The 115,343-nt window shown below is 41.8% G+C and carries 103 protein-coding genes and 4 tRNA genes (2 of these 107 running past the window's edge); 84 read left to right on the forward strand and 23 right to left on the reverse strand.

The annotated features are described in order from the left end of the window. The 6 genes from DFQ04_RS16165 to DFQ04_RS16190 form a co-directional block, all read right to left on the reverse strand. Positions 1 to 1,078: the start of a VCBS repeat-containing protein gene (locus DFQ04_RS16165; protein WP_243739704.1), read on the reverse strand. The gene continues 2,210 nt to the left of window position 1, outside the view; only the first 1,078 of its 3,288 coding nucleotides appear in the window; the start codon lies at positions 1,076 to 1,078; its stop codon lies beyond the left edge, outside the window. Then, complete coding sequence (locus DFQ04_RS16170; protein WP_133557792.1) at positions 1,075 to 4,377, reverse strand: VCBS repeat-containing protein; 3,303 nt, start codon at positions 4,375 to 4,377, stop codon at positions 1,075 to 1,077. Before DFQ04_RS16170 ends, DFQ04_RS16165 begins: the two co-directional genes overlap by 4 nt. Further along, on the reverse strand, positions 4,374 to 4,952 hold the full coding sequence (locus tag DFQ04_RS16175; protein ID WP_243739705.1) for a hypothetical protein: 579 nt from the start codon (positions 4,950 to 4,952) through the stop codon (positions 4,374 to 4,376). The genes DFQ04_RS16170 and DFQ04_RS16175 overlap by 4 nt, the downstream gene beginning before the upstream one ends. After that, a complete protein-coding gene (locus DFQ04_RS16180) occupies positions 4,921 to 8,208 on the reverse strand; it encodes a VCBS repeat-containing protein (RefSeq protein ID WP_133557793.1) in 3,288 nt (1,095 codons plus the stop codon). Before DFQ04_RS16180 ends, DFQ04_RS16175 begins: the two co-directional genes overlap by 32 nt. Positions 8,209 to 8,272: 64 nt before the next feature. Then, a complete protein-coding gene (locus DFQ04_RS16185; RefSeq protein WP_133557794.1) occupies positions 8,273 to 9,763 on the reverse strand; it encodes a RagB/SusD family nutrient uptake outer membrane protein in 1,491 nt (496 codons plus the stop codon). Positions 9,764 to 9,782: 19 nt separating this feature from the next. After that, positions 9,783 to 12,776, reverse strand: coding sequence for a TonB-dependent receptor domain-containing protein (locus DFQ04_RS16190; protein WP_133557795.1), 2,994 nt, complete (start codon positions 12,774 to 12,776; stop codon positions 9,783 to 9,785). A gap of 548 nt (positions 12,777 to 13,324) precedes the next feature. Here DFQ04_RS16190 and DFQ04_RS16195 point away from each other — a divergent pair. Further along, positions 13,325 to 15,940 (forward strand): DUF5686 and carboxypeptidase regulatory-like domain-containing protein, encoded by a 2,616-nt coding sequence (locus DFQ04_RS16195; protein WP_243739706.1) that lies wholly within the window; start codon positions 13,325 to 13,327, stop codon positions 15,938 to 15,940. 16 nt (positions 15,941 to 15,956) lie between these two features. Here DFQ04_RS16195 and DFQ04_RS16200 read toward each other — a convergent pair whose 3' ends face one another. From DFQ04_RS16200 to DFQ04_RS16215, 4 genes are all read right to left on the reverse strand, one after another. Then, entirely contained in the window at positions 15,957 to 18,173 is a 2,217-nt protein-coding gene (locus tag DFQ04_RS16200) for a carbohydrate binding family 9 domain-containing protein (RefSeq protein WP_133557797.1), read from the reverse strand. A 248-nt stretch (positions 18,174 to 18,421) separates the two neighbouring features. Beyond that, the gene (frr, locus tag DFQ04_RS16205) at positions 18,422 to 18,982 is read right to left on the reverse strand and encodes a ribosome recycling factor (RefSeq protein ID WP_133557798.1); all 561 of its coding nucleotides are present in this window, start codon (positions 18,980 to 18,982) and stop codon (positions 18,422 to 18,424) included. 13 nt (positions 18,983 to 18,995) lie between these two features. Beyond that, positions 18,996 to 19,703, reverse strand: coding sequence for a UMP kinase (pyrH, locus tag DFQ04_RS16210; protein ID WP_133557799.1), 708 nt, complete (start codon positions 19,701 to 19,703; stop codon positions 18,996 to 18,998). A gap of 223 nt (positions 19,704 to 19,926) precedes the next feature. Continuing rightward, on the reverse strand, positions 19,927 to 20,421 hold the full coding sequence (locus tag DFQ04_RS16215; RefSeq protein ID WP_133557801.1) for an acetyl-CoA carboxylase biotin carboxyl carrier protein subunit: 495 nt from the start codon (positions 20,419 to 20,421) through the stop codon (positions 19,927 to 19,929). A gap of 63 nt (positions 20,422 to 20,484) precedes the next feature. Here DFQ04_RS16215 and DFQ04_RS16220 point away from each other — a divergent pair, with 63 nt between their 5' ends. The 54 genes from DFQ04_RS16220 (at position 20,485) to cysM (ending at position 59,801) form a co-directional block, all read left to right on the forward strand. Then, positions 20,485 to 23,118: a M1 family metallopeptidase gene (locus tag DFQ04_RS16220; RefSeq protein ID WP_133557803.1), complete on the forward strand. Its 2,634-nt coding sequence runs from the start codon at positions 20,485 to 20,487 to the stop codon at positions 23,116 to 23,118. A gap of 146 nt (positions 23,119 to 23,264) precedes the next feature. After that, a tRNA-Tyr gene (locus tag DFQ04_RS16225) sits at positions 23,265 to 23,347 on the forward strand. Between the two features lie 72 nt (positions 23,348 to 23,419). Continuing rightward, a tRNA-Gly gene (locus DFQ04_RS16230) sits at positions 23,420 to 23,492 on the forward strand. Between the two features lie 28 nt (positions 23,493 to 23,520). Beyond that, a tRNA-Thr gene (locus DFQ04_RS16235) sits at positions 23,521 to 23,592 on the forward strand. A gap of 57 nt (positions 23,593 to 23,649) precedes the next feature. Further along, a complete protein-coding gene (gene tuf, locus DFQ04_RS16240) occupies positions 23,650 to 24,837 on the forward strand; it encodes an elongation factor Tu (protein ID WP_133557806.1) in 1,188 nt (395 codons plus the stop codon). Between the two features lie 111 nt (positions 24,838 to 24,948). Next, positions 24,949 to 25,019 (forward strand) — tRNA-Trp (locus tag DFQ04_RS16245). Positions 25,020 to 25,034: 15 nt separating this feature from the next. After that, a complete protein-coding gene (gene secE, locus DFQ04_RS16250) occupies positions 25,035 to 25,223 on the forward strand; it encodes a preprotein translocase subunit SecE (RefSeq protein WP_026966270.1) in 189 nt (62 codons plus the stop codon). A 13-nt stretch (positions 25,224 to 25,236) separates the two neighbouring features. Beyond that, entirely contained in the window at positions 25,237 to 25,794 is a 558-nt protein-coding gene (nusG, locus tag DFQ04_RS16255) for a transcription termination/antitermination protein NusG (protein ID WP_026953252.1), read from the forward strand. A 3-nt stretch (positions 25,795 to 25,797) separates the two neighbouring features. Further along, the gene (rplK, locus tag DFQ04_RS16260) at positions 25,798 to 26,241 is read left to right on the forward strand and encodes a 50S ribosomal protein L11 (RefSeq protein WP_133557809.1); all 444 of its coding nucleotides are present in this window, start codon (positions 25,798 to 25,800) and stop codon (positions 26,239 to 26,241) included. Positions 26,242 to 26,251: 10 nt separating this feature from the next. Next, positions 26,252 to 26,950, forward strand: a complete 699-nt coding sequence (gene rplA / locus DFQ04_RS16265) for a 50S ribosomal protein L1 (protein WP_133557811.1) — start codon at positions 26,252 to 26,254, stop codon at positions 26,948 to 26,950. A 2-nt stretch (positions 26,951 to 26,952) separates the two neighbouring features. Beyond that, entirely contained in the window at positions 26,953 to 27,495 is a 543-nt protein-coding gene (gene rplJ, locus DFQ04_RS16270; protein WP_133557813.1) for a 50S ribosomal protein L10, read from the forward strand. 42 nt (positions 27,496 to 27,537) lie between these two features. Next, positions 27,538 to 27,918 carry a 50S ribosomal protein L7/L12 gene (rplL, locus tag DFQ04_RS16275; RefSeq protein WP_133557815.1) on the forward strand — a complete coding sequence of 127 codons (381 nt, stop codon included), beginning with the start codon at positions 27,538 to 27,540 and terminating at the stop codon, positions 27,916 to 27,918. A gap of 156 nt (positions 27,919 to 28,074) precedes the next feature. After that, the gene (gene rpoB / locus DFQ04_RS16280) at positions 28,075 to 31,950 is read left to right on the forward strand and encodes a DNA-directed RNA polymerase subunit beta (RefSeq protein WP_133557817.1); all 3,876 of its coding nucleotides are present in this window, start codon (positions 28,075 to 28,077) and stop codon (positions 31,948 to 31,950) included. Between the two features lie 47 nt (positions 31,951 to 31,997). Further along, the gene (gene rpoC / locus DFQ04_RS16285) at positions 31,998 to 36,311 is read left to right on the forward strand and encodes a DNA-directed RNA polymerase subunit beta' (RefSeq protein ID WP_133557819.1); all 4,314 of its coding nucleotides are present in this window, start codon (positions 31,998 to 32,000) and stop codon (positions 36,309 to 36,311) included. Between the two features lie 66 nt (positions 36,312 to 36,377). Next, positions 36,378 to 36,692, forward strand: a complete 315-nt coding sequence (locus tag DFQ04_RS16290) for a DUF3467 domain-containing protein (RefSeq protein WP_133557821.1) — start codon at positions 36,378 to 36,380, stop codon at positions 36,690 to 36,692. 98 nt (positions 36,693 to 36,790) lie between these two features. Next, the gene (gene rpsL / locus DFQ04_RS16295; protein ID WP_026953260.1) at positions 36,791 to 37,204 is read left to right on the forward strand and encodes a 30S ribosomal protein S12; all 414 of its coding nucleotides are present in this window, start codon (positions 36,791 to 36,793) and stop codon (positions 37,202 to 37,204) included. Between the two features lie 19 nt (positions 37,205 to 37,223). Next, positions 37,224 to 37,691, forward strand: coding sequence for a 30S ribosomal protein S7 (gene rpsG, locus DFQ04_RS16300; RefSeq protein ID WP_133557823.1), 468 nt, complete (start codon positions 37,224 to 37,226; stop codon positions 37,689 to 37,691). A gap of 5 nt (positions 37,692 to 37,696) precedes the next feature. Beyond that, on the forward strand, positions 37,697 to 39,817 hold the full coding sequence (gene fusA / locus DFQ04_RS16305) for an elongation factor G (protein WP_133557825.1): 2,121 nt from the start codon (positions 37,697 to 37,699) through the stop codon (positions 39,815 to 39,817). A gap of 11 nt (positions 39,818 to 39,828) precedes the next feature. Next, positions 39,829 to 40,134: a 30S ribosomal protein S10 gene (gene rpsJ / locus DFQ04_RS16310; protein WP_024284766.1), complete on the forward strand. Its 306-nt coding sequence runs from the start codon at positions 39,829 to 39,831 to the stop codon at positions 40,132 to 40,134. 244 nt (positions 40,135 to 40,378) lie between these two features. Continuing rightward, positions 40,379 to 41,011 (forward strand): 50S ribosomal protein L3, encoded by a 633-nt coding sequence (gene rplC, locus DFQ04_RS16315; protein ID WP_133557827.1) that lies wholly within the window; start codon positions 40,379 to 40,381, stop codon positions 41,009 to 41,011. Between the two features lie 3 nt (positions 41,012 to 41,014). Beyond that, positions 41,015 to 41,644, forward strand: a complete 630-nt coding sequence (gene rplD, locus DFQ04_RS16320) for a 50S ribosomal protein L4 (protein WP_133557829.1) — start codon at positions 41,015 to 41,017, stop codon at positions 41,642 to 41,644. Positions 41,645 to 41,648: 4 nt separating this feature from the next. Next, positions 41,649 to 41,936, forward strand: coding sequence for a 50S ribosomal protein L23 (gene rplW, locus DFQ04_RS16325; protein WP_133557831.1), 288 nt, complete (start codon positions 41,649 to 41,651; stop codon positions 41,934 to 41,936). 13 nt (positions 41,937 to 41,949) lie between these two features. Further along, the gene (rplB, locus tag DFQ04_RS16330) at positions 41,950 to 42,774 is read left to right on the forward strand and encodes a 50S ribosomal protein L2 (RefSeq protein ID WP_133557833.1); all 825 of its coding nucleotides are present in this window, start codon (positions 41,950 to 41,952) and stop codon (positions 42,772 to 42,774) included. Positions 42,775 to 42,776: 2 nt separating this feature from the next. Next, positions 42,777 to 43,055, forward strand: a complete 279-nt coding sequence (rpsS, locus tag DFQ04_RS16335; RefSeq protein WP_026953267.1) for a 30S ribosomal protein S19 — start codon at positions 42,777 to 42,779, stop codon at positions 43,053 to 43,055. A gap of 2 nt (positions 43,056 to 43,057) precedes the next feature. Further along, positions 43,058 to 43,450 carry a 50S ribosomal protein L22 gene (gene rplV / locus DFQ04_RS16340; RefSeq protein WP_133557835.1) on the forward strand — a complete coding sequence of 131 codons (393 nt, stop codon included), beginning with the start codon at positions 43,058 to 43,060 and terminating at the stop codon, positions 43,448 to 43,450. 9 nt (positions 43,451 to 43,459) lie between these two features. Continuing rightward, entirely contained in the window at positions 43,460 to 44,194 is a 735-nt protein-coding gene (gene rpsC / locus DFQ04_RS16345; protein ID WP_133557837.1) for a 30S ribosomal protein S3, read from the forward strand. A 25-nt stretch (positions 44,195 to 44,219) separates the two neighbouring features. After that, the gene (gene rplP, locus DFQ04_RS16350; RefSeq protein WP_026953270.1) at positions 44,220 to 44,639 is read left to right on the forward strand and encodes a 50S ribosomal protein L16; all 420 of its coding nucleotides are present in this window, start codon (positions 44,220 to 44,222) and stop codon (positions 44,637 to 44,639) included. 9 nt (positions 44,640 to 44,648) lie between these two features. After that, entirely contained in the window at positions 44,649 to 44,831 is a 183-nt protein-coding gene (rpmC, locus tag DFQ04_RS16355) for a 50S ribosomal protein L29 (protein WP_026953271.1), read from the forward strand. A 19-nt stretch (positions 44,832 to 44,850) separates the two neighbouring features. Further along, on the forward strand, positions 44,851 to 45,114 hold the full coding sequence (gene rpsQ, locus DFQ04_RS16360) for a 30S ribosomal protein S17 (RefSeq protein WP_133557839.1): 264 nt from the start codon (positions 44,851 to 44,853) through the stop codon (positions 45,112 to 45,114). 2 nt (positions 45,115 to 45,116) lie between these two features. Beyond that, positions 45,117 to 45,485, forward strand: coding sequence for a 50S ribosomal protein L14 (gene rplN, locus DFQ04_RS16365; RefSeq protein WP_026953273.1), 369 nt, complete (start codon positions 45,117 to 45,119; stop codon positions 45,483 to 45,485). Positions 45,486 to 45,487: 2 nt separating this feature from the next. Then, the gene (rplX, locus tag DFQ04_RS16370) at positions 45,488 to 45,832 is read left to right on the forward strand and encodes a 50S ribosomal protein L24 (protein WP_133557841.1); all 345 of its coding nucleotides are present in this window, start codon (positions 45,488 to 45,490) and stop codon (positions 45,830 to 45,832) included. Then, positions 45,825 to 46,382 (forward strand): 50S ribosomal protein L5, encoded by a 558-nt coding sequence (gene rplE / locus DFQ04_RS16375; RefSeq protein ID WP_133557843.1) that lies wholly within the window; start codon positions 45,825 to 45,827, stop codon positions 46,380 to 46,382. Before rplX ends, rplE begins: the two co-directional genes overlap by 8 nt. A 2-nt stretch (positions 46,383 to 46,384) precedes the next feature. After that, positions 46,385 to 46,654, forward strand: coding sequence for a 30S ribosomal protein S14 (gene rpsN, locus DFQ04_RS16380; RefSeq protein WP_026953276.1), 270 nt, complete (start codon positions 46,385 to 46,387; stop codon positions 46,652 to 46,654). Positions 46,655 to 46,736: 82 nt separating this feature from the next. Beyond that, a complete protein-coding gene (gene rpsH, locus DFQ04_RS16385; RefSeq protein ID WP_133557845.1) occupies positions 46,737 to 47,132 on the forward strand; it encodes a 30S ribosomal protein S8 in 396 nt (131 codons plus the stop codon). Positions 47,133 to 47,141: 9 nt separating this feature from the next. After that, entirely contained in the window at positions 47,142 to 47,699 is a 558-nt protein-coding gene (rplF, locus tag DFQ04_RS16390) for a 50S ribosomal protein L6 (protein ID WP_133557846.1), read from the forward strand. Between the two features lie 6 nt (positions 47,700 to 47,705). Next, positions 47,706 to 48,056 (forward strand): 50S ribosomal protein L18, encoded by a 351-nt coding sequence (gene rplR / locus DFQ04_RS16395; protein ID WP_026953279.1) that lies wholly within the window; start codon positions 47,706 to 47,708, stop codon positions 48,054 to 48,056. 5 nt (positions 48,057 to 48,061) lie between these two features. After that, complete coding sequence (gene rpsE, locus DFQ04_RS16400) at positions 48,062 to 48,580, forward strand: 30S ribosomal protein S5 (RefSeq protein WP_133557848.1); 519 nt, start codon at positions 48,062 to 48,064, stop codon at positions 48,578 to 48,580. A 5-nt stretch (positions 48,581 to 48,585) separates the two neighbouring features. Next, a complete protein-coding gene (gene rpmD / locus DFQ04_RS16405; RefSeq protein WP_133557850.1) occupies positions 48,586 to 48,765 on the forward strand; it encodes a 50S ribosomal protein L30 in 180 nt (59 codons plus the stop codon). A 2-nt stretch (positions 48,766 to 48,767) separates the two neighbouring features. Beyond that, complete coding sequence (gene rplO / locus DFQ04_RS16410) at positions 48,768 to 49,214, forward strand: 50S ribosomal protein L15 (RefSeq protein WP_133557852.1); 447 nt, start codon at positions 48,768 to 48,770, stop codon at positions 49,212 to 49,214. A 4-nt stretch (positions 49,215 to 49,218) separates the two neighbouring features. Then, complete coding sequence (secY, locus tag DFQ04_RS16415) at positions 49,219 to 50,538, forward strand: preprotein translocase subunit SecY (RefSeq protein ID WP_133557854.1); 1,320 nt, start codon at positions 49,219 to 49,221, stop codon at positions 50,536 to 50,538. Position 50,539: 1 nt separating this feature from the next. Beyond that, entirely contained in the window at positions 50,540 to 51,313 is a 774-nt protein-coding gene (gene map / locus DFQ04_RS16420; RefSeq protein ID WP_133557856.1) for a type I methionyl aminopeptidase, read from the forward strand. A gap of 1 nt (position 51,314) precedes the next feature. Beyond that, on the forward strand, positions 51,315 to 51,533 hold the full coding sequence (infA, locus tag DFQ04_RS16425; RefSeq protein WP_077346329.1) for a translation initiation factor IF-1: 219 nt from the start codon (positions 51,315 to 51,317) through the stop codon (positions 51,531 to 51,533). A gap of 6 nt (positions 51,534 to 51,539) precedes the next feature. Further along, a complete protein-coding gene (gene rpmJ / locus DFQ04_RS16430; protein WP_014772314.1) occupies positions 51,540 to 51,656 on the forward strand; it encodes a 50S ribosomal protein L36 in 117 nt (38 codons plus the stop codon). A gap of 2 nt (positions 51,657 to 51,658) precedes the next feature. Further along, complete coding sequence (rpsM, locus tag DFQ04_RS16435; protein ID WP_133557858.1) at positions 51,659 to 52,036, forward strand: 30S ribosomal protein S13; 378 nt, start codon at positions 51,659 to 51,661, stop codon at positions 52,034 to 52,036. Positions 52,037 to 52,051: 15 nt separating this feature from the next. Then, on the forward strand, positions 52,052 to 52,450 hold the full coding sequence (rpsK, locus tag DFQ04_RS16440; protein WP_133557860.1) for a 30S ribosomal protein S11: 399 nt from the start codon (positions 52,052 to 52,054) through the stop codon (positions 52,448 to 52,450). 18 nt (positions 52,451 to 52,468) lie between these two features. After that, positions 52,469 to 53,074, forward strand: a complete 606-nt coding sequence (gene rpsD, locus DFQ04_RS16445) for a 30S ribosomal protein S4 (RefSeq protein WP_133557862.1) — start codon at positions 52,469 to 52,471, stop codon at positions 53,072 to 53,074. A gap of 39 nt (positions 53,075 to 53,113) precedes the next feature. After that, the gene (locus DFQ04_RS16450; protein ID WP_133557864.1) at positions 53,114 to 54,103 is read left to right on the forward strand and encodes a DNA-directed RNA polymerase subunit alpha; all 990 of its coding nucleotides are present in this window, start codon (positions 53,114 to 53,116) and stop codon (positions 54,101 to 54,103) included. A gap of 6 nt (positions 54,104 to 54,109) precedes the next feature. Further along, complete coding sequence (gene rplQ, locus DFQ04_RS16455) at positions 54,110 to 54,643, forward strand: 50S ribosomal protein L17 (protein ID WP_133557866.1); 534 nt, start codon at positions 54,110 to 54,112, stop codon at positions 54,641 to 54,643. Positions 54,644 to 54,759: 116 nt separating this feature from the next. Further along, entirely contained in the window at positions 54,760 to 55,857 is a 1,098-nt protein-coding gene (carA, locus tag DFQ04_RS16460; protein ID WP_133557868.1) for a glutamine-hydrolyzing carbamoyl-phosphate synthase small subunit, read from the forward strand. Positions 55,858 to 55,879: 22 nt separating this feature from the next. After that, positions 55,880 to 57,163, forward strand: coding sequence for a phosphopyruvate hydratase (gene eno / locus DFQ04_RS16465; protein ID WP_133557870.1), 1,284 nt, complete (start codon positions 55,880 to 55,882; stop codon positions 57,161 to 57,163). 92 nt (positions 57,164 to 57,255) lie between these two features. Then, entirely contained in the window at positions 57,256 to 57,543 is a 288-nt protein-coding gene (locus DFQ04_RS16470) for an FtsB family cell division protein (RefSeq protein WP_133557872.1), read from the forward strand. Continuing rightward, positions 57,524 to 58,072: a hypothetical protein gene (locus tag DFQ04_RS16475; RefSeq protein ID WP_133557874.1), complete on the forward strand. Its 549-nt coding sequence runs from the start codon at positions 57,524 to 57,526 to the stop codon at positions 58,070 to 58,072. The genes DFQ04_RS16470 and DFQ04_RS16475 overlap by 20 nt, the downstream gene beginning before the upstream one ends. Before the next feature lie 18 nt (positions 58,073 to 58,090). Further along, positions 58,091 to 58,936, forward strand: coding sequence for a serine O-acetyltransferase EpsC (epsC, locus tag DFQ04_RS16480; RefSeq protein WP_133557876.1), 846 nt, complete (start codon positions 58,091 to 58,093; stop codon positions 58,934 to 58,936). Continuing rightward, positions 58,923 to 59,801: a cysteine synthase CysM gene (gene cysM / locus DFQ04_RS16485; RefSeq protein ID WP_133557878.1), complete on the forward strand. Its 879-nt coding sequence runs from the start codon at positions 58,923 to 58,925 to the stop codon at positions 59,799 to 59,801. The genes epsC and cysM overlap by 14 nt, the downstream gene beginning before the upstream one ends. A gap of 51 nt (positions 59,802 to 59,852) precedes the next feature. On the opposite strand, the gene DFQ04_RS16490 is transcribed toward cysM, so the two are convergent. After that, entirely contained in the window at positions 59,853 to 60,764 is a 912-nt protein-coding gene (locus tag DFQ04_RS16490) for a sugar phosphate isomerase/epimerase family protein (RefSeq protein WP_133557880.1), read from the reverse strand. A 98-nt stretch (positions 60,765 to 60,862) separates the two neighbouring features. Here DFQ04_RS16490 and DFQ04_RS16495 point away from each other — a divergent pair, with 98 nt between their 5' ends. From DFQ04_RS16495 to DFQ04_RS16510, 4 genes are read left to right on the forward strand one after another with little or no spacing between them, the layout of a single operon-like run. Beyond that, complete coding sequence (locus DFQ04_RS16495) at positions 60,863 to 61,564, forward strand: hypothetical protein (protein ID WP_133557882.1); 702 nt, start codon at positions 60,863 to 60,865, stop codon at positions 61,562 to 61,564. Position 61,565: 1 nt separating this feature from the next. Continuing rightward, entirely contained in the window at positions 61,566 to 64,283 is a 2,718-nt protein-coding gene (locus tag DFQ04_RS16500) for a TonB-dependent receptor (protein ID WP_133557884.1), read from the forward strand. Next, a complete protein-coding gene (locus DFQ04_RS16505) occupies positions 64,283 to 65,431 on the forward strand; it encodes a DUF4249 domain-containing protein (protein WP_133557886.1) in 1,149 nt (382 codons plus the stop codon). Before DFQ04_RS16500 ends, DFQ04_RS16505 begins: the two co-directional genes overlap by 1 nt. Beyond that, positions 65,424 to 67,037 carry a hypothetical protein gene (locus DFQ04_RS16510; RefSeq protein ID WP_133557888.1) on the forward strand — a complete coding sequence of 538 codons (1,614 nt, stop codon included), beginning with the start codon at positions 65,424 to 65,426 and terminating at the stop codon, positions 67,035 to 67,037. The genes DFQ04_RS16505 and DFQ04_RS16510 overlap by 8 nt, the downstream gene beginning before the upstream one ends. On the opposite strand, the gene DFQ04_RS16515 is transcribed toward DFQ04_RS16510, so the two are convergent. The 5 genes from DFQ04_RS16515 to tilS all read right to left on the reverse strand — a co-directional run bounded on the left by DFQ04_RS16515 (position 67,029) and on the right by tilS (position 74,473). After that, the gene (locus DFQ04_RS16515; RefSeq protein ID WP_133557890.1) at positions 67,029 to 68,693 is read right to left on the reverse strand and encodes a mechanosensitive ion channel family protein; all 1,665 of its coding nucleotides are present in this window, start codon (positions 68,691 to 68,693) and stop codon (positions 67,029 to 67,031) included. The genes DFQ04_RS16510 and DFQ04_RS16515 overlap by 9 nt on opposite strands. A 66-nt stretch (positions 68,694 to 68,759) precedes the next feature. Then, positions 68,760 to 71,459, reverse strand: coding sequence for a hypothetical protein (locus tag DFQ04_RS16520; protein WP_133557892.1), 2,700 nt, complete (start codon positions 71,457 to 71,459; stop codon positions 68,760 to 68,762). A 99-nt stretch (positions 71,460 to 71,558) separates the two neighbouring features. Further along, complete coding sequence (gene mdh, locus DFQ04_RS16525; RefSeq protein ID WP_133557894.1) at positions 71,559 to 72,494, reverse strand: malate dehydrogenase; 936 nt, start codon at positions 72,492 to 72,494, stop codon at positions 71,559 to 71,561. 140 nt (positions 72,495 to 72,634) lie between these two features. Further along, positions 72,635 to 73,150: a Crp/Fnr family transcriptional regulator gene (locus DFQ04_RS16530; RefSeq protein ID WP_133557896.1), complete on the reverse strand. Its 516-nt coding sequence runs from the start codon at positions 73,148 to 73,150 to the stop codon at positions 72,635 to 72,637. 3 nt (positions 73,151 to 73,153) lie between these two features. After that, positions 73,154 to 74,473, reverse strand: coding sequence for a tRNA lysidine(34) synthetase TilS (gene tilS / locus DFQ04_RS16535; protein WP_133557898.1), 1,320 nt, complete (start codon positions 74,471 to 74,473; stop codon positions 73,154 to 73,156). 134 nt (positions 74,474 to 74,607) lie between these two features. Between tilS and DFQ04_RS16540 the strand changes: the two genes are divergently transcribed. The 10 genes from DFQ04_RS16540 (at position 74,608) to DFQ04_RS16585 (ending at position 85,764) form a co-directional block, all read left to right on the forward strand. Then, positions 74,608 to 76,239: an OstA-like protein gene (locus DFQ04_RS16540; protein WP_133557900.1), complete on the forward strand. Its 1,632-nt coding sequence runs from the start codon at positions 74,608 to 74,610 to the stop codon at positions 76,237 to 76,239. A 208-nt stretch (positions 76,240 to 76,447) separates the two neighbouring features. Next, a complete protein-coding gene (locus DFQ04_RS16545; RefSeq protein ID WP_243739707.1) occupies positions 76,448 to 77,134 on the forward strand; it encodes a T9SS type A sorting domain-containing protein in 687 nt (228 codons plus the stop codon). 63 nt (positions 77,135 to 77,197) lie between these two features. Beyond that, entirely contained in the window at positions 77,198 to 78,091 is an 894-nt protein-coding gene (locus DFQ04_RS16550) for an outer membrane protein assembly factor BamD (protein WP_394345584.1), read from the forward strand. A 24-nt stretch (positions 78,092 to 78,115) separates the two neighbouring features. Further along, on the forward strand, positions 78,116 to 78,430 hold the full coding sequence (locus tag DFQ04_RS16555) for a DNA-directed RNA polymerase subunit omega (protein WP_133557906.1): 315 nt from the start codon (positions 78,116 to 78,118) through the stop codon (positions 78,428 to 78,430). Positions 78,431 to 78,435: 5 nt separating this feature from the next. Continuing rightward, the gene (gene coaBC / locus DFQ04_RS16560; protein ID WP_133557908.1) at positions 78,436 to 79,644 is read left to right on the forward strand and encodes a bifunctional phosphopantothenoylcysteine decarboxylase/phosphopantothenate--cysteine ligase CoaBC; all 1,209 of its coding nucleotides are present in this window, start codon (positions 78,436 to 78,438) and stop codon (positions 79,642 to 79,644) included. A gap of 28 nt (positions 79,645 to 79,672) precedes the next feature. Further along, entirely contained in the window at positions 79,673 to 80,575 is a 903-nt protein-coding gene (porD, locus tag DFQ04_RS16565; protein ID WP_133557910.1) for a type IX secretion system protein PorD, read from the forward strand. 39 nt (positions 80,576 to 80,614) lie between these two features. Then, positions 80,615 to 82,267 carry a DNA repair protein RecN gene (recN, locus tag DFQ04_RS16570; RefSeq protein ID WP_133557912.1) on the forward strand — a complete coding sequence of 551 codons (1,653 nt, stop codon included), beginning with the start codon at positions 80,615 to 80,617 and terminating at the stop codon, positions 82,265 to 82,267. A 61-nt stretch (positions 82,268 to 82,328) separates the two neighbouring features. After that, complete coding sequence (locus DFQ04_RS16575; RefSeq protein ID WP_133557914.1) at positions 82,329 to 83,144, forward strand: enoyl-ACP reductase FabI; 816 nt, start codon at positions 82,329 to 82,331, stop codon at positions 83,142 to 83,144. Between the two features lie 128 nt (positions 83,145 to 83,272). Further along, a complete protein-coding gene (locus tag DFQ04_RS16580; protein WP_133557916.1) occupies positions 83,273 to 84,862 on the forward strand; it encodes an amidohydrolase family protein in 1,590 nt (529 codons plus the stop codon). 101 nt (positions 84,863 to 84,963) lie between these two features. Beyond that, on the forward strand, positions 84,964 to 85,764 hold the full coding sequence (locus DFQ04_RS16585; RefSeq protein ID WP_133557918.1) for an alpha/beta fold hydrolase: 801 nt from the start codon (positions 84,964 to 84,966) through the stop codon (positions 85,762 to 85,764). 18 nt (positions 85,765 to 85,782) lie between these two features. Here DFQ04_RS16585 and DFQ04_RS16590 read toward each other — a convergent pair whose 3' ends face one another. Both DFQ04_RS16590 and DFQ04_RS16595 read right to left on the reverse strand, forming a co-directional pair. After that, positions 85,783 to 86,643 carry a glycoside hydrolase family 16 protein gene (locus tag DFQ04_RS16590; protein ID WP_133557920.1) on the reverse strand — a complete coding sequence of 287 codons (861 nt, stop codon included), beginning with the start codon at positions 86,641 to 86,643 and terminating at the stop codon, positions 85,783 to 85,785. Positions 86,644 to 86,710: 67 nt separating this feature from the next. Continuing rightward, positions 86,711 to 88,111 carry a hypothetical protein gene (locus tag DFQ04_RS16595; protein ID WP_133557922.1) on the reverse strand — a complete coding sequence of 467 codons (1,401 nt, stop codon included), beginning with the start codon at positions 88,109 to 88,111 and terminating at the stop codon, positions 86,711 to 86,713. A 173-nt stretch (positions 88,112 to 88,284) separates the two neighbouring features. Between DFQ04_RS16595 and DFQ04_RS16600 the strand changes: the two genes are divergently transcribed. The 5 genes from DFQ04_RS16600 (at position 88,285) to DFQ04_RS16620 (ending at position 94,056) form a co-directional block, all read left to right on the forward strand. After that, positions 88,285 to 91,218 (forward strand): triple tyrosine motif-containing protein, encoded by a 2,934-nt coding sequence (locus tag DFQ04_RS16600; RefSeq protein ID WP_133557924.1) that lies wholly within the window; start codon positions 88,285 to 88,287, stop codon positions 91,216 to 91,218. Between the two features lie 140 nt (positions 91,219 to 91,358). After that, the gene (locus DFQ04_RS16605) at positions 91,359 to 91,811 is read left to right on the forward strand and encodes a MarR family winged helix-turn-helix transcriptional regulator (protein ID WP_133557926.1); all 453 of its coding nucleotides are present in this window, start codon (positions 91,359 to 91,361) and stop codon (positions 91,809 to 91,811) included. Positions 91,812 to 91,891: 80 nt separating this feature from the next. Next, complete coding sequence (locus DFQ04_RS16610) at positions 91,892 to 92,446, forward strand: YceI family protein (RefSeq protein WP_208110546.1); 555 nt, start codon at positions 91,892 to 91,894, stop codon at positions 92,444 to 92,446. A gap of 55 nt (positions 92,447 to 92,501) precedes the next feature. Then, positions 92,502 to 93,452 (forward strand): ring-cleaving dioxygenase, encoded by a 951-nt coding sequence (locus DFQ04_RS16615; protein ID WP_133557930.1) that lies wholly within the window; start codon positions 92,502 to 92,504, stop codon positions 93,450 to 93,452. A gap of 1 nt (position 93,453) precedes the next feature. Continuing rightward, complete coding sequence (locus tag DFQ04_RS16620) at positions 93,454 to 94,056, forward strand: alpha/beta hydrolase (RefSeq protein WP_317129607.1); 603 nt, start codon at positions 93,454 to 93,456, stop codon at positions 94,054 to 94,056. A 139-nt stretch (positions 94,057 to 94,195) separates the two neighbouring features. On the opposite strand, the gene DFQ04_RS16625 is transcribed toward DFQ04_RS16620, so the two are convergent. Both DFQ04_RS16625 and DFQ04_RS16630 read right to left on the reverse strand, forming a co-directional pair. Next, positions 94,196 to 97,228 (reverse strand): SbcC/MukB-like Walker B domain-containing protein, encoded by a 3,033-nt coding sequence (locus DFQ04_RS16625; protein ID WP_133557934.1) that lies wholly within the window; start codon positions 97,226 to 97,228, stop codon positions 94,196 to 94,198. After that, entirely contained in the window at positions 97,225 to 98,454 is a 1,230-nt protein-coding gene (locus tag DFQ04_RS16630) for a metallophosphoesterase family protein (RefSeq protein ID WP_133557978.1), read from the reverse strand. The genes DFQ04_RS16625 and DFQ04_RS16630 overlap by 4 nt, the downstream gene beginning before the upstream one ends. A gap of 123 nt (positions 98,455 to 98,577) precedes the next feature. On the opposite strand from DFQ04_RS16630, the gene DFQ04_RS16635 reads away from it, so the two are divergent. The 9 genes from DFQ04_RS16635 to DFQ04_RS16675 all read left to right on the forward strand — a co-directional run bounded on the left by DFQ04_RS16635 (position 98,578) and on the right by DFQ04_RS16675 (position 110,791). Further along, positions 98,578 to 99,183: a septal ring lytic transglycosylase RlpA family protein gene (locus DFQ04_RS16635; protein WP_208110547.1), complete on the forward strand. Its 606-nt coding sequence runs from the start codon at positions 98,578 to 98,580 to the stop codon at positions 99,181 to 99,183. A gap of 360 nt (positions 99,184 to 99,543) precedes the next feature. Continuing rightward, entirely contained in the window at positions 99,544 to 99,744 is a 201-nt protein-coding gene (locus DFQ04_RS16640; RefSeq protein WP_133557935.1) for a hypothetical protein, read from the forward strand. Between the two features lie 74 nt (positions 99,745 to 99,818). Then, complete coding sequence (locus DFQ04_RS16645; RefSeq protein WP_133557937.1) at positions 99,819 to 100,973, forward strand: DUF4221 family protein; 1,155 nt, start codon at positions 99,819 to 99,821, stop codon at positions 100,971 to 100,973. Then, positions 100,945 to 101,349, forward strand: a complete 405-nt coding sequence (locus DFQ04_RS16650; protein ID WP_133557939.1) for a hypothetical protein — start codon at positions 100,945 to 100,947, stop codon at positions 101,347 to 101,349. Before DFQ04_RS16645 ends, DFQ04_RS16650 begins: the two co-directional genes overlap by 29 nt. 213 nt (positions 101,350 to 101,562) lie before the next feature. Then, positions 101,563 to 101,901, forward strand: coding sequence for a biotin/lipoyl-binding protein (locus DFQ04_RS16655; RefSeq protein WP_133557941.1), 339 nt, complete (start codon positions 101,563 to 101,565; stop codon positions 101,899 to 101,901). A gap of 594 nt (positions 101,902 to 102,495) precedes the next feature. Further along, entirely contained in the window at positions 102,496 to 103,476 is a 981-nt protein-coding gene (locus DFQ04_RS16660; RefSeq protein ID WP_133557943.1) for a hypothetical protein, read from the forward strand. An 83-nt stretch (positions 103,477 to 103,559) separates the two neighbouring features. Then, entirely contained in the window at positions 103,560 to 104,630 is a 1,071-nt protein-coding gene (locus DFQ04_RS16665) for an efflux RND transporter periplasmic adaptor subunit (protein ID WP_133557945.1), read from the forward strand. A gap of 3 nt (positions 104,631 to 104,633) precedes the next feature. Further along, positions 104,634 to 107,678, forward strand: a complete 3,045-nt coding sequence (locus tag DFQ04_RS16670) for an efflux RND transporter permease subunit (protein WP_133557947.1) — start codon at positions 104,634 to 104,636, stop codon at positions 107,676 to 107,678. Then, positions 107,675 to 110,791: an efflux RND transporter permease subunit gene (locus tag DFQ04_RS16675; RefSeq protein WP_133557950.1), complete on the forward strand. Its 3,117-nt coding sequence runs from the start codon at positions 107,675 to 107,677 to the stop codon at positions 110,789 to 110,791. Before DFQ04_RS16670 ends, DFQ04_RS16675 begins: the two co-directional genes overlap by 4 nt. A gap of 107 nt (positions 110,792 to 110,898) precedes the next feature. Here DFQ04_RS16675 and DFQ04_RS16680 read toward each other — a convergent pair whose 3' ends face one another. From DFQ04_RS16680 to DFQ04_RS16690, 3 genes are all read right to left on the reverse strand, one after another. Next, positions 110,899 to 112,266, reverse strand: a complete 1,368-nt coding sequence (locus DFQ04_RS16680; RefSeq protein WP_133557952.1) for a Gfo/Idh/MocA family protein — start codon at positions 112,264 to 112,266, stop codon at positions 110,899 to 110,901. A gap of 119 nt (positions 112,267 to 112,385) precedes the next feature. Continuing rightward, a complete protein-coding gene (locus DFQ04_RS16685; RefSeq protein WP_133557954.1) occupies positions 112,386 to 113,459 on the reverse strand; it encodes an Ldh family oxidoreductase in 1,074 nt (357 codons plus the stop codon). A gap of 104 nt (positions 113,460 to 113,563) precedes the next feature. Next, positions 113,564 to 114,505, reverse strand: a complete 942-nt coding sequence (locus DFQ04_RS16690; protein ID WP_133557956.1) for a Ppx/GppA phosphatase family protein — start codon at positions 114,503 to 114,505, stop codon at positions 113,564 to 113,566. Between the two features lie 189 nt (positions 114,506 to 114,694). Here DFQ04_RS16690 and DFQ04_RS16695 point away from each other — a divergent pair, with 189 nt between their 5' ends. Continuing rightward, a protein-coding gene (locus tag DFQ04_RS16695; protein ID WP_133557958.1) for an acyl-CoA carboxylase subunit beta crosses the window boundary here: on the forward strand, positions 114,695 to 115,343 show its start. Its footprint extends 935 nt past the window's final position; the window shows 649 of its 1,584 coding nt (coding positions 1-649); the start codon lies at positions 114,695 to 114,697; its stop codon lies off the right edge, out of view.

The raw sequence follows: 115,343 nt of genomic DNA on the forward strand, positions 1-115,343 counted from the left end.
ATTGGAGGTGGTTGCGTACATATTGATCTCCGTAACCAAAATTTTTCTTGATCTGATAGACCTCAGCCTTGTCTTCTCCCACTGATTTCATCCAGATTTCTGGATTTTCAGGAAGCATATCTGTAGTGAAAATTTCCGGAAAACCGTCTCCATTCAAGTCAGCGGCATCATTTCCCATGCTGTATCGGCTGGTGCTAGGGATGAGTTCCTGAAGTGTTTCCCGGAAGGTTCCATCTTGATTATTGAGGTAGAGGTAATCGTTTTCCGTGAAATCATTGGAAACATACAGGTCCAGCCAGTCGTCTCCGTTGAAATCCTCTACAGCTACACCCAAGCCAAAACCCAAAATGCTGGAATAGATTCCTGCTTCTTCTGTCACATCTACAAATCCCTTTAGGCCTTCCGCAAGCAAGTTTTTATAGAGTTTATCTCCACTGGGATCAGATAGGTTTCTGTTTTCAGCCTTCGCAAAAACCTCCGGGGATTTCACGTTGTGATTGAGGAGATAGAGGTCCAAATCTCCATCCCGATCGTAATCAAAGAATGCAGCATGGGTACTGTAGCCACTAAAATCTAATCCAAAGCTTGCCGCTTCCTCGGTAAATTTTCCATCCCCTTGATTAAGGTACAGCCTGTTTTTTCCAGATGTCTTTCCCAAATCCCCAACCTGGCAGACATAAATGTCCAGCAATCCATCCCCATTGACATCTCCCATAGTCACCCCAGTGGACCAGCCACCATCTCCACTTACTCCGGCAGTTTCAGTGATGTCTTCAAATTTGAAGTTACCCTTATTTAGGAAAAGCTTATTGGGCACTTGGTTTCCTGTAAAATAAAGATCGATTAGCCCGTCGTTGTTGAGGTCTCCGGCAGCGACTCCTCCTCCATTGTAGAAATAGAGGTATTCCAGAATATTGAGTTCGGAGGCAGAAGTAAGAGTATTTTGAAATCCAATCCCTGTGCTGTCGGCGGGAAGCAGGGTAAATAGGCTAGGGGTGTTTTCTTCTTTTTTCTTACAGGAAAAAAGTAAAAGTCCCAGGACTGCCAGGCCAAAAAAGGATTGGATAGAGGTTTTCAAAACTTCCAGATTTCTGCAGGAGCGTTATTTTTTACAACCAAAAGCTTATTTCCCGGAAGTAGGGAAAATGCGCGGATTTGGCCAGTCAAACTCAGGTGATGGAATCGATTTGGCAAGAAGGTAAATGTGCCATCTCCATTTCCGAGTAGGAGTTCTCCATAGCCACCGTCATATTTTCCAACTTCAGGCTTGGCTCCAAAGAGATTGCCTCCAAGAAGGATGTCTTGCTTTCCGTCCTGATTAAAGTCTTCTACTAGTATGGAATAGATCCAAGTTTTTTGTCCGGCACTTTGGAAAGGTTTCCAGTCGAATTTTCCTTCACCTAGATTCAGCAATACCCCAGATTCCAAATTGTTGATTTGGCTCACCATAGACTTATTGACTGTTTCCGTAGGGAAAATATCCGTCAAGGACTGGTTGTTGTAATCCTTGTACTTGATGTATTTCTTTTTAATACCCGGTACCTGCTTCTCCAACTCATGCTTCAAGGTGTAAGGAATCTCCGCTTCCCCGGATTTCTGAGTATAGATTTGTTCTATAGCTCCATTTTGGTCAAAGTCATTCAGGTAAAGACTGATTGGGCTTTCAGGAGTTGTTTTGAATCGGGAATTTTTCCCGTGGTTTCCCAAAATGATGTCCGGTTTTCCGTCAGCATTGAGATCTGCAACTTGCAGTCCCTGATACCAGCCCTTCAGATTTTCCATTCCGGAAATAGTGGCTTTGATCAGCTTTCCATTTTGGTTTTCAAAAAATGTTGGACTCATCCAATCGCCCACCATAACCAAATCCTGAAGAGAATCTCCATTCCAATCTACTGCCTTGATCTCCGTCACCATGCCAAGGGCCTTGAACTCAGGAGCCAATTCGGCGGATTTCTCGGTGAAGTTTCCTTTGCCATCGTTGATCCAAAGTTGAGAATCGGGATTTGCTCCATAGACGAATGGCACTAATCTTCCTCCAACAATTAAGTCCAAGGCTCCATCTGCATTCAAATCCAGTACTTCAACACTGCTGCTACTTCCAAAAACTCCTTGAATTGCTGTGGTAAAACCTTTGGTAAATATTCCTTTTCCATCATTGAGATAAAGGCGATCTGCTAAATCCAAGGATCCAAAACCGGATTCATTTCCACCTGAAGTGACAAAAAGATCCAAATCTCCATCCCCATCTGCATCAAAGAAAACCGCATCTGTATCCTCAGAAAGCGCATCTTCATCCAAAGCGGTCTGGCTTGTAGCTTGGAAAGTACCTTCTTTCTTTCCTAGGTAAATTTTTCCAGAATAGGTCTTTCCTCCTCCGAAATACAGATCCTCAATCCCATCTCCATTGATATCCGCCTTGGCAAAAGCAGGACCCTCTGTAGACATCATGTGATAAGTCAATCTATCCCGATCAAAATCCACAAATTCATTTTCCTGATGGGTGAATTCAATCGAAGAAGGACTTTCTAAAGTAAATTGTAGGGTAGAACTTACCGATTGAAAGAAGGACGTTCCTTCCGGAAGCGCTGAGCTTTCTTCCCAATTTAGTGTCAGGACTTGGTCTGCTTGCACATCTTTCAGTTCGGTATAGGAACCGTCAGGCCACAAGACATTGATTTGGTCAAGTTTGGAAACTGGTCCAAGTCCAAGGGTTAGCTTTGGATCAACTGAGGATTGAAAACCTCTGTTGGGCATTTGTTCCAGATAAAAAATCTGGTCACCAGATAATGCCTGAATTTGGGTTCCGATAGCCCCGGTATTTTGACCTTTTCCTTTTAAAATAAATTGAATTCGGTGATTCTCCGGAAGCTGCGTGGTCGCTTGGCTGATGAAAATCTGAGCGGGTTGATTGACATTGTTGACGACCATATCCAGATCTCCGTCATTATCTAAATCACCATAAGCTGTCCCATTGGAATGGATAGGTTTACCCAAACCCCATTCTTCAGCCTTATTTTTAAACCTTAGATCTCCCTGATTTTGGAATGCATAATTAGCAATCGGGTTCACAGGGATTGGATCAATGAGCGCCTTGTAATCCACACCTTCTTTGGAGATGATTTTGATTTTGGTTTCCTCATTATCGATGAAATTCAGGTAATCCAAGTCTGTGATGTCCTGATAAATTCCATTGGCTACGAAAATGTCCCGCTTGCCGTCATTGTCCATGTCAAAAAGTAAGGCCCCCCAGCTCCAGTCTGTGGCTTCTACGCCTGCCAGCCTGCCGATTTCACTGAATGTTCCATCCCCATTATTGAGGTGGAGCATGTTTCGGGAATATTGGTAGTGGTAGCCATGCTGCTTGTTAAACTGGAATTTGTCCCAGTTTTCGAAAGTAGTGACCTGCTTCAATCGGGTAGGAGGTTCTGGCAACATATCCGTCACGAAAATGTCCAAAAGTCCATCACCGTTGATGTCGGCAATATCTGCTCCCATGGAAGCAGCACTAAGCGAACGCATGGAGGATTCGATGGACTCGGTGAAAGTTCCGTCCTGATTATTCAGATAGAGGTAATCTCTTTCAAAAAAGTCATTGGAAATAAAGATATCCGGCCAAGTGTCCTGATTTACATCCCCAATGGTAATACCCAGTCCAAATCCGATAATTGACCCATAAATTCCAGCTGCCTCACTGACATCAGTGAACTTTCCTCCGTCATTTCTGAATAATTTATCACCCCCAACAGGATCTCTTTTGGGTCGCTCGTTCTGCATTTTATTGAATGAGCCGATTGCCTGATAGGAGTTGTTGAGCAGGTAAACATCCAAGTCTCCGTCTTTGTCATAATCGAAAAATACGGCGTGGGTGGAGAATCCTTGGTCAGCAAGTCCATAGGACTCCGCCATTTCCTGAAAAGTCCCATCTCCCTGATTGATGAAGAGTTCGTTTTGCTTGTTATCTCCCTGAATATCTCCGGAATTACAAACATAAATGTCCAGCCAGCCGTCTCCATTGACATCTGCCATGGCCACTCCGGTACTCCAAGCCCGGGTGCCTGCCACTCCGGCTTTTTCAGTCACATCTTCAAATTGAAGATTTCCTTTGTTGAGGTAAAGTTTATTTGGGCCGAGATTGGCAGTAAAATACAAGTCCACCAAGCCATCGTTATTCACATCCCCAATTCCTACTCCACCACCATTGTAATAATTTCTGTAGGTGAAAATGTTGAACTGCTCGTTAAACTTCAAGTCGTTTCGGAAATCAACGCCAGAGTTCTCGGGGGTAATTTCTTGAAATAAGGTTGGAATTGGATCAGGCTTTGGACTACACCCAGCAACTGCTCCTGCCAATATCCATCCTGCTAGGGCTTTTTTCATGATTCTTTTTCGCTGAGCATTTTTTGAACTGGTAGATCAGAGATTTCCACCCGGACAGCAGAAAGAGATTTTTTAAAAATTCGGATTCGTCTATTACCATCCATTTTGACATAGACGATTTTACTTTCATCCTCATTGCTGACCTCAATAAATCCCGGCCCGTACCATTCCTCCATCAATTTTAATACATCTTCACGGAGTTTGTCTACGCTAAGTTCCTCATTCCAAGGCGCCCAACTTTCGTATTGAAACTCAATCGGCATGAGGTAGATTTTGTCTTCGAGAAACTTTGGATAAAAGCGCATTTTTGCAGCATTACCTGAAGGCATTTCTGGGGAATATTCTACTGAAAGTTCAGTCGGGCCATTGGTGAGTAAGCCCTCTTTATTTAGATCCCAGCAGGTTTGGAAAAAGTCCCGCTTCTCCATTCCCAATTTCAGCCCGAGGAAAAGTTCGTCTACTTTTTTCCCTGAGGAAAGTTCTCTTTTTTCCAGCTTCTCATATTCAGATTGGCAAGAAAAGAAAATCAATAGAAAGAAAATGCTACTGTGTTTTGAAAACCAACGGTTCATCATTATTTCTAAATGTGATTAAATACGAATTTGTTGAGGATTTGACTTGGAGCATACTTCTGGTTTCTCCTGGAATGAATAATCCACTTTCCTCAGGTAAAAGAGCCTTCATTCCTTTTCCAACCTGATACTGAACCACCCATCCATAGCTACCCATCTGCGAACCCATCTCGGGTTTTATTCTGCTTTGATTTCCTGCAAATACCAGATAAGGTGAGCCAGAAGAAGTGGAAATCTGTTCTATGGAATACACTGCAGAACTTTGAACCTCAATTGGAAGCGGTTCTCGGATGAATGAGCCATTGCCCTGGTTGATCCATAGCGAAGTCTCCAGCAAATCGGCTTGTAAAATTAATGAATTTGCCCATACTGACTCAGGAAATAAAGATTCTAAATTGGCTGATTTGTAAGAATCGTAAGTGGTCAGCTGCTTTTTAAAAACTGGGATTTGTTTCAAAAGCGAATTTTTCAAAACAATCGGAGTGGTTCCGTTTTGATCTTTAAAAGCTAGAATCTGCTCTACTGTCCCATTCTGATCAAAATCATTAACTACCAGCTGTAGCGGAGCTTTGGCACTTGTTCTAATTCTGGAGTTTAGACCTTGATTTCCAGCTAAGATATCTAGCTTTCCATCTCCGTTAACATCGATCAGCTGAAGACATTTCCACAAGCCTTTTGTATTTGAGAAGCCAAGTTCTTTCGTTTTTTCCACCCATTTCCCCTGTAGAAAAGAGAATACTCGTACATCCATCCATTCACCAACTACTACTAGTTCTTCTTGAGAATCCCCATCCAAATCCGCCAGCTTTCCATCTGTCGGCATTCCCATTTGGGTTAGATTTGGAGCGATTTCTTGGCTTACTTCGGTGAAGTTTCCACGTCCGTCATTTTTCCAAAACTGTAATCCTACAGGAACACCATAGGCGAATGGGACGACTCTTTGTCCGGTGATTATATCCTGATCCCCATCCTGATCCCAGTCATGGGCTAATACAAATGCAGTTGGAGTTGGGGAAAACTGCTGGGAAGAAAGCGAGTAGTTGCCTTTGCCATCATTCAGATATAATCTATCCTGGTAGCTAGGAGAAAAGTCAGAAAACTCTATTCCCCCACTAGCAACCAGTAAGTCTAGGGCTCCGTCCCCGTTCGCATCAAAAAACGAGGATGCCACATCTTCAGCAAGCGCATGCTCATCAAATAACTTTTGCTGTTGAGGAATAAAGTCTCCCTTTTGGTTTTGAAGGAGTAGGGTGGAGGACTGTGCTTTTGAACCAGGGATAAACAAGTCTTCTAAACCGTCTCCATTGACATCGTCTTTTGTCGCTTTTGGACCTTCGTTACTGATCATCCAAAATCTCAATCTATCCCTATCAAAATCCACAAAATCACTTTCCTGATGAGAAAATGGAATGCGTAAATCAGCAGTTGAGAAAATCCTCGTGGAGTGGGGATTTGAGTTATTTAGACTAGGACTGGAGGACTTTTTAGATGGTTTGAAAATTTGATTTGAAGGGATATTATGGAATTGACTCGCTGATCCATCTGGCCAGGTGATCTCAATCTGTTCCGCAACAGTATGCGTGCCTAAACCAAAATGTAATCTGGAATCCACAGAAGACATGTATCCTTTTACAGGTTGGAATTCCTGAAAATAGGTATCATTTCCAGCTTTGATTTGAACCTTCGCTCCAAAGTTATTTCCAAGGTCAATCACTAGAAAATTGCCTTTTTTGCTTTCTGAAGCATTGTTCCTGTAGAGGAAGGTTGATTCATTTAGGTTATTGACTATCAAATCCAAATCCCCGTCATTATCCAAATCCCCATAAGCAGCCCCAGAACTGAAAGTCAGTTGTTCAAGTCCAGATTGGGAAGCGATATTTTCGAATTTCCAAGCCCCCAGATTCCTAAACAAGTAATTCTGTTGGGGATTGGATGGGAATTCATCGATCATTTTGGTCAACAAAACCGAGTCGGCTCTATATTCCTCTATTTTGCTTTGGTTGTTCACATAAAAATCTACAAAGTCAAAATCGGTAAGATCTTTTACGATCCCATTGGCTACAAAAATGTCTTTCAAGCCATCCAAATCTGCATCAAAAATCAATGCCCCCCAGCTCCAATCCGTAGCGTCTACTTCGGCCATTCTGGAAACTTCAGAAAAAACCGGGGTTTGAGAATCTGGCCTGAAGCCTAAATTTCTTTGGAGGGTATTTCGGGTGAATTGATGGTGATAGCCTGATTTGATATTGGCTTGATACTTATCCCATTCCTCAAATGGAGTTTTTGTTTTGATTCTTTCCCATGAAGCTGGAAGCATTTCAGTAACAAAAATATCCGGACGGGAATCGTTGTCCAGATCAGCAATATCCGCACCCATGGAACCCATGCTGATTTCAGGCAAAATGTCGGGAAGTACTTCCGAAAATGTTCCGTTTTGGTTATTCAAATAGAGATAATCTCTTTCAAAAAAATCATTGGATACATAAAGATCCGGCCAGTTGTCCTGGTTTAGATCCGCTACAGTCACGCCAAGCCCATAACCTATGGAGCTACCGAAAATCCCGGCTTCTTCGGAAACATCAGAAAACCTGCCACCCTCGTTTCTAAAGAGCTTGTTTCCTCCTTCCGGATCACGGATTTCCCGCTGCCCTTCTCTTAAATCAAAGACTCCTACAGATCTGCCTGAATTGCTGAGCAGATACATGTCCAGGTCTCCGTCTTTGTCATAGTCGAAGAAAACAGCATGTTGGCTTAAGCCTTCTTCAGCCAAGCCAAAGGCTTTGGATTGTTCTGAAAAAGTAAGGTCTCCGTTATTGATAAAAAGTTCATTATGCCTTCTTTCTCCTCCTTTTGGGCCGGATTTACAGACATAAATATCCAAAAGGCCATCTCCATTTACATCGGCCATGCTGACTCCTGTTGACCAAAGGCCTGTTGAATTTAGACCGCTTTGGTCTGTAATGTCTTTGAATTTTAGATTTCCCTGATTTAGGAAAAGTCTATTTGAAGTTTGATTTCCAGAAAGGAAAATATCCAACAGCCCGTCCTGGTTAATGTCTCCAAGGGCAACTCCCGCACCATTGTAAAAATTTCGGAAAGTATAGGGGTTGATCTTTTCTGTATAGCTCAGGTCATTCCTGAAGGCTATACCGGTTTCTTCTGCGGAGAGAAGTGTGAATAAGGTGTGCTCTTCCGGGCTTTTTTTCTTGCAGGAAGAAAAGCAAAAAAGAAAGAGAGATAGGTAGAGTAATTTTTTCAAGGTACTGGTAAAAAAAAGGAAGTGTACCGAGGCACACTTCCTTTTACTATGAATTCAGAAGGTATTAATAACCCGGATTCTGCTTCAATGCAGGGTTTGCATTGATCTGGTTTTGAGGAATAGGGAATAGAGCTCTGAAAGGTTGAGAAGCGGTCTTTTCCCACCAAGGCTGATTCCACTTTCCGAAACGGATTTGGTCAGATCTTCTAGTAGCTTCAGCAAACATTTCTCTTCCTCTTTCCGCGAATAGTTCGTCAAGAGTCAAAGTGGTGTAAGCTGGCATGCTAGCTCGTGCTCTGATTTGATTAACAGCTGCAAGAGCTACTGCAGGTTTATTTTGACGCAAGGCAGCTTCAGCTTTGATCAGGATGATTTCACCATATCTGATCAATGGATAGTCATTATTCAAAGAAGAACCAGCACCCAAAGCAAATTCAAATTTACCTACTCTAGCACCTGCCTGACGGAAAGCGTTTGGAGCGAGCATGTTGATCTGAGGAGTGAAGGTTAATGGAGGTCCATCAGGATCATTTGCTTCTGCAGAAATGTCAATCAATCTGGTTCCATTGGAAGCAAACTGAGGTCCTACCAAGAAGCTTCTTCTACGAACATCTGTCGCATCATAGCTATTGTAGAATTCTTCCAAAGATGCATATCCGTTCCAAGGCTGTTCCTGCAAGTTGAAAGTTTGCTGGCTCAGGTAATGAAGAGTCATTTGAGGAAGGTTAAATCCACCAGCGTTATTCTGATCGTAAGGAAGAGTCAGGATGTTTTCGGTAGATCCGCTGTTTCTCTCTGAGAAGTTTGCGAAGTAGTTAGAAGAAAGAGAATACTTTCCGCTATTGATTACTGCATCAGCAGCAGCTTCAGCTTCAGCCCACTTTGGAGTACCAGTGTAAACACCGGCATTCAGGTAAAGCTTAGCCAACATAGCTTGTGCAGTCATCTTGTTGATTGTAGACTTCAAGCTGGTTTCTGGAAGCAAAGCGATATTATCCTTGATAGACTTCTCGATGAAAGCAAATACTTCAGCTCTTGTAGCATTGGTTGGATTTCCACCAGTGGTAGTTTCATCGATGATTGGAACATTACCAAAGCTGTCGATCAACCACATGTAAACCAAAGCTCTCAAAACTTTCAATTCAGCATTCAAGGAAGCTACGTCTGGATACTGGATCAACAAGTTATTGATTTCACCGACTGCACTGTAGCAATAAGCCCAAGAGTTGTTGAATGATTCTTCAGAAGCATTCCAAGTGTGCTTGTGCATTCTTATCCACTGACCACCATCTTCCCAGTCAGCACCTTTCTGTGGAATAGCCATTTCGTCGGAAGAAACTTCCTGAATGGACCAAATACTGTTATGACCTCCCCAAGAACCAACGATTCTGGAGTAAGCTGAAGCCTTAAGCACGTTAACCAAGTTGGGATTATTGCTATTGGCTATATCCTCTGCTGTCACCCCATCAAGAACCTCTTGCTCCAACTCCTGACATGCTCCAATGGCAAATACCAATGGAAGCATTAAGCAGATTTTATTAAATGATTTTAACATATCTGTATGATTTAACTTGTTATTTAAAGTTTACAGTTACACCCAAAGTGAATGAACGGGTCTGGAAGTAAGTATTTCTACGCTCGATACCCGGAGAAAGTGCCGAAGTAAAGGCGTCACCGTTTTCTGAGTCATTAGTTCTTACCTCAGGATCGATACCTGTATAATTTGTAATCGTAAATAGATTTTGAGCCGCTAAGTATACTCTTAAAGAACCCAAATTTGGTGAATTGGTTTTAATATTATAACCCAATTCCATGTTGTCCAATCTGACGAATGAAGCGTCTTCAACATAAGAGCTGTTGAATGTAGGGCTTGAAGTAACCAATGGGTTGGTTGGAGTCTTGTCTGTGATTACAGAGTTCCAAGTGTTTGATCCTGGGTCGCCGTTTTCATAGAAACCTCTGTATGAGTTATACAAATCGTGACCCCATGCACCTCTGAAGAAGAAGTTCAAGTTCCACTGACCCCACATCAAGCTGTTAGCAAAACCGAATTCACCTTTAGGCAAACCGTTACCTAGCTTTTCAAATTCGTTAGGGTCTGTAGTTGAAAGAATATACTGACCGCTTTCAGTCAAACCATTCAATCTTGGACCATAGATATCACCCAAATTTTGGCCTACTCTGTTGTAGATGATTGGGTTGTTATTTTGACCAGGAGCTCCTGGAGTTGCAAATCTCAATTCTTCGAATCCTAATTCACCATTTGACAAGCTTTCAATAGTTGTTTTGTCATAGATAGTGAAGTTTACAGTTGGAGACCACTTAAGGGCACCTTTACCGATTTGATTTACTGAGGTTACGAATTCAAAACCAGCAGCTCTCAAGTCAGCCAAGTTTACCCAGGTAGAACCTGCAGTGTTAAATCTTCCTGGATCAAATGGGTTTGGAGCACCAGCTGCTACAGGTACGTTGAACAACAAGTCAGAAATATTTCTGGTGTAGTAGTCCACGCTACCGGTGATTTTTCCATTCAATAATCCGAAATCAACCCCTACGTTGAATTCTTTTTTGGTTTCCCACTTCAAATCCTTGTTAGGGTTAGAGAATTGGTTGATACCAACAAAGATGTCACTCTGAGTCAATGGATCACCATCCAAATCAATTCTGTTACCGTTTCCGAATACACCCAAAGCCAAGGTTGGAGATGGAGGTAGGTTACCGGTAACACCGTAAGAAACTCTTGGCTTGAATTGGTTGAAAACCCCCATGTCAAAAATCTGAGTGAAGTCAGAACCTACAGAAAATGCCGGGAATACACCTGTTTGGTTATTTGCACCGAAACCAGAGTATGTTTCAGCTCTTACTGAAGCAGAAACGAAGAAGGTATTGTCCCAGTTGAAATTAGCTCTACCAAAAGCAGAATTCAACTGATCTTGGTTTGCAAATGACGAAACGTCTGTGTTGTTACCTACTCGGATAGCACCTGCTCCTAGGTTATTCCATCCAAGATCAAATAGATATTGACGTACTCTTGCGTTAAATCCTTGGTTGGTTGTATACTGTAATCCAAAACCACCCAAAAGGGTCATGTTCAATTTGTCTGAAAGATCTGTTTCGTATCTCAAAGTAGATTCGAAAATTCTTTGCTTTCTATCAAAAGTATTTCTCTGGGCTGAACCTGTAGCACCGATACCTACTTGGAAATCTTGCAAAGACCAGAAAGCACCTGAAAGAGTATTTCTTCTATCCTGAGAATACTGAGCTGACAAAGTTAAATTTGGAAGGATATCGAATTCTGCTCTGTAAGAAACCAATGCAGTTTTAGTCTCACCGATAAATTTTTGCTGTCTTGCCAAAGCAACTGGATTGTAGAAATCGAATAGATCTCTTTGGAAGTAACCACCGAATCGATTGATTGCAGATTCAGTATCTTCAAATACTGGAGCTGTTGGATTATAAATAGTGGCATATCTAAATGCAGCACCATTGATGTCCTCAGAATCCACATTGGTAAATGACAAGTTTACATTCAATCTCAAGCGATTGTTCAAAGCACCTTGAGCTAGGTTTAATCTTGTATTCAATCTTTCATTCCCAACTCCGTTTACAATACCGTTATTGTCACGGTAGTTTACAGAAGCCATGTAGTTTGAGTTTCCAAAGCTGCCAGAAACGCTGGCGTTGGTTGTGAATGACAATGCATCGTCGATCAATTCGTCTCTCCAGTCAGTATCGCTTCCGAAATCAGTTCCACCTCTAGCTACAAATTCTTCAGCAGAAAGAACAGGAATCAAGTTAGTTGCCTGATCAAGAGTTGTGAACGAGTTAATGTTCACATTGGTAGTTCCTTCTTTGCTTCCTTTTTTAGTAGTGGTGATCAAAATTACACCAGAAGAACCTCTGGCACCGTAGATCGCAGCTGCAGAACCATCTTTCAATACATCGATAGACTGGATGTCATTTGGATCGACGTTTTCAAGTGAAGCACCAATCACACCGTCCAATACGATCAATGGAGATGAGTTAGCGCCGAAAGTGGACAAACCTCTCAAACGAACATTGAATCCGCTGTTAGGGCTACCACCTGGTCTGGTAATCGATAGACCGGCAACTTTACCCTGAAGCAATTGAGCAGGGTTGGTTACATTACCTCTGTTGAAGTCTTCAGGCTTTACACCTACCACTGCAGAAGTAATTTCTTTCTTGTCCTGAGATCCATAACCAATTACAACTGCCTCTTCCAAGCTCTGGATATCTTCTTCCAGCCTGATAGTGATAGATGATTGGTTTCCGATTTCCACTTCTTGGTTCAAATAACCAACGAAGGAAATCACAAGAACTTGGTCGCCAGCTTGAAGCGGAAGTGTAAACTTACCGTCCAAATCAGTGGCTGTGCCTCGGGTGGTACCTTTTACCAGTACAGTGGCACCCGGAACAGGGTCTCCAAGTCTAGCATCCAGGACAGTACCTGAGATGGATCGACTTTGGGCGTTGGCTACTGCGATCGTGCCTATCATCAGCACTACTGCAAGCATCAACGACTTGAGTTTGGGTAAATAATTTCTCATAGGGTTTTTTGTTTTTAGAAAAAAGCGAAATAGGTATGAGTACTTAATTTCAAACCTAAAGTCTGGGAATAATTTTAATTTTGCAATTCTTAACAATTGCCTTATTTGCCCCCTGAAATTTCTATCATTAACAGAATAATGTTTATTTTAACAATTAGTTAATATTATGTTTGTTTTGTTATTTAGAAATCAATGGAAAACGTTTTCCATTTAAACAATCTTAAAAAAATCAAATTTTATTAATTAATTGAAAATTTTGGCTTTTTAGAAAAAGTGCCCCCTTTGCTCAAATTGGACATTTTTAAATTTTTTAAGAAAGTACTGATGTATCAGGGCATTTATCGATGAAGTTTTTCGTTCTATTTTCAGTCTATTGCGTATAAGAATAAATAGCAGAAGTGTTAAATAACTCTTATTTAACTTTTTTTCATTTATTCGATTGGGCGATGCAACTGAAAAAAGCGAAACTGCGTCTTCGTTTTATAACTTATAAGATTCCTTTCATGAATTTTTGTCCGAAAGTTTCAAGGCTTATTTTTCTTTTTTGGATGCTTTTCCCAATCGTTTCTTTTTCCCAAGGAATAAAAGGAAAAGTGACCACCAATGAGGGAGAACCTCTGGCTTTTGCGTCTATCTATATCCGAAACTTGGAGGATGGAGTGCCCACAAATCAAGTTGGGGAATATGAATACCGTCTGAAACCCGGATTGTATGACGTTTTGGTTCAATTTCTAGGCTATAAATCCCAGATTCAAACTGTAGAAATTCAGGAGGAATGGATCACCTTGAATTTCGCATTAGAACCCCAGGTTTTTTCCCTCAGTGAAGTGGAAGTAAAAGCCGGTGCTGAGGATCCTGCACTTACGATCATGAGGAAGGCCATAGCCAAGGCAAAATATCACCGCCTCCAGCTTCAGGAATATTCCATGACTGTCTACTTGAAAGGCACAGGTCAACTTACAGATGCTCCTTTTTTCCTCAGGAAAAAATTGGAAGAGGAAGGCATGAAGCTCAATGAGGCTTATACTTCAGAATCTGTGTCCAGAATTACTTTTTCCTTGCCCGATAAGGTTGAAGAAAAAGTTATTTCCATCCGGACTAATGGGGACAACCAAGGAACTTCTCCTGCTCCCTACATCCAAACCTCATTTTATCAAGACCAAATCAACGGGATTGTTTCCCCTTTATCCCGATATGCTTTTCAATACTACCAATTCAAATACGAGGGAAGTTTTTTTGATCAGGGGGTAATGGTTAGCAAAATCAAAGTGACACCCAGATCAAGAGGGGAGCAGGTTTTCGAAGGATACATATATATAATAGAAGATCTTTGGGCCATCTACAGCTTGGACTTGAAGACTTCCCTTTTGGGTTTTCAGATTACAGCCAAACAAAATTATGCACCGGTAGGCCAAAACGTTTGGATGCCTTTGACCCATACGTATTCCTTTGGAGGAAAAATCTTCGGATTTGAAGGGGAGTTCAATTACTTGGCCTCTACCAGGGAATACCAAATCAAATTGAACCAGGATTTAGCCCAAGTTCCTGAAATCATTGACGAAAAAGTGCAGGAAATTCCGAAAGAGGCCTTGAAAGTAGATAAATCACTTTCTGCCTTGGAACAGTTGGCGACGGAAGAACCAAAGACTCGAAAAGAATACCGGAAGCTGATCAACCAATACGAGAAGGAAATGCTTCAGGAAGAGCAAAAGGAGGCAAAAGATCCCGTGGTTTCAGAGCGTAATTATAGCGTGGATTCCTTAGCCAAGAAGCGAGATTTGGCCTATTGGGATAGCATCAGGCCAGTTCCTTTGACTTTGAAGGAAGTGGAAGGATATAAGCGGGATGATAGTCTTGCCACCATCGAGGCAGCAAAAGTTAGTGAGGTGGATTCCGTCGCCAAAAAGGCAAGAAGAAAATACCAGCCAATGGATTTCCTCACAGGACAGAATTTCAGTTTTGGAAAAGGTGTTACCATCGGTTTTGATCAAAATCTTACCAAGTTTTCATTCAATACGGTGGAGGGCTGGAAGCTAGGGTTGGGAATGTATTACCGGAAATTCTCAGAAGTCAAACTTGCGGATAGCGTCAATACCATTCGGAAAAGTTTCAATATCCGGCCGGAGGTTAGGTATGGGTTTTCCAGCAAGCAATTTTATGGTAAAGTAAACTTAAGGTGGTCTCATACTCAGCCTACCTCCGGACAAACTTGGGGAGTAGAAGGGGGGAGATATATTTTTCAGTTTAATGAGGGAGACCCCATCAATGAGCAAGTCAATGCCCTTTACTCACTTTTGTTTAGAAGGAATTACATGAAACTGTATGAGCAGGATTATCTTAAAGCCTATTGGTTTCACCGAGTCAATTATGGGTTTACGTATAGACTTTCTTTCCTAAGGGCTAATCGAAAAGAGCTTTTCAATAATTCAAACTATAGTTTTTATAACAAACCTGAAAGAGAATACACTTTAAATAGACCGGAAAATGTGGAATCTACAGAGGATACCTTTTCTGATCATCAGATCGCAAAAATCAGCGCCTCTATCGAGTGGAGGCCGGGGTTAACTTATAGCATTCGAAATGGTAGGAAATCCCCTAATTTCTCCAGATCCCCCTTGATTACCTTTGGATACCAAAAAGCAATTCCAAGTCTGGTTAATTCAGCAAACGCCTCAGATTTTGATCTGATTGAATTGGGGATAGAACACGACTGGTCCTTTGGAGTGAGCGGTAAGTTTGATTTTAAAGTAAATGCAGGAACCTTCCTGAATAATAGAAATGTCTACTTCCCGGACTTCAAACATTTTGGTGGCAATAGGACCATATTTTCAAATTTCGGACCTGCATCCAATTACCGCCTGATGGATTATTACCAATACAGCACTTCAACCTCTTTCGTTTCTGGGATTGCACACTATCAGTTTAGAAAATTCCTTTTCACGCAACTGCCTATGCTGAGATTCTCAGGCTTGAGGGAGAATATTTTTGTGAATTATCTAAAAACAGAGAACTCTCCTCACTATACTGAGATTGGTTATTCTTTGGATAATCTCTTCCGATTCTTCCGGGTAGAATTTGGAGTAGCCTTTGAAAATGGAAATTATCTCCGTACAGGCCCTTTATTTGGCATAGCCACCTTTATTAATGTGAACTTTGAGGATTAGCGCTTAAAGCTAAGCATCACAAGTTTAGCCAATAGGTCATTTTAAAGACAATTGCCCGTGATTTAGAGCCTCCAAATTCGATAAACCCATCCGGATTCATTTCCGCCAAGTAGTTATCCGTGTATACCAAGAAAATATCAGACACAGGAGCAAATCTCCACTGAAGCCTGGAGTTGATGTTTACATTATCAATCTGACTATTGTATTGGACGAAGGTCGTCCAAAAAAGCTCTTTACTGAAAGTGAAGTCGAATCGGGGTCCAATTAAAAATAGGTTGGAACTATTATATGGCTTTGGCAGTCTGATTCGATTGTAGGCAAAATCTATACTGGTAAAACCTAGGGGCTGATATCTCCATTGAACACCCCCTTCTAAATTGATTCTTGTCCCGTTAAAATATTGACCGGATCGAGTGCTTAGGTTAAATGAAACCTTCTTTCTCTCGTCAGACTCATATCTGGCTATGAAAAGATTATTTGTGTATTCTGTATTTGCAGGTAATCGTAGCCCACCTGTTCCACTCGGGTCAAAGCCGTTGAATAGGTAAGTGTATTGTCGTCTCAAACGAAGAGAAAACCGGGCAGATGATTTCCAATTGATATCGTAAAGAAAATTCATGTCCCAATCCAGAAAGCCGTAGGTATCATTGCCGACGATATCGAAATCTAAACCTGGGCCGTGGCGCTGAACTCCTCCACTGGAAGGAAAGATACTCCTTCGGTAAGTCATGGCTAGTTGTTGAATATCAGTTCTTCTGACAAATCCAACTTCCGGAACATAGTTTGCTCCAACCGCCTGAGCCCTCATGTCCAAGGACCATTTGGGAACGCTATATTGTAGTTCTATCCCAGCCGCAAAGGCACTATCGACTTTGGCCTGGTTGATATTTTGGTGGTAAAAAAACTTACCGGTAATCCGATTGTCTTCAGAGGCCAAATTATAATCCACCCCAAAAGTCCTATCCCATTCATTGTATAAGCTATCGGAATACTCTTTCGGGTTTTGGAAAGTCTGTTTGTTCACTAAAAAAGCTGAGATATTGGATCTGGCAAAAACCTTTTGCTGAAGCGAAACCATGGAATAGTTATAGGAAGGTAAACCTGCAGTCTGATCATCTGCCACCTGCATGCTTAGGACACCCACTCTCAAATTGTCATTTGCCTTTCCACTAATCCTTGCTCCAAATGGAATGGTTGATTCTATGTTTTGACCGGTACTTTCGTCTCTGGAAACCCCTATTCTTCTACTAAAAAAAGGTCGGGTTCCTCTATTCCCGTAATTGGAAAATAAATCAGCATTTTCCAGGAAAAACTGTCTTCGCTCTGGGAAGAAAATTTCGAATCTGTCCAAGTTGGTGACCTGCTGGTCCACTTCTACCTGAGAAAAATCCGGATTGACGGTTAGGTCTAAATTCAATCCCGGGGTGATTCCATATTTCACATCAAACCCAGCGCTCAGCCCAGATTTGGTTTCCGTATTGGCTTCAAAATTGGTGCTCGAATTACCAGAAATGTAAGGGATGACAGAAAGATTCTTGCCTCCTTTTTTGGTGGGTTCTTCCCAATTCCCCACCCACAGAGAAGCAAGATTAAACAGCGTGAAATTTCTTGGTATTGGAGCCCAAGTGGATCTTTCTGCACTTTCACTGTCTATTCGGTAGAAATTGATATTCCATTCAGTCTGCCCCTCATTAAACCGAAGTGTATTGAAAGGAATGGCCATTTCGGCTACCCAATAACCTTCATATTGGCGCGCTTCTCCTTTCCAAACATTGTCCCAGTCAAGACTAAAGGAACTTTCCCCTGTTCCTCCATTGACCACTAACCCTTCTCTTTGGACTCCAAAGGGATTGATTCCAAAGGTGAAAGCATTGGTCCTGTCTTGAAAGGTATCGAAGATGACCGTAAAATTGTCGTTTGCTGATCCTCTGAAATCTCTACGCAAGGATGGAGTGACGTACTCCTTTTCCTTCTTATCACTGTACATCACACCGAGGATGTATATATTCTTATCGTCGAATAGGACTTTGGCCACGGATTGATTGACTGCTAGTGAGGAGTCAAATGGGAAATACTGCATCCAATTGAAAGCGGAGTCAGCAATCGCCCATTCCTCATCAATCACCCCGTCAATTTCGATGGGTTTATTTACTCTTTTGAATTGAATATCCTGGGCAGAAATGCTGTCAAAAACAAAACTTAAACCTAGGATCAATAGAATTTTCCGTAGCATGGTTCAAAATTAATCCCATCCAAAGTGGATGGGAACGGTATTTTTACTAGCGGTCTGAAATAATCTTTCCTGCCTAATCAACTTGCATAATCCAAAACAGTTTAAGCTGGAGATTTCTTATGAAATTGAATTTTAAAAATTACTGATTTCTTAATCTAGTATTACTGGTTTTCGGAAGAATTAAAAGATTGGAAAATGACAACAAAAAAGCCCGGAAATTCCGGGCTTCAATTTGGATCTAGGTAAAATTAAACCTTCATTATATCTGCTTCTTTCTTGATCAGCAGCTCATCAATTTTGGTAGAATAGGAATCAGTGAACTTCTGAACTTGCTCTTCTGCTCTTTTAACCTCATCCTCAGAAGCACCTTCTTTTTGAAGTTTTCTTAAAGATTCGTTGGTGTCTTTTCTTACGGAGCGGATGGAGATTTTTCCGTTTTCGCATTCATGTTTGGCTTGCTTCACCAATTGGATTCTTCTTTCCTCTGTCAATGCAGGAATAGTCAAAATGATGATTTCACCATTGTTTTGAGGAGCCAATCCCAAATCAGAATTGATGATGGCCTTCTCGATTTCCGAAATCAGGTTTCTCTCAAAAGGTTTGATGGCCAAGGTTCTTGCATCAGGAGTAGTTACTGAGGAAACTTGATTAAGCGGGGTAGGGGAGCCGTAATATTGCACCATGATCCCATCCAAAAGATTGGGCATAGCTTTTCCAGCTCTGATTTTTACCAATTCTGAAGCAGTATGGTCTACTGCTTTTTGCATGAGCTCTTTCGCTTCGTCTAAGAATAATTCGATTTCTTCCATGATTTTAGTGCGTTTATGCAGTGATCAATGTTCCGATTTCTTCTCCCTGAACCAACTTGCTAAGGTTTCCAGATTTGTTCATGTCAAATACGATAATCGGAAGGTTGTTTTCCTGGCATAGCGTAAAGGCAGTCATGTCCATGACGCTAAGGTTTTTCTCATATACCTCTGAAAAGGTAATATTTTGATATTTGGTTGCGGTGGAATCTTTCTCAGGATCGGCTGTGTAAACACCGTCTACTCGGGTTCCTTTCAATACCACGTCTGATTCAATTTCGATGGCCCGAAGTGCGGCAGTAGAATCAGTAGTAAAATAAGGATTACCGATTCCTGCACCAAAAATTACAATTCGGCCTTTTTCCAAGTGACGAATTGCTCTTCTTCGGATAAATGGTTCGCATACACTTTCGATTTTGATTCCAGACATCAATCGGGTATACATTCCATTTTGTTCCAAGGCACTCTGCAAAGCCATGGCATTGATCAGCGTGGCAAGCATTCCCATGTAATCTCCCTGAACTCTGTCAATTCCTGATTTTTCTGCCTGAACCCCTCTAAAAATATTTCCGCCTCCGATGACGATGGCTATTTCAACACCAAGGTCTTTTACTTTTTTGATCTCGTCGGCGTATTGTTGAAGGATGCTTGAGTCGATTCCGTACTTTTTTTCACCCATTAGGGCCTCTCCGCTTAGTTTCAGCAGGATTCGTTTGTATTTCATGTATTGGTGTATTGATTCTAAAGTTTGGGCCTTTCGAAAAAGGAATCTTTGGATTTTAATTCTTTCAAATTTGATCGAATAATCCCCAATGGAGACTCAACAATCTGACAAATATAATTTCTTCATCTCAGAATGCTAGAATCAGAAGAAAAAATGGCTAGCCACGAATGAGATTTGAGAATGGTGGACTTTAGGAAAAAGCTTTTTAAGGTGATAAAATCTATCAGAACTGGATCAGAACCTGATTTTTTTCCACACTCTGCTTCAGGCTGACTTTCACTTCTTTTACTACTCCATCCCCAGGGGCTTTGATGATATTTTCCATTTTCATGGCTTCCAAAATCAAAACGATATCTCCTTTCTTCACCTGATCGCCAGCCTTTACCTTTAAATCCAAGATCAATCCGGGCATAGGTGCTTTGATGTCTTTTACCACACCTGCGCCGGCAGCACTCATTCCCATTTTCTCCAACAAAAGATCAAATCTGTCTTTCAGTTCTAGCGTTGCTACCTGATGACCAAGGCGGATTCGTATGGTTTTGGATTCTCGATCGATGGAAACTAATTCAGCCTCCAGAGACTCCTTTCCACGGATGAGATGAATTCTTCGCTCATCGATCCATTTGATATCTAATGGAAGAGTTTGGTCGTTGACCAAAATAGAATCACCGTTTTTTTGAACTTGAAAACTGATGTCTTTGAGATTAACTGAAAACATTACTGCTATTTTGGGGTCAAATTAATTTATGGAAGTGTTGAACTACCAAGATTTTCCCCAAATATGAAACAATTGCCTTCCACTCCCAAAGGGAATTCCACCTTGAATTTTAAAATCGCTACCGTATTCTTTTTGTTTTTGGCTTTGCTTTCCTGTAAATCCGAAAAAGTAAGTACTCAAAAAGAACCTTCAGCCCAATCTGTATTTAATACTGAAGTGTCCAACGAGGATAGTCTTGAAAGACTAAAAACGCTTCGAGCCAAGGAGTCGGCGATTGGAAATTATAGGGCAAGCGCCAAAAGAGATTTTGATTTGTTGCATACGGATTTGGAATTGGCATTTGATTGGGAAAATCAGGCTGTAATCGGTAAAGCAAAATTGAAGCTTAAGCCATTTTTTTATCCCCAGAAAGAGCTGATTTTGGATGCAAAGGATTATGATGTCGGAGCGGTTTTTTTTATCAAAAACGACTCAACTCAAAAGGTGAATTATGGATACAATGAAAAGCAACTTTTAATCTATCTGCCTCAGGAATTAACAGAAAAGGACACATTTGGAGTCGAGATTAATTATCGGGCCTACCCGGAAAGAAATTCAGGAAATGGGTCTGAGGCCATCTCAGATACCAAAGGATTGTATTTCATCGATCCTTTGGACACTATTCCAGGTAAGCCAAGAATGATCTGGACACAAGGGGAGACCGAGCACAATAGCAAATGGTTTCCGACTATCGACAAGCCTAACGAGAGAGCAACTCAGCTATTTAAGCTGACAGTTCCAGATTCATTAGTCACAGTCAGCAATGGGGTTTTGGTAAAAAGTGAATCCCTTGGAGATGGTTTAAGAAAAGATTATTGGGAAATGACTTTGCCACATGCTCCGTACTTGGCGGCCATTGCAGTAGGTGACTTTGGAAAAGCGGAGGATAGATTCAGAGATATTCCTTTGGGCTATTATGTAGAAAAAGGATATGAAAAAGGTGCGGCTAAAGTATTTGCCAACACACCCGAGATGATTGGGTTTTTCGAGTCCAAACTGGGAGTGAATTACCCTTGGCCTAAGTATGATCAAATTGTTGTCAGAGACTTTGTGTCTGGGGCAATGGAGAATACCACTGCGTCGATTTTCATGGAAAATCTGCTTTTGGATGAAAGAGAGGCCATCGATTCAGAGTGGGATTACATCATTGCCCATGAGCTATTTCATCAATGGTTTGGGGATTTTGTCACTACAGAATCCTGGTCTAATCTTACCTTGAATGAAGCTTTTGCCAATTACAGCGAGTATTTATGGAATGAATATAAGTATAGTAAGGATGAGGCTGCGCTGAAATTAGTTTCAGAAATGGAAGGGTATTTTGCTGAAGCAGAGACCAAACAGGTGAATCTTATCCGATTTGAATATGAGGATAACGAGGACATGTTTGATGCACACAGCTACAACAAAGGCGGAGTGATTCTTCATATGCTCCGTCAAAAAGTAGGGGATGAAGCATTTTTCAAGGCTTTAAATCTTTATTTGAATCAAAATGCATTTCAGTCTGTAGAAGTGCATGATTTAAGATTGGCGTTTGAGAAAGTTACCGGAGAGGATTTGAATTGGTTTTTCAATCAATGGTTTCTTGATAAAGGACACCCGGAGTTGATTTTTGACGTGGATTATTCTCAGCCGGAAAATATTCTGATTTCAGTTTTTCAAGTTCAGGATCCAATGCAGAGCCCCGTTTTTCAATTTCCTCTGGAAGTAAGCTGGTACGAGGATGGTGAAAGGAAGCGTAAGACATTTTTTGTGAATGAGTCTTTTCAGCAGTTTACCCTGGAAAATAAAAATCCAGTGAGTCAAGTCTATCTAGACGAAGGGAAAAACCTGCTTGCCAGAAGAACCCAAGAAATGTCTCCTTCCCAATATTTGCGGCAATTGAAAGAATCTAAATTGGGTGTGGCCAGGTATGAAGCCTTGGATAGCCTGATTTCAAAAGGAGAAGAGGAGCTATTGTTTGAGGCAATTCCTTTTGCGCTTCAAGATTCATTTTGGGCAGTGAAAGAAAATGTCTTGGGTTTTTTGCAGTCAGATTCCAGTTGGGGGCAAAAGATTGAAGGCATTGAATCTGGAATTTTGAAAATCGCAGAATCAGATCCGAAAAACTCCGTCAGAGCTGCAGCTTTAGATGTATTTGCAACTTGGGACGCAGATAAATATTCTCCAATATTCAAAAAGATGGTACAAGAGCCGTCCTATCTAGTGGCAGGTTCTGCTTTGGCAGGATTGGTTCAAAGTGGGGAAAATGCCTTGGACGATGAGGAAATTGTTTATTTTGAAAAGGAGACAAATTTTAGAATGATCATTCCATTGGCAGAATATTTTCTAGAAAATGAGGTAGCAGGAAAAGGAAATTGGTTTTTTGAGAAGGTAAGAAGCCTCAATGGAGAAGGGTTATATTTTTTTCTGGGGTATTTCGGGGAATATTTTTCAAGAATGCCTGATGAAGGAAAAGAAAATGCATCTGCTTATTTATTGAATCTCATGAAAAATCAGACGCAGAATTATATCCGATTAGGTTCTTTTCAGGCTTTAATGGGATTTGCGGATGATCAGGAGATAGTCAAGAAAATTCAACAAGTAGCCAGTGAAGAAAAAGACCTGCAGTTGAGAAATTACTACAATTATTACCTGGAAGCTCTAGTTGATGAAAATTAATTGGTTGATAATGAAAATCTTGATCGAAGGTTGAGTAAAAAAAAATGATTTTTAGAACCGACTCTTTGATACTTTAATAAAAGGCTATAATTTTGCCATCCGTTAAGGTTACAAGGGTTTCAAATTCTTGAAATTTTAACGCAGTTGGGGGAATACCAAAGCGGCCAACTGGGACGGACTGTAAATCCGTTGACTTATGTCTTCACAGGTTCGAATCCTGTTTCCCCCACATAAATTGTCTGATTGTAAAATTTTTTTCTAATTTTGCAGGGCAAAAAAAAATCCGGTACGCCGGACACAAGCGGGAGTAGCTCAGTTGGTAGAGCGGCAGCCTTCCAAGCTGCAGGTCGCGGGTTCGAGCCTCGTCTCCCGCTCTGTGCTTTTTAGCACATTGAAGTGAAAGCCGACGTAGCTCAGGGGTAGAGTACTTCCTTGGTAAGGAAGGGGTCACGGGTTCAAATCCCGTCGTTGGCTCAACACAGAAATTATTATCTAAACATATCTTTAAACTTAAACTGAGGATTTTCACGCATGGCAAAAGCAACCTTCGACCGTTCCAAGCCGCACGTTAACATCGGTACGATTGGACACGTAGACCATGGCAAGACTACTTTAACTGCCGCCATTACTACCGTATTGGCTAAAAAAGGTCTTTCTGAATTGAGAGATTTCTCTTCTATTGACAACGCTCCTGAAGAGAAAGAAAGAGGTATTACTATCAATACTTCGCACGTAGAATATCAGACTGAAAAGAGACACTACGCTCACGTAGACTGTCCTGGTCACGCTGACTACGTTAAAAACATGGTTACTGGTGCTGCCCAGATGGACGGTGCTATCCTTGTAGTAGCAGCAACTGACGGACCTATGCCTCAGACTAGAGAGCACATCCTTTTGGCTCGTCAGGTAGGTGTGCCTCAACTAGTAGTTTTCTTGAATAAAGTTGACATGGTTGACGATCCTGAATTGCTTGAACTAGTTGAAATGGAAGTAAGAGAATTGCTTTCTTTCTACGAATTCGACGGAGATAATATCCCAGTAATCGCTGGTTCTGCACTTGGTGCATTGAACGGTGAAGAGAAGTGGGTTGACACTGTAATGCAATTGATGGATGCAGTTGATTCTTACATTCCTCTTCCAGAGCGTTTGGTTGACAAAGATTTCTTGATGCCTGTTGAAGACGTATTCTCTATCACTGGTAGAGGTACTGTAGCCACTGGTCGTATCGAGAGAGGTGTTGTTAACTCTGGTGATCCAGTAGACATCATCGGTATGGGTGCTGAAGGCCTTAAGTCTACAGTAACTGGTGTTGAGATGTTCCGTAAGATCCTTGACAGAGGTGAAGCTGGTGATAACGTAGGTTTGTTGTTGAGAGGTATTGAAAAATCTCAAATCAAGCGTGGTATGATCATCTGTAAGCCAGGTTCTGTTAAGCCTCACGCTCACTTCAAAGCTGAAGTTTACGTACTTTCTAAAGAAGAAGGTGGACGTCACACTCCATTCTTCAACAAGTACAGACCTCAGTTCTACTTAAGAACTACTGACGTAACTGGTGAGATTAAACTTCCAGCAAACGTTGAAATGGTAATGCCTGGTGATAACGTAACTATCGAAGTTACTTTGTTGTCTGCAGTTGCTTTGGAAAAAGGTTTGAGATTTGCGATCAGAGAAGGTGGTCGTACAGTAGGTGCCGGTCAGGTAACTGAAATTCTCGACTAATCCATTTAACTATAAATTAACGATGCGATCCCGAAGAAATTTTGGGATCGCATTTGTTTCTAAAGACATTATTCCTAATTTTGCGTTCCCTTTTGGGGAGCGTTCATTCACACGGGCATAGTTCAATGGCAGAATAGCGGTCTCCAAAACCGTTGATGGGAGTTCGAATCTCTCTGCCCGTGCAGCAGTTATTGACTATGAATCTAAAAAACTTTGTCCTCGAATCATACGATGAAATGAAGAACAAGGTCACTTGGCCAAAGTTCTCTTTTCTTCAAAATAGTGCAGTATTGGTACTAGTAGCATCACTGATCTTTGCCCTGTTTATTGGTGTAGTTGATCTAGGGTTCGAAAATATCATGACATGGTTTTATGATTTATTTTAATTGACATTACAGAATGGCTGAACATAAATGGTACGTCCTCAGAGTAGTGGCAGGACAGGAAAAAAAGACAAAGACTTATCTGGAGAATGAAATCTACAGACAAAAGTTGGATGAATTTATTCCTGAAGTGCTTATTCCTTCTGAGAAGGTATATGAGATGCGCAACGGCAAAAAGCGTGTAAGGGAAAGAAACTTCTTTCCAGGTTACGTTTTAGTCAATGCGGATCTCTCCAATGGAGAAGCCAATCACGTAATAACAAGCATTCCGGGAGTAATCGGGTTTCTTGGATCAAACCAGGGGGGAGCTTCCAAAACCCCTGAACCATTACGACAATCAGAAGTCAACCGTATCTTAGGAAAGGTTGAAGAGATTGATGAGTTTGCCGAGAAACAAGATACGCCATTTATAGTCGGAGAGGCCGTTAAAGTAATGGACGGTCCCTTCAGTGGTTTTACCGGGACAATTGAGGAGATATTTGAGGAAAAGAAAAAGCTTAATGTTATGGTTAAGATTTTCGGCCGAAATACTCCTGTAGAATTAAACTTTATACAAGTAGAAAAACAAGACTAAGCAATGGCTAAGGAAATCACTGGTTATGTAAAACTACAAGTGAAAGGTGGCCAGGCTAACCCGTCACCTCCAGTAGGTCCAGCTCTTGGTTCCAAGGGTTTGAACATTATGGAGTTCTGTAAGCAGTTCAATGCACGTACCCAAGACAAAATGGGAACTGTATTGCCTGTATTGATTACAGTGTATTCTGACAAGTCTTTTGACTTTGTAGTAAAAACTCCTCCAGCTGCAAATATGCTGTTGGAAGCTGCGAAAATCAAAAGCGGTTCTGCGGAGCCTAACAGAAAAAAAGTTGGTTCTGTCACTTGGGATCAAGTGAGAGTAATCGCTGAGACGAAAATGCCTGACCTAAATGCTTTCAAAGTTGAGTCTGCCATGAAAATGGTAGCTGGTACTGCGCGAAGCATGGGTATCACAGTATCTGGTAAAGCCCCTTGGGAAGTATAATAAATAAACAATGGCTAAGTTAACAAAAAAGCAAAAAGAAGCTCTTTCTAAGTACGACCCAAGCCAAGTGTACTCCCTGGAGGCTGCTTCTTCACTGGTTAAGGAAATCACCACTACCAAGTTTGATGCTTCTGTAGATGTAGACGTTCGTTTGGGCGTTGATCCTCGGAAGGCTGATCAGATGGTAAGAGGCGTTGTCGCCCTTCCTCACGGTACTGGTAAAGACATCAAAGTATTGGTGCTTTGTACTCCTGACAAAGTTGCGGAAGCCACCGAAGCAGGTGCAGATTACGTAGGTTTGGACGATTATATTGCTAAAATCGAAGGCGGATGGACTGACGTAGATGTCATCATCACTATGCCTAACGTTATGGCAAAAGTAGGTAGGTTAGGTAGAGTATTAGGTCCTAGAGGCTTAATGCCAAACCCTAAATCAGGAACAGTTACTCTAGAAGTAGGTAAAGCAGTAAGAGAAGTGAAAGCCGGTAAAATCGACTTTAAGGTTGATAAATTCGGAATCATTCACGCAGGTGTTGGTAAAGTGTCCTTCACTCCTGAGCAAATTCAGGACAATGTGAAAGAACTTATCATGACTATTTCTAAGCTGAAGCCTTCATCATCTAAGGGTACATATTTCAAAAGTATTCACATCTCCAGCACCATGTCTCCGGGTATTGCTGTAGACAAGGGGAGCATCCAAGGTATTTAATCATGACTAGAGACGAGAAAAAAGTAATAATCGACAGTCTGACTGAGAAGCTGAAGGAAAGCCCTTTCTTCTACATTACTGATGCTTCTGGATTTTCGGTAGCTGAAGTAAATGCGTTCAGAAGAACTTGCTTTGAAAAAGGAGTTGAGTACAAAGTGTACAAAAACACCTTGATCGCTAAAGCACTTGAAAATCTGGATGCAGACTACTCCAAATTGGTGAGTGGTGCATTGAAAGGGTTCTCTGGAATTATTTTCTCAAAAGAGACTAGTAATCTTCCAGCAAAAGTATTGCTGGATTTCAGAAAGAAACAAGGTAAAAAAGAGTTTAGACCGGTATTCAAAGGTGCAGGGATCGATTCAGATGTAATTCTGGGCGAAAACAACCTTGAGATGCTTTCTAATCTTAAATCTAAGCAAGAATTGTTGGGTGATCTTATCGGATTGCTACAGTCTCCTGCTAAAAACCTCGTATCTGCATTGCAGTCTGGTCAAAACAACATCACTGGTGTTCTTAAGACTCTTGCTGATCGAGAAGCAAAATAATTTTATCAAAATCATTCAAAAACAAATTAAATAATTAATACGATGGCAGATCTTACACAACTTGCAGAACAGTTGGTAAACTTGACTGTAAAAGAAGTTAAAGAATTGACAGATATCCTTAAGGATCAGTACGGAATCGAACCAGCTGCTGCTGGTGCTGTAATGGTAGCTGGTCCAGTAGGTGGTGGTGATGCTCCTGCTGAAGAGGAAAAAACCTCTTTTGATGTTATCTTGAAAGCAGCTGGTGCTCAGAAATTGGCAGTAGTAAAGCTAGTTAAAGAATTGACTGGTCTTGGTTTGAAAGAAGCTAAAGATCTTGTTGACGCTGCTCCTAAGGCTTTGAAAGAAGGTATCGCTAAGGACGAAGCTGAAGCTTTGAAGAAGTCTCTTGAAGAGGCTGGTGCTGAAGTAGAGATCAAGTAATTTGCTGATTCCGCGCCAATAGGTTCGGAATTAGCCCGAAGACCTGACTAAATAAGTCAGGTCTTTTCCTGTTTATGCACAGGTTAAAAATTGCATTATTCTAAGCGGAAATTGTCGCTTTCCTATAATTAATTTCACTATAAACTATACACTACCTTGGCTATCAAGAATCAAACCGAAAGGAAAAGTTTCTCCTCCATTAAGGTGGTCAAAGACTATCCCGATTTTCTCGATATTCAGTTGCAGTCATTTAAAGACTTTTTCCAACTGGATACTCCTGCAGAGAAACGAAGGGCAGATGGGTTATTCAAAGTTTTCGCAGAAAACTTCCCAATCAGTGATTCCAGAGAAAACTTTACTTTGGAATTTATCGACTATGCAGTAGATCCACCAAAATACAGCGTTGGTGAATGTATTGATCGAGGATTGACCTATTCTGTTCCGTTGAAAGCAAAATTGAGATTGCTTTGTCACGATGAGGACAATGAAGACTTCGAAACTATCGAGCAAGAAGTGTTCCTTGGCAACCTGCCATACATGACCGAAAAAGGGTCTTTTGTAATCAATGGTGCTGAACGAGTAATCGTTTCTCAGTTGCACAGATCACCAGGGGTGTTCTTTGCTCAGAGTAAGCATACCAACGGAACTAAGCTTTATTCTGCTAGAATTATTCCTTTTAAAGGTTCTTGGATCGAATTCGCTACTGACATCAACAATGTCATGTATGCTTACATCGACCGTAAGAAAAAATTCCCTGTTACCACACTTTTGAGAGCAATTGGTTATGGTTCCGATAAGGATATCCTTGATCTATTCGGTCTTTCAGAAGAAGTATCAGCTACTAAAACTGCCTTGAAAAAAGCTGCAGGAAGAAAGTTGGCTGCAAGGGTTTTGAGAACTTGGGTAGAAGATTTCGTAGATGAAGATACCGGTGAGGTAGTTTCTATCGATCGAAATGAGGTATTGCTTGAGCGCGATACTGTTTTGACAGAAGAAGACATTGAAATGATTTTGGATTCAGGCTCGAAGTCTATCATTCTCCACAGAGAAGATGTGAACGTGGCTGATTATTCCATTATATATAATACCCTACAAAAAGATAACTCTAACTCTGAGAAAGAAGCGGTAGAGGTAATCTATCGTCAGTTGAGAAATACTGAAGCGCCTGATGAAGCCACTGCTCGTGAGGTAATTCAAAGTTTATTCTTCTCTGATAAGCGTTATGATTTGGGTGAAGTTGGTCGATATAGAATCAACAAAAAGCTAGGTCTTGATATCGAGGCTGAAAAGATTGTATTGACCAAGGAAGATATCATCAATATCGTTAAGTATTTGATCGGATTGATCAACTCTAAGGCGGTAGTCGATGATATTGACCACTTGTCTAACAGACGAGTTCGTACCGTTGGTGAACAATTGTACAGCCAGTTTGGAGTAGGTTTGGCTAGAATGGCCAGAACTATCCGTGAAAGAATGAACGTTCGAGACAATGAAGACTTTAAACCAGTCGATTTGATCAACGCTCGTACCCTATCCTCAGTAATCAACTCCTTCTTTGGTACCAACCAGCTTTCTCAGTTCATGGACCAGACCAACCCGCTTGCGGAGTTGACTCACAAGAGAAGACTTTCTGCATTGGGTCCAGGTGGTCTTTCCAGAGAAAGAGCAGGTTTCGAAGTTCGAGACGTTCACTACACACACTACGGTCGTCTTTGTACAATCGAGACTCCAGAAGGTCCAAACATTGGTTTGATTTCTTCGCTTTGCGTTCACGCAAAAGTGAATTCTATGGGCTTCTTGGAAACTCCTTACAGAAAAGTTGAAAATGGTAAAGTTGGCATGAAGCCAGAGGATATCATTTTCTTGACTGCTGAAGAAGAAGATAATAACAATATTGCCCAGGCTAATGCTCCTTTAGATCCAGCTGGAAACTTTGTCAATGAAAAAGTTAAAGCTCGATTCGAAGGTGACTTCCCAGTATTGGAGCCAAGTGAGATTTCTTACATGGACGTTGCTCCAAACCAAATCGTTTCTGTTGCCGCATCTTTGATTCCTTTCTTGGAGCATGATGATGCAAACAGAGCATTGATGGGATCAAACATGCAACGTCAGGCTGTTCCTTTGTTAAGACCAGAAGCTCCAATCGTAGGAACTGGTTTGGAAGGAAAAGCAGCTATCGATTCCAGAGCCTTGATTATTGCTGAGGCTAATGGGGTGGTAGAATATGTTGACGCCAAGAAAATCACCATTAAATATGACCTGACCTCTGATGAGTTATTGGTCAACTTTACAGATGAGTATAAAACCTATGACCTGATCAAGTTCAGAAGAACTAACCAGGATACTACCATCAACTTGACTCCGCTTGTTTTGAAGGGAGAAAAAGTTGAAAAAGGTCAAGTACTTGTAGAAGGATACTCTACTAACAACGGAGAACTTGCTCTAGGTAAAAACCTAAAAGTGGCTTACATGCCATGGCAAGGATATAACTTCGAAGATGCGATTGTTATCTCTGAAAGAGTTGTTCGTGAGGACATCTTTACTTCTATTCACGTAGAAGAATTCCAGTTGGAAGTAAGAGATACCAAGAGAGGTGAAGAAGAATTGACTTCTGAAATTCCTAACGTATCTGAAGAAGCTGTGAAACATCTGGACGAAAACGGTATAATCCGAATTGGTGCAGAAGTAAAAGAAGGTGATATCATTATCGGTAAGATCACTCCTAAGGGAGAAACTGATCCAACTCCAGAAGAAAAGCTCCTAAGAGCGATCTTCGGAGATAAAGCCGGTGACGTGAAAGATGCTTCTTTGAAGGCTTCTCCTTCTTTGAATGGTGTGGTTATCGAAACCAAACTATTCTCTAGACCTAAGAAAGACAAAGACAATAGAGCTAAGTCAAAGGCTGAAGTTGAAAAACTTAAGGCTAGATATTCTAAGGATCTATTAGGCATCAGAGCTAGAATGATCAATAAATTGGTCACTCTACTTGATGGAAAAACTTCTCAGGGTGTAAAGCACAAGTTTGGTGATGAGATCATCAGCAAAGGAGTGAAGTTCAACTTGAAAAACATTGAAAATAACCTCTTCCCTGCTAAGAACCCTTACAGAGATGAGTCTAACTACAATGTTCCTGAGGAAGCAAACTTGATCTCTGATATCATCTTGGATGATTGGACTGAAGATGCACATACCAATGCATTGATTGTTCAATTGGTAAAAAACTACACCAATTCAAGAAATGAGATTTCTGGTCGATTCAAGCGTGATCGATTCACTTTAGAAGTAGGAGACGAACTTCCAGCTGGTATCGTACAGCTTGCTAAAGTTTACATCGCTAAGAAGCGTAAGCTTAAAGTGGGTGATAAAATGGCAGGTCGTCACGGTAACAAGGGTATCGTTGCTCGTATCGTAAGAGACGAGGATATGCCGTTCTTGGAAGACGGAACTCCAATGGATATCGTATTGAATCCACTTGGTGTGCCTTCTCGAATGAACATCGGACAGATTTTTGAAACTGTATTGGCTTGGGCTGGACAGAGACTTGGTAAGAAATATGCCACTCCAATTTTCGATGGAGCTTCATTGGATGAGGTTTCTGCCGAATTGGAATTAGCAGGACTACCAGCTTACGGAAGAACTTATCTTTATGATGGTTTGACTGGACAGAAATTCGACCAGCCAGTTACTGTGGGTGTTACATACATGCTGAAATTGGGTCACTTGGTGGATGATAAAATGCACGCTCGTTCAATCGGTCCATACTCACTTATTACTCAGCAGCCGCTTGGTGGTAAGGCTCAGTTTGGTGGTCAGCGTTTCGGAGAAATGGAAGTGTGGGCATTGGAAGCATTCGGTGCATCACACGTACTTCAGGAAATCCTGACAGTGAAGTCTGATGACGTAATCGGTAGAGCGAAAGCTTATGAAGCGATCGTGAAAGGTGAGAACCTTCCTAAACCAAATATTCCTGAATCATTCAATGTATTGGTTCATGAATTAAGAGGTTTGGCTCTTGAAATTACTCTGGATTAATTTGGCTCAAGGGGCGGGCAACCGCCCTGAACATATCTCAAAAAATTATGTCGTTTAGAAAAAATAAAAAACTCAACAACGATTTCTCCCGAGTTACCATCAGCTTGGCTTCTCCAGAATCTATTCTGGATAGCTCCAATGGTGAAGTAACCCAGCCAGAGACCATCAACTATAGAACATACAAGCCAGAAATGGGCGGTTTGTTCTGTGAGAGAATCTTTGGCCCGGTGAAAGATTGGGAATGTCATTGTGGTAAATACAAGCGAATCAGATATAAAGGCATTATCTGCGACCGTTGCGGGGTAGAGGTGACTGAGAAGAAAGTACGTCGTGAACGTATGGGACACATCGAATTGGTGGTTCCTGTTGCACATATCTGGTACTTCAAGTCGCTTCCAAACAAAATCGGTTACCTTCTTGGTCTTCCAACCAAGAAGTTGGATCAGATCGTGTACTATGAGCGTTATGTAGTTGTTCAAGCGGGTATTAAAGCCGAAGAAGGAGTTCAATATTTGGATTTCTTGACTGAGGACGAATACTTAGACATCATGGACAAGCTTCCTAAGGAGAATCACATGCTTGATGATGATGATCCGAACAAGTTCATCGCCAAGATGGGTGCTGAAGCTTTGGAAATGTTGTTGGCAAGATTGGATTTGGATGATCTTTCTTATTCTCTTCGTCACCAGGCAGCTACCGATACTTCTCAGCAGCGTAAAGCTGAAGCTTTGAAGAGACTCAAGGTAGTAGAAGCATTCCGTGATGCAAGAACCAGAATCGAAAACCGTCCTGAGTGGATGGTAGTGAGAATGGTTCCTGTAATTCCACCAGAATTGCGTCCATTGGTTCCTTTGGATGGTGGCCGTTTTGCCACTTCTGATTTGAATGACCTTTATAGAAGAGTTATTATCAGAAATAACCGTTTGAAGCGATTGATTGATATCAAAGCTCCAGAGGTAATTTTGAGAAACGAAAAGAGAATGTTGCAGGAAGCTGTGGATTCCCTATTCGATAACTCCAGAAAAGTAAATGCGGTAAGATCCGATGGAAACCGTGCATTGAAATCCCTTTCTGATATGTTGAAAGGTAAGCAAGGCCGATTCCGTCAAAACTTGCTCGGTAAGCGTGTGGATTACTCCGGTCGATCTGTAATCGTCGTAGGTCCAGAACTGAAGCTTCACGAGTGTGGTCTTCCTAAAAATATGGCAGCTGAGCTTTTCAAACCTTTTATCATCAGAAAACTGATCGAAAGAGGTATTGTAAAGACCGTAAAATCTGCCAAAAAAATCGTGGATCGTAAAGATCCAGTGGTTTGGGATATTTTGGAAAACGTATTGAAAGGACACCCTGTGCTCCTTAACCGTGCCCCAACTCTTCACAGATTGGGTATCCAGGCATTCCAGCCAAAATTGATCGAAGGAAAAGCAATCCAGCTTCATCCATTGGTATGTACTGCATTCAACGCCGACTTTGACGGTGACCAGATGGCGGTTCACGTACCACTTGGACACGAGGCAATCTTGGAAGCTTCTACTTTGATGCTTTCTGCTCACAACATCCTCAACCCTGCGAACGGTGCACCGATTACTGTACCTTCTCAAGACATGGTTTTGGGTCTTTATTATGTGACCAAAGGCAAAAAATCAACTCCAGAAGAGCCAGTGGCTGGTGAAGGAATGACCTTCTACAGCACTGAAGAAGTAATCATTGCTTTGAACGAAGGCAAAATCTCCAAGCATGCGCACATCAAGTGTAAAGTGAAGGTGAGATCTGCTGAAGGTGAAATCAAAGAACAGATTATTGAAACTGTTGCAGGTCGTTTGATCTTCAACCAATTCGTTCCTGAGGAAGTTGGTTATGTAAACGAACTATTGACCAAGAAAAAACTACAGCAAATCATTGCTCAAGTAGTTAAGGTTTGTGGTATTGCACGTACAGCTCAATTCTTGGATGATATCAAGCATCTAGGATTCCAGATGGCCTACCAAGGTGGTCTATCAATGGGTCTTAACGACGTTATCATTCCTGAAGAAAAAGAACCAATGATCGCTAAGGCGAAGGAGGAAGTTGATCAAGTTTGGAACAACTACCTAATGGGTCTGATCACTGATAACGAGCGTTACAACCAAGTAATTGATATCTGGACTCGTACCAACTCTCATTTGACTAATAATCTGATGAAGAAGATGGAAGAGGATAAGCAAGGATTCAATGCCATCTACATGATGATGCATTCAGGAGCTCGAGGTTCCAGAGAACAGATTCGTCAGCTGGGTGGTATGAGAGGTCTGATGGCCAAGCCTCAGAAAAACCTTCAGGGTTCAGTAGGTGAAATCATCGAAAACCCAATCCTTTCTAACTTCAAAGAAGGTCTGGATGTATTGGAGTACTTTATCTCTACTCACGGTGCACGAAAAGGTCTTGCGGATACAGCTTTGAAAACTGCCGATGCAGGTTATTTGACTCGTCGTCTGGTAGACGTAGCTCAGGATATGATCGTGACAGAAGAGGATTGCGGTACTTTGAGAGGTCTGGTTGTACAGCCTTTGAAAGATAACGACGAAATCGTTGAGCCACTTTCTGAAAGAATTTTGGGTCGAGTTTCTGTTCACGATGTATATGATCCGATCACAGAACAATTGATCGTTCCTGCAGGCGTGGAGATCGATGACGAAATTGCTAAGCTAGTGGATGAGTCAGCGATTGAAGAAGTAGAAATTCGTTCTGTATTGACTTGCGAAACCAGAAGAGGCGTCTGCTCCAAGTGTTATGGTAGAAACTTGGCAACTGGAAACATGGTACAAGCTGGTGAGGCTGTAGGTGTTATTGCTGCGCAGTCTATCGGTGAACCTGGTACGCAGTTGACCTTGAGAACATTCCACGTAGGTGGTACAGCTTCTAACATGGCTGTTGATGCAAGCATCAATGCTAAGTTTGACGGTGTGGTTGAATTTGATGAGGAATTGAGATACATCGAAACTACCAACCGTGACGGTGAGCCAGTAACCATCGTAATGGGTCGTTCAGGTGAAATCAAAATCAATGAAGCGAAATCTGGTAAGACTTTAGTGTCTAACCACGTTCCTTATGGTGCGATTTTGAATGTCAAAGACGGACAGAAAATCACTAAAGGTGAATCCCTGTGTACTTGGGATCCATATAACGCGGTAATCCTTTCTGAGTTTGACGGTACTGTTGAATTTGAAGCTATCGTTGAGGGTATTACCTACAAAGAAGTGGCCGATGATCAGACTGGTTTCCGTGAAAAAGTAATCATTGAAACTAAGGATAGAACCAAAAACCCTGCGATTGTTGTCAATTACGGAGAAGAATCAAAGGCATATAATATTCCAGTAGGCGCTCACCTTGCAGTTGAAGCTGGTGAAAAAGTGAAGTCTGGACAGATTTTGGTAAAAATCCCTAGATCTGTAGGAAAAACAAGAGATATCACCGGTGGTCTTCCACGAGTAACTGAATTGTTCGAAGCAAGAAATCCATCTAACCCAGCTGTGGTTTCTGAAATCGACGGTGTGGTAACTTATGGTGGTATCAAGAGAGGTAACCGTGAAATCATCATCGAGTCTAAGGACGGAGTGATCAAGAAATACATGGTATCTCTTTCTAAGCATATCTTGGTTCAGGAAAATGACTTTATCAGAGCTGGCGAGCCACTTTCTGACGGAGCGATTACACCAAATGATATCCTTTCTATCAAAGGACCTACTGCAGTTCAGGAGTACTTGGTGAATGAAATTCAGGAAGTTTATAGACTTCAAGGTGTAAAAATCAACGATAAGCACATCGAGGTAATCGTATCTCAGATGATGCAGAAAGTTGAAATCCTTGATGCTGGTGACACTAATTTCCTTCAAGGACAAGTTGTGGATAAGTGGGCATTCAGAGAAGAAAACGACAATATTTTGGATAAGAAAGTTGTCATGGATGCAGGTGATTCTTCAACCCTGAAGCCAGGTATGATTATTTCTGCCAGAAGATTAAGAGATGAAAACTCAAGTCTGAAGAGAAAAGATCTGAAGCTTGTACAGGTAAGAGATGCTGAGACAGCAGTTTCTGCTCCAACCCTTCAAGGTATCACTGCTGCTTCTTTGGGTACTGAGTCCTTTATTTCTGCTGCTTCCTTCCAGGAAACAACCAAGGTTCTTTCCGAAGCTGCGATCAGAGGTAAGAGAGATGAGCTTCTCGGACTGAAAGAAAACGTGATTGTGGGTCACTTGATCCCAGCCGGTACTGGTCAGAGAGCTTTCCAAAATATCATCGTAGGATCTAAAGAAGAATACGAAAAGCTTTCTGAAAATATAGAAAGAGCTTCTTCTAGAAAATCAAGCGAAGCTATTTTATAAGTAGTAATTCCTTTCATTGAAAAGGCCTGTATGTCATGTACAGGCCTTTTTTAATCTAACTATACCATGGAAGAAAATAAGAACCAAGACCAACAAATAAATGTAGAGCTTTCGGAAGAAGTGGCTGAAGGGATTTATTCCAACTTGGCCATGATAGCTCATTCCAATTCAGAATTTGTTATTGATTTTATCCGATTGATGCCGGGTGTACCTAAGGCAAAAGTGAAATCTAGAATCATCGTGACACCTGACCATGCAAAAAGATTACTTGCTGCATTGAAGGATAACATTGAGAAATATGAAGCGGCTTTCGGGAAAATCAACCAAGGAGGAGGCGCTCCGACCTTTCCAATTTCCTTTGGAAAGCCCGGTGAAGCCTAATAAAAATATAACTGCTTAATTTTGTTACTCTTATTACTTATTGTACCTTTGCAGTCCAAAATTTAACAGTTTACAGGAAAACTAAATTTTATCAGTTAATGCCTACTATTCAACAGTTAGTAAGAAAAGGTAGAAATACACTGGAAATCAAATCCAAATCTCGGGCTTTGGACGCATGTCCACAGCGTAGAGGAGTTTGTACCAGAGTATACACTACGACCCCGAAAAAGCCTAACTCTGCAATGAGAAAGGTGGCGAGGGTGAGATTGACGAACGGAAAAGAAGTGAACGCTTACATTCCAGGAGAAGGTCACAATTTGCAAGAGCACTCAATCGTATTGATCAGAGGTGGTCGTGTGAAGGATCTTCCAGGTGTAAGATACCACATCATCCGAGGTGCATTGGATACTGCCGGAGTAAAAGACCGTAAGCAAGGTCGCTCCAAGTACGGTGCTAAAAGACCAAAAGCTGGCAAGGGTGCCCCTGCAGCAGCTCCAGGCAAAAAGAAATAATAAAACACATTAGAAAGAAATGAGAAAAGCGAAACCAAAGAAGAGATATATTCTTCCTGACCCAAAGTTCAATGATACTTTGGTAACCAAGTTTGTAAACTGTCTGATGTTTGACGGGAAGAAGAGTATTGCTTACAACATTTTCTACGATGCAGTCGAGAAAGTGGAATCAAAAGTAGGTGAGAATGGTCTTGAAGTTTGGAAAAAAGCGCTTAACAATATTGCTCCATCCGTAGAGGTGAAGAGTCGTAGAGTTGGTGGTGCTACATTCCAAGTTCCAATGGAAGTCAGACCTGAAAGAAAGATGGCCCTTGGAATCAAGTGGATGATCAACTACGCTCGTAAAAGAGGTGAGAAAACCATGATGGATCGACTAGCGGGTGAAATCATCGCCGCTGCAAAAGGCGAAGGCGCTGCAGTGAAGAAAAAGGATGATACCCATAGAATGGCCGAAGCCAACAAAGCATTCTCCCACTTTAGATTTTAATTAGGATGGCAAGAGATTTAAGATTTACCAGAAACATCGGTATTGCGGCGCACATCGACGCAGGTAAAACAACCACTACCGAGCGTATTCTTTTTTACTCCGGAAAATCCCACAAAATCGGAGAAGTGCACGAAGGTGCAGCTACCATGGACTGGATGGCGCAGGAGCAGGAGAGAGGTATTACCATTACCTCCGCAGCTACTACCGTATTCTGGAACTATAGAAGCAATCAATACCAAATTAACATCATTGATACTCCTGGTCACGTAGACTTCACTGTAGAAGTAAACAGATCCCTGAGAATCCTTGATGGTCTAGTTTTCCTGTTCAGTGCTGTGGACGGTGTAGAGCCACAGTCTGAGACCAACTGGCGTTTGGCTGATAATTATAAAGTGGCCCGTATCGGTTTCGTTAACAAAATGGACCGTGCTGGCGCAAACTTTTTGGCAGTTTGTAAGCAGGTGAAGGAAATGCTCGGCTCTTATGCCGTTCCTTTGCAGCTTCCAATCGGTGCTGAAGATAAATTCCGTGGAGTGGTTGACTTGATCAACAACCGCGCAATGATTTGGAATGAGCACGACATGGGGATGACTTATGAAGTTGTTCCAATTCCAGAGGATATGGAAGAAGAAGTAGCTCAGTACAGAGAGCACCTTCTAGAGGCAGTAGCAGAATATGATGAATCATTGATGGAGAAATTCTTTGATGATCCAAACTCCATTACAGAAGCTGAAATCTTGAAGGCCTTAAGAGCGGCTACCATTGACATGAAAATTGTCCCAATGGTTTGTGGTTCTTCTTTCAAAAACAAAGGTGTTCAAACCATGCTTGACTTGGTAATGGAATTGCTTCCTTCACCATTGGATAAAGATGATATCATAGGTCATTCTTTGGACAATGAAGATGAAGAAGTGAGAATCTCTCCAAGCGAAGCTGAGCCGTTCACTGGCCTTGCATTTAAAATCGCAACTGATCCGTTTGTTGGTCGTCTTTGCTTTGTAAGAGCATATTCAGGTGTTCTTGAATCAGGTTCTTATGTATTCAATAGCCGTTCAGGAAACAAGGAGCGTATCTCTCGAGTATTCCAGATGCACGCTAACAAGCAAAACCAGATCGAAAGATTGGTTGCGGGTGATATCGGAGCGGTAGTAGGCTTCAAAGACATCAAGACTGGAGATACACTTTGTGATGAAAAGCGCAAGGTGGTTTTGGAATCAATGGTATTCCCAGAGCCAGTTATCGGTTATGCAATTGAGCCTAAAACACAGGCTGACGTTGATAAATTGGGTATGGCGATTGCCAAGTTGGTAGAAGAAGATCCAACACTTCAGGTAAATACTGACCACGAAACAGGTCAGACCATCTTGAGAGGTATGGGAGAACTTCACCTGGAAATCATCATCGACCGATTGAAGCGTGAATTCAAAGTTGAAATCAACCAAGGTGCACCTCAGGTAGCTTACAAAGAAGCTTTGTTTGGTTCTGTAGAACACAAAGAAGTTTACAAGAAGCAGACTGGTGGTAAAGGTAAATTTGCTGATATCGTATTCGAATTGGGTCCAAAAGATCCAGATCCTGAAACTGGTGAAATCAAGGCAGGATTGGATTTCGTAAACGGTATCGTTGGTGGTGTTATTCCAAAAGAATTCATCCAGCCAGTTCAGAAAGGCTTCCAGGAGGCAATGAAGAACGGACCTTTGGCAGGCTACCCTATCGAATCTATGAAAGTGAGATTGTTCCACGGTTCATACCATGATGTGGATTCAGATGCGCTTTCATTCGAATTGGCTGCAAGAATTGGTTTCAAAGAGGCCGCTAAGAAGTGTAAGCCACAGTTGCTAGAGCCAATTATGGCTGTAGATGTAGTTACTCCAGATGAATATACTGGTCCGATTACAGGTGATTTGAACAGAAGAAGAGGTTTGATGAAAGGTATGGACACAAAAGGTACTTCTACTGTAGTAAAAGCATCCGTTCCATTGTCTGAATTGTTCGGTTACGTGACTGATTTGAGAACCATCACCTCAGGTCGAGCAACAGCTTCATTGACATTCTCTCATTATGAGCCAGTTCCAAGCAACATTGCTGAAGCAGTGATTGCGAAAGTAAAAGGTGATAAAGCCTAATTGATAAGAACATGAACCAGAAAATTAGAATAAAACTAAAATCATACGATCATAGCCTGGTGGACAAGTCATCAGAGAAGATCGTGAAGGCTGTAAAAGCCACTGGCGCAGTAGTAGTTGGTCCAATTCCATTGCCTACTAAGAAGGAGAAATTCACAGTATTGAAATCTCCACACGTAAACAAGAAAGCCAGAGATCAATATCAATTGTGTACTTATAAGAGACTCGTTGATATTTACTCCAACTCTTCTAAAACTGTAGATGCCTTGATGAAAATCGAGCTTCCAAGTGGAGTTGATGTAGAAATCAAAGTATGACAGTACTTGAAATCTAAAATCAAAAGGCCTGCATTTCTTGCAGGTCTTTTCTTTTTTACGACCTATAGAAAATAATTAATGCCTTGCAAAAAGGCTTTGCCAATCCAAAAACCAATTTTTTTCTAATTGTTTGAAAATATTAGAGTTGGGATTTGCTGCCAAATTTTATTTCAGTAACTTTGCAGTCCTTAAAAAGGGCCCAAGTGTGTAAACGCTTGTGGATTATCAAATTATCTTATCAAAGATGTCTGGTATAATTGGAAAAAAAGTCGGAATGACTAGCATCTTCAGTGCCGATGGACGTAATGTCGCATGCACGCTAATAGAAGCTGGTCCTTGCGTAGTGACGCAAGTAAAAAACGTTGAAACAGACGGGTACAACGCAGTGCAGTTGGCATTCGGTGAGCGAAAGGAGAAAAACACTCCTAAGCCATTGATCGGTCATTTTAAAAAGGCCGGTACTACGCCAAAGCAGAAAGTTGTTGAGTTCCGTGACTTCAGGGTCGAATTTGAAGGCCAAGTGGAGCTCGGAAAAAGTGTAAAGGCTGGTGAAGTGTTCGTAGAAGGTGACTTCGTGGATGCTATCGGTACTTCTAAAGGTAAAGGCTTCCAGGGTGTTGTGAAGCGTCATGGTTTTGGTGGTGTGGGTGGTCAAACTCACGGTCAGCACAACAGACAGAGACACCCAGGTTCCATTGGTGCATGTTCTTGGCCTTCCCGAGTATTTAAGGGAATGAGAATGGCCGGAAGAACCGGAGGAGACAGAGTCAAAGTAATCAATTTGAGAATTTTGAAAGTTTACCCTGAGCAAAACCTTCTTTTGGTTTCTGGTTCAGTGCCTGGCCCTAAAAATTCATTTGTTATTCTGGAGAAATAAGCCATGGAATTAGCAGTAATCAATCATAAAGGACAAGATACAGGTAGAAAGGTGACTCTTTCTGACGAAATCTTTGCGATCGAGCCTAACGATAATGCAATCTACCTGGATGTGAAGCAATACCTGGCTAACCAGAGACAGGGTACTCACAAATCAAAAGAAAGAAATGAAGTAGCAGGTTCTACTAAAAAGATCAAGAAGCAAAAAGGTACCGGTGGTGCACGTGCTGGATCTTTGAAGGCTCCTAACTTCAGAGGTGGAGGTAGAGTTTTTGGTCCTAAGCCAAGAGACTATTCCTTCAAATTGAATAAAAAATTGAAGCAGTTGGCTCGTAAGTCTGCGCTTTCTTATAAAGTAAAAGACAATAGCCTAGTGGTATTGGAAGATCTTTCTTTCGAAGCTCCAAAGACCAAAAACTACATCGCTCTTTTAAACGGTCTTTCTCTATCTGATAAGAAGACTTTGTTGGTTCTTCCTGAAGACAACAAAAATGTATTCTTGTCAAGCAGAAACCTTCCAAAGGCGAAAGTTGTGACTGTGAATGATGTAAATACTTACCAACTCCTCAATGCTGACCATTTGGTTTTGTGCGAAGGATCTGTAAGTAAGTTGGAAACCATTTTATCGAAATAAGACAATGGATATTCTAAAGCAGCCTTTGATTACAGAAAAGATCTCTGCACTTAACGAAAAAGGAGTTTACGGTTTCATCGTAGAAAAAACTGCCGATAAGACACAGATCAAAAACGCTGTAGAAAAAACTTACGGTGTAAAAGTGGTATCAATTCGTACCATGAGATATGCTGCGAAGCATAAGACTAGATACACCAAGAACAAGATCGTATCAGGCTTCACCAATGCTTACAAGAAAGCTGTAGTGCAGGTAGCCGATGGTGAGGTAATTGATTTTTACGGAGAAATTTAATTGAATCAATATCATGGCAATTAAAAAGTTAAAGCCTGTTACTCCGGGAACCCGATTTAGAGTTGCTCCTGCATTTGACGAAATTACAGCGTCAAAGCCGGAGAAATCTCTTCTCGCTCCCTCGAAGAAATCAGGCGGTAGAAATAATGAAGGCAAAATGACTGCCCGCTACATTGGCGGTGGTCATAAGAGAAGACTCAGAATTGTAGACTTCCAAAGAAATAAGTTTGGTGTTCCTGCAGTGGTTAAATCCATCGAGTACGATCCAAACAGAACTGCCCGTCTTGCCCTACTTTATTATGCAGATGGTGCAAAGGCCTACATTATCGCTCCGGAAGGTTTGCAAGTAGGACAAACAGTGATTTCCGGTGAGCATGTTGCCCCAGAAGTGGGTAACGCCATGCCTATGGCAAACATCCCGATGGGTACTATTGTACACAATGTGGAATTGAAGCCAGGTAAAGGTGGTGCATTAGCCAGAAGTGCTGGTGGATATGCACAGATTGTAGCACGAGATGGAAAATACGTGACCGTAAAACTTCCTTCTGGTGAGATGAGACTTATCCTAGGTGTATGTATGGCTACGGTAGGTACTGTTTCCAATGCAGATCATATGAACGTAGTGCTTGGTAAAGCAGGACGTAAGAGATGGTTGGGAGTTAGACCACGTACCAGAGGTGTTGCGATGAACCCTGTCGATCACCCTATGGGTGGTGGTGAAGGCCGTTCTTCAGGTGGACATCCAAGATCAAGAAAAGGTCTTCTTGCGAAAGGTAAGAAAACCAGATCACCTAAGAAGTATTCAAACAAGTTCATCGTCAGCAAAAGATCTAAATAATTATGGCACGTTCATTAAAAAAAGGTCCTTATATCGAGCACCACTTGGTAAAGAAAGTAGATGCCATGAACGAATCAGGCAAGAAATCTGTCATCAAGACTTGGTCAAGAAGATCTATGATTTCCCCGGATTTTGTAGGCCATACCTTCGCTGTGCATAATGGTAACAAGTTTATCCCAGTTTTTGTAACCGACAACATGGTAGGTCATAAGCTAGGTGAATTTGCTCCTACCAGAAACTTCCGAGGCCACGTTGCTAAAAAAGATAAAGGAAAGAGATAATCATGGAAGCAATAGCAAGATTAAAAAATGTTCCTACATCCCCACGCAAGATGCGTTTGGTGGCTGACCTCGTGAGAGGCAAAAGAGTAGGAATGGCTCTCAGCATTTTGAAATTCACTCCTAACCATGGAGCGATCAAATTGGAGAAGCTTCTCCTTTCAGCTGTGGCCAATTGGCAGGCGAAAAATCCTGATGCAAAACTTGAGGATGCCGACTTATATGTAAAAACTATCATGGTGGATGAAGGCAGATCTTTGAAAAGATTGAGACCTGCTCCTCAAGGTAGAGGTCACAGAATCCGCAAAAGATCCAATCATGTAACCCTAGTTGTTGATGCTTTCAATGCTGGTGACGTTACCGCTGATAGTGTAGAATCAAACGAAAAGGCAAATTAAGAAAAGACTATGGGACAAAAGATTAACCCAATAGGATTTAGACTTGGTGTAGTCAAAGGCTGGGATTCCAACTGGTATGGTGGGAAAGACTTTGCTGAAAAACTATACGAAGATCAGCAAATCCGTAAATATGTCCTTGCCAGAATCCCTAAGGGTGGTATTTCAAAAGTGATCATTGAGCGTACGCTTAAAAGAATCACCTTGACTATCCACACTGCTAGACCAGGGGTAGTAATTGGTAAAGGCGGAGCCGAAGTAGACAAGCTTAAAGAAGAGCTTAAGAAGATCACCAACAAGGATATTCAAATCAATATCTTCGAAATTAAGCGTCCTGAATTGGATGCTAAATTGGTAGGTGAGTCTATCGCACAGCAGCTTCAAGCTAGAATTTCCTTCAGAAGAGCCATGAAGCAGTCAATTGCCGCTTCTATGCGCGTCGGAGCAGAAGGAATCAAAGTTAAACTTTCTGGTCGATTGGGCGGAGCCGAAATGGCACGTTCAGAAATGTACAAAGAAGGAAGAATTCCTCTTCATACCCTAAGAGCTGACATTGATTATGCAGTCTCTGAAGCCCTAACTGTATATGGTATCATCGGTATCAAAGTATGGATCTTCAAAGGTGAAGTGTACGGAAAAAGAGATCTTTCTCCTAACCAAGGTGCTGCCAATGAGCCTAAAGGCCAAAGACCAGCAGGTCCTAAGGGAAGAGATAACGGTCCAAGACGCAGAAAAAGAAATAACTAATTTTCACCTTTCTAAGTGAGAAATCATGTTACAGCCGAAAAGAACTAAATATAGAAAGATGCACAAGGGCCGTGTCAAAGGCATTGCGCAAAGAGGGCATGAGCTTTCTTTTGGCAACTTTGGCATTAAATCCCTTGAGCCAGGATGGATTACTTCTCGCCAGATCGAGGCAGCTCGTATTGCCATGACAAGAGCGATGAAGAGAGAAGGTCAGGTTTGGATCAGAATTTTTCCTGACAAACCTATCACCAAAAAGCCCGCAGAGGTTCGTATGGGTAAAGGTAAGGGTGCTCCAGAATACTGGGTTGCCGTTATCAAACCAGGAACGATCCTTTTCGAAGCTACAGGCGTGAGCCTGGAGACAGCTCAGGAGGCATTGAGACTTGCGCAGCAGAAGCTACCCGTAAGTACAAGATTTGTTGTAAGAAGAGACTACGCTGAATAATCAGGAACTATGAAAAATACTGAAATCAGATCACTTTCAGCAAGTGAAATCGCCGAGAGAATCGTCGCTGAGCAGGAGAATCTAAGCAAATTGAGATTTGCCCATTCGATTTCTCCAATTGAGAATCCTAACAGAATCAGAGAGACCAAGCGTCTTATCGCAAGATTGAAGACTGCATTGACCTCCAAATAACTAGCTAACAGAAAAGAAAATGGCTACGATTGAGAGAAATCTTCGCAAAGAGAGAATTGGTAAAGTCGTGAGCAACAAGATGGACAAGTCCGTCACGGTAGCTGTAGAAAGACGTGTGAAGCACCCTATCTATGGTAAGTTTGTTGCAAAGACAACCAAATTTATGGTTCATGACGAGAACAATGAATGTAACCCAGGTGATGTGGTTAGAATCAGTGAGACTCGTCCGCTGAGCAAGAACAAGCGTTGGAGATTAGTTGAAATTATTGAAAGGGCTAAGTAATCATGATACAGCAAGAATCCAGACTAAGCGTTGCGGACAATTCCGGTGCTAAAGAAGTATTGGTGATCCGCGTATTGGGTGGAACGAAGAAGCGTTATGCTTCTATCGGCGACAAAGTAGTCGTGACTGTAAAGTCTGCCCTTTCATCAAGTAATATGAAAAAAGGTACCGTTTCTAAAGCGGTAATTGTGAGAACTAAGAAAGAGATCCGTAGAAAGGATGGTTCTTATATCAGATTTGAAGACAATGCAGCTGTTTTGTTGAACAACAACGACGAGCCTAGAGGTACCCGTATTTTCGGTCCAGTAGCTAGAGAGCTCAGAGAAAAGCAGTTCATGAAAATCGTTTCCTTGGCCCCTGAAGTACTTTAATCATGGAAAGAAAATCTAATAAGCAGCAAAAGCTGCATATCAAAACTGGTGACACCGTAAAAGTGATCGCTGGAGATGACAAAGGAAAGACAGGCAAGGTGCTTTCAGTAGACACTGAAAAGAAAAGAGCTTTCGTAGAAGGGATCAATATGATCACCAAGCACGTGAAGCCAACTGCTGCAAAGCCTCAAGGAGGAATCGAGAAGAAAGAAGCTGCCTTGCATATCAGCAACTTGATGTTGGTTGACCCTAAAACAGGAGAAGCAACTAGAACAGGTAGAAAAGTAGGCGAAAACGGCAAATTAGTTAGATACTCAAAGAAAACTGGGGAGGTGATCAATGGCTAATCCAAGAATGAAAGAAAAGTATGTGAACGATATCGTTCCTGCTTTGAAAGAGAAGTTCCAATATTCTTCCGTAATGCAAGTTCCAAAATTGACCAAAATCGTTTTGAACAAAGGCATCGGAGCAGCAGTGGCAGACAAGAAATTGGTTGACCAGGGCGTAGAAGAGCTTTCTTTAATCACCGGCCAGAAGGCAGTAGCTACTAAGGCAAAAATCGCCGTTTCTAACTTTAAGTTGAGAGAAGGTATGCCTATCGGGGCAAAGGTAACTTTGAGAGGAGAGAGAATGTATGAATTCCTTGACCGTTTGATGACTGTTGCACTTCCACGTGTAAGAGACTTCAAAGGTATCTCTGACAAAGGTTTTGACGGAAGAGGTAATTACACCTTGGGTGTGACTGAGCAGATTATCTTCCCTGAGATTTCCATCGAAAAGGTGAACAGAATCTCTGGTATGGATATCACTTTCGTTACCACTGCCAACACAGATGAAGAGGCTTTTGCGATGTTGAAAGCTTTCGGTATGCCGTTCGTAAATAAAAATCAAGAATAATCATGGCAAAAGAGTCCATCAAAGCTCGCGAGAGAAAAAGAGAAAGACTGGTAGCCAAGTATGCCAAGAAAAGAGCTGAGCTGAAAGCAGCCGGTGATTACGAAGCCCTTGACAAATTACCAAAAAATGCCTCTCCGGTAAGACTTCACAACAGATGCAAGCTAACCGGTCGTCCAAAAGGATACATGAGGAAGTTCGGTATCAACAGGGTAACCTTCAGAGAAATGGCTGCTGCTGGAAAGATTCCGGGTCTGACTAAGTCTAGCTGGTAAAATAACGACAGTAGTTTTTATTCTAAAAATCAATTCGTAACTTTGCACGCCCAATTCGGGTGGCGCTAGACAATTCAATATTATGACTGATCCAATAGCTGATTATCTGACCAGATTGAGAAATGCCATTAAGGCTTCTCATCGAATCGTTGAGATACCTGCTTCTAACCTTAAGAAGGAGATCACAAAAGTTTTGCACGATAAAGGGTACATTCAAAACTATAAGTTTGAACAAAATGGACCTCAGGGCACTATCAAAATTGCCTTGAAGTACAATCCATCCACCAAGCAAAACGCGATCGTTAGCCTTGAAAGAGTTAGTACTCCAGGTTTAAGAAAATACGCTAAGCATGATGAGCTCCCAAGAGTAATCAATGGCTTAGGTATCGCAATCATTTCCACCTCTAAAGGTGTAATGACAGACAAAGAAGCCCGTACCGAAGGTATCGGTGGCGAAGTACTTTGCTACGTATATTAATTTACTATCATGTCTAGAATAGGTAAAAAACCAATAAATCTACCCAGCGGTGTTACTGTAGACGTGTCAGCTCATGGAACTGTCACTGTTAAAGGTCCAAAGGGTACCCTGACTCAGGATGTGAATCCCGACATTCAGGTGAAAGTGGAAGGTAACGCAGTAGTTATCTCTAGACCTACTGACTCTAAAAGACACAAGTCTATGCATGGACTTTACAGATCTTTGATCAACAATATGGTGATCGGAGTTTCTGCAGGTTACAAAAAGGACTTGGAACTAGTAGGTGTAGGTTACAAGGCTTCCAATCAAGGTCAAGTATTGGAGCTTAGCTTAGGCTATTCTCACAATATTTTTATGGCTTTGCCTCAGGAGATTTCTTTGAAAACAGAAACTCCAAAAGGTAAAAACCCAATCATTACCCTTGAAGGAATTGACAAAGAGTTGATCGGACAAGTTGCCGCTAAAATCAAATCCTTGCGTAAGGTTGAACCTTACAAAGGAAAAGGTGTGCGCTTCGTTGGTGAGAATGTTAGACGTAAGGCTGGTAAAACTGCCGGTAAAAAATAATAGGTTATGGCATTTAATAAGAATTCCAGAAGACTTAGAATCAAGCAGGGTATCAGAAGAAAAATTTCTGGTACTGATTCCAGACCTCGTTTGTCAGTATTCAAAAGCAATACTGGTATTTATGCTCAATTGGTGGACGATCTTCAGGGACGTACATTGGCTCAGGCCTCTTCCAAAGAGCTTGGCGCTAAAGCCAACACTAACGTAGAAGTATCTAAAGAAGTAGGAAAAAAACTTGCAGAAAGAGCTGTGGCAAATGGTATCTCTAGCGTAGTATTTGACCGAAATGGGTACTTGTATCATGGTAATGTAAAAGCTTTGGCCGATGGAGCCAGAGAAGGAGGCCTTAAATTCTAATCATTATGTCTCAAGTAAGAAGAAAACCCATTAGGGCTACAGATACAGAATTAAAAGAGAAAGTAGTAGCTATCAACCGAGTAGCCAAAGTGGTAAAAGGTGGTAGAAGATTCTCCTTCTCAGCTATTGTGGTTGTAGGTGATGGCCAAGGTGTAGTAGGTTATGGATTGGGTAAAGCCAATGAAGTAACTGACGCGATCACTAAAGGTATCGAAGATGCTAAAAAGAATTTGGTGAAAGTACCAGTTCTTAAAGGTACCATCCCTCACGAGCAAATTGGAAAATTTGGTGGAGGTTTGGTATTGATCAAACCAGCTGCAGCGGGTACTGGTGTAATTGCCGGTGGTGCGATGCGTGCGGTTTTGGAATCAGCTGGCGTTACAGACGTATTGGCGAAATCCAAAGGATCTTCAAACCCTCACAATGTGGTAAAAGCAACCATCGATGCTTTGGTCCAGCTTAGAGATGCTATCTCAGTTTCTCAGCAAAGAGGTGTGAAAATGGCTAAAGTCTTTAACGGATAATCATCATGGCAAAGATCAAAATCACGCAGGTAAAAAGTACGATCAAAAGACCTAAAGATCAGAAGCAAACAATCACTGCTTTAGGATTGGGTCGTATCAGCAAGTCTGTTGTAGTTGAGCAAACTCCTCAGATCGCTGGAATGGTAAATAAAGTGAATCACCTGGTAAAAGTGGAGGAAGCTTAATTATGAAACTATTTACATTAACTCCAAACGAAGGTTCAACCAAAAACCGAAAAAGAATCGGTAGAGGTACTGGATCAGGTAGAGGTGGAACTTCCACCAGAGGTCACAAAGGAGCTAAGTCTAGATCTGGTTATAAGAAGAAAATCGGATTTGAAGGTGGTCAGATGCCTCTTCAGAGACGAGTTCCAAAATTCGGCTTCAAATCTTTGAACAAGGTTGAATTCAAACCGGTAAATTTGGATACCTTGCAATCCCTTTCAGAACAGTACAACTTGTCAGTTGTCGATATGGAAGCTTTGGTTTCTCACGGAATCGCTTCTAAGAATGACAAAATCAAGGTATTGGGAAGAGGTGAATTGACAGCCAAATTAGACGTGTCTGCACATCAGTTTTCAGCTTCTGCAGTAGAAGCAATCGAAAAACTTGGTGGTACTGTAAACAAGATTTAAGTAAATGAAAAAGTTTATTTCGACAGTTAAAAATATTTTCTCAATCGAAGATTTGAGAATCCGTATTATCAATACGATTGGATTCTTGATCATCTTCCGTTTAGGTTCTTTTATTGTTCTCCCAGGTGTAGATCCTTCTAGACTTGGTGCAGCTCCAGAAGGGATCTTCGGTTTGATTGATACTTTCCTTGGAGGAGCTTTCAGTAATGCTTCCATCTTCGGTTTGGGAATTATGCCCTATATCTCTGCATCTATCGTATTGCAGTTGCTTACTGTCGGAGTACCCTATTTTCAAAAAATGCAAAAGGAAGGGGAATCTGGTCGAAAAAGAATCAATCAGATTACTCGTGTATTAACCATTGCTATTACAGTTGCGCAAGGTATCGGTTATGTAACTGCTACTATTTTGCCTACAGGTGCTGTAATGGTTAGTACCTCCCTTTTCATGTTCAGTTCTCTAGTTCTTCTCTCAGCCGGTACCATGTTCTGTATGTGGTTAGGTGAGAAGATCACTGAAAAGGGTATCGGAAACGGTATCTCAATGCTGATCATGATTGGTATTATCTCTAGGTTCCCTGGCGCTATCATCGCTGAGGTTTTAGAGAAAAATACATCTGGGATGTTGCTATTATTAATTGAAGCTGGTGTATTGTTCTTTGTTGTAGTAGGGGTAATTGCCTTGACAGAAGCTACAAGAAGAATTCCAGTACAGTATGCGAAGCAAGTTGTCGGAGGTAAAGTATATGGAGGACAGCGTCAGTACATTCCAATTAAAGTGAATGCTTCTGGTGTTATGCCGATCATCTTTGCTCAGTCTCTGATGTTTGTTCCAGCATTGATTGCTCAGATCTGGGCAGGTGAAAGTGATATTGCCAACTACATTGGAACCACTTTCTCTGATTTCACTTCCTGGCAATATAATTTGCTATTCGCTGTATTGATCATTGTGTTCACGTTCTTCTACACTGCGATTACTGTTAACCCAGAGCAAATTGCAGAAGACATGAAAAGAAACGGAGGATTCGTTCCTGGTATAAAGCCTGGAGCTCCAACCTCTGAGTTTATTGACAGCATAATTTCTAAAATCACATTGCCTGGTTCTATCCTCCTTGCGGCAGTGGCGATTCTTCCTGCTTTGGCAATCATTGCCGGGGTTGGTGGTGAGTTCGCTCAGTTCTATGGAGGTACTTCCTTGCTGATTATGGTTGGTGTGATCATGGATACTTTGAGACAAATCGAAAGTTATCTATTGATGAGACACTACGAAGGAATGATGAAGTCTGGTAATATGAAGAATAATCCTTCGAATTACCAAGTAGCTTAAAATGATTCATTACAAGACTTCGGAAGAAGTTCAAAAGATTAAAGAGAGTGCAGATATACTTGGTAGAGCACACGGTGAAATCGCCAAGCATATCAAAGAAGGGGTAAAGACCTCTTTTCTTGACAAAATTGCTGAAGAGTTTATCAGGGATCACGGTGCAGTTCCTTCATTTAAGGGCTACAATGGTTTTCCCGCGTCACTTTGTATTTCTGTGAACGAAGTTGTGGTTCATGGTTTTCCAAGTGAATATGAATTGAAAGATGGCGATATAATCTCAGTAGATTGTGGAGTCTTTCACCAAGGTTTTCATAGCGATTCCGCTTATACGTACCCTATTGGTGAGGTTTCCCCTTCTGTCTTAGCATTACTTAAAGCCACTAAAGATTCGCTCTATTTGGGGATCGAGCAGGCCAAATCTGGTAACAGAGTTGGAGATATCGGTCACGCCATTCAGAAGTTTGTAGAAGCGAAAGGCTACACCGTAGTTCGAGAATTAGTCGGACACGGATTAGGTAAAAATCTTCACGAAGCTCCTGAGGTCCCAAATTATGGCAAAAAAGGAAGTGGTCCCTTGTTAAAACAAGGAATGGTGATTGCGATCGAGCCGATGATCAATCTTGGATCAAGAAATATTGTTCAAGAGCGGGATGGGTGGACAATCAGAACAGCCGACAGAAAACCGTCAGCCCATTATGAACATACAGTCGCAATATTTGAAGATAGAACAGAGGTCCTAACGACCCATAAATACATAGAAGAGATAGTTAAATTCTAATATGGCCAAACAGACATCAATCGAGCAAGACGGCACCATCACGGAAGCGTTGTCCAACGCGATGTTTAAAGTGGAACTGGAAAATGGACATCAATTGATTGCTCATATTTCCGGTAAAATGAGGATGAATTATATCAAAATCCTTCCCGGAGATAAAGTCAAATTGGAATTGTCTCCTTATGATTTAACAAAAGGTAGAATAGTATATCGATATAAATAGACTGATATGAAAGTTAAGGCATCTATTAAAAAAAGAAGTGTTGACTGTAAAGTGATTAGAAGAAACGGAAAACTTTACGTCATCAATAAGAAGAATCCTAAGTTTAAACAAAGACAAGGTTAATCATGGCTAGAATTGCAGGTGTAGACATACCAGACAATAAGCGCGGCGAAATCGGACTTACCTATATCTTCGGAATTGGTAGAAGTTCAGCCAGAGCGATCCTGAGCAAGGCCGGTATCTCTTTTGACAAAAAAGCAGGTGAGTGGGATGACGATGAGTCTACCGCAATCCGTAATATCATCGCTGAGGAATTTAGAACCGAAGGCGCTCTGAAGTCAGAGATCCAACTAAACATCAAGCGTCTGATGGATATCGGATGTTATAGAGGTTTGAGACACAGAAAAGGACTTCCTGTACGTGGTCAAGGTACTAAGAACAATGCCAGAACAAGGAAGGGTAAGCGTAAAACTGTTGCTAACAAGAAGAAGGCAACTAAATAAAACCTGATTTAGATTATGGCTCAGAAAAGAAACGATAAAGCAAAAGGTAAAAAAAGAGTAGTAAAGGTAGAAGCTGTAGGACAGGCTCACATCAAAGCCTCCTTCAACAATATCATTATCTCCATTACCAATAATGCAGGTCAAGTAATCTCTTGGGCTTCTGCCGGTAAAATGGGATTCAGAGGTTCTAAGAAAAACACTCCTTACGCTGCTCAGATGGCCGCTCAAAACTGCGGACAAGTAGCATACGATCTCGGTTTGAGAAAAATCGAAGTATTCGTAAAAGGACCAGGCGCTGGTCGTGAATCTGCGATCAGAACTTTGCAAAATGTAGGATTGGACGTGACTACGATCATCGACGTGACTCCACTTCCTCACAACGGTTGTCGTCCTCCTAAGCGTAGAAGAGTTTAATTTTAAAAAAGTAACAGAATGGCAAGATATACAGGTCCTAAAGCAAAGATCTCCAGAAAATTTGGAGAAGCTATCGAAGGGCATAGCAAGGCACTTCAAAAGAAAAACTACCCTCCAGGTCAGCACGGCCGAGGTAGAAGAAAGAAGCAGTCTGAATATGCTGTTCAGCTTGCTGAGAAGCAGAAAGCTAAATACATCTATGGCGTGTTGGAAAGACAATTCGCTAAGATGTTTGACATCGCTTCCAGAAAATCAGGTATCACCGGTGAAAACTTACTTCAATTGCTTGAAGCGAGATTGGATAACACCGTATACCGTATGGGAATTTCCCCTACTCGTCGTGGAGCAAGACAGCTTGTATCGCACAAGCACATCTTGGTAAACGGTGAAGTGGTAAACATTCCTTCTTACACTTTGAAGCCTGGTGATGTGGTTTCAGTTAGAGAGCGTTCTAAGTCTCTTGAAGCAATCACCAGCAGCTTGGCGGGAAGAGGAGCAAATAGATATCCTTGGTTAGAGTGGGATAATGCTTCTTTGTCAGGCAAATTCGTCAGTGTTCCGGGCAGAGATGATATTCCTGAGAATATCAAGGAGCAGCTCATTGTCGAACTTTACTCTAAGTAATATTTTACTATTTTCAGCTAAAAAAACAGAACGAGATATATGTCCATACTAGCATTTCAAATGCCTGAGAAAGTGGTGATGGAGAAAGCCGACGACTTTCATGGCTTGTTCACCTTCAAACCTCTTGAAAAAGGCTATGGAGTTACCATCGGTAACGCCCTAAGAAGAATCTTGCTTTCTTCCTTGGAGGGATACGCCATCACTTCCATCAAAATTCCGGGAGTGGTTCATGAGTTCTCCACCATTGAGGGTGTAGTAGAAGACGTGACTGACATCATTTTGAACCTAAAGCAGGTGAGATTCAAGAAAGTGCACGAAGCATTTGACGGAAAAATCACAGTTGAGATCAAAAATCAGTCTGTGTTCACCGCAGGGGACATTGCTAAGTTCACTTCTTCTTTCGAAGTTCTTAATCCTGAGTTGGTGATCTGTCATATCGACGAGACCAAAAACTTTGAGATTGAATTGACTGTAGAAAAAGGAAGAGGGTATTTGCCAGCTGAAGAATCCAAGCCCAAAGAGCAGGTTTTTGGACAAATTGCAATCGACGCAGTATTTACGCCAATCAAAAACGTAAAGTATAGCGTAGAAAACACCCGAGTAGAGCAGAAGACTGACTTCGAAAAATTGATCCTTGAAGTTTCTACAGATGGTTCTATCCATCCAGAGAAAGCGCTTCAGGAATCTGCTAAGATTTTGATTCAGCACTTTATGTTGTTCTCCGACCAGACTATGGTCCTTGATTCTACCGGTATTGCAGAACCAGAGCCTATCGATGAGGAATTCCTTCACATGAGAAAGCTATTGAAGACTTCTTTGAGCGACCTCGATCTTTCTGTTCGTGCGTTCAACTGTCTGAAAGCTGCTGATGTGAGAACCCTAGGCGACTTGGCCAAGCTTGAAATTTCTGACATGATGAAATTCAGAAACTTCGGTAAGAAGTCTCTTGCTGAGCTTGAGCAGTTGATCCAGGAAAAAGGTTTGACCTTTGGGATGGATATTTCTAAGTATAAACTTGATGAAGAATAAAAAACAATGAGACACGGTAAGAAAATTAACCACCTTGGAAGGACGTCTTCTCACAGAAAGGCGATGCTATCCAACATGGCAACTTCCCTCATTCTTCACAAGCGTATCTCCACCACGCTTGCTAAGGCAAAAGAATTGAAGAAGTTTGTAGAGCCTCTGGTAACCAGAGCTAAAGAAGATACTACTCATAATAGAAGAATTGCTTTCTCCTACCTAAAAAGCAAAGATGCCATCAAGGCTCTTTTCGGCGAGGTAATCGAAAAAGTAGGTTCTCGTCCAGGAGGTTACACCAGAATTATCAAGACTGGTTTCCGTTTGGGTGACAACGCTGAGATGTGTATCATCGAATTGGTTGACTTCAACGAATTGATGTTGAAAGACGCTAAGCCTGCTAAGAAAACTACTAGAAGATCAAGAAGATCTACTGGTAAGGCTGAGTCTGTTGAAGCTGCTCCAGTTGCGGCTCCTGCAGCAGAGGCAAAAGCAGAAGAGCCTAGCGCTCCTGAAGCTTCAACTGAAGGCGAAAACGAAGAAAAATAATTTGAAAGTTATTTTCAAATATCAAAAGGATTGGACGGCTGTTCAATCCTTTTTTTATACCCCAATATCTTATCCTCCTCCCAAGTTTTGGTTAACTTTGGGCAACCTTTGAAAAAATGATTAAACAGAAAGCAACTCTTCTTCTAGCCGACGGGACAGTTTTCCATGGAACCCTAATCGGCAAACCTGGTACCAACGGTGGCGAAATCTGCTTTAATACGGGCATGACAGGCTATCAGGAAATTTACACCGACCCATCCTATACCGGACAGATTGTAGTGACCACTACTTCCCATATCGGAAATTATGGGGTGCATCCAGATGAGGTGGAATCCGATCATCCTTGTGTAGCCGGAATCGTGGTTAATAGCTTTTCTGAGGTGTTTTCCAGGTTAGATGCTTCTGGATCTTTGCAAGACTATTTGGTGAATTATGGCATTACTGGTATCGCAGATATTGATACCCGTAAGCTGGTAAGGCATCTTCGGTCCAAAGGAGCTATGAATGCCATCATCAGCTCTGAATTCGAAGGTAATTTGGAAGGACTAAAAGCTGAATTAGCGAAAGTTCCCGATATGAATGGCCTTGAGCTTTCTTCCAAAGTTTGTACTCAGGAACCTTACTTCTTCGGAGATGAAAATTCAGCTATCAAAGTGGCCTGTCTGGATTTTGGCATCAAGAAAAATATCCTTAGAAATCTAGCTTCTAGAGGTGTTTACTGCAAAGTATATCCAGCAAAGACAAAATTAGCTGAAATGGAAGCTTGGGCTCCACAGGCCTATTTCCTTTCCAATGGTCCCGGCGATCCGGCTGTAATGGAATATGCGGTGGATACAGTGAAGGAAATTTTAGAAACAGGTAAACCTGTCTTTGGAATTTGCTTGGGACATCAGCTTTTGGCGGAGGCAGTAGGAATTAAAACCTACAAAATGCACCATGGTCATAGAGGACTCAACCACCCAATCAAGAACCTTTTGACCGGAAAAAGTGAAATCACTTCCCAAAACCATGGTTTCAACGTGGTGAGAGAAGATACTGAGAAAAACCCTCAGGTTGAAATCACCCACGTTCACTTGAATGACAATACCGTAGCAGGAATTCGCTTGAAGAATAAGCTTGCATTTTCTGTACAATACCACCCGGAATCATCACCTGGACCACATGACTCCAGATATTTATTCGATGATTTTGTGTCGATGATCAATAACAACTAATTCTAATAAACCTTTTAAAACTATGACGTTGATTCAATCAATTCATGCAAGACAAATCCTCGATTCAAGAGGTAACCCTACCGTAGAAGTCGATGTAGTAACCGAAAATGGTGCTTTTGGACGCGCAGCAGTTCCATCTGGCGCTTCTACCGGTGTCAACGAAGCAGTAGAGCTCCGAGACGGAGACAAAAGCAAATATTTGGGCAAAGGTGTATTGAAGGCCGTAGCCAATGTAAATGAAATCATTGCTCCTGAATTGGTGGGGATGGATGTTTTCGAGCAAAACACCATTGACCAGATCATGATTGATTTGGATGGTACGCCTACCAAAAGCAAGCTAGGAGCAAATGCTATCCTGGGTGTTTCTTTGGCAGTAGCGAAAGCAGCAGCGATGGAATCTGGCCAGCCGCTTTACCGATACATCGGTGGGGTGAACGCCAATACCCTTCCTGTTCCTATGTTAAACATCATCAATGGTGGTTCTCACTCTGATGCGCCTATCGCTTTCCAGGAATTTATGGTAAGACCTGTAGGGGCTAGCAGCTTCTCTGAGGCTATCCGTATGGGTGCTGAGATTTTCCATAACCTGAAGAAAATCCTTCATGACAAACATTTAAGCACCGCAGTAGGTGATGAAGGTGGATTTGCTCCAAACTTCTCCGGTGGTACTGAAGAGGCTCTTGCTTGCATCTTGGATGCTATCGCAAAGGCTGGTTACAAGCCAGGTGATGATGTAACTATCGCCTTGGACTGCGCATCTTCTGAGTTTTACAAAGACGGAAAATACGACTACTCCAAGTTTGAAGGACCAACTGGAAAAGTTAGATCCAGAGAAGAGCAAGTGGCTTATTTGGCTGAATTAACTGAAAAATATCCAATCGATTCTATCGAAGACGGATGTGCTGAGGAAGATTGGGCTGGTTGGGCGATGTTGACTGCGAAAATCGGTGACAAAGTTCAGCTAGTAGGAGATGACCTTTTCGTAACCAACGTGAAATTCTTGAAGCGTGGAATCGAAGAGAAGTCTGCCAACTCAATTCTGGTAAAAGTAAACCAAATCGGAACCTTGACTGAAACTTTGAATGCTATTGCAATGGCTCATAAGGCTGGTTTTACTGCAGTAATGTCTCACAGATCTGGTGAAACGGAAGATTCTACCATCGCTGACTTGGCTGTAGCAGTGAACTGCGGACAGATCAAGACCGGTTCAGCTTCAAGATCTGACCGTATGGCGAAATACAATCAGTTGCTAAGAATCGAAGAGCAATTGGGTGAATCAGCGATCTTCAAAGGAAGATTGAAATAATTCAACTCAATAAAAGTATGAAAGGCAGTTCCGAAAAGAGCTGCCTTTTTTCTTGCATCATTTTTGTAACTTCCATTTTGAAATTTATTGCCATGCAAAAGATCCTCAAATACAGTCGCAATTTTTATGTCTTGGCGACGCTATTCTTTCTTTTTTGGATGATTTTTATCGATTCCAACAACCTGGTCAATCAAATCCGTTTAAGTAAGAAGCTCTGGGATTTGGAGGACCAAAAAGAATTCTACCAAGAGCGGAAAGTTCAGATCAAGGCCGAAAGGGAGGAATTGATGAGCAATCCAGAACTTCTCGAGAAGTTTGCCAGAGAACGATATTTCATGAAAAAACAAACTGAAGATTTATATGTCATTGTCGAAAAATAAATTTCTCCTGCTTTTTTTCTTTGCCTTTACCCTTTTTCAAACTTCTTCCTTCGCCCAACGCGAAATTTACGGGGATTCGACTTCCTTCAGGGATAGATTGTTTTTTGGAGGGAATTTGGGACTTCAATTCGGTACGGTGACTTTCATTGACGTTTCTCCTTTGGTGGGAGTGATGATTACCCCAAGACTTTCAGGTGGAGCTGGCTTGACCTACCAATATTACGACGACAATAGATTCCAGGGAGCCAATGGCTCATCTTACGGTGGAAGGGTTTTTGGCAGGTACAATGTGCTGCCCAATATCTTCACTCATGTAGAATACGAAAACATCAACTGGAATGCCTACAATCTGGTAGCTGAGGACTTCCGTAGAACTTGGACAGATGCCTTATTTGTAGGTGGAGGCTATTTCGCACCTTTTGGCAGACGGGGAGGAGCGAATTTTACTTTTTTGTATAATGTCTTGTATGACCGTCAAACCTCCTACTACGCTGAACCTTATGTGATCAGAGTGGGTTTTGTTCTATAGTTGCGCTAGACAAAATCCATGAAATCTCTGATTCAAAAAATCCACCACGCACATCAGGAGTGCTCTGATTGCCCGTCTCCTAAGGTAATCCAACAGTTTTTTGAGGAATTACTAGGCTTACTTTTCCCGGAATATGCGGTGCAAAAAGTAAAGTCAGAAGAGGAGGTTTCGGCAAGGTTAATCCTTTTGAAAGAAACCCTAACCGCCATTTTGCTTCGAAATAAGCATTTGCATGCTGGTGATGGAAAGGAGTTAGCCGCTGACTTTTTTCACAAACTGGAAAAGGTTTTTGATTGGGTGCATCAGGATGTGGATGCCATGTATGCTGGTGATCCGGCTGCCAAATCCAAAACAGAAATCCTTCGAAGCTATCCGGGTTTCTATGCTATTGCAGCCTATAGAATTGCCCATGAACTCCATCAGTTGGGAATCAAGTTAATTCCAAGGATGATCACCGAGATCGCTCACAGCAAAACAGGAATCGATATTCACCCGGGGGCTAAAATCGGTCAATTCTTCTGTATCGACCACGGAACAGGAGTGGTAATCGGGGAGACCACCGTTATCGGAAATCATGTGAAAATTTACCAAGGTGTTACCCTTGGAGCTTTGAGCGTGGACAAAGCCGATGCAGATCTGAAGCGGCATCCGACTATTGAGGATCATGTGGTGATTTATGCGGGAGCTACCATTTTGGGTGGAAATACCCGGATCGGCGCTAATTCTGTAATCGGCGGAAATGTCTGGTTGACCAAATCTGTTCCTGCCAATTCCAAAGTCTATTACCAAACCCAAATCCATCATGAGGATGGCTTGGTGACGGACCGATATGTCTTTAAAAATGATTTCGATGCGACTCTTTGAACTAATCGGCAATACTCCATTGATTGAGTTGGAGCATATTCCTACCAATCCTAAAGTCAAAATCCTCTGCAAACTGGAGGGCCAAAATCCCGGAGGAAGTGTCAAGGATAGGGCTGCTTACAATATGCTTAGATCTGCCTTGGACCGGGGAGAAATCAAAAAAGGGGACAAACTGGTAGAAGCAACCAGCGGAAATACAGGTATTGCTTTAGCCATGGTTGCCAAAGTTCTGGGCTTGGATATGACCCTGATCATGCCGGATAACTCTACCAAGGAGCGGGTACTTTCCATGGAAGCTTATGGAGCGAGAGTGATTTTGACTCCTGCTGCCAAGACTATAGAGTATTCCCGAACCCTGGCTGAAGAGATGAATGCCAAGGAAGGGTATTTTATGCTCAATCAATTTGCCAATCCGGATAATTACTGGGCACATTACAAGACTACTGGCCCGGAAATCTGGAGAGATACCCAAGGCAAAGTCACCCATTTTGTTTCGGCTATGGGAACTACCGGAACCATCATGGGCGTCTCCAGATATTTAAAAGAAAAAAATCCCGCCATTCAAATCGTAGGAACTCAACCTACAGACGGTTCCAGTATTCCTGGAATCAGACGCTGGTCTCCGGAGTTTTTGCCGGCAATTTTTGAAAAAGATCGTGTGGATAGGGTGATTGATGTCAGCCAGGATCAAGCCACCCAAATGACCCGACGCATGGCGAAGGAGGAAGGAATCCTCGCCGGAATGAGTAGCGGAGGAGCGCTACATGCAGCAATTGAATTGTCCAAGGAATTGGAAGAAGGATTGATCGTCTGCATCACCTGCGATCGTGGGGATCGATACCTCAGCTCGGATTTGTTTGGGTAAAATTTAGCCCATGATTTAAATCATGGGCTATGAATTTTGTGATCTCTTTTTTCAAAAAAACCTTTTCATTTTCTCCAATCCCTCTTTGACGACTACTGCGGCATCCATGGCATAGTAGGTGGGGTTAAAGAGTTCCAGGGAAAGGATGATTTGCCCTCCTTTTGATTTTAGTGTATTGGCGAGTTCCTGCATAGGGGCGGCTCCGTCTCCAGGCATCACGCGATCCTTGTCCTGCTGCTCCAGTCGGGGAATAGACGCCGGGACATCGTTCATGTGGAAGATATCAATGCTATGCCCGTCCAGCATTTTCATGCCTTCAAAGCCTGATCCTCCCCGAAAGAGGTGATAGACATCAGCCAAGATCTTGGCATCCTTGTCATCAGCCACGGCAGCGACCATCATCGCCTGACCCAAGTGATAAAAGGAAGGGAAAGCTCCCCAGAATTCCAGTTGGGGCATCACCCCGGTTTTTCTTCCCAAGTCCAAAAGCCGTTTGTATTTCTCTCCTGCCTGCATCAGATCCAGAGGAGCCTCGGTTCCTATGGCCGGAGCAGCCACTCTAGGGCAGCCCAGATCGGCCAAAACCCCCATTTCCTTTTCCATTTGGGCGAAGCCTGTCTTGCTTTTTTCTGCATCCTGAGCCATCCAGGTAGGGAATCCTATGCAATCGAAAAACTCCAATCCGGCATCGGAAGCCAGCTTTTTAAGGGAAGCCAAGCTTTTTCCAGAATCCAAATAGCCTTGGATCTCCATCATCCAGGGTTCGAATCCATCGTATCCAGCCCGTGCCGCCAATTCAATGATTTCCGGAAGACTGAGCTTTTGCCCTCGGATGGTGGAGGTATTCAGAGAAAACTTGAATTGGGTTTCTTCTTTTTGCTCAGTCTTTGCGAAGCTGGGAGTGGCTAGGGTAGCTAGAGGAGCTAGGGCCAGGGATTTTAATAGGTTTCTTCTTGAGGTCATAGGGATTCAGGATTTTGTCCATTTAAAGCAAACCAATGCCGTTTATCTATATTCTGAAAATAAGCTGATTTTTGTAGAAAACCCTCGTATTTTTCAGAATGCGAAAAATACTCTTTTTCATTTTTCTCCTTGGACCTTTTTCTAATAATGGTTTGAAAGCTCAGGTGGCTGGTCAGAACCTCGCATTTCTTCCGGAATATCAGGAGCAGCTTCCCTATTTTCAGGAGTTGATCACCGGAGGGCAGTATCAGGAACCCTCCCGATTGATTCAGGGGGATCCCTATTACTTTTCCCGGCAATTCGAAAAAGGGACCTTGATCATCAATGGGGTCACTTATCCTCAGGTTCCTTTGCTCTATGACAGCTATAGAGATCAGGTGGTGACATTCCATCCGGTTTTTAATCAGAAAATCCTGATCAAGCCTGAGAAGATCGACGGCTTCCAATTGGCCAATGGGGAAAGGTTTCGACATTTTTCAGGGAATGGAGATTACCTGAAAAATGGAAATGGTATCTATAAAGTCTTGGGTGAGGGGGATTATTTGGCGGTAGCCAAGCAATTCAAGACGACTAAGGCTGTGCGGGAAATGTCGAAATACGACGAAATATATTTAGCCAAGTCAGATTATTTTTTGGTGAAGGATGGAGTCTTTCTTCAAATTCAGAAAGGAAATCAGGCTTTTGAAATTTTAGGTTTGGAAAAGAAATTCATCAAAAAGGAGCTGAGGGCCCGAAATCTGGTTTTTAAGCAAAACCCCGAGGAGTATTTGAAATTTTTAGTCCAGGTGAATTCCAAGTAATATGAAGAAAAGTCTCCTGGCAGTACTGAGTTTTATCCTTCTTTCGGTTCAAGTAGCTTTGGCTCAGGAAGCGGATCGGATTACCGGGTTTTTCCCGGGAACAAGCTTTACCCGATTTGCGGAATTGGTCGAGCAGCAAACTTCCTATACTTTTTATTTCAAGGAAGCGGATGTAAAAGACCTGACCGTAAACCTTCAGGCCAATCAGGACAAGTTGGAAGATGTACTGGCCGTAATTTTCGAAAAATCGGATTTCAAATTCACCATTTCCCGGTCCAAGGAGGTCTTTATTTCCAGAGGAGAAAAGCTACAAATAGAATTCCCAACAGATTACTTCTTGAGGAATACAGCAGGAGGAGGCTCAGTCCTTCAGGATGAATTTGTTCGAAACAGAAGGTACACCTTAGGAACTCCAGGTCCAGGGACTGAGGCGAAGATTGCAGGCTTTATTACCAGTTTGGAAAACCAAAAGCCCATAGAAGGGGCGATAGTCTACGAGAAGGAAAGTCAAAGACAGACCATCACGAATCGGGAGGGGAGATACGAACTTATCCTTCCCAAGGGAAATCAAACGCTCTTGATTCAGAATATCGGTGGCTATACCGAACAAAGACTTTTGGATATTCAGGGCGATGCCACTTTGGATATTACGATTGGAGAAGGAGTTTTCTCCCTGAGTGAAGTGGTGGTAAGATCCGGAGCGCTTTCCAATGTCAGCAGACCCGAAATGGGCGTTCAGTCCCTTAGTGTGCAGCAGATGAAAAAGCTCCCAACTGTGATGGGAGAGGTGGATATTATCCGGGGGATTCTCACTATGCCCGGAGTAAATACCGCGGGTGAGGCCAGTGTAGGCTTTAATGTTCGTGGAGGGGCGGCGGACCAGAACTTGATCCTTTTGGGACAAAATACCCTGTTTAATCCTTCACACCTTTTTGGGTTCTTTTCTGCGGTCAATTCCGATATGGTGCAAGGGGTAGATTTGTACAAAGCCGGAATACCTGCCAGCTATGGGGGAAGACTTTCCTCAGTTCTACAGGTGACTCCCAAAGAGGGCAAGAAAGATAAAATCGGGGGATCGGGAGGAATCGGGCCTATGACCAGCCGCTTAAGTTTGGAAGGACCGATAGGGAAAAACACCAGTTTTGTGGTGGGAAGTCGATTGACGTATTCGGATTGGTTGTTGGATTATATTGAGGAAAGAGCGGATTTAGGAGCATCTCGGGCATTTTTTGGAGATTTCAATGCCAACCTCAGCACGCAATTAGGAGAAAAAGACAAGCTTTTTGTCTCAGGGTATTATAGCAAGGATAGATTTCAGTTTGATCCGGATACGGTTTACAGCTATTCCAACTTGAATTATGCGCTGACTTGGACGCACTATTTCAATGATCAGTTGGAGTTGGACTTATCCGTAGGCAGGGATGAGTATGAATTTGACGTACAGGGAGAAGATAATCCTCTAAATTCTTACCTCTACGGGTTCTCCGTGAAGCAGAGTTTTGTGAAGGCGGTTTTCCGTCATGAAAAAGGAGATCGGCATATCCTGACCTATGGGGTTCATGGAATTGCCTATGGATTGAATCCAGGAAAAATTGACCCCTTTGGACCAGAGAGTATTGTGATTCCTGATGAGGTGTCTCCGGAGAAAGGTTTGGAAGCCTCTCTATTTATCGGAGATGAGTTTGAAGTCAATGAGCAATTGACCTTGAGTGGGGGAGTTCGCCTGAATTGGTTTGGGAATTTTGGGCCACAGACTTTGCCGGAATATGCAGCAGGAGAGCCCTTTTTCCCGGAAAATATTGTAGGGGAGAATTCTTACACTTCCGGGGAGTTGATCAAAAGTTACCTGGGCCCAGAACTGAGATTCTCTGGAAGATATGCCTTGAATAATTGGTCTTCGGTAAAGGCTGGAGTCAATACCATGAGGCAGAATATTCACTTATTGAGTAATTCCTCGGTGATTACGCCTACGGATACCTGGAAATTGAGTGATGCCTTTATTAAACCACAGACAGGAATTCAATATGCGCTGGGATACTTCCGAAACATGCAAAACAATGCCATTGAGTTTTCCGCGGAGGTGTATTACCGAACCATGAATAATATTCTCGATTATAGATCTGGAGCTACTTTGATTCTCAATGACCGCATCGAGCAGGATGTTTTGGTGACCAAAGGGAAAGCCTATGGATTGGAACTTTACCTGAAAAAAGTAACCGGTAAGCTCAATGGATCCTTGGCCTATACCTATAGCAGATCTTTGATGCAGACCGATCCATCGGAGCAAAAAGAACAAATCAACCGCTCGGAATGGTACCCCAGTAATTTCGACCAGCCGCATAATGTAAACTTGGTGCTCAATTACGAATTAAGTCGCCGGGTTAATGCCACTTTGGCTGGGAAATATAGTACAGGTAGGCCGGTGACTTTGCCTGTGGCGAAATTCGAATATGGAGGTTCAGAGCGTGTTTATTTTGCAGACAGAAACTCATTCCGAATTCCAGATTACTTCCGTTTGGATTTCTCGGTCAATCTGGAGGGAAATCATAAGGTCAATAAGCCGGCACATGGTTCCTGGTCCTTTGGAGTCTACAATATTCTAGGTAGAGACAATGCCTATTCTGTGTATTACATTCCTGAAGGTGGAAAATTACAGGGGTATCAGCTATCCATTTTTGCTGAGCCCATTCCTTTTATTAGCTATAATTTTAGATTCTGATGAAGCAGGTATTGAAAATCGTTTTTGTGGTTTTGATAGCTCTTCAGGCTTGCAGAACACCCTTTGATCCCGAAATTCCTTCCAAAGAAATCAGTTTTCTGGTGGTGGAGGGATATTTGGATACCGAGGGAAAACGGAGTGAATTGAAATTGAGCAGAACAGTTCCTTTGGATTCTTCAACGTCCTTTTCTCCTGAAAAAAATGCCTCCGTCATACTTTCTTCACAGTCCGGACAGCAATTCCAGCTTCAGGAAGAGGAGCCGGGGATTTATGTTTTTGAAAGGAATGTACCGGAGCAGGATGTGTATAATTTGGAAATATTTCTTGCCAACGGGGAAAGATTCAAGTCCAAGCCATTAAAACCTATTTTGACACCTCCGATTATTGATGCTGGTTTTCAAAAGGATGAAGAAGGAGTGGAGGTTTTTGTGACCACAAAAGGTGATGAAAATGCAGATGATTTCCTTTGGACATTTGAAGAATCCTGGATTTACAGGCCGAGAATTCGGACAGCCTATATCTATGATTCCAAGATTGGAACGGTGAGAGACAGAACAGCAGAGGAGGATATTTCTCTGTGCTTTAAAAATGAGAGCAGTCCGGATATCTTGCTGGAGACCAGTTCAAGATTTCAAGATCAGGTAGTGTTCAAGCAAACCATCACCGAAATCCCAACTGGGGATGAACGCATCATGGAGCGATATAGCATTTTGATTTCTCAAAAGGCGATTGCTCAGGAAGATGTGGCTTTTTGGGAGATTTTGAAGAAAAACACAGAAGATATCGGCTCGATATTCAGTCCACTTCCTTCCCTGATAGGGGGGAATATATCCAGCGTGGATAATCCGAATTCTCCAGTGATTGGTCAGGTGAGTATGGGGGTAGTTCAGGAAAAAAGAATCTATATAAACCGGGTAGATGTCTCTCCATGGAATTATTTAGATCCGCAATTCAATGATTGTATTATAAGTCTGGAGCCTGTATTTACTCAGTTTTATGCTTCAACTTTTGGAAGCGGATTTGTACTTCCTACCATACCCTTGATGGCCGGTACGACGATAGTTGGCTACTATGTCACCGATAAAAGATGCGCGGATTGTACCCTGTATGCCTCACCTGTTAAACCAGAATTTTGGGAAGATGAATAAGTACAGCGATTTTAATTTTCTATCCATGCGGTTTTTTCTTCTTACCCTGAGCTTGGTGATGGGGCTTTGTTGCTCATTTGAAGTTTTTGGGCAAAATGCTGTGCAAAAAGAATCAGTGAGTTTCTCCATTCCCAAAACCTTGTATTTCACAGGTGAAAAAATCTGGATTGATGCGGAAGTTCTTTTAGGTGCCGGGTCGAGTACCTCTCAAGTTTTGTATGCCGAGCTGGTGGATGCAGAGTCCAATTCAGTCGATTATGTAAAAATGCCTTTGGTCAGGGGAAAGGCCCTGAATTATTTTAAAATCAAACAGTCCATTCCCTCTGCCAATTATTTGCTTCGGGTTTATACTCGAATCAGCCCTTATCTGAATTTAGAACAAGGAATCGCCCAGCAATTTATCACAGTAATCAATCCGAATATTCCTCCCAAACCTGCTGAAAAGAAAACAAGCGCTTTATCTCCATCTAGGCTTTCTCTTCAAAAGTCCACAGTTATTGGAGCTAATATTCCTCAGCAAAACGGGGAAATTCAGGCCATGGGATTCTCCATTGCCAATCCTTTTCTGACAGAAGAGCATCAAGCTATATCTTCAACTGAGGCATATAAAGGAATTGAAAAAAGAACGCTTTATCCGGAATTATTCGGGCATATCGTAGAGGTGAAAGTTCCCAATCCAGAGGAAAACTCTACGTATTTTCTTTCAGTCCATGGAAAGCAAAGTGCGCTCTACACGGATATTGCAGATGAAAATGGGACTCTGATTTTTGATATCGGAGGACTGAAAAATTGGGATCGAATGATCATCCAATTGGAGAATGGAGCGGAGATGCCGGGTATTCAGGTGGTTTCTCCCGTGATTCGCACCCAATTCAAGGATTCATTTACCTTTCCTGAATTGACGCTTCACACCAGTGATTTGGAGCTGCTGGAAAAACTCATCAAGGCCTCCATGGTCGAATCTTATTACAAGGAAATTTATGGGTTGGATACCGTGGAAATCGTCACTGGTTTTGTGGCAGACTATTCCTATAATCTGGATGATTATACCCGATTTGAGGATATTGAGACTGTTTTGAGAGAGTATGTTCCCAGTGTACAGGTTAGGACCAGGGAGCGAAAGAAGGAATTTCGACTCTTGGACGAGGCAAATAAAAAGGTATTCGAAGCTAATCCACTGATCTTAGTGGATGCCATGCCTGTTTTCGATTCAGACTTACTTTCCTCATTCAATCCCAAGTTTATGTCTAAGCTTGAGGTGCTGAATCGGGAGTTTTACCTGAACGAGCGGACCTATCCCGGGGTATTGAGCTGGAGCAGTTATGAAAATAATTTCGGCTTATATCCCTTGGCTCCAAGTGCACGATTTTTTGATTATTTGGGCTTGCAGCCTTTGGTCGAAATGGATAGAAACCAATTTGCAAATCCTGCCAAAGAAGAAAAATTCCCTGATTGGAGAACGATTTTGTATTGGAATTCTACAGCCTCGGGATTTAATCAAATTCAAACGCCTGCCTTGGACGGAGTTTTTGTCCTTTGGGTCAAGACCCAAGATGCTCAAGGAAAAACTCAGGTTGCTAGAACCTACTATTCCATTTTACCTTAATAAATCAGGTTTTTTACCTAGTTCCTGAGAAAGGAACTTCTGAAGTTTTTCCTGATAGGCTGCTTCACCAGGATAGCTTGGAACCAAGCCTTTTTTCTCAGGAAAAGATTCCATGTGGAGCGTTTGGGTAGGGAAAGCAAACCGTACTCCCAATGCATTGGCCAGCTTGACAGTTTGGATTAGGATTTCATGTCTAGCCCGAAGTTCTTCAGCCCAAGTCGGTAACTCAAAGAAGATGTAAAACATTACATCCTGACTATAGGCAGAAAGGTTGTTGAAATAGACATGATACAAGTCCTTTCGCGTATCAGGATGGGCCAAAACAATTTCTCGTAAGCCTTTTACAAACTCATCAATCAATTCCGGTGGAGTATCGTAAGTGATGGTCAGTGTGGTGAAAAAGCGACGATATTTTCTCAGACCATGGTTATCCACCACGGAATCGGCGATTTTTCCATTCGGCACATACATGACCGAATTCCTGAAAGTCCGGATTCTTGTAGATCGGAAGCCAACCTCTTCCACCGTTCCATCAATATCTCCAGAGGTCACCCAATCTCCAACTTGGAAGGGTTTGTCAATAAATATCATGATGGAGCCAAAGAAGTTTTTGATCGTGTCCTGAGCTGCTAAGGCAATGGCCACACCACCAATTGAAAGTCCGGTGAGGAAAGGAATTATGTCAAAATTCAGCCCGTCCCGAAGAATGAAAAGGGTACCGACTAAGATGACCAAAGCTTTCAAAGTTTTTCTCACCAATGGAACCAATTGGTCGTCTAGGGTAGATTCGGTTTTGGTAGCCAAATGAGAAAAATAGGCAGCGATGATGTCTACGATTTTGTAGAAAATCACCGTGATAAAGAAAGGCTTCAGGGTGCTAAACAAGATGACCACCCATGCCCAGATTTCCGCAGGCAACTGAAGAACCCGCATCAACAGGGAAAGGATCACCACGATCAGGTAAAAGCTCGTGATCTTCGCAATGGGAAGCAGGTAGTTTTCTCCGATATACCCATAGCCCAGTCTTCTCATGATATAGATCAATCCCCTATCCACCAAGAAAGTGAAAAGGAAATGAGCCAAAAAAGTCAGGATGATCAGGATGCCGAGTCCTATGAGTTGCCAAAGCTGAAGGCCTAAGTATTCATCGGTTCCGATTTGAGGAAGGATATCTAGTAGTTCTGCTGTGCCATAGGGATAGGTTTCAGCATGAATTCGCTCGATTCTGGAAACTGAAAAGGCTGAAAACTTCCATTGCTTGCCCGACTTTTCAAGGTAAATATTCGGAGCCTTGATTTTGTCGAAGTAATACTTGGGTTCGGAACCAGCTGTGGAATCCAAATAGTTGGGGTCATTGGGGATTTCGCTGGTGTGGATGATTACCCCTTTTCCCTCTAATATTTGCTTCAGCTTGACTGCAAGGTCTTTTTTGTCTCCTTCTACACCACGAAAATCCATGGTTTTGGCGGCTGTTTCCGGAGAAAAATTCGATTTCTCCAAATTGAAAAAGAAGCTGAGTGTGGTATGGTAAGGGGTGCTTAGATTGATTTCATCCGCCAGATTTTCAGTTACATTTTTATCATCAATTAGCTGAGCATTTGCTATTTCTGAACTGAATAAAAGGAAAAAGATTACTAGAAAATGCCTGTAATTCATCTTTGGTTTTTGGATAATAGGGCCGCAATTTACTCATTCCAATTTGGGAGCCCAAGGACAAGGGGATTAATCGGGCATCAGGTACTCAAAGAGCTGCTTCCCGGATCGGGTTCGAATTCGGTATTGTTTTTCAGCCGCGGAATGGGTGATTTGAATTTTTCCTGTGCTTTCCAAAGGAGTTTCGGTAAGCAGCGTGCCCTTTAAATCATAAAGGAATCCAAAGCCCTGGACGGGATCGGTGACCGCGATGATTTTTCTCTCCGAGCCAAAATCATAAAAATTTACCAAGAGTTCTTCCCCAGAATGGGAAAGGGTGCAAAGTGTATTTTCCTCGGGATCCAGGATCTTGGTCTTGTTAAATTGACGGATCAAAATCAAGTAAGAATTCCCATTCTGATCAGGGATCAACTCAAATTGATCATCCCGGTTTTCCTTGATGAGCTGGTTTCTATAGATGATTTCCCCGGAAAAATTACCTGCAATGACTTCTCCCGTTTTGGAAATCCCATGGATTCCCTGCCCTTTGGTTTTTCCTTCTGAAGAAACCAAAAGAGCGGTTTTCAATTCTTTTCCAAAAGCAATTGGTCCGCCCGGTTGCTTTTCTCCTCTTCTGTTGAGAAGATGGAAATTCCCGCTGATTCCCTGAGCCACCATGTAATCTCCTTTTCCGGCTACCCGAATATGAGCCGGGGATTGGATGACTTCTTCACCAAGTTTGAGTGGATTCCATCCCTCCAGTTTATTTCCTTCCTTGTCCAGAAGCCAGAGATTCCCAGCAGATGTGGCTACAAAGTATCTATACTCCTTGGAATTGTCATAATCCACCAGATTTAACTGGGTTATCGATTCATTGCCCAGAGAAATCGGATAGCCAGGAAGTGGATTTCCCAAGCGGTCAATGCCGTAGATATATTTATTGGTAGCCAGAAGGACCTGTAGCTTTCCGTTTTTGTAATAGTCAATCTGAAAAGCCTCGGAAATAACTTGCCCAGAAAGTGGAACGGAATAAACCGTTTCTCCTCCCGAGTTCACCAGATGAAGGACGCTATTTTCATCTTGAACAAGGATATCCTCTGTTCTGTCATTGAAGTTTGCGATTGCCTTGGGACCAAAAGAAAGTGAGGTGGCGAAGGAAACTTGTTTATTTGGGGTCAAAACCAAAGAAGCGGTCTTTGGGGCTTCTGCCATTCTACCAGCTTGAAAGGGAAGAAGCAAAGAGACTTCTTTTTTACCTGCTATTTCATTGATCCGCAGGGTTAAATAAGGAAAAGACTTGAAAACCGATCCATATTTCTGGAGAAAGGAACTCCAGGTAGGATTAGAGTTTTTGGTCCATTTGCTCCAGATTTTAGGAAGGATGAATGTTTTGCTATAGCCTGAGGAAGGGTTGATAGACATGGATTCACCGGAGGAGGATCTATTCCATGTATTTCCAACCCGGACATCATCCAAAATCATTTTCATCCCGGGAGCGGAATTGGCTAGAATTAGGATTTCACCCAGTAAGGCAATATGGGTTTGGGTAAAGCCTTGATATTTTCCTTTGAAAACATGGGCAGGAAATTCCTCTTCTGGGAAAAATAAGATCTCATTTTCCAAATAAAAATCCCGGGAATGCCCTTCCGTTTGGTTGCTGTATTCATTCAAATAAGCCCAGACCTGCTCAGGATTGGAGCATCTTGCAAATACTGCAAGGTTATTCTCTTGGTTGGCTACGGATTCGAGTTCCAAGAAATATTGCTCTCCGGTGAAGAAATCCAAAAATCCCCGATCTAAAAGTCGGGCTTGAATTTCCCCGCTTACTGTTGATTTAGGAGTGAAAGCGCGATTTTCTAATTTTTGAGATTCATAAATTCCATCCAGATTAATCTGTGTAAGCGAAAGCGTTCGGTTGGAAATCAGTTTTTCAAATTCTGAGAAATTAGCCTTGATAGAAGGTAAGAAACTTGCTTCCTGATCCAAGAGGGCTATTCCTCTGAACTCCAGCTGATTTTCTTCGAAGAATAGATCCAAAGCCACCACTTGCTGAGCAATTGCCAATTCCTGAGCTAAAGGAGAATCCTTTGAGGAACCGATTCCAGATAAGCCTTTGGATAGTCCTTTTGAAGTGAGATATAATCTTCCAATTCCTTCAGGCTGGTCTAGGTTTTCTCCCAGTTTATTTGCCAAAGAATTCGGGTTATCACTTAAAAAAAGCCGAATTGCGTCTTCCACCAAAAAAGAAGATTCTGATACCAGCAGGACATTATTCAAATGGGAGATGGTCCATTTTCTAGAGTTTTGTGCGTCAAAGTATTCCCAGACAGGTTGATCACTGTAGGATCTTTCTTGTATTCTGGATTTCTCAGGGATTTTGGTTTTGATTTCCTCAATCAGTTCCAAGGGTTCTTTACTCTCCAGATCTAGCGTAAAAAGTAGATCAAAGCTATCTGCTCCAGTAGTATGGTAACTGACGGTAATGTGTTTGTTTTGTAGGATTTTTGTGACAAATCCAGATTTTCCGGTGAGGCTGTCTAAAGTCACCAGATTGGTGGAAAAATTTTCAAAAGCTGGGAGTTGAGATAAAATCCCCCATACAGGCTGTTGGACTAATTCATTCCAGGCTTGGTCTCCCTGATAAGTTTCAAAGGTGAAAGCGGCCTCAGCTGAAATCAGCTCTAAGTTGTTGATGGATTTACCTGAAAAGTATTTTTTGTAAAGGGTGTACCCTCCCCAAGCCAATAAAATTAGAGCAACAAGAATAAAAAGGCTTTTCAGGATTTTCACTTTGCTTGTTTGGGCGAATCTGACCTTAGTTTACGAAAAAGACCCAAGAATCGCCTCATTAATAACGATCCTTGGGTCAATTTTCTTGATTACCGGATATTATTTACCCAGTTTATCCAACACGTTCATTACTTCTTTCACGTGTCCTCTTGAAGTTTCCAATAATGCTTTTTCCTCAGCGTTTAGGTCAAGCTCGATAACTTTTTCGATACCGTTTTTGCCCAAAATCACTGGAACGCCTAGGTAGCAATCATCGATTCCGTATTCTCCATCCAGTTTGATACATACTGGGAATACTCTTCTCTGATTTTTCAAGATGGCTTCAACCATTTGAGCTGCTGCAGATCCTGGAGCATACCAAGCAGAAGTACCCATCAATTTCACCAATTCTCCACCACCGAACTTGGTTCTTTCGATGATCGCGTCCAATTTGTCTTTGTCTACCAATTCAGTCACTGGGATACCAGCTACAGTAGTATATCTTGGAAGCGGAACCATGGTGTCACCATGTCCACCCATCAAAATAGCCTGGATTTCTTTTCCAGATACATTTAGCTCTTCAGCCAAAAATGCTCTGTAACGAGCAGTATCCAAGATGCCCGCCATACCCATTACTTTGGTACGAGGAAGGCCAGAAGTCAAATGCGCCTGATAAGTCATCACGTCCAAAGGATTGGAAACCACGATGATGATCGCATTTGGAGAATACTTGATCACGTTTTCAGTAACGGATTTCACGATACCTGCATTGGTCTCGATCAAATCGTCACGGGTCATGCCTGGTTTTCTTGGAAGACCAGAAGTGATCACCACTACGTCTGAGTTAGCAGTCTTGCTGTAGTCGTTGGTGCTGCCTACTGTTCTGCTGTCATACTGATTGATTGGAGCTTTTTGCCAAATATCCAAGGCTTTACCTTCGGCAATACCTTCTTTGATATCTACCAAAACAATCTCTTCGGCTACTTCGCGATAGGCTAAAACGTCAGCACAGGTGGCTCCTACGTTACCTGCACCTACTACGGTTACTTTGCTCATGATTTTATATGTTTTTGTTGAATGCACTTAAAAAGCGGCGCTAAGATATTAAACAACAACAAGGAATTGAAGCCTGTTTCGGAATACTTTGGCTAGGCCTTGAGATTTTTGATAAATGAAAAATGCGGAGGATGAGGGGATTATTCAAACATCTGTCTGAGGCTGAAAAACCCAAAGGATTCCCGGTACGATCTGAATAGTCGCTGATTGTTGGTATTGTAGTATTCAGCCAAAGATGTCATCATTTTGGCCTTGATTTTTGGGTTAGTGTCAAAGATCTCCTGAATGGCAAAGTGAGGAATCACGATTAATTCAGCCTCTTCTGAAATCACCAAAGCCGTGTAGGTCCGCTTCGCATTTTCCAAAAGGGAGTTTTCACCAAAAGCATCACCTTTGGAAAGCTCCATGATGGTTTCAAAGTTGTCTTTGACATCAATAGTCAGGTTTATTGCTCCTCTTTTTATAAGGTATAAGGCTTGGCTGGGATCTTTGCTGAAGAATACCACTTCATCCCTGACGTACTTGCGATGATGCATGGCAGGTAAAAATCTAGCCATTTCTTTTTGTCTGAGTCGTTCAAAAAATTTGATCCCTTGAAGAAACTCAAACATTTGGATGTCTGCCGGTTCGTAGGTTTTGGAAAATGGATTTTGCATCGATCAGCTCTTTTTGAAATATAAGATTTTTCGGGAAGAAGGAGTTCTTTTTGCCCAATCAGCAATTCTGTAGCCAATAACCCAGGCTATTTTTCCTCCGGAAACCATGACTTTCACACCTTCTTTTTGGATCATAGGAACTTTGGAATCAATCAGGAAATCGGAAACTTTCTTGGATGAATCCATACCCAGTGGATTAAATCTATCACCTTCCTCCCATGTTCTAATCTCCAAAGGAAATTCCAATAAATCAGCATCCAATTGCGCATTTTCAGGGTTTTTGTCCAAAGGGTTTTCCTGACTTAAGATTTCAATGGAATAGTTCCCCTCAGGAAGCTTGAAATTTTTGTCTTCGGCATTGATTGAAATTGGAAAGAATTCTTGTTTTCTGTCTGCCAGGAATATTCCTTCTCGATCCAAATTCACCTGATGACTGACTCTTTTAAAAATCTTTCCCGGTAAGCCTTTTTCTACGGAGTCATTGATTTGCTGGGCCTGGTCAGAATTGAAACCGTAAGTTCTTAGCCAAAAGTAAATCAGACTTGCTGCGCCTGGCTGATTTTGTATGGAGGAATAAGGAAGAAATTGATGTGTTTTTTCGATTTGGACGTGGGTCCTTTTCCAGTCTTCGAAAAGGCCCAGAAATGCTTTGCCGGTATCTTTTAGTCTGGAGAAACTGGTCAAAAGATTTTTCCGACCGTCTTGTTCTAAATCCAATAGTGTAGGAATTCCCTGAAGCCTCAACTTGTTCCGCTTGTAATCAGCTTTTTTGTTTGAGCTATCCTCTCTCCATTCTAGGGAATTTTCTTTTACATAAGTTTCGATCTCAGACCTGCTAAAAGGTAAAAGTGGACGGATCAACCAACCTTTCCGCTCGGCCATTCCATAAATCCCTTCGATACCTGTTCCCCTGAGGAGATTAAGTAGAATAGTTTCAATCTGGTCATCCTCGTGGTGGGCCAGAAAAATTCCTTGGAGATTTTCCTTTTTTCTAACCATTTCAAAAAAATCATAGCGAATCTCTCTTGCTGCCATTTGAATAGAAATGCCTTTTTCTTCTGCTAATGCTGCGGCGGAAGCTCTTTGGATATGGATTGGGATTTCATTTTCTGAGGCCCAGTTTTTCGCAAATTCTTCATCTCCATCACTTTCTTCTCCCCGTAGCCCAAAATTCACATGTGCCAGTTGGAATGGTGTTTCGGACCTTTTCAGTAAATGGGCCAGGCAAACACTGTCCATTCCCCCGCTGAAAGCCAAAAGATACTGGGATTCACTCGAGGTGTCCAAAAGATGTTGGATATGAGTTAAAAATCGATGAAACATTGATCAAAAATAGTTTTTTCTCCGTTTCCTAGCTTGGTTTGAATCAGGAACCTTTCAAAGGTTTAACTCAGATTATGATTTGGGCTTATCGCATTCCCATCCTTTCTCCTAATTTTGCTCTGCAATCGCGACAAATGAATTTCCGAATTAAAGCTACTTTCCTTTTCCTTCTATTGGTTTTCCAAGCGTTTTCTTGGAATGCTTTTGCTCAGCAAAGTTCCACTTTGGAGATCAACCAAGCAGATCTTTTGAGAGGAGCAAATGGTTTTGAGAGACTTTTGGGAAATGTGAAAATGACCCATCAAAACTCCCTGATTTATTGTGATTCGGCACATTTTTTCAGAAATGAAAACAGGGCTCAGCTTTTTGGAAACGTGAAAATCGAGGATTTGCAAGATCCAATCGTTACCACTGGTCGCTATGCCGAGTATGATGGAAATACCAAAATCGCAAAGCTGCGGAACAATGTGCGGTTCACTAATCAGGAAACCACACTGACCACCGATTACCTGGATTACAATAGAGAGACAAACATTGCGACCTATTTTAACAAAGGGAAAGTAGTGGATTCGGTAAATGTCCTGACTAGTGAAAGGGGAGTTTATGAGGTCAATCTGGAGAAAATCACGTTTTTGGATGATGTTGTTTTAGAAAATCCTGACTACACACTGAAGACAGGAAATCTGGAATATTATACCATTCCAAAAACCTCAGAGACGGTAGGCCTGACCAATATTGTTTCCAAAGAAGGATATACCCTTGATGCCCAAAAGGGGAGTTTTTATGACACCCAGAAAAAGCAATTCAGATTTTTTGACGGGATTGTGGAAAATGAGACCAGTCGGATCAAGGCCATGGAATTATTCTACGACGAAAACCTGGCCTATTATGAAGGAAAAGAGGATGTCCGGGTGTTAAATAAGGAAAGAGATGTGGAGGTTTTTGGGGATGAAGGGAAGTATTGGGAGGAGAAAAAATACAGTTTGATATATGGAAATAGTTTGGTCAGAAGGTATTTCGAAAAGGACACTTTATACCTAGCTGCTGATACTTTGATTTCCCAAGACAGTGAAGCCGATACGGCTAAGTTCCTCCTTGCATTCCATAAGATCCGGCTCTTTAAAACTGACTTAGCTGGTATTTCGGATTCCCTGAAATACAATTACTCTGACTCTTCCATCCAGCTTTTCCAAGATCCTGTCCTTTGGAATAATAAAAGTCAGATTGAGGCGGATACCATGATCTTTTATATAGCAAATGAACAGCTGGATCGGGTGTTTATGAAGGACAAGGCCTTTGCCATCATGACAGATACTTTGCTCAATTACAATCAGATGAAGGGCAGGAAAATGACTGGATATTTTAAGGAAGGCCAAATAGAAACCCTACAAGTGGACGGAAATGGGGAGTCACTTTATTTCGCACTTGAAGCAGATACCTTAACTCAAGGCGTAAATAGAATCCTTAGTGCAAATATCAAAATGGTTTTTAAGGATGGGGCGGTTCAAAAAGCCAACTTCATGGTGAGGCCTGATGGGAAGTTTACTCCAGTACAAAAGCTAGACGACAAAACCTCCAAACTAGAAGGCTTTCAATGGAGAATTGAGGAGAAACCGGATAAAGCTACCATAGATGCCTGGAGAAAGGTGGTGGAAATTGATCCGAAAATGAAAAATCTTTTTGATGAGCCTGATGTGAAAATAGAAATGCCCACCGAGCGGCAAATTCAGGAAAAACTCAAAAAATCGAATTTGAACTATCCATAATTGGAATTCGAGAAAGTCAGAATTCAGATTATTTTCCCCTGGACAGAAATTTTTGAGAAAACCAGTTAAAGGTTAACAACAATTAACCGGGAATTTTATTGTATAGGCAACCAAAAAGATAATTTTGTACGTATATTAAAGTCAGGTAATAAACTGATTAAGGGCTTATAGAATAAATCTTTACATGAAATTCCTCCTCAAATTTTTTATGTCAATCCTATTGACACTGCCCATGGTATCCTTGGCGCAGGAGGTGGAGGTGCTTAGTGGCCCGGTTGATTTTGGAGGTGAAATTGGAAGTATGCAGAGAAAAACCATACTTCTTCAAAATGGATCCTTACAAACAAAAACGTATTTTCTCAAAAGTCTTCGTGGAGGTATAGGCTCTTCCCAAAAGGTTAGAATTTGTATCGGAGATCAGTGCTTTGATCCAAAGAGAGATTTAGCGAAAATCAATTTGAAACTAGCCCCAGGTGAAATTTTCACAGATTTGTACCTAGAATTTGAAATGGGGATTACAGAAACAAGAGGAAGTTTTGACCTCTTATTTGTGAATGTAGAAAATTTAAGAGACAGTTTCGTCGTTGAAGCTAAGTATGAGGTCAAAGCAGATGGAAAGGAAAATTTCACACATAAGGATATAAAAATCAGTGAAATTTATCCGAACCCTAGCAATAGAGTTGCCCAGTTGGATTATGAATTGGTCAATCCAAAGGCTAAAGCGAAAATCACCATCAATAGCTTCATTGGTAATCCTATTGCTGAATATGAATTAGATCCTACTCGATCCTCTCTGGTCATAAACGTGACAGACTTTCAGCCGGGGGTTTATTTCTACACCCTTTTCGTGGATAACAAAAACGTGGTGACCAAAAAGTTACAGGTTAAGAAGTAAGGTTCCCTCTCCTCCAATTTCCTTGAATCAAAATAAATTTCCCGTATATTTGCGGTCTTGTAAATGAAAATGCAGTACAAATCCCTCTTTCTATTTCTTCTAGTTCTTATTGCCTCCTCTTGTGGACCATTCAACAAGTTGGAGAAGAGTACCAACTGGGAGGAGCTTTACAATGGTGCCAACCGATATTATCAAGAAGGGGAGTACAATAAAGCGATCATTCTTTACGACAAGGTTCTTCCAGTAATTAAAGGTTCTGAGAAGGCAGAAATGGCAGAGTATAACTACGCCAATTGCCATTTCAAGACTAAGAGATATATCGAGGCTGCAGGTTATTTCAATAATTTTTATCGAACCTACAATAGAAGTCCATTGGCGGAGGAAGCACTTTTCATGCATGCTTATTCTCTTTATTTGGATTCGCCAGATTACAATTTGGATCAGCAAAGCAGCCAAGAAGCAGTAGCAGCTATTCAGCAGTTTGTAACCAGATTTCCGGGTTCCGCTAGCTACGAAAGAGCCATGAGCATGCTTCAGGATTTGGAACAGCGTTTTGAACTGAAATCTTACAATGAGTCCAAAATGTATTATCGCTTAAAAGATGGATTGTATCCGGGCGATTTCTATAGGGCTTGTATTATCAACTTCCAGAATTTCACCAAGGACTATCCTGAGAGTAAGTACAATGAAGAGCTTTCTTATCTTTTGGTGGAAGTGGCTTTTGGATATGCCAAAAACAGCGCGTTTGACAAAAAAGAAGATCGTTTAAACGATGCCATTAAATTCGCCAATAATTTCTACAGAAGATATCCAAATAGCGGTTACACGGTAGAGGTTAAAAAATTTGAGAATCAGACTCGAGAAGAGTTTGAAGCTCACATGAAGTTGAAAAAGGAATATAATGAACGTCTTGCAGCTCAAAATGAAAGAGCTCCAGAGACACAAGAAAATAAATAACAAAGAAAATTAAATCTAGAAGATATGGCTATCAACCCATCCATTATTACGCGTGATTTGGATAAAGTGGCAGAAACCACTGGAAACATTTATGAATCAATCCATATCATTGGACAGCGCGCTAAGCAGATTTCAACTAATCTGAAAGAAGAGTTGAATACTAAACTTTCTGAATTTGCTTCTACTGTAGACAACTTGGAAGAAGTATTCGAAAACAAGGAGCAAATTGAAATCTCCAAGTTTTACGAAAGAATGCCAAAGCCTTCTACACTTGCCATGGAAGAATTTATGGAAGGAAAGGTTTATTATAGATTCCCAGAACAGGAATCTGCAGAATAATCCCAATGAACTTAAAGGGAAAGCGGATTCTTCTTGGCGTTACGGGCAGTATTGCTGCCTACAAATCAGCGCTATTAACCCGCCTACTCATCAAATCCGGAGCAGAAGTGCAAATTATCATGAGCGCTTCTGCTCTTGATTTTATTACCCCTCTGACACTTTCTACCCTTTCCAAAAATCCAGTTCACTCTGAATTTTCTAACAAGAAAACAGGAGAATGGACCAATCACGTTGAGTTGGGTTTATGGGCTGATCTTTTTATCGTAGCTCCCGCCAGTGCAAATACCCTTGGCAAATTCGCCAATGGAATTTGTGACAACCTGCTTACAGCAACCTATCTATCAGCCAGATGTCCGGTGATGGTTGCCCCAGCGATGGATTTGGACATGTACCAGCATCCCTCAGTTAAGAATAATCTCAAGAAACTTTCTTCTTTCGGAAATATTGTCCTTGAAGCAGAATCTGGGGAATTAGCCAGTGGGCTTTCCGGTCAGGGAAGAATGATGGAGCCCGAACATATTTTAGCCGAAGTATTCGATTTTTTTTCCAAGAAAAATGACTTCTCAGGTAGAAAAGTCCTGATCACACTTGGTCCTACTCAGGAGGCAATTGACCCAGTCAGATTTATCAGTAATCATTCCAGCGGGAAAATGGGTTTTGCCATTGCAAAGGCTTTTCAGCAAAGAGGTGCAGAAGTTTTTGTCATTGCCGGTCCAGTTGCCTTAGATTTGAGTCAAAAGGGATTCCAGGTGACTCATGTTTCCTCTGCAAAGGAAATGTATGCTGCAGCTGCAAAACTCCATGCTAATATCGATATCTGCGTTTTTTCTGCTGCAGTAGCTGACTATGCTCCCCTTGAAGCAGCTCCTGAAAAAATCAAAAAGCAAGATGCGGAACTCACCCTAAAAATGGTCAAAAACGTGGATATAGCGTTTGAATTGGGGAAATTGAAAAGGCAGAATCAAATCCATGTGGGCTTTGCCTTGGAAACCGAAAATGAAGAATTCCACGCAAAGGCTAAATTGGATAAGAAAAACTTTGATTTGATCGTTTTAAATTCCGCTAGAGAAGAAGGCGCTGGTTTCAGACATGATACCAATCGAGTGAAGATTTTTCATCGAGATGGAAAAACCTTTCATTCAGAATTGGCTCTTAAATCAGAAATTGCAGAACTGATTCTCGATGAAGTAAAAAAAGCTCCGGTTTGGATATGACCAACCTAATTTTCCTTAGTTTAGATTTATGAGGAAGCTTTGTCTTTTATTTTTCTTGGTTTTGAATTTTACAGCTCTTGAAGCTCAGGAGCTGAACTTCTCAGTAATCATCAATAGTGATCGTTCCCGTTTCCAAAACACGGATATTTTTAATCAGATGAAAAATAACTTCCAGCAGTTTTTGAATGGAAGATCATGGACGACAGATGAATTTCGCCCGGAGGAAAGAATAAAAGGGAATCTACTGATTACCATCAATGATGTTCCTCAGGTTGGGATTTACAATGCCACAGTTCAGATTCAAGTGGTCAGGCCTATTTATGGGACCAATTATGAGTCCTTGGTTTTCAATTTTGCGGACCGAAATTGGACTTTTGAATATATCGAGTCTCAACCTTTAGAATTTAACAGGTTTACTTTTTTAAATAATATCAGCTCCCTTTTGGCCTTTTATGCTCATATCGCTTTGGGGATAGATTATGACTCTTTTTCCAACCGTGGAGGCAATCCATTTTTCGAAGTGGCTAATGATATTGTAAATAATGCCCAGCAATCTGGAAGACCGGGCTGGGTTCAGAATCCCAACGATCGAAGAAGCCGATATTGGTTGATTAATGATATTTTCGTTTCTCCGATTTATTCCCCGATCAGGGATGCTTATTACCTCTATCATCGACAGGGAATGGACTTGGTTCAGGTCGACCCTGAAACGGCCTATAAAAATATCCTGGAAGCCATTCGTTTGGTGGCAGAGGCCAATAGACTTCAGCCCAATGGGATTTTTACTATTTCCTTTATGGATGCAAAAAGCGATGAAATTTCCCAAATTCTGAAAAATGCCCCATTTGAAATAAAGGAAGAGGCTGTCAAACTTCTTTTGGAGGTGGATCCAAACAATGCCAAAAAGTATAATGAGCTACTGAGAAGCTAAGCTTGATTTTTTTAGCTTTGCCCTATAGCTTTTATCTCTATGCTTCGATCGCTTAGTATTTCCAACTACGCACTTATTGACCAATTAAACATGCAGCCCAGCCAGGGATTGAGCATGATTACCGGTGAAACTGGAGCAGGTAAATCCATTATGCTTGGGGCAGTAGGCTTGCTTTTGGGTAATCGGGCTGATACTAAAGCCCTTCTCCATGAAGAGAAAAAATGCGTGGTTGAGGGAATCTTTGAGGTGAAAGAATACGGATTGAAAGGATTTTTTGAAGAAAATGAACTGGACTACGAAGATATCTGCATCATCCGAAGAGAAATCAGTCCCGGCGGAAAATCCCGCTCTTTTGTAAATGATACCCCAGTTTTACTGGATACTTTAAAAGCATTGGGTGCTCAGTTGATGGACGTCCATTCTCAGCACGATACCTTGTTATTAGGAGAAGGTGCTTATCAACTGAATTTGGTGGATGCTTTTTCCCAATCTTACCCAGAAGTGCAAGCCTACCATTCCGCCTTTCAATCCTTTAAAAAGGCAAAAAAGAACTTCCAAGAGCTCAAGCAAAGAGCCCTTGAATTGCAAAAGGAGGCTGATTTCAATCAGTTCCTCTTGGATGAGTTGAGTGGCTTGACTTTGGTAGCTGGGGAGCAAAGCGAGTTGGAATCCAACCAGGAAGTCTTGGAAAATGCTGAGGAGATCAAGTTGAAAATCAATGAGATTTTAGCGCTTTTTCAAGATGATCAATTTGGTGCTATCCAAGGTTTGGGTCAAATCCAACAGGGATTACAAGGGCTAGAGCGGCTAGCTCATAAATTTTCTCCATTGCGAGAGCGATTTCAATCCGTCTTCATCGAATTGAAAGACATCATGGATTCACTTGGAGATGAAGAGAGCAAAGTGGAGGTAGACTTTGGCAAGCTGGATGAAATACGGGACCGACTAAGTAAAATTTATCAGCTTCAGAAAAAGCATGGTGTAGGGACCGTGGAGGAGTTGATGGAAATTGAATCTCAACTGGCGGATAAAGTTTTTAAGTTTCAAAATTTGGATGAAAGCTTGGCGAATGCGGAAAATGCTTTTCAAAAAGCCGAAAAAGAAATGCTGGAAGTCGGAGATGTTCTGAGCAAAAAAAGGCGAGCCTGCTTTACTGAATTTGAAAAAGCTCTGGAATCCCTTCTTGCTGGTTTGGGTATGGAGAATGCCAGAGTGAAGTTTGAACGAAAGGAAATTTCTCCTTCGCCTAACGGACTGGATGAGGTGGAAATCCTTTTTTCCGCAAATAAAGGTTCTCAACCCCAGCCTTTGAAAAAGGTGGCTTCTGGAGGGGAATTTTCCAGATTGCTTTTTGCGATTAAGTATTTAATGGCAGATAAGATGGCTCTTCCTACTTTGATTTTTGACGAAATTGATACGGGGATTTCCGGAGAAGTTGCCCTTCAGATGGTGCGGATGATGAAGGAAATTGCTAGGAAGCATCAGGTTATTTGCATTACTCATTTACCTCAAGTTGCTGCAAAAGGAGAGCTTCATTACTTTGTTTACAAGGATAATTCTTCCGAAAAAACGATCAGTAAAATCAAATTATTGAATGAAAAAGAGCGGGTTGAGGAGCTTTCCAAAATGATTGCCGGAGCAAATCCTTCCGCCTCGGCTGTGGAAAGTGCCAAAGAGCTCCTCGCCAATTGACCGGGTACTGACGAATTTTCTCTATTTTTACCCGAGTTTTTGAAATCAATCCAATAGCTATATGCCAGAAAATTTGCTTAAAGGAAAAGTAGGGATCATCACCGGAGCACTAGACGAGAATTCAATTGCCTGGAAAACCGCCCTAAAAGTTAAAGAACAGGGAGGTCGATTCGTACTGACCAATGCTCCAATCGCGATGAGGATGGGGGCAATCAATGAATTAGCCCAAGAATGTAATACAATAGTGGTACCTGCTGATGCTACTTCAGTAGAAGACATCGAAAAGCTTTATGCTGAAGCAAAAGAGTTTCTTGGTGGAAATTTTGACTTCCTACTTCATTCAATCGGCATGTCTCCAAACATCAGAAAAGGAAGATCATACGGAGATCTGAATTACGATTGGGCGATGAAATCCTACGATGTTTCTGCCATTTCTTTCCACAAAATGATGCACGTAGCCGAAAAAATGGATGCCATGAACGAGTGGGGATCTATTGTAGGCCTGTCTTACATTGCCGCTCAGCGAGTATATCCATTCTACACTGATATGGCTGATGCCAAAGCTCTTTTGGAGAGCATTGCAAGAGGCTATGGCTATCGCTACGGAAAGCTGAAAAAAGTGAGGGTAAACACCATTTCTCAGTCTCCGACCAAAACCACAGCAGGCACTGGCATCGGAGGGTTTGATTCCTTCTTCAACTTTGCTGAGGCCATGTCTCCATTAGGAAATGCATCTGCAGATGCATGTGCTGATTACATTGTGACCATGTTCTCTGATTTGACACGAATGGTTACCATGCAGAACTTATTCCATGATGGAGGTTATTCCTTCACAGGGATTTCAGAAGAAATGATGGATCAATTCAAAGATCTTTAATTCAAAATCATCTAAAGGCCCGCCCCGAAAATCTCGTGGGCGGGCTTTTTCTTTTTCGGCCATCCCATTCCAGTTTTTTGATTAGGCAATTTGGCTTAACTTATCCTACCAAAGAAACCACCAAGCTTATGTTGAAGAAATTAGCGTTTACCTTTTTTGCCTTTGCAGTTTTTATTGCTCAGGCAATTTCACAAATCACACCTGCCCCCGACAGAGCAGAAGGGGATGGACCCTATGACCGCCTGATTATTCGGGGAGTAACCTTGATTGATGGAACTGGTGCACCTCCGATCGGTCCAGTGGATATCGTAGTAGAAAAGAATAAAATCGCCCTAATCCAAGTTGTGGGCTATCCTGGACTTCCTATAAATGAGAATAGAAGACCAAAAGCAGATGAAAAAACAAAGGTATTGGAAATGCAAGGTCATTATCTTCTGCCCGGGTTTATTGATATGCATGCGCACATAGGAGGAACCGGACAGGGCACTCCAGCGGAATATGTATTTAAACTTTGGATGGGACATGGTGTAACTACTATCAGGGACCCTTCAGCTGGGAATGGTTTGGCTTGGGTTTTAGACCAAAAGAAGAGATCATTAGCTAATCAGATTACCGCGCCAAGAATTCTCGCTTATACCTCTTTTGGTCAAGGTTCTGAAAAGCCAATCACCACCGCTGAACAAGCAAAGGCTTGGGTCAATGAGAATAAAGCAAAAGGAGCCGATGGAATCAAGTTTTTTGGTGCTAATCCAGAAGTCATGCAGGCCGCTATTTCTGAGAATAAGCGAATTGGTCTGCGTTCTGCCATGCATCACCAGCAGTTGGATGTGGCGCGTTGGAATGTGCTCAATTCAGCTCAGGCAGGGTTGACCTCAATGGAGCATTGGTATGGATTACCTGAGGCATTGTTTCAGGATAGAACCATCCAAGATTTCAGATTGGATTACAATTACCAAAATGAGCAACACCGTTTTGGGGAGGCTGGAAAGCTTTGGAAGCAAGCTGCACCTCCGTTTTCCGAGCATTGGAATAATGTAATGAATGAGTTGCTGGAGCTTGATTTTACGCTTTCTCCAACCTTTAACATCTACGAGGCCAATAGAGATCTGATGCGGGCCAGAACTCAGGAATGGCATCAAGTTTATACCCTGCCGTCACTTTGGAGATTCTATGCTCCTAGTCGCCAATCTCACGGTTCCTATTGGTTCGACTGGACGACAGAAGAGGAAGTGCAGTGGAAAGAAAATTATCGCTTGTGGATGACTTTTGTGAATGAATACAAAAACAGAGGAGGAAAAGTCGTTGCTGGTTCTGATTCAGGGTTTATTTACCAGCTTTACGGCTTTGCCTATATCCGTGAGCTTGAACTTTTGAGAGAGGCAGGTTTCCATCCTTTAGAGGTAATCCGTGCGGCGACCTTGACCGGAGCTCAGGCTTTAGGAATGGAAAAGGAAATTGGATCTGTGGAAGTAGGCAAGTTGGCTGATTTTGTGATATTGGATGAAAATCCCCTTCAAAATCTAAAAGTACTCTATGGCACAGGCTCCATCCGAATTGACGAAAACAATAAGCCTATTCGTGTGGGAGGCGTGAAATATACCGTCAAGGACGGAATCGTCTATGATGCCAAGAAGCTTTTGGAAGACGTAAGAAAAATGGTTGATGAACAAAAGGTAAAGGAAAACACCAAATTGACTCAGCCAGGATTGGATTGGTAAATTGACCAAAACTTAACCAATGGAAAGAGAATGGAGAGCTTTAATCTTCATTCTCATTTTCTTTTTATCTTATGCCATTATCCCATGAACCCGAATTAACCATGCCTACTATAGAAGTAAATGGAGTAAAACTTTTTTATGAGGACAAAGGTCAAGGTGAGGAAACACTCGTTTTTTCTCACGGCCTTCTTTGGAGTCATAAGATGTTTGCAGATCAGGTGGAAGTTCTTTCCAAGAATTATCGCGTGATAGCCTATGATCACCGCGGTCAAGGCCAAAGTGAAGTCAAAGGTCCATTTGATATGGATACCGTTGCTGCCGATGCAGCTGCTTTGATTGAGAAGCTGGAATTGGGAAAAGTGCATTTTGCGGGGCTTTCGATGGGAGGTTTTGTGGGAATGAGATTGGCAGCAAGAAGACCAGATCTGGTAAAATCTCTTATCCTGTTGGAAACTTCCGCTAATGCCGAACCGGTAGAGAATTTACCCAAATACAAAACACTCAATGGGATTGTCAAATGGCTAGGTGTGATTCTTCCTGTAGCCAATAAAGTTATGCCCATCATGTTTGCTCAATCCTGGTTGACTGATTCCGCTAATTCTTCCAAGATTAAACTGTGGAAAAAGGAATTGATGGGGAATAAGAAGCCCATCACAGGCCCTGTTGAAGGAGTGATTTATCGAAAAGGAGTAGAGGATGAATTGGCTAATATCACATGCCCTACAATGATCTTGGTGGGTGATGAGGACGTGGCTACTAAACCCGAAAAGGCCAAATTCATTCAGATGGGAATTTCAAATTCAGTTCTCCATGTGATTCCCGGCGCAGGGCACAGCAGCTGTATTGAAAAACCAGATATGGTAAATCAGCAGATCTTGGATTGGCTCAAAGAGAAAAAATAAAAGCCCCGAAGGGCTTTTTTAGTTTGATTGGAATACTCTGACAAAGTCAACGATCATGTGTTGTGGATAGGTGCTTGTCGCATCTGGAGATCCAGGCCAATTTCCGCCTACAGCCACATTGAAAATAAAGAAGAAGTTTCTTCTAAATTCATCCAGCTGAGCTGGTTGAGTGTCAATTACATGGTATTGTTTGTTGTCCACTAGCCATCTTATGGATTGTGCATCCCAGACGATTGAAAACACATGGAATTCATCGGAGAAAGTGCCTGAAGACAACTTATAATTTCCACCGAATTCTGCCCTCGATCCGTCATGTTCCCAATGTACGGTTCCATGAACCGTATTTTCTCTTCCTTGTCCTCCCACCATTTCCATGATGTCAATTTCTCCACAAGCAGGCCATCCAACTGTTGAGAAATTAGACCCAAGCATCCAAAGAGCTGGCCAAATTCCTTGGCCTTTTGGTAGAACAGCCCTGATATCTATTCTTCCGTAGCGGAACTGCTTCTTGTCTTTTGTGATAATTCTGGATGAAGTGTATTCCTTTCCACCAAAGGATTCCTTTTTGGCAGTAATGATCAAATTCCCTTGTTGAAGAGTGGTGTTCTGAGGTCTATAATATTGCAACTCATTATTTCCCCATCCATTTTGACCATTTCCTACCTCATGAGTCCAGTTTGCTTCATTTAAGGCATTTCCATCAAAATTGTCTTCCCAAACCAAAGTCATACCATCATAAGAGGTAGGAGTATTAAAGCCTGTGGTTGGAATGGTGATAGTCGATCCTTGGCCTGAGTCTGGAGTTCCATCCTCATCTGATACACAGCAACTAAGACTTAGACAGGTAGCTATAAACAAAAAGTTCATTCTATTTTTCATAGTAGTTAAGATTATGGGTAAAAAAACTCCTGATTGAAGCCTCAATCAGGAGTTAAAATCAAATCGATTATTCTGAAATCAACTTAAATGTCCACCATACTCCGGTGCCAGCCTCGATTTGTAGAGTCATTTTTTTCTTGCCTCCATCCTCTGTCAAACTAACTACCTGATAGGTTACGTCGTTTGGTACAGCTGTATTTGGTAATTCCCCTGCATTCACTGCTTTTGGCAATGCTACGTGAGCACCTTTACCAACCAGTTTAAGAGATGTTCCTGTAAACTGATAAGTGAAGCTTCCAACTCCATCATGAGGCGCCTTAGGAGTTCCACATCCTTCGGCGGCACCTTGCCATGTTTCCAACCAAGTAGATCCACCCATATCCAAAGAGAAAGATCCGTCAGCTCCAAAAGTGTAAACATCGTCAAAGAAACAAGCTCTTGTAGTCACGTCTGCAGTAGAGTTGAAATACCATTCTCTACTTCCAGCAGTTGGACCAACAGCCAAAGCAGCTTCAACTGGTTCCATTTTCCACTTTCCTACAATCGAAGCAGGAGCCGGGGCAGCACCAGAAATCAATTTGAAATCCCACCAAACGCCATTGCCTGCTTGGATTCTCAAGGTCATTCTTCTAGTGTTACCTGTCTTAGTTTGTTCTACAATAGTGTAAGCGATTTGGTTTGCTACTGCAGCACCATTGGAGATTTCGCCTGCATTGTTCACTTTAGCCAAACCAACGTGTGCGCCTCTTCCGATTAGCGTCAAAGTGGTAGTGGTATAGGTGTAAGTAAATGAACCAACACCATCGAAAGGAGCCTTTGGAGCGCCACAGCCATCTGCTGCTACACCTTGCCATTGTTCAAGCCAAGTTTGGCTACCCATGTCGATTTTAAATGTACCGTCAGCATTGAACGTATATTTATCATCAAAGAAACATGCTCTTGCAGCTACATCGCCAGCAGAGTTTTGGTACCATTCACTGCTTCCTGGAGCAGGGCCTACTTTCATAGCTCCAGCAATTGGTTCCATAGACCAAACACCAGAAATGTCAAATGCTGGCTTTGCGGAAGCGACAGTGAATGATAGGTTTTCTGTACCTTCGTTTCCGTTGCTGTCAGTTGCCTTGATATCTAGATTATATTGGCCAGGCTCGAATCCTCCTGCGATTACAAGATTTATAGTCTGAGATTCTCCTGATAATTCTTGTGAGCCTGATTTTACAGTAGCTCCACCTTTTGTCACTGCATAAGAAAAATTATCAAGTGTACTGATTGTTCCGTTGTCTACTCCATCTGAAAGAGTAACGTCAATTTTAAAATCTTCACCTTCTGTCAATCCGCTCAAAACTGAACTTAAAGTAATTTTGGGTGCGGTATCAACAATTGGAAAATCTGTATATCCATTGTCGCAGGACCAAATGAAGGCCAGCATGGATAGTAAAGCTGAGAAATTGATAACCTTTTGTTTCATGACTTTTTTTTATTCGAATCTCATTGAGTTTACTCAATAAGTCAAATCTGCAATACCTACAATATTTCATCAGTCTCTAAAATACAATACATCAAAAATTCATCATTTCAATCAAAAAAGTTGTTTCAGGACTTCTAATTCAACATTTTTATCAAAAAACAAATTCTCAATAATTGCAGTTCTATTTCACAAGCATGAAGGTGTGTTTTGAGAGGTATAAGAAGAAATTGTGGCTTAGATGGTTTTATATAATCATCTATATTTTTTGGATTGCCCCAATTCAAGCTCAAAACAATGAAGTGATTTATGGTCATCCCTTTATTACAAACTATAGTGCAGCCTCCTACAAAGCCGGAATCCAAAACTGGGACATCATACAAGGAAGCAATGGACGAATTTTCGTCGCAAATAATTTAGGCCTTTTAGAATTTGATGGAAATTCCTGGAAAAGATTCGGGCTCAACAACACCAAAGTAAGGTCTGCATTTTGGGGAGAAGACGGAAAAATTTATGTGGGTAGCCAAGCTGATTTTGGCTTTCTTTCACCGAATGAAAAAGGTGAGCTAGAGTATAATTCTCTAGCGGATAGTTTGCCGGAAGGTTTGAAGGATTTTGATGAAACTTGGAAGGTTTACAGTGTTGGGAAGAAGATTTTTTATTGCACATTCAAAAGAATATATGTGTATGAGGATGGAAAAACAAGTACCATTGATGCTGATGAACGACTTGATATTTCATTTTTAGTAGAAAATCAGATTTATACCCAAATTCAAGGAAAAGGCCTTTATTTCGCCAATGAGGATGGTTTTGAGATAATTCAAAACGGCGATTTTTTTAAGGATAAACGAATTTCAAATATTCTAAGCTTCGGAAAAGGACAATGGTTAATCACCACATTTTCCCACGGCGTATATATCTATGATGGTTCAATCCGACCATTTGAATTAGATGATAGTTTTTGGAAGAATGATTTTTTGATCAATTATTCCACTCGACTGAAAAATGGAAACCTTGCCTTGGCAACGCAGAATGCCGGACTTTTTGTATTGGATAATTCAGGCAGATTAGTCATTCATCTGGATAAAGAATCTGGTTTGATGGATTTGACTATCAATTATGTTTTCGAAGATGCACAGCAAGGCTTATGGCTAGCGATGAACAATGGAGTAGCCAGAGTAGACTTAAATTCCCCATTTTCTTCAATTGATGATAGAATGGGGCTTTTGGGTTCTGGTTATGCTGCCTTGAAAACCGACCAAGGGGTCTACCTCGGAACCAATAATGGGCTTTTCTTATGGAAGAATGGCAAGGTTAAGTTTGTGGAAGGTACAGCTGGTCAGGTATATTCCATCCAGAATATTTATGGAAAGTTGATCTTAGGCCACCACAATGGGACTTTTTTGGTGGAGGATTTACGAGCCAAACAAATTTCTACAGAACAAGGAGCCTGGCTTTTTAAGAAATATCCAAGCAAATCTAATTTCTTAATTCAAGGAAATTATACAGGATTAAGTCTTTTTGAATGGAAAGACAATACCCTTCAGTTTATTCAAAAAATAAAGGGATTTGATGAATCCTCCAGAGTCATGGAATTTGATGGGAATACCCTTTGGATTGCGCACGGGTACAAAGGCGTATTCAAAATTAAGTTTAATGATGACTTGACTGAGGTAGTAGAAAGTAAGGTCTATGACAGTAGACAAGGTTTCCCGACCAATGTGCTGATCAATGTATACAAGATTGCTAACCAACTTATTTTTACTGCAAATGGTGGATTTTATGGCTATGACCCGTCCACAGATTCATTTAAGCCACTGGCTGAGTACAATGATCTTTTTAGATATGGGACGGTGATGGCGGATTTGGAGCCAGATGATTTGGGAAACATCTATTTCATAGAGCAAACCAAATTGGGGGTGATTCAGCCGCAGCCTAACCATCAATTGAAACTTCATTATGCCCCTTTTAACAAAATCAAGAGCCTTTGGAATGATGATTTGGCCAATATAATTGCATTGGACAACCAAAACATCCTCATTGGCGGGAAGGAAGGTTTTATTCACTATAATCCGCAAAAGGACATTCCTCAAGAAAATGTTACACCGGTGATTTTTAGGGAAATTTCCAATCAAGGAGTAGAAAATCAAATGATTTTTTCTGGTCATACCTCCAGTGGAGAAATGCCATCATCCCTGATAAATCGAGAATTCTCTTTTGCCCAGAATTCATTTTCATTCGATTTTGTCACACCCCATTTCGAGAGTGGATCCGAGATTTTATATCAATACCTTCTTGAAAATTACGATGAAGACTGGTCGGATTGGACTTATGATACCAGGAAAGAGTATACCAACCTGAGAGAAGGTAATTATGTGTTCAAAGTCCGAGCAAAGACAATCTTCGATGAAATAACCCCTACAGCCGAATTCGCATTTATAATCCGTCCCCCTTTCTACAGGACTTTTTGGGCTTATGGAATTCTAAGTATCGGTGTCATTTGTGTTCTTTTCTTGGGATTTAGATGGCTTGATAAAAAACATAAGTCTGAAACCCAAGAATTGGAACAAGAAAAAAACAAAGCCCTTTTGAGAAAGGATTCGGAGATTGAATCACTTACTCAAAAGTCTGAAAAAGAAATCATGAAGCTAAGAAACTCCAAGCTTCAAGCTGAAGTAGATTTTAAGAATCAGGAATTGACTTCATCAGCTATGCATTTGATTCAGAAAAATCAATTGTTGAACACAGTCAAAAACTCTCTTAAGAATCTGGTAAAAGATGAAAAGTCCAGTCCGTTGAATACCCAACTCAACAGATTGATCAAACAAATAGACAAAGATTTGGAAGGAGGAGAAGAGTGGACTCAATTCGCTGAAAATTTTGATCAGGTTCACGGAAATTTCATTACCCGTCTTAAGGAGAAATATCCTGATTTAACTCCACAGGAAATAAAGTTTAGTGCTTACATCCGAATGAATCTGAATACCAAAGAGATTGCAAACCTTTTGGGAATTTCGGTTAGAGGAGTGGAAATAGGAAGATATAGGGTTAGGAAAAAATTGGGACTTACTAGACAAGATAACCTTAGCGATTTCCTTTTGAGATTCTAAAGATCATTTTTTGACTAATCTGCTATTCCTTTAAAGCATTCTAAAAGCTTTCATTTCAATAAAATCTAATTTTTTTTTTGGATGAGTGAAACCTTTTCCTACATTTGCATGTATATACATTAAATTCAATTGTAAATAAAATGGGAAAAATAGAAGAAGCCATACAGCAGAAAGAATTTAAAGATCCTTTCAACAAGGCTGTGGTGAATTTGATGTTTACCCATAGTTACTTGGTGACAGCTCAGAATTCTTTATTCAAACCCCATGATCTTTCTCCGGAACAATATAATGTCCTGAGGATCCTAAGAGGGCAAAATGGAGAACCCACTACAGTTTCTTCTATTCAGGATCGAATGCTAAATAAAATGTCAAATGCTTCTCGATTGGTCGAAAAGCTGAAGCAAAAAGGCCTAGTCAAAAGAGAAGAATGTCCAAGCGACAGACGACAAGTAGATATAGTGATCACTGAAAAAGGAATGGATTTATTGAAAACTCTGGAAAAGCAGGTTGAAAATTCCAATTCCCATATTATCCAGTTATCTCCAGAAGAAGCGGTTCAACTGAATGACCTTCTGGATAAGCTCAGAGGCTAAAAAAATTTAAACTATTGCGTGTATATACAGTTAAATTCACAACACATAAAACAAATCGTTAAACTTTAATCAATACAATTATGAACACTACCAAATGGTCTATTGACCCAACCCACTCAGAAGTATCTTTCAAAGTAAAGCACCTAGTAATTTCTACCGTTACAGGTTATTTTAGAAAATTCGAAGGAGCTGCAGAATCTACCAGCGAAGATTTCGACGGTGCTGCAGTATCTTTTTCTGCGAACATCGACAGCATCGATACCAACCAGTCTGATAGAGATGCGCATTTGAAATCTGCCGATTTCTTTGATGCTGCAAATCATCCTAAATTGTTTTTCTCTGGAAAACTTGCCAATAATGGCGGGGAGTACAAATTGATCGGAGAATTGGAAATCAGAGGTAACAAGAAGCAGGTCGAATTGGACGTGGATTTCGGTGGAGTAGTAGCTGATCCTTATGGGCAGACCAAAGCTGGATTTGAAATCGAAGGAAAAATCTCCAGAAAAGAATTCGGTTTGACTTGGTCAGCAGTAACTGAAGCCGGAAGCGTAGTAGTAAGCGATCAAGTAAGACTTCACCTAAGCGCTCAGCTAGTGAAGCAGCATGTAGAAGAAACAGCTGAAGTAACAGCCTAATTTATAGAAGCTGCCTTCGGGCAGCTTTTTTTTAACCCAAAAGAAAGGAAACCCCATGAAACCATTAATCACAGGCATCCACCACATTACAGCGATTGCCGGAGATCCTCAGAAAAACATCGATTTCTATACCGGAATCCTTGGGCTAAGATTGGTCAAAAAGACGATCAACTTCGACGCTCCCGATGTTTACCATTTTTACTTCGGAGATGAGCTGGGAAGGCCTGGGACTGTTTTTACCACTTTTCCATTTAAAGGAGCTAGAAAAGGAACCAAAGGAACTGGCGAGTTGACCTATACGGCCTTCTCAATTGGCAAAGACTCTTTAGAATTTTGGATTGAAAGGTTGAAAAAGTATGGGATTGTTGTTTCTGATATTCTTTCCCGCTTTGGGGATAAGCTGATCCGATTTGAGGATCATGATGGGATGGGAATTGAATTGGTGGCCAATGATCAGGATGAGCGTCCGGGTTGGACCTATGGGCCAATTCCTGCTGAGCATTCTATCCGCGGTTTTTTTGGTGCAACTCTATATCTCCGATCAAAAGAGCTAACTGAAAATTTGCTCACAAGGCACATGGATTACAGGTTCATTGCCCAAGAAGGAGACCGTTTCAGATTTGGAACCGAAGGAAAAGCCGGTGATATCGTGGATATTTTGGTGGATCCGAATGGAAATAGAGGAATGCAAAGTGCCGGAACTGTTCACCACATTGCTTTCCGTACAGCCAATACCACCACACAATTGCAAATTCAGGAAATCCTCTACCAAAACGGCTATCAAGTCACTGAGGTAAAAGACCGAAATTACTTTAAGTCCATTTATTTCAGAGAGCCAGGGGGAGTTTTGTTTGAGATTGCGACAGATGAACCTGGTTTTGCCATTGACGAGGATGAAGCGCATTTGGGAGAATTACTAAAACTTCCTGAATGGGCAGAGCCAAGTCGAAAGCGAATTGAAGAGGCCTTGATTCCTGTGATGCTGAACCCTGAAAAATATGACTGAAATGAGGTATAAGGGATTGCCTTTAAACAAAGCCAAGAAGGCTATCATTCTGATTCATGGTCGGGGGGCTACCGCTGAAAGTATTTTAAGCCTTAGTTCATACTTGAATTTGACCGACTATGCAATTATTGCCCCTCAGGCAAACGGAAACTCCTGGTATCCGTTTGGTTTTATGGCATCCGACGAAGGCAACAAAGTTGCATTGGAGTCTTCTTTAGGATTGATTGAACAGGCGTTCTCTGAAATTTTGAAAGCAGGAATTCAAGCAGATCAAATTATGCTGATGGGGTTTTCTCAAGGTGCATGTTTAAGTCTTGAATTTGCTGCAAGAAATGCTCAAAAGTTGGGAGGTGTTGTTGCTTTTACTGGAGGATTGATCGGGGAAAAACTGAACCTAGGCAATTATTCAGGAGATTTTCAGCATACTCCGATTTTTATCGGTAGCAGCAACAGGGATTTTCACGTTCCTGCTAAAAGAATAAACGAATCTGCAGAATTGCTTCAAGGCATGGGTGCAGAGGTAACGGTAAAACTATTTGATGATCCGGATCACACGATTCGGGCTGAAGAAATAAACTGGGTAAACCAAAAATTTTTCATCTGAAATGAATTCATTTTTCAATGATCAGATGGAATCTAGCAAGTGAAATCCCTAAAAACATACGGTACCCCGGTACCTTAATCGGTTTCTTGTAAGGTCTATTTAGTTTAAAAAATCCCCGGTTAGTAGCCGGGGTATTTTTTTAATAAGAATAGGAGATAGTTGAACCTTTCTCCGGATCCAGCTCTATTTGAGCAAACACTCCGATTTCCTGTTGCAATTCTTCGACATGGCTAATAATTCCCACCACTCGGTTTTCGTGGCGTAATGATTTCAGGGTTTCAAATACCACTCGCAATGCATTTCTATCCAAGGCTCCGAAGCCCTCGTCCAGGAAGAAGAAACTTTGATCAGCTTGATTCAGGGCCTTTACTTTTTCAGCCAAGGCCAAAGCCAAACAAAGGGAAGCCTGGAAGGTCTGTCCACCTGAAAGTGTTTTGAGCAATCTCCTTCGCCCTCCATTCAGGTAATCCACTACCCAAAATGTATTTTCCCCATCAATTTCCAGGCTTAGGCTGTTTTTGGTCAGCTTCATGAATCGGATATTGGCGGTGTTGCAAAGTTCCCTCAGGTATATCGAACTCACATACTTGACAAATCCCTTGCCTTGGAATAGGCGCTCCAGCTCCTTCAGCCCGTTTTCCCGATTTTCCACCAAGTCAAAAAGTTTGCTGATTTCTAGCTTCTGCTCGAGTTGCTGGGCAATTTGATTTAGATGATCCTGAAGCAAAACGAATTGGTTTTGAAGGTCAATGGCTAGACTTTTTGCTTGTTCAAGTTCGGCTTGGACTACTTGAAAAGCCTCCTCGGAATAGGAAAGCACTTTTTCATCTTTACTAAGTTCCTCAATCCTGCTTTTGGTGAGGTGGTATTTTTGGTCGAAAGTTCTCAATTCTGCTTCGACCTTGTCCTCTTCCAGGGAATGATGAAAGAGGTGCTGCAGGGTCTCATTGTCCTTAAAGCCAAATTGGGTTTTCAGAACCTCCAACTGATCAGAATTTTCCTGAACCTTCTTTTGATTGGCAAGGACCAAATTGGAATAGTTTTCTAAATCGGCCAAGTTTTTAGTCTGGGCGGTTCTTTTGTCTAGAAGGTGCTTTTGCTTGCCTGAAAGCAAGGCCACCGCATCTTTGATATCTTGGGTAACCTTCGCAATGGTTGAATTGATGTCTTCTGTTGACTTGGAAAAATAGGGTTTGCAGAAGGTTGGGTCCTTGATTTCTTCCCGTTTGCTTTGAATGAGCGCTTTAAAGGAAGAGATTGAATTTTCCCATTTTTGGAGTCCCTTGGTCGCATCCTCGACTTCCAGTCTGAGATTATTCCAATTCTTTCGTTTGGCTTGAATGGATTGAGAGAGCTCTTCCCGTTGATTTCCTGCTCGACCGAGTTCCTGAATTTTTATTTCCAACTGATCCAGATCAGTAATTCCCAATTCCTTCCATTTGGACTGGATTTCCTGCAATTGTTTTTCCAGTTCACCAATTTCTTTGGCTTTCTCCCGAATATTCCTTCGGTGATTTTCGAGATTGGCTTCTTCTACTTTCAGATTGGAAATATGAGCCAGAATCCGTTCCAGCTCGTCTTTTTCCTGCTGAATGAGCAATTCCTTTTTTCGGATTTCCTTTTCATCCTCCTCTTTTTGTAAAGGCGAAGGATGATCTTTGGAGCCGCAAAGGGGACAGGGTTCCCCATTGACTAAGAGATGTACATGGGTTCCCAAACCCTGCTTTCTAAGGAGATTTTCTCGCTCTTGATCCAGATTCTGGATCTTGGATTTTTGGTCCTTGGCCCAGGATTCCAGATCAGTAAAAGGCGCTGGAATTCTGGCAAGCGTATTCGCTATAGTTTCGGATACGACTTTTTCTTCTCGGATGAAGGTTTGGTGGATTTGTTCTAGTTCTTTTTTTCGGGAGGAAGAGTTTTTCCAGTTTTCCCGCATGGTCTGAAAGGAAGCCAATTGCTCGGTATTGGGAATTGGGAGCTTTTCCAATTGAATTTCCAATTGTTCCAAGTCCTGCTCCTGTGCTTTTAAGGCCGATTTTTTCTTTTCCAATTCCGGTTTGAGCGCTTCCAGATTTTGGTTGGCAGAGTTGAGTTTTCCCTCCAATTCCTGAATTTCCATCACCTTTTGCAAATCCCGAATTCGAGCCTCACGAATAGGTCTTTCCTCATTTTTTGCCTGGAGCTTTCGTTCTTCCTCCTCCAGCTCGGAAACTTCCTTAGCATACACCTCCTTGAATCTCTCGCAGTCAACTTTGCAAACCAGATATTTTTCTAGGTCTTTTTGTGCATCCTGAAGTCGATCCCACACGGGTTTGAGATGAGTTTTTGCGGTAAGAAACTCTTTTAAATCTTTCCTCTTTTGCTCGATTTCAGGCTTTCTGCTCTCCAAATCTCGAAGGGTGGATTTATGCTCCTGAAGTTGGAGAAATGAATTTTTGATTTGTTCCAAAACTTTGAAGCTGGCCTCGGATTTCTCCAACTTGGCCTTGGCCTCGGAGACTTGGGTTTTGAGGGCTTTTTCGGCTTCTTGTTTTTGGGTTAAAAGTTCAAGGGAAATTTCCTCCAAACCTTTTAATTGAGTTTCCAGACGGATTTTTTCTTCACGGGTGGCTTTTAGCAGAGACCCTGTTTTTTGGGAAAGATCAAATCGGTCCAGGCCAAAAAGCAACATCATCATCTCAGCACGATCAGAAGGCTTTTGGTCAATAAACTCCCGGAATTTTCCCTGGGGAATGATCACCGTTTGCTTGAAGTGCTCTTTGCTCATGCCGAGAATATCGCTGGCACTTTCCTCGATTGCTTCCCAGTCTGTACCTTTTTTACGGTAGAATACGTGTTCCCCGAGTTCGATTTTCTCCCGGTCTTTTTTATTCCGTTTGGCAAAATACCTAGCCAGGTAAAGATTGGAATTGTTTTTCCCAGCTTGGAAAGTAAAGAGAATCAGCACCTGATCACTTTGAAGGTTGAGCATGCTGGCCCGCTCGCCTCGGTCAGAAAGGCGCTCCGTACTTCCATACAAAGCCAAAAGTATGGCTTCCAGAATGGATGACTTACCACTTCCCACCGCCCCAAAAATTCCAAAAAGACCGGCAGCAGTGAGTTTATCAAACTCGATGGTTTGTTTTTCCCGATAGGAGTAAAGGCCTTCGATTTCCAGTCGTACAGGGATCATGAGGGGTCGTTTTGGCTGATGATTTCTTTGAAAAGTCCGAGCAGTTGTGGATTGGGCTCCTGCCCTTTTTCACTTTGGTAGTAGAGTTTAAACAGGCTTTCCATGTCCTTGTCCAAGTCATCCACATGCAGTGAAAATGATTCCTGCCCAGCTTGCTGCTTCAGTTGAGGAATTAGATTGACGACGCCGTCGTGGGCCTTTAGTATGGCTTTTCGGGTTGCCGCATCTATGGAGGATTCGGTCTCAAAAGTGATCTCGACAAAGCAATAAGGGTTTTCCGCCAACCAAGCTAAGGTGTCAGAAAGCTTGTCAAACTTCACCCGGAATAGCGGTCGGCCTTGTTTGAGTCCAATGGCTCGGTAGGCTACTTTATTTTCAGGTTGAGCCTCGATCAGCACCAACTTTTTCTCCTGATCTGCTTCGGAAAAGGAATAGGCAAGGGGTGAACTAGAATAGACAATCGGACAAGACTCCTGACTCACTGCATGGTAGCGGTGGAGGTGGCCCAAGGCTGCATATTGGATTTGAGAAGGGATATTCTGGGTAAAAAGGGCCTTCGTTCCACCCACATGAAGGATGGGACGTTCGGATTCAGGCTCGGCCTCTGGCTTTTCACCTTCTTTCATAAAGAAGAAGTGGCCAACAAATAAATTGACTCCAGAAGTATCGCAATACCGAAGCGCTAAGTCCTGCCATTTTCCAGCCAGCAAATTCCGGAATTCTGCCTCCCTGTTTTCCTCTCCCAAATAGGTCCGCAGGCTGACCTCATTGGCATAAGGAGCCAAAATAATCCGTACCGGAAAGTCGAACTGGGGTAGTTTCAGTTCTATAAATCCGCTTTCTGAATTCCGAATTTCCACTCCCGAGTCCAGCTTTCCGCAAGGGATTATACTATCGTATCGGCTGTAAAAAAGAATTCCCAACTCCCGGGCTAAAGGATCCGGCGCCTCGACAAACTGGGTGCTATCATGATTTCCGGAAATGGCGATGATGGGTCTGGTACCGTTTTTAGAAAGGCGGCGTAGTGTTTTATAAAGCAATTCCACCGCCTCGTGAGCAGGGTTGAAGCTGTCAAAAATATCTCCTGCGAGCAAAACCAAATCAACCTGCTCTTGATCTGCGATCAGGCAGATTTCGTCAAGTACAAGTTTTTGCTCTTCCAGTCTGGAGAATTCTTGAAGCCGTTTGCCGAGGTGCCAGTCGGCTGTATGGAGGATTTTTAGCATTTTTTTGTCGATAGTCCATGGTCGATAGTCCATGGAGGTATAAAATCAATTCATTATTTCTAATCTGCCTATCGAAGAAAAAGAAGTTGGCGACTAAACCATATCTACTAAGATAAGGTAAGGTTGAACTTGCTACAAGCAAAGACCGGCTTTGGACAGGAATTGGCATTTTTATTGGTAAAAAGGGCGGAAAGCGTATTTTCGGTGGTGAAATTTTCAATCCTAGTATTCTTCTTCTTTTGCTTGATGTGCCAAGAGGCTTACGCTAAAGGGGATTCCTTGTTGATCCAGGAAGGCATAGCAAGTTTTTATGGGAAGAAATTCCATGGAAAGAAGACGGCAAGTGGGGAGATTTTTTACCTGGATAGCCTGACTGCCGCACATAAGCGTCTTCCATTAGGGACTTGGGTGAGGGTAATCAATCAAAAAAATGGCTTATCGGTTGTGGTACGTATTAATGATCGGCTTCCCCCATATTCCAAAAGACAGATTGACATCAGCAGAGCAGCGGCGGAGCGGATCGAGATGGTTCAGGATGGCTTGGCGAAAGTTAGAATCGAGGCGCTTGATTTGGATGAATTAGACCGGCTAGTGGAATATTATTCAGATAAAGAGCATTCCGGATTGCGGATCAGACCTTTCCATCGGGTAGTCCCAATTTCCAAAAGAGAACTTGACCTGAGTTTGAAAAAGGTAAAGCTTGAAAGGAATAACTTTTTACTTCTATAAGATTTTTTGAAAGGCCAAATATGATCCCAAACACGCTTTTGTCTTTTCCAAGGGACTTTGGATTCCGTATGCGCCCGAACTGATGGAAAAGGAAGCGGTCTCTGGCGATGTATTTTCTTTGGAGTAGTAAGCTATTTAGCTGATCTATTGATTGTTAGATTTACTAACTAAAAAATTTATCCTTGAAAATCAATCGTTTAACTAAATGTATTCAACTATTTTCAAACTATACTTGTATTTTTAACAGGGGGGGGTAAATTTTCAACGAAAGATCAAGGTCGGCGCCGTAGTCTGGATTTTTTAGGGAATTTTTGCCTCGCCCTGCATGGTGTGAATGGAGGTTGATTAATTTTATATAATATGAAATCAATTATTAAAGCTTCATTTCTTTTAATGGTTCTGGGTTCAGTAAACTTTGTTAAAGCTGATTGTACTTTAACATCATCGCAAGGTACAGACGGAAGATGTTTTCTTCGTGATGGTGAATATGTATGTTTAGAAAGATCAGAGGATACAACTTGTTTTGTTTCTTCTGAAACAGGACCTGGTCAGGTTGGATGATCATTTCCATGTAATTTTTTTGAGGGGGGTGTACCCCCCCCCACCCTCTCTTCCCTTAATTTATTATTGAAAAAATGAAATCATTATATTTATTTATTTTAGCTTCGGGATTATTAATGTCTTGTAAAAATGAAAATGTTGAATCAGATTACTTTAAAGGAAATAGAGTTTCACTAATTAAGAATGATTCAATTTTTTTTGAACTTGATAGTATTTCAACTTCTAGGAATTCTTCATCTCAAATTATTAAGGTTGAAGATGACTATTATTTTTCATTTTTAAATAAAAAGAACAATTCAATATACTTTTATGATTTATCTTCCTCCGATTTAAAAAAGCAGATTATTTTAGATGTGAATGGAAAAGATGCAATTGGTAAACTGTCAAATTATTATTGGCTTAATAAGGACTCAATATTTCTTTATTCCTATGGAAGTGCAAAATTTACAATTATTGATTCAGAGGGTTTTGTTAAAAAAAGTTACCATATTGAAAATGGAATAAGCGCTGTAAGACCTGAAATAGATAGTTCAAGACCACTATTTCGATTTGGGAACAAAATTGGATTTAATTGTTGGGGTTCAGAGAAAGAGTATTACAATAATTCATATTTTAATGAAAATGCATTTATGTTTTTTGATTTGGAAAATGAAGAAAAGGATTATAGGATATCATATCCTGATGTATACAAGGGCGCGATTTGGGGTGTTCAATTTTTTCAATTTTACCATGAATATAATAAAATAGACAGTTTGTTGGTTTTAAGTTTTCCTATTGACAATGATTTAACTATTTATGATCTAAAAAACAACCAACTTAGAAGAGTTTCATCGGAGGTTGGAAGAAGAATAAATGTTGAACCCCTATCTTATAAGGCTGGAAAAATTAATCCTGATATAATCAATGAGGTTAAGCATCAAATGAGACAAGATTATTACTCTTTTATTAAATTTGATTCGACTAATAATATTTATATTAGGGTTTTAAATAAAAAATTTAAAGATAATTATATCGATTCTTTCTCTGGTTTAACTTCAGTGTTTGGGGAGTATTCTTTAGTATTTCTGGATAGAGATTTTAATTTTATAGATAGTATTGATTTACCAAATAATCAATACTTCTTAACATCTCTTTTCTTTATCGATGGTAAACTTTACTTAGAAAAAATTCAAAATTATGATGAAGATCTACTTGTTTTCGATGTTTTTGATTTTAGTGGGTTGCAGTAATCCAAGGAATATTGATTTAAATAAGGTTGAAGATTTTTCAAAAAATGAACCTAAAATTTTTATTCCAAATGCCGGTTGTCCCGGATGTATTAGTTTAGCAGAAGAATTTTTATTGAAAAACAAGGGCTCTAACTGTGTTTCCTTTATTTTAGTTAATGTATTGTCTGAAAAACAACTCAAAATAAAATTAGGTTATGATGTATTAGATCATTTTAATATTAAAGTTCAACATGGAGAAATTTTTGATGACTATGGTGTTTCAGGGTTTTATCCCTTTATAGTTTATTCTTCAGGAGAAGTTGATGAAATAAGTTCTGTAAATGAATCTTCTTTAGACAAATTAGAGGAGTATTTAAAAAACAATTGTTCTCTCTAGAGTATTTTTAAAATTCTATATATTTGGAATTTTAGGTGGAGATATATTTTATTTGAGGAAATAATTTTATTGATAAATTATTAACTTATATTGAAATATACTAAAGTGCAGTATTTGTTTTTTTTAGACCTATGTCTTGTAAAAAATTTTGGAAATAAGTTCAGTTATAAAATATTTGTATAATTTAGGATAGTTTCTTTAAACTCGTATCCCATGCGTTTTTTAGTCCCATTCTTATTACTTTCTTTTTTGGTAATATTCTCTTGCACCGAAGCCAAGGAAGCCTCCCAAGAAATCCCGGCTGAATCTTTTCGAAAAGAAGTTGCCGCTACAGAGGTGAGGGTGGGAAAAGCTGAGCGGAAGAGTTTTGACTACCTGATCAATGCCATTGGGAAGTTGGAGGCCCGGTCAGAGGTGATTGCACTGGTGGAGCGGGAAGGGTATCTGGAAAAGGTCCTGGTACTGGAAGGACAGGCAGTCCAAAAAGGTCAAGTCATCGCCACCCTCGACCGGCGGGAGGCGGAGTTTGAACTGGAAAATGAAATAGTATGATCCCAAACACACTTTTGTCCTTTCTCAGGGTCTTTGGATTTCCTTTTCCGAAGAATTCTTGGAAAGCGAGGAGGGCTTACAGGGGGATTTATTTTTCTTTCAGAAATAGCCTAATGGGCTTTTGGATAGCTAGTTAGCTTTACTAACTAAAATTTTTCTCCTCAAAATCAATCACTTAACTAAATCAGTAAAATTATTTTCAAACTAAATTTGCAAATTTAGGTAGGGGGGGGGGTAAATTTTCAACGAAAGATCAAGGTCGGCGCGCAGGTCTGGATTTTTTGCAGAGCCAATGGTTGGTTCTGGAATAGTTTTTACCACATTATTAATTAAAATGAAAAAATTTAAAGTCTTAGTATTGCTTGGATTAACTTTTAGTATAGTTAATTTTTCCAATGCTGATTGCACAAGGGAAGTAACCTGTGGAGGACCGGGTTCTACTTTATCATGTTCTGGAAAGAGTTGTACTGGATCTAGACCATTAGATCAGAATCCTTGGGTTGAATGTGATGGTTCAAGAAGCTATTGTTATCCTCAAGTTCCTTAATGTTTTCTTGCTAGCCCTTATGGGCTAGCATCATTTTATCTATAGTTATGAAAAAAATCTCCAATTTGATTGTTTTTATTTTATTTGCTTGTCAAGGAAATAAAATTCAAGAAATAGAACTTCAGCCCCTTTCTGATTATGAAAACAAAAGCTCTGAAAGTGTTATTTTTGCAGGAATCAGTTCGATGGATTTTGCAAATAATTTTTTCTTAATGACCGAGTTTGATTATGATAGATATTATTTACTTTCCAGAGATAGGAATGAAATCCTGGAATTTAATGATACTTCAAAAGTAGAGTTTCCAAAGTATCCTAGTTTCGGAAGATTTTATAATAATAATATTTGGTTGTATAGTTCCGAATTTAAAAAAGTATTTCAACTTTTCAATCAAGATATTGTGAATGAAGTGAAAGTAGATTCTCATACTGATTTGTTAAATTTTGATGTAGATAATGAAAGATTAATTTATTCAAGGGTTGATTTTTCTGGTCCCCCATTTGTGCATGTTGATTTAAAAACTGGTGAAGAAACTTTTTTCGGTAAATATTTTGATAACATGAAAGATTCATTTTTAAATCATTATTTATTAACATCATATTCCTTCATTCATGGGGACAATTATATTTTTGTTCTTCCTTATAATGGGATGATTTTGAAGTTTGATAAAAGTTTTGCCTTAATCGATAATGTAAGTGTTTTAGATTATCCTAATTTTTCTCAAGCTAAAGAATTTGTTAATAATTATTATCAATCTAAGACTAATAGTCTTGTAAGTATTGTTTCAGATTGTAAAATAATAAATAATAAATTGTATATGTTGGTTTATGAAAGAAATCCAAATTTTTCTCTTAACCCAAGAACTGTTCTTGTATTTGATCTGAATAATAAGATTAATCTCGAAAAAGTTATTAAAATTGGAGGTGAGGATGATTATTTTACAAAATTCTGTAAATATGAAAAGAATGTTTTTGCATTTTTTGAATATCAAACAAGCTCATTGAAATTTTTTGAATTCCCATATGATTAAGGCGCTAATGGTTTTTTGGGATTTATTAAATTTATTTGAGGTATAAATTATATCTTAGTTCAATTAATTTGAACTCATACCCCATGCGTTTTTTAGTCCCATTCTCATTGCTTTCTTTTTTGGCAATTTTCTCCTGCTCAGAAGCCAAAGAAGACTCCCAAGAAATTCCCGCAGAATCCTTCCGAAATGAGGTTTCTGCCACCGAAGTTCGGGTCGCCACCGCCGAGAGCAAGAGCTTTGATTACCTGATCAATGCCACCGGGAAACTGGAAGCACTCTCCGAGGTCAAGGCACTCGTGGAGCGAGAAGGCTACTTGGAAAAGGTCCAAGTACTCGAAGGGCAGTTGGTCCAAAAAGGTCAAGTTATCGCCACCCTCGACCGTCGGGAGGCAGAGTTTGCGCTGGATAAAGCCAAAATCAATCTCATCAAAGCCCAATCGGAATTGGAGGTCTTGAAAGTCCAATTCCAACTCGCTCTGGAATCCAAGGATCCTCAGGTAGTGAAGACTGTCCAAGAGCGTATTCGGGTTAACTCGGGCCTTTCCTTGGCCGAAGTGGAGCTCAAAGAAGCCGAACTGAATCTGGCAAGATGTGAAGTCCGGGCCCCAGTCTCCGGCCGGATCGCCAATATCAAGTTCAAGGAAGGCAGCTTGGTTACCAAAAATGCGGAGTTTGCCGAGATCTTGTCCACGGATCAGCTTTTGCTCCGTGTCAAAGTGCTGGAATCAGACGTTCCCCTGATTTCTTCCAGCCAAAAAGCCGAAATCTATCCCATCTCTGACCCTCAAAATGCCCTTCAAGGGACTGTTTTGGCCATCAATCCCAAGGTGGATGAGAACGGGTTAGTAGAGGTGACCTTGCGTTTGGCAACTTCTAAAAATCTCCTGCCCGGCATGAATGCCAGAGCGATCATCCGCGCTCCTCAAAGCAATAGTTTGGTCGTCCCTAAAGATGCGGTGGTCTTTCGTTCTGGAAGAGCGGTGGTCTTTACCGTAGAAAACGGCAAAGAATCCAAGTGGAACTATGTGGAAGTTGGCCGGGATAATGGCCGGGAAATCGAAGTATTGGATGGAATCCCAGAAAATGCCACTGTGATCACCAGCAATAATCTCCAGTTGGCTCATCAGGCTCCGGTCAAAATCGTAACTGAGTAAGGGATGATTCGATTTTTGCTGGAGCGGCCCATTGCGGTATTGATGTCTTTTTTGGCTCTGTTGGTATTCTCAGGGATCGTTTTGCGCTTGTTGCCGATTTCTCTTTTGCCTCCGATCGACGTTCCCCAGATCGTGGTCAAAGTCACCTATCCCAATGCTTCCCCGGAATCCATTGAGCAAAATGTACTCCAGCAAGTCCGTGAGGGTCTGATCACGCTCAATGGGCTGGAGGAAATGGAAAGCAAGGCAGGCTCCGAAATCGGGACGGTTCGGCTGACTTTCGATTATGGCACCAGAATGGAATTGGCCTATATCGAAGTCAATGAAAAAATCGACCGCCTGACCAATTCCCTTCCCAAGGATCTTCCACGTCCCGAGGTGATCCGGATAAATACTTCCGATATCCCCGTCGCCCGAGTCCAAGTGATCCCCAAAGCCAATTCGGATGCCGTGGAGGTGAGTTTGCTCACCGAGAATGTGCTGAAAAAACGGATTGAGCAATTGCCGGGAGTCTCTTTGGTGGATATCAACGGGAAGCGGGAGCGGATTATTTCCGTGCAGCCGGACTTGGAAGCCTTGGCCGCTTTGCGGATGACTCAGCAAAATCTGATCGAAGCCGTGCAGGCCGGAAATGCTGAGCTTCCCGGGATTTCGGTCAAGGATGGTCAGTTTCGCTATTTCCTGAGATTGGCCACCCGGGTGGATACCCCGGAAGACATTGCGGCCCTGCCTGTCAGATCTCCCAATGGAACTATTGTACCTCTGGGAAGAGTGGCCCAGGTGCGCTACGAAACCCAGGAAATGTTGGGCTATCACCTGTTTGGAATGGAAGAGGGCTTGGTCATCACGGTTCACAAACAGGCTTCCGCTAAAATGAACGAATTGATCCCTGAGCTGAAAAAGTCCTTGGACTATTTCCGGGAGGACTACCCACAGGTGGAGTTTGCGCTCACTCAGGACCAAAGCAATCTCCTGAATGCCGCTATTTCCAATTTGGGAACCAGCTTGTTGTTTGGGGGGATTTTTGCCTTTGCCGTACTGTTTTTGTTTATCAAAGATTTTCGGATTCCCCTGATTATGGGGATCAGTTTGCCGACTTCTCTCCTGATCAGCTTCCTGGTTTTCTACTTTTTCAATATTTCCATTTCCATCATTTCCCTTTCCGGCTTGGCCTTGGGAATAGGAATGCTGATTGACAATGCCATCATTGTGCTGGACAATATCACCCGGAAGCGGGAGTCTGGTCTTCCGCTTTTCGAAGCCTGTGTGCAGGGAGCCAATGAGGTGATGGGCGCTTTGGTCAGTTCGGTACTCACGACTCTGGCGGTATTTGTTCCGCTCGTGTTTTTGAGCGGGATTTCGGGAGCCTTGTTCTACGATCAGGCAGTCGCTGTGGCAGCTATCCTTTCTGTTTCCCTTTTGGTGGCCTTCGTGCTCTTACCCTTGTTGTATTGGTTGATTTTTAGGGTGGGAAAAAGAGATTCCAGCAAAGGAGAACCCCTGCTTTTTCAGCGGGTTTTGGGTGTGTATGAGCGAGGATTCGAGTGGATTTTCCTTCGGAAAAAAGTGGCATTGATCAGTTTTTTGATCTTGATACCTGTTGGTTTAGGCTTGGGCTGGGTGTTGGAAACTACCGGTTTGCCGGAACTGGAAAAAACGGATGCCACGCTGGAGATCGACTGGAATGAACCTATTTCTGCTTCCCAAAACCGGGATCGAATGCTCCAGCTTATATCCGGCTTGGAGACCTTTGCCCAGGCGGAGGCCGATGTAGGGGTGAGGCAGTTCTTGCTTTTCGACGGGGACAATTCCATTCAAAAATCCCTGTTGTATCTCCTTTTTTCCTCAGAAACTGAAAAAGACCAGCAGTTGGAAATCCTCAGAACCCAAATCGGGAAGGAGTATCCTCTAGCCACTTTTATTTTGGGCGATGCCCCGAATGCTTTTGATCAGTTGTTCAGCTCCAGCATGCCGTATTACGAGGTCAGATGGAAGGATTTGACTCAGAAAAAACCGATTCCTGCTTCCCAAATGAAGCCATGGTTGGAGGATTTCCCGGAGAAAAACTGGGTTCCAGGTCCAGGTTTGCAGGAAGAAAGCTCAGTCATTTTCAGTCTGCTATCTGACAAACTTGCCTTGTACCAAATCCCGGTGGAAAATGTTCAGGATCAGCTTTCCAAATTGTTTGGGGTTTTTACTATTACAGATATCCGCCGATTTGGGGAAGTGACGCCAATTCGTCTTCGGGAAAATCAGGGACGTTTTGAGGATTTGCTTCGAAACACGAGAGTTTATGCTTCTGACAGTACTTCCTATTTGCTCGGAGAATTTGTGGATTATCGCTACGCGGACCAGTACAAATATGTCACTGCAGATCGGGGAGGCATTTACCAAAGCTTGGAGATGAGGGCTGAAAATCCTGATAAAAACCGAAAAGCCTATTTGGATTGGGGGATTTCCAAAAATCTTGGGGTTGATGTCAAAGGGCAGTATTTCAAAGATCTGGAAAACGTCCGCCAACTCATTGCCATTCTCGGGATTTCGGTCTTGCTGCTTTACTTCATTCTGGCGGCCCAGTTTGAGAGTTTCGTGCAGCCTCTGATTGTAGTATTTACATTGCCTTTGGGAATAGGAGGGGCATTTTTGATTCTCCTGCTGACAGGTTCGACCTTGAATGTGATGTCTGCAATCGGTCTGGTAGTGATGCTGGGGATCATGGTGAATGATGCGATTCTGAAGATCGATACCATTAACAGGCTTAAGGTTCAGTTTTCCTTGGAAAAAGGCCTGAGCGGTTCCCGACTTTTGGAGGCTGTACTCCATGAGGCCGGAAAAATCCGGCTCAAGCCCATTTTGATGACTTCGATCACGACGATTTTGGCTTTGATTCCGATTATTTTCAGTTCGGGATTGGGTGCAGATCTCCAGAGACCCTTGGTGTATGCGGTGATTGGAGGTTTGACGATTGGAACGTTTACGGCTTTGTATTTCGTGCCGCTGATGTATTGGTTTTTGGAGGTGACAGTAGGTAAAAAGGAAAAGCTATGACACCATTCCGGGTTCTGATTGCTTTTGTGGTTTTGGGAATTTTGGGTTTTGCTACAGTTCCCTTGCTATCTGTGGATTTGAATCCCAGAGAACGGGAGCCTGTGCTTTCCATCAGTTTTTCCATTCCCCAGTCTTCTCCTGAAATCATCGAAAAACTGGGGACTTCTCCACTGGAAGGAGCTTTTTCCCAGTTGACAGAGCTGAAAAAGATCGAGTCGGTCTCCAATTATGACCGGGGTTCCATCACGCTTCGCTTCGACAAAAAGGCGGACATGGAGCTGAAAAAATTTGAGGTACTGGCACTGATTCGCCAGGTCTATCCCAAACTGGACGAGCGCCTGAGCTATCCGGTGGTCACCCAAAGTGCTCAATCCCGATCCGATTTCAAAACTCCGATTTTGACCTATAGCGTGAATGGGCCATTTGCATCTTTTGAGATCCGTAAAATCACCGAAGATGTGCTGAAACCAGCAGTGACCCGCTTCGCAGAAGTAGAGGAGGTTCAGGTCAGAGGAGCAAACGAATTGCAGCTGTTTGTCACCTTCGATGTGCAAAAAATGCAGGCTTTTGGCATCAGCCGGGCTATGCTCCAGCAAAGAATCGCCACGGCTTTTGGGCAAAAGTATCCGGGCACAGTATTTAATTCCAGGGGAGAAACCTTGTTTGTGACTTTGGATCGAAAACTCTATGATCTGGAGCAGTTGGAAAATCTGATGGTTGCCCAAGTTTCTGGAAAGGAGATCCGCCTGAGAGACTTGGCCAAGGTTTCGCTAGAAGAAGCCAAGCCCATCAGCTTTTACCGGATCAACGGGAATAATTCCGTTACCCTGAGTATTTACAACCGGGATGGGGTGAACAAGGTGCTCTTGGCGAAGGAGCTGAAAAGCTCCCTGGAAGCTGCCAAAATCAACCTTCCAGAAGGAACCGAACTTCGATTGGAGAACGACGATACCGAGTTTTTGGAAAAGGAACTCAACAAAATCTACCAGCGGTCTGGCTTGTCTATTTTGATTCTTATCGCCTTTATTTTCCTGATCAACCGCAATTGGAGATACCTCAGCATCCTGTTTTTGGGTATTGTAATCAACTTGAGTTTGACATCCATGATCCTTTATTTTTTGGGAGTAGATATTCATTTGTACTCCATTGCAGGTCTGACGATCAGCTTTGGCTTGGTGGTGGACAATGCGATCGTGATGATCGATCACCTTCATAAGTACAGAAACCGAAAGGTATTTCTGGCCTTGCTGGCCGCATCTTTGACCACCGTTGCGGCCTTGCTGTTGGTGCTCTTGCTTCCGGAGGAGGATAGAAGAAATCTGACTGAGTTTTCCATTGTGGTATCTGTCATGCTAGGTGTAAGTTTGCTCGTTGCCTTGTTTTTCACCCCGGCGTTTTACCAGGTTCTATTTGGAGAAAAGCAAAAGCAGGGGAGAAAACTGACCCTTTCCCAACTCCGAAATAGAGTTGGCTGGATGAACCGCTATGAGCGGGTGATCGGTGGAACGGCCCGGTTTAGAAAGACATTTCTATTCGGAGTGCTGCTTTTATTTGGTACTCCGATTTTCTTTTTGCCATCCAAATGGGAAGGGCAGGAGTGGTACAATAAAACGGTTGGAAATACCTTTTACCAAGAAGAAATCCGGCCCTATGTGGATAAGGTTCTGGGGGGATCTTTGCGGATGTTTGTCCGTGGAGTGTATGAGAAGAGTTCCTATCGGGAGCCTGAAAAAACCCGCTTGTATGTGACAGCAAGGCTACCTTTTGGGAATACGCTGGAGCAGATGGACTTTATCATGCGGGAGTTTGAGGAATATCTGAAAGGGGTGGCAGGAATTGATCAGTTTGTGACTCAGGTGGTCTCCGGACAATACGCTCAGATCGTTATAACCTTCAAAGAAGCCTACGAGAAGGGAGCTTTACCTTATCAGCTGAAGGGGAAATTGTCTGTAAAATCCACTGACTGGAGTGGAGCCCAATGGAATATTTATGGAGTTGGACAGGGCTTTTATACCGGAGGAGGAGGGGATCAAATTCCTTCTTTCAGGGTGGAAATGAAGGGTTACAATTTCGATGAACTCGAGCGTCAGTCAGCAAAATTGGCTGAAAAGCTCCTTCGTCACAAGCGAATCCAGACGGTGAATACCAATGAGCGGCTGAACTATTCCGAGCAAAAAACCCAGGAGTATGTCCTCAGGTTGGATCAGACTCAAATTGCCTTAGGAGGAACTTCCCAATATGAATTGGTGAATACGCTACAGGATCTTTCGGAATCTCAGCGACCCTCGACCTATTTGAATCTGGCTGACCAAAATTATGGGGTAATCATTCAGGAAAAACAGGCTCCTGCATTTTCCAAATACGATCTGGAGCAAAAAAGCCTGATCAGCGGAGAAGAAAAAATACTCAAAATCTCTGATTATGGGTCTTTAAATCTAGAAACGACTACCAATGCCCTGCATAAAGAAGATCGGCAGTATATCCGGATCGTTTCTTTTGAATACATGGGTTCGGCTAAGTTTGGAAATGAATATCTGGAGGAAGTCCTGAAAGAACATAAAGCCGAAATGCCTATCGGATATGAAGCCAAAAAGCAGGAATGGTCCTGGAACAGTGCCCAAGCCAAGCGGCAATATGGGTTGTTGGGGGTATTGATCGTGGGGATTTTCTTTATCTGTACGATTCTTTTTGAGAATTTCCGACAGCCCTTTTTGATCATCTTCTTGATTCCGATCAGCTTTATCGGGCTGTTTTTGATTTTCTCTTTGTTTGACTTCTACTTTGACCAGGGTGGTTATGCCGCTTTTGTGATGCTGGGAGGACTGGCCGTCAATGCCGGGATTTTTATTCTGAATGATTTCAATAACCGGAAGCAAGGCCTGTTCAATCGAAATTTGCTGAAATCCATCGCCGGAAAAGCTATCCCGATTTTGCTGACTGTGCTTTCTACTTGCTTTGGATTGATCCCGTTTTTGATTGAAGGGCAAAATGAAATCTTTTGGTTTTCCTTGGCAATCGGAACGATTGGAGGGCTAGTATTTAGTTTGTTGGGGGTGTTCTGGATTTTGCCGGTGATGATGTGGAGGAAGGAGCATCGAATCACTCACAGTTGATTTTTTTAACCTGAGAAATATTAGGAGGAATCATTCACACCGAAAAAAATCCCGGACAAGTCAATGCCCGGGGTCTAATTTCAAATCTCAAATTTCAAACCGCCAAATTAAACCTTATCCGGTTCGGGATGAATCCAAGGTCCTCGATAGGGCCTTCTGAGTTTGGCGGTTGCTTCAGGATCATTCAGAACAGTCATGGTTTTGGGATCATAGCGTAAGGCCCGGCCACCAAGTTCCATAGAGATATTTGCTAGAATACAAGATGCGGTGGAAATATGACCTTGCTCCACATCGGCAATTGGCAGGGTGTCTTTTTCAATGGAGGCCAACCAATCTTGCATATGAAGTCGTGTAGCTGGAGCTGCATTTAATTCGATTCGATCTTCGGTCAAGTCTTCTGGATATTTTTCCCGCTCAAAGAAGCAATCGAAGTGGATTTTTTCCTCTTTGGTGTCATAAGGAATATAATCGGCCTGCATGGTACTACCGGCAAGCATTCCTTTTTCTCCATAGATCTTGAAAGACCAAGGGTATTCTGGATCAGGAGCATTTCCCCAGGTTCGGTGCTGCCAAACGACATTGAGCTCTGGATATTCAAAAATTGCGGTCTGAGTATCAGAAATATTGGATTTTCCTTCTTTCTGCACATAAATACCCCCAGTGGAGGTGATTTGGGTAGGCCAGCCTAGTTTGAGCATCCATCGTACGGTATCTAGCATGTGCACACACATGTCTCCGGTGATTCCATTGCCGTATTCCATGAAAGTTCTCCACCATCGGATATGGGGTAATCCATCATAAGGTCTCTTAGGAGCCGGACCAGTCCACATTTCGTAATTGAAAAAGTCAGGAACGGGCTCCACAGGAGGGTTGCCATTCGCTCGCATGTGGAAATAGCAGCATACTTCAGCATGGCTGATTTTACCCAATTTTCCTGTGTCGATGATTTGTTTCTTGGCATCGATCAGGTGAGGGGTGCTTTTTCTTTGAGTACCGATTTGGACTTTTCTATCGTATTTCCGAGCTGCCGCTAATATGGCTTCTCCCTCAATCACATCCACAGAGATAGGCTTTTGCAAATAGATATGTGCTCCAGATTTAAGCGCTTCAATGGCCTGAAGTGCATGCCAATGATCCGGAGATCCTATTAGCACCAGATCACATTTATGTTTTTTGAGCAATTCCCGATAGTCTTCGAAAAGCTCAGGAACTTTCTTGGATTTTTGTCTTTGGGAAACCAGTTCTCCTGCGCCCTTGAGTAGATTTTGGTCGACATCACAAAGCGCCACCACTTCTACATCGGCTACTTGGATTAGGCGGAAAAGATCAGACTTTCCATACCAGCCCGTTCCGATCAGGGCGACTTTTAGAGGACCTTCACGGTCTTTGAAGTCCATTCCAAAAAGACCAAAACTAGCCAGAGTAGCCATGGCTGTGGAGCTTTTCAAAAAATCTCTTCGATTCAATTGATTCATAGGTTATTGGGATTAGGATTGATGCCGCATTCAATTTACAAAAAGGGAAGACAGATACAAATCCAGATTTTTTAACTGGTCAGAAGATCCCCAGCAAATAAATAACCTATAGCTAGTCTTTAAAACCTTACTCCAAACCGCTGTCCTAGCTCAGTAAGATCTTTGACCACCGGGTCCAGCAATGGAATTCCATCTTTCTTTCGGATAGCTTCCAATTCTCTTTCAGGGTCACCTGGGATTAAAACTTTCTCATTTCCCGGAGTAGGCTCGGCTGATCGGAATCTTCTAATCCAATTGTCCATATGAGATTTGAATTCGTCCGCTGGTCGGAAAGCATCCACTCGCATGGCTCCAAAAAAATGTCCAATTCCTTCCCCTACCAAATTTGGCAAAGGATCCAAAAATGCTACAAATGGAGGCACCCAAGGTCCATAATTAGCTCCAGAAAGGACTGCTGAAAAGATATCCACGATTGAGCCAAGTGCATAACCTTTGTGAGAACCATGCTCACGATCTCCTCCTAAGGGAAGCAAAGCACCTCCATCTTTTACCCCATTGGCAGAGGTGGTAGGATTTCCGATTTTATCCTGAACCCATCCGGTAGGCGTGTCCAGTCCTTTTCTTTGCAAAATTTCAAGCTTTCCGTTGGCAGCAGTGGTGGTAGCCATATCTGCTACGAATGCCGGTTCTTCATTTGCCGGAATGGCAACTGAAATAGGGTTGGTTCCTAAAAGTCTTTCTCTGGAAAAAGTAGGAGCGACCAAAGGACTTGCATTGGTCAAAGAAATCCCGATCATATCATGCTCCAAGGCCATCATAGCATGGTAGCCGGCAATACCATAATGATTGGAGTTTTTTACAGAAACCCATCCCGTGCCTACATTTTTGGCTTTTTCTATAGCCACTTTCATGGCAAAAGGAGCCACTACCAGGCCTAGCCCGCTATCTCCATCAACCACTGCTGTGGAAGGAGTTTCATAAACGACCTTGAGGTTTGGTATGGCATTGATCCTTCCCTTTTCCCAAAGTCTAACATAGCCCGAAAGTCTTGCCACCCCGTGACTATCCACTCCTCGAAGATCAGCTGAAAGCAAAACTTCAGTTCCTACTTTTGCATCCTCCTCTGGACAACCAATCTGAACCAACATGTCATAGGTGAATCGATAGAGTTGCTCGTAAGAAAAGGTCTGCATAGAATATAGAATTGGGTTAAGCCTAAGTTTCGGGCAAAGATAAGGATTTGGGAAAAACTTGAGTTTTGGAATTTTTCCTCAGAAAGGGAAGTAATCCAGAAAAATCAAATAGCAGATTTCTCGGCAAGAAGTCTGGATACGGCTCCCTCTTTTAAAGAGTAATGCGAGCAAACGATAGACTCAACAGGGACATACCTCAAAATGAATTCAATCAAACAACTCGCTACGACAATCATATCCACTCGCATCGCGATCATTCCTGGGATTTTAAGGCGTTCTTCTCTGTTTTTGCTTTTCAGCAAGTCAAAAATCCGCTCAAAATCCTCCCTAGGAAGTTCAAAAACATGCTGGCCCGTAAGCTTGCACTGAAGCATGGATTCAAAATAGATGTCCGTTAAGGTGTCGAATGTTCCTGAGGCGCCTACCAGACCGGTTGGTTTGTAAAACTGAATAGCCTCGATTAGGGGCTGAAGTTTTTCTCCACAATACGCTTCCAGTTTTTCTACCTCTTCAGGTAAAATTGGATCATGATAATGGAATGCATCCAGGAGTCGCTGACCTCCGATTTCAAAGCTCCTTTTCCAAAAAACCTCCTGAGAAGTTCCAATGATAAATTCCACCGAACCGCCTCCGATATCCATCATCAAATTGACGTGCCCATTTAGAGAACCAGACAGGTTGATTCCTTCATAGATGAGCTGGGCTTCCTCTTCACCAGAAATTACATGGATTTCAATTCCGATTTCCTCTTTAACTCTGGTAACAAAGTCTTCGCCATTTTCCGCATTTCTAACGGCAGAGGTAGCAAATGCAAAAACCTGGTCGATATGTTCTCCATCGATCAGGTTTTTAAAATGTTTTAGGGTATGAAAAGCCCTTTTTTGGGCATCTGGGGCAAGTTGATTTTGGCTGATGCCGCCCTGTCCAAGCTTCACAGGGATTTTTTCCTTGTAAATAGTTTTAAATCCGACTCCGTTTAATTCTACCAATAACAAATGAAATGTATTGGTACCCATGTCTATCACTGCAGCCTTTCTGGTACTCATAATTCAGCCAAAATTTTGGATGGGCGAATATAGAAAGTTTTTCAAAAGTACAAGTCACAAAAAGAACCTATTGGAATCCTATCACTTGCGAAATTTTTGTTTTGGTCAAAAGGGCTATTTTGCAATCTTTCCTCCTTCAGTTTACCAATCCGTCCAAGAGACTATCTTTGGACTTTAAATAAAAATCAGATGTCCGATCAAAATAAACCCATTTATACCCCAAGCGGAAACGCTGAAAAGTTGGAGATTCTAAAGAAAAAAAATGAGGAGGCATTGCTGGGAGGAGGAGAAGCAAGGATCGTCGCCCAGCATAAAAAAGGAAAATTAACGGCCAGAGAGCGGATTGACCTTCTTTTGGATGAAGGGACTTTTGAAGAGATTGACAAATTTGTGATGCACCGCTCCAAAGACTTTGGATTGGACAAAGAGCATTATTTGGGAGACGGTGTGGTAACTGGATATGGTGAAATCAACGGAAGGCTAGTGTATGTTTTTTCCCAGGATTTCACGGTTTTTGGTGGATCACTCTCCGAAACTCACGCGGAGAAAATCTGCAAAATCATGGATATGGCCATGAAAAATGGAGCCCCTGTGATTGGATTGAATGATTCTGGAGGAGCTAGGATTCAAGAGGGAGTGAATTCCTTGGGAGGCTATGCTGATATCTTTTACAGAAATACTTTGGCTTCCGGTGTAATCCCTCAGATCTCAGCGATTATGGGACCTTGCGCTGGAGGAGCAGTTTATTCTCCTGCAATTACCGACTTCATTCTGATGGTGGAAAACACCTCCTATATGTTTGTGACCGGACCAAATGTGGTTAAAACGGTAACTCAGG

The organism is Algoriphagus boseongensis (assembly GCF_004362805.1).
Lineage (GTDB): Bacteria > Bacteroidota > Bacteroidia > Cytophagales > Cyclobacteriaceae > Algoriphagus > Algoriphagus boseongensis.

Coding starts and splice junctions, on each gene's coding strand:
- DFQ04_RS16475 (WP_133557874.1), top strand. CDS start 57,524: ATGTCATTGTCGAAAAATAAATTTCTCCTGCTTTTTTTCTTTGCCTTT.
- secY (WP_133557854.1), top strand. CDS start 49,219: ATGAAAAAGTTTATTTCGACAGTTAAAAATATTTTCTCAATCGAAGAT.
- DFQ04_RS16690 (WP_133557956.1), bottom strand. CDS start 114,505: ATGAGTACCAGAAAGGCTGCAGTGATAGACATGGGTACCAATACATTT.
- rplD (WP_133557829.1), top strand. CDS start 41,015: ATGGAATTAGCAGTAATCAATCATAAAGGACAAGATACAGGTAGAAAG.
- DFQ04_RS16595 (WP_133557922.1), bottom strand. CDS start 88,111: ATGAAACAAAAGGTTATCAATTTCTCAGCTTTACTATCCATGCTGGCC.
- rplP (WP_026953270.1), top strand. CDS start 44,220: ATGTTACAGCCGAAAAGAACTAAATATAGAAAGATGCACAAGGGCCGT.
- DFQ04_RS16575 (WP_133557914.1), top strand. CDS start 82,329: ATGCCAGAAAATTTGCTTAAAGGAAAAGTAGGGATCATCACCGGAGCA.
- DFQ04_RS16585 (WP_133557918.1), top strand. CDS start 84,964: ATGCCTACTATAGAAGTAAATGGAGTAAAACTTTTTTATGAGGACAAA.
- DFQ04_RS16185 (WP_133557794.1), bottom strand. CDS start 9,763: ATGTTAAAATCATTTAATAAAATCTGCTTAATGCTTCCATTGGTATTT.
- rplB (WP_133557833.1), top strand. CDS start 41,950: ATGGCAATTAAAAAGTTAAAGCCTGTTACTCCGGGAACCCGATTTAGA.
- rplA (WP_133557811.1), top strand. CDS start 26,252: ATGGCTAAGTTAACAAAAAAGCAAAAAGAAGCTCTTTCTAAGTACGAC.
- DFQ04_RS16655 (WP_133557941.1), top strand. CDS start 101,563: ATGCGTTTTTTAGTCCCATTCTTATTACTTTCTTTTTTGGTAATATTC.
- DFQ04_RS16220 (WP_133557803.1), top strand. CDS start 20,485: ATGAAACAATTGCCTTCCACTCCCAAAGGGAATTCCACCTTGAATTTT.
- DFQ04_RS16640 (WP_133557935.1), top strand. CDS start 99,544: ATGAAATCAATTATTAAAGCTTCATTTCTTTTAATGGTTCTGGGTTCA.
- eno (WP_133557870.1), top strand. CDS start 55,880: ATGACGTTGATTCAATCAATTCATGCAAGACAAATCCTCGATTCAAGA.
- DFQ04_RS16170 (WP_133557792.1), bottom strand. CDS start 4,377: ATGAAAAAAGCCCTAGCAGGATGGATATTGGCAGGAGCAGTTGCTGGG.
- rpsE (WP_133557848.1), top strand. CDS start 48,062: ATGTCTCAAGTAAGAAGAAAACCCATTAGGGCTACAGATACAGAATTA.
- DFQ04_RS16545 (WP_243739707.1), top strand. CDS start 76,448: ATGTCAATCCTATTGACACTGCCCATGGTATCCTTGGCGCAGGAGGTG.
- DFQ04_RS16610 (WP_208110546.1), top strand. CDS start 91,892: ATGAACACTACCAAATGGTCTATTGACCCAACCCACTCAGAAGTATCT.
- rpsK (WP_133557860.1), top strand. CDS start 52,052: ATGGCTCAGAAAAGAAACGATAAAGCAAAAGGTAAAAAAAGAGTAGTA.
- rplW (WP_133557831.1), top strand. CDS start 41,649: ATGGATATTCTAAAGCAGCCTTTGATTACAGAAAAGATCTCTGCACTT.
- rplV (WP_133557835.1), top strand. CDS start 43,058: ATGGAAGCAATAGCAAGATTAAAAAATGTTCCTACATCCCCACGCAAG.
- DFQ04_RS16490 (WP_133557880.1), bottom strand. CDS start 60,764: ATGACCTCAAGAAGAAACCTATTAAAATCCCTGGCCCTAGCTCCTCTA.
- rplQ (WP_133557866.1), top strand. CDS start 54,110: ATGAGACACGGTAAGAAAATTAACCACCTTGGAAGGACGTCTTCTCAC.
- DFQ04_RS16615 (WP_133557930.1), top strand. CDS start 92,502: ATGAAACCATTAATCACAGGCATCCACCACATTACAGCGATTGCCGGA.
- DFQ04_RS16550 (WP_394345584.1), top strand. CDS start 77,198: ATGAAAATGCAGTACAAATCCCTCTTTCTATTTCTTCTAGTTCTTATT.
- DFQ04_RS16665 (WP_133557945.1), top strand. CDS start 103,560: ATGCGTTTTTTAGTCCCATTCTCATTGCTTTCTTTTTTGGCAATTTTC.
- map (WP_133557856.1), top strand. CDS start 50,540: ATGATTCATTACAAGACTTCGGAAGAAGTTCAAAAGATTAAAGAGAGT.
- DFQ04_RS16500 (WP_133557884.1), top strand. CDS start 61,566: ATGAAGAAAAGTCTCCTGGCAGTACTGAGTTTTATCCTTCTTTCGGTT.
- DFQ04_RS16505 (WP_133557886.1), top strand. CDS start 64,283: ATGAAGCAGGTATTGAAAATCGTTTTTGTGGTTTTGATAGCTCTTCAG.
- DFQ04_RS16530 (WP_133557896.1), bottom strand. CDS start 73,150: ATGCAAAATCCATTTTCCAAAACCTACGAACCGGCAGACATCCAAATG.
- rpoC (WP_133557819.1), top strand. CDS start 31,998: ATGTCGTTTAGAAAAAATAAAAAACTCAACAACGATTTCTCCCGAGTT.
- rplN (WP_026953273.1), top strand. CDS start 45,117: ATGATACAGCAAGAATCCAGACTAAGCGTTGCGGACAATTCCGGTGCT.
- mdh (WP_133557894.1), bottom strand. CDS start 72,494: ATGAGCAAAGTAACCGTAGTAGGTGCAGGTAACGTAGGAGCCACCTGT.
- DFQ04_RS16540 (WP_133557900.1), top strand. CDS start 74,608: ATGAATTTCCGAATTAAAGCTACTTTCCTTTTCCTTCTATTGGTTTTC.
- DFQ04_RS16555 (WP_133557906.1), top strand. CDS start 78,116: ATGGCTATCAACCCATCCATTATTACGCGTGATTTGGATAAAGTGGCA.
- rplC (WP_133557827.1), top strand. CDS start 40,379: ATGTCTGGTATAATTGGAAAAAAAGTCGGAATGACTAGCATCTTCAGT.
- DFQ04_RS16605 (WP_133557926.1), top strand. CDS start 91,359: ATGGGAAAAATAGAAGAAGCCATACAGCAGAAAGAATTTAAAGATCCT.
- rpsC (WP_133557837.1), top strand. CDS start 43,460: ATGGGACAAAAGATTAACCCAATAGGATTTAGACTTGGTGTAGTCAAA.
- DFQ04_RS16175 (WP_243739705.1), bottom strand. CDS start 4,952: ATGATGAACCGTTGGTTTTCAAAACACAGTAGCATTTTCTTTCTATTG.
- DFQ04_RS16200 (WP_133557797.1), bottom strand. CDS start 18,173: ATGCTACGGAAAATTCTATTGATCCTAGGTTTAAGTTTTGTTTTTGAC.
- cysM (WP_133557878.1), top strand. CDS start 58,923: ATGCGACTCTTTGAACTAATCGGCAATACTCCATTGATTGAGTTGGAG.
- rpsS (WP_026953267.1), top strand. CDS start 42,777: ATGGCACGTTCATTAAAAAAAGGTCCTTATATCGAGCACCACTTGGTA.
- DFQ04_RS16620 (WP_317129607.1), top strand. CDS start 93,454: ATGAGGTATAAGGGATTGCCTTTAAACAAAGCCAAGAAGGCTATCATT.
- rpsM (WP_133557858.1), top strand. CDS start 51,659: ATGGCTAGAATTGCAGGTGTAGACATACCAGACAATAAGCGCGGCGAA.
- secE (WP_026966270.1), top strand. CDS start 25,035: ATGAATCTAAAAAACTTTGTCCTCGAATCATACGATGAAATGAAGAAC.
- rpmC (WP_026953271.1), top strand. CDS start 44,649: ATGAAAAATACTGAAATCAGATCACTTTCAGCAAGTGAAATCGCCGAG.
- DFQ04_RS16650 (WP_133557939.1), top strand. CDS start 100,945: ATGTTTTTGATTTTAGTGGGTTGCAGTAATCCAAGGAATATTGATTTA.
- recN (WP_133557912.1), top strand. CDS start 80,615: ATGCTTCGATCGCTTAGTATTTCCAACTACGCACTTATTGACCAATTA.
- rpsD (WP_133557862.1), top strand. CDS start 52,469: ATGGCAAGATATACAGGTCCTAAAGCAAAGATCTCCAGAAAATTTGGA.
- rplR (WP_026953279.1), top strand. CDS start 47,706: ATGGCATTTAATAAGAATTCCAGAAGACTTAGAATCAAGCAGGGTATC.
- rpsH (WP_133557845.1), top strand. CDS start 46,737: ATGACTGATCCAATAGCTGATTATCTGACCAGATTGAGAAATGCCATT.
- DFQ04_RS16510 (WP_133557888.1), top strand. CDS start 65,424: ATGAATAAGTACAGCGATTTTAATTTTCTATCCATGCGGTTTTTTCTT.
- DFQ04_RS16660 (WP_133557943.1), top strand. CDS start 102,496: ATGAAAAAAATCTCCAATTTGATTGTTTTTATTTTATTTGCTTGTCAA.
- rplJ (WP_133557813.1), top strand. CDS start 26,953: ATGACTAGAGACGAGAAAAAAGTAATAATCGACAGTCTGACTGAGAAG.
- DFQ04_RS16495 (WP_133557882.1), top strand. CDS start 60,863: ATGCGAAAAATACTCTTTTTCATTTTTCTCCTTGGACCTTTTTCTAAT.
- rpsJ (WP_024284766.1), top strand. CDS start 39,829: ATGAACCAGAAAATTAGAATAAAACTAAAATCATACGATCATAGCCTG.
- DFQ04_RS16675 (WP_133557950.1), top strand. CDS start 107,675: ATGACACCATTCCGGGTTCTGATTGCTTTTGTGGTTTTGGGAATTTTG.
- frr (WP_133557798.1), bottom strand. CDS start 18,982: ATGGAAGAAATCGAATTATTCTTAGACGAAGCGAAAGAGCTCATGCAA.
- rplF (WP_133557846.1), top strand. CDS start 47,142: ATGTCTAGAATAGGTAAAAAACCAATAAATCTACCCAGCGGTGTTACT.
- DFQ04_RS16625 (WP_133557934.1), bottom strand. CDS start 97,228: ATGATCCCTGTACGACTGGAAATCGAAGGCCTTTACTCCTATCGGGAA.
- fusA (WP_133557825.1), top strand. CDS start 37,697: ATGGCAAGAGATTTAAGATTTACCAGAAACATCGGTATTGCGGCGCAC.
- rplK (WP_133557809.1), top strand. CDS start 25,798: ATGGCTAAGGAAATCACTGGTTATGTAAAACTACAAGTGAAAGGTGGC.
- rpsG (WP_133557823.1), top strand. CDS start 37,224: ATGAGAAAAGCGAAACCAAAGAAGAGATATATTCTTCCTGACCCAAAG.
- porD (WP_133557910.1), top strand. CDS start 79,673: ATGAGGAAGCTTTGTCTTTTATTTTTCTTGGTTTTGAATTTTACAGCT.
- DFQ04_RS16470 (WP_133557872.1), top strand. CDS start 57,256: ATGCAAAAGATCCTCAAATACAGTCGCAATTTTTATGTCTTGGCGACG.
- DFQ04_RS16515 (WP_133557890.1), bottom strand. CDS start 68,693: ATGAATTACAGGCATTTTCTAGTAATCTTTTTCCTTTTATTCAGTTCA.
- rplE (WP_133557843.1), top strand. CDS start 45,825: ATGGCTAATCCAAGAATGAAAGAAAAGTATGTGAACGATATCGTTCCT.
- rplO (WP_133557852.1), top strand. CDS start 48,768: ATGAAACTATTTACATTAACTCCAAACGAAGGTTCAACCAAAAACCGA.
- tuf (WP_133557806.1), top strand. CDS start 23,650: ATGGCAAAAGCAACCTTCGACCGTTCCAAGCCGCACGTTAACATCGGT.
- rpsN (WP_026953276.1), top strand. CDS start 46,385: ATGGCAAAAGAGTCCATCAAAGCTCGCGAGAGAAAAAGAGAAAGACTG.
- infA (WP_077346329.1), top strand. CDS start 51,315: ATGGCCAAACAGACATCAATCGAGCAAGACGGCACCATCACGGAAGCG.
- carA (WP_133557868.1), top strand. CDS start 54,760: ATGATTAAACAGAAAGCAACTCTTCTTCTAGCCGACGGGACAGTTTTC.
- rpsQ (WP_133557839.1), top strand. CDS start 44,851: ATGGCTACGATTGAGAGAAATCTTCGCAAAGAGAGAATTGGTAAAGTC.
- nusG (WP_026953252.1), top strand. CDS start 25,237: ATGGCTGAACATAAATGGTACGTCCTCAGAGTAGTGGCAGGACAGGAA.
- DFQ04_RS16195 (WP_243739706.1), top strand. CDS start 13,325: ATGCTTTTCCCAATCGTTTCTTTTTCCCAAGGAATAAAAGGAAAAGTG.
- rpmD (WP_133557850.1), top strand. CDS start 48,586: ATGGCAAAGATCAAAATCACGCAGGTAAAAAGTACGATCAAAAGACCT.
- rpsL (WP_026953260.1), top strand. CDS start 36,791: ATGCCTACTATTCAACAGTTAGTAAGAAAAGGTAGAAATACACTGGAA.
- DFQ04_RS16290 (WP_133557821.1), top strand. CDS start 36,378: ATGGAAGAAAATAAGAACCAAGACCAACAAATAAATGTAGAGCTTTCG.
- DFQ04_RS16670 (WP_133557947.1), top strand. CDS start 104,634: ATGATTCGATTTTTGCTGGAGCGGCCCATTGCGGTATTGATGTCTTTT.
- DFQ04_RS16685 (WP_133557954.1), bottom strand. CDS start 113,459: ATGCAGACCTTTTCTTACGAGCAACTCTATCGATTCACCTATGACATG.
- DFQ04_RS16190 (WP_133557795.1), bottom strand. CDS start 12,776: ATGAGAAATTATTTACCCAAACTCAAGTCGTTGATGCTTGCAGTAGTG.
- pyrH (WP_133557799.1), bottom strand. CDS start 19,703: ATGAAATACAAACGAATCCTGCTGAAACTAAGCGGAGAGGCCCTAATG.
- DFQ04_RS16630 (WP_133557978.1), bottom strand. CDS start 98,454: ATGCTAAAAATCCTCCATACAGCCGACTGGCACCTCGGCAAACGGCTT.
- DFQ04_RS16215 (WP_133557801.1), bottom strand. CDS start 20,421: ATGTTTTCAGTTAATCTCAAAGACATCAGTTTTCAAGTTCAAAAAAAC.
- coaBC (WP_133557908.1), top strand. CDS start 78,436: ATGAACTTAAAGGGAAAGCGGATTCTTCTTGGCGTTACGGGCAGTATT.
- rplX (WP_133557841.1), top strand. CDS start 45,488: ATGGAAAGAAAATCTAATAAGCAGCAAAAGCTGCATATCAAAACTGGT.
- DFQ04_RS16645 (WP_133557937.1), top strand. CDS start 99,819: ATGAAATCATTATATTTATTTATTTTAGCTTCGGGATTATTAATGTCT.
- rplL (WP_133557815.1), top strand. CDS start 27,538: ATGGCAGATCTTACACAACTTGCAGAACAGTTGGTAAACTTGACTGTA.
- tilS (WP_133557898.1), bottom strand. CDS start 74,473: ATGTTTCATCGATTTTTAACTCATATCCAACATCTTTTGGACACCTCG.
- DFQ04_RS16450 (WP_133557864.1), top strand. CDS start 53,114: ATGTCCATACTAGCATTTCAAATGCCTGAGAAAGTGGTGATGGAGAAA.
- DFQ04_RS16580 (WP_133557916.1), top strand. CDS start 83,273: ATGTTGAAGAAATTAGCGTTTACCTTTTTTGCCTTTGCAGTTTTTATT.
- epsC (WP_133557876.1), top strand. CDS start 58,091: ATGAAATCTCTGATTCAAAAAATCCACCACGCACATCAGGAGTGCTCT.
- DFQ04_RS16590 (WP_133557920.1), bottom strand. CDS start 86,643: ATGAAAAATAGAATGAACTTTTTGTTTATAGCTACCTGTCTAAGTCTT.
- rpmJ (WP_014772314.1), top strand. CDS start 51,540: ATGAAAGTTAAGGCATCTATTAAAAAAAGAAGTGTTGACTGTAAAGTG.
- DFQ04_RS16680 (WP_133557952.1), bottom strand. CDS start 112,266: ATGAATCAATTGAATCGAAGAGATTTTTTGAAAAGCTCCACAGCCATG.